The 104,740-nt window shown below is 72.1% G+C and carries 84 protein-coding genes and 4 pseudogenes; 35 read left to right on the forward strand and 53 right to left on the reverse strand.

From position 1 onward, the window contains the following. Positions 1-111: 111 nt before the first annotated feature. On the reverse strand, positions 112-591 hold the full coding sequence (soxR, locus tag ACFYPN_RS29340; protein ID WP_389302406.1) for a redox-sensitive transcriptional activator SoxR: 480 nt from the start codon (positions 589-591) through the stop codon (positions 112-114). 118 nt (positions 592-709) lie between these two features. On the opposite strand from soxR, the gene ACFYPN_RS29345 reads away from it, so the two are divergent. Further along, positions 710-1,171, forward strand: coding sequence for a MaoC family dehydratase (locus ACFYPN_RS29345; protein WP_327174914.1), 462 nt, complete (start codon positions 710-712; stop codon positions 1,169-1,171). Positions 1,172-1,256: 85 nt separating this feature from the next. Here ACFYPN_RS29345 and ACFYPN_RS29350 read toward each other — a convergent pair whose 3' ends face one another. From ACFYPN_RS29350 to ACFYPN_RS29360, 3 genes are all read right to left on the reverse strand, one after another. Further along, on the reverse strand, positions 1,257-1,880 hold the full coding sequence (locus ACFYPN_RS29350; protein ID WP_358762051.1) for a TetR/AcrR family transcriptional regulator: 624 nt from the start codon (positions 1,878-1,880) through the stop codon (positions 1,257-1,259). Between the two features lie 208 nt (positions 1,881-2,088). Then, on the reverse strand, positions 2,089-2,379 hold the full coding sequence (locus ACFYPN_RS29355; RefSeq protein WP_358761952.1) for a YiaA/YiaB family inner membrane protein: 291 nt from the start codon (positions 2,377-2,379) through the stop codon (positions 2,089-2,091). A gap of 94 nt (positions 2,380-2,473) precedes the next feature. Next, positions 2,474-3,625 carry an acyl-CoA dehydrogenase family protein gene (locus ACFYPN_RS29360; RefSeq protein WP_358761950.1) on the reverse strand — a complete coding sequence of 384 codons (1,152 nt, stop codon included), beginning with the start codon at positions 3,623-3,625 and terminating at the stop codon, positions 2,474-2,476. Between the two features lie 217 nt (positions 3,626-3,842). Between ACFYPN_RS29360 and ACFYPN_RS29365 the strand changes: the two genes are divergently transcribed. From ACFYPN_RS29365 to ACFYPN_RS29385, 5 genes and pseudogenes are all read left to right on the forward strand, one after another. Further along, positions 3,843-4,514 (forward strand): TetR/AcrR family transcriptional regulator, encoded by a 672-nt coding sequence (locus ACFYPN_RS29365; RefSeq protein ID WP_358761948.1) that lies wholly within the window; start codon positions 3,843-3,845, stop codon positions 4,512-4,514. An 80-nt stretch (positions 4,515-4,594) separates the two neighbouring features. Further along, on the forward strand, positions 4,595-5,578 hold the full coding sequence (locus ACFYPN_RS29370) for a DMT family transporter (protein WP_358761946.1): 984 nt from the start codon (positions 4,595-4,597) through the stop codon (positions 5,576-5,578). Beyond that, positions 5,544-6,602 carry a polyphosphate kinase 2 gene (gene ppk2, locus ACFYPN_RS29375; RefSeq protein WP_358761944.1) on the forward strand — a complete coding sequence of 353 codons (1,059 nt, stop codon included), beginning with the start codon at positions 5,544-5,546 and terminating at the stop codon, positions 6,600-6,602. The genes ACFYPN_RS29370 and ppk2 overlap by 35 nt, the downstream gene beginning before the upstream one ends. Positions 6,603-6,779: 177 nt before the next feature. Next, positions 6,780-7,085 (forward strand): annotated as a pseudogene (locus tag ACFYPN_RS29380) (PhoD-like phosphatase N-terminal domain-containing protein); the annotation flags it as partial. 167 nt (positions 7,086-7,252) lie between these two features. After that, positions 7,253-7,423, forward strand: coding sequence for a hypothetical protein (locus tag ACFYPN_RS29385; RefSeq protein ID WP_389302413.1), 171 nt, complete (start codon positions 7,253-7,255; stop codon positions 7,421-7,423). Positions 7,424-7,502: 79 nt separating this feature from the next. On the opposite strand, the gene ACFYPN_RS29390 is transcribed toward ACFYPN_RS29385, so the two are convergent. The 5 genes from ACFYPN_RS29390 to ACFYPN_RS29410 form a co-directional block, all read right to left on the reverse strand. Beyond that, positions 7,503-8,582 carry a Zn-dependent alcohol dehydrogenase gene (locus ACFYPN_RS29390; RefSeq protein ID WP_358761942.1) on the reverse strand — a complete coding sequence of 360 codons (1,080 nt, stop codon included), beginning with the start codon at positions 8,580-8,582 and terminating at the stop codon, positions 7,503-7,505. Between the two features lie 81 nt (positions 8,583-8,663). Beyond that, positions 8,664-10,058, reverse strand: coding sequence for an aldehyde dehydrogenase family protein (locus tag ACFYPN_RS29395; RefSeq protein WP_358761940.1), 1,395 nt, complete (start codon positions 10,056-10,058; stop codon positions 8,664-8,666). Between the two features lie 457 nt (positions 10,059-10,515). Further along, the gene (locus tag ACFYPN_RS29400) at positions 10,516-11,952 is read right to left on the reverse strand and encodes an ABC transporter ATP-binding protein (RefSeq protein ID WP_358761938.1); all 1,437 of its coding nucleotides are present in this window, start codon (positions 11,950-11,952) and stop codon (positions 10,516-10,518) included. Between the two features lie 305 nt (positions 11,953-12,257). Next, on the reverse strand, positions 12,258-14,438 hold the full coding sequence (locus ACFYPN_RS29405) for a molybdopterin-dependent oxidoreductase (RefSeq protein WP_358761936.1): 2,181 nt from the start codon (positions 14,436-14,438) through the stop codon (positions 12,258-12,260). Positions 14,439-14,606: 168 nt separating this feature from the next. After that, a complete protein-coding gene (locus tag ACFYPN_RS29410; protein WP_358761918.1) occupies positions 14,607-15,218 on the reverse strand; it encodes a TetR/AcrR family transcriptional regulator in 612 nt (203 codons plus the stop codon). Between the two features lie 227 nt (positions 15,219-15,445). Here ACFYPN_RS29410 and hmgA point away from each other — a divergent pair, with 227 nt between their 5' ends. Then, positions 15,446-16,828 carry a homogentisate 1,2-dioxygenase gene (gene hmgA, locus ACFYPN_RS29415; protein WP_389302418.1) on the forward strand — a complete coding sequence of 461 codons (1,383 nt, stop codon included), beginning with the start codon at positions 15,446-15,448 and terminating at the stop codon, positions 16,826-16,828. Positions 16,829-16,940: 112 nt separating this feature from the next. Beyond that, entirely contained in the window at positions 16,941-17,795 is an 855-nt protein-coding gene (locus ACFYPN_RS29420) for a GntR family transcriptional regulator (RefSeq protein WP_358761914.1), read from the forward strand. 72 nt (positions 17,796-17,867) lie between these two features. Here ACFYPN_RS29420 and ACFYPN_RS29425 read toward each other — a convergent pair. Beyond that, a pseudogene (locus ACFYPN_RS29425) lies at positions 17,868-18,185 on the reverse strand (IS110 family transposase); the annotation flags it as partial. Positions 18,186-18,556: 371 nt separating this feature from the next. On the opposite strand from ACFYPN_RS29425, the gene ACFYPN_RS29430 reads away from it, so the two are divergent. Next, positions 18,557-19,912 (forward strand): type ISP restriction/modification enzyme, encoded by a 1,356-nt coding sequence (locus tag ACFYPN_RS29430; RefSeq protein ID WP_389302421.1) that lies wholly within the window; start codon positions 18,557-18,559, stop codon positions 19,910-19,912. Positions 19,913-20,175: 263 nt separating this feature from the next. Here the strand turns inward: ACFYPN_RS29430 and ACFYPN_RS29435 are convergent, their stop codons facing one another. Continuing rightward, on the reverse strand, positions 20,176-20,439 hold the full coding sequence (locus ACFYPN_RS29435) for a hypothetical protein (protein WP_275494980.1): 264 nt from the start codon (positions 20,437-20,439) through the stop codon (positions 20,176-20,178). Between the two features lie 291 nt (positions 20,440-20,730). Here ACFYPN_RS29435 and ACFYPN_RS29440 point away from each other — a divergent pair, with 291 nt between their 5' ends. Next, complete coding sequence (locus ACFYPN_RS29440) at positions 20,731-21,825, forward strand: DUF5925 domain-containing protein (RefSeq protein ID WP_389302427.1); 1,095 nt, start codon at positions 20,731-20,733, stop codon at positions 21,823-21,825. A gap of 4 nt (positions 21,826-21,829) precedes the next feature. Here the strand turns inward: ACFYPN_RS29440 and ACFYPN_RS29445 are convergent, their stop codons facing one another. Beyond that, a complete protein-coding gene (locus ACFYPN_RS29445) occupies positions 21,830-22,204 on the reverse strand; it encodes a GntR family transcriptional regulator (RefSeq protein ID WP_358761909.1) in 375 nt (124 codons plus the stop codon). Between the two features lie 71 nt (positions 22,205-22,275). On the opposite strand from ACFYPN_RS29445, the gene ACFYPN_RS29450 reads away from it, so the two are divergent. The 3 genes and pseudogenes from ACFYPN_RS29450 to ACFYPN_RS29460 all read left to right on the forward strand — a co-directional run. Continuing rightward, the gene (locus ACFYPN_RS29450) at positions 22,276-23,205 is read left to right on the forward strand and encodes a GNAT family N-acetyltransferase (RefSeq protein WP_389302430.1); all 930 of its coding nucleotides are present in this window, start codon (positions 22,276-22,278) and stop codon (positions 23,203-23,205) included. A gap of 97 nt (positions 23,206-23,302) precedes the next feature. Beyond that, positions 23,303-23,767, forward strand: a pseudogene (locus ACFYPN_RS29455) (DUF402 domain-containing protein); the annotation flags it as partial. 84 nt (positions 23,768-23,851) lie between these two features. Further along, positions 23,852-24,190: pseudogene (locus ACFYPN_RS29460) on the forward strand (VOC family protein); the annotation flags it as partial. Between the two features lie 64 nt (positions 24,191-24,254). On the opposite strand, the gene ACFYPN_RS29465 reads toward ACFYPN_RS29460, so the two are convergent. The 3 genes from ACFYPN_RS29465 to ACFYPN_RS29475 all read right to left on the reverse strand — a co-directional run bounded on the left by ACFYPN_RS29465 (position 24,255) and on the right by ACFYPN_RS29475 (position 27,844). Next, entirely contained in the window at positions 24,255-25,805 is a 1,551-nt protein-coding gene (locus ACFYPN_RS29465; RefSeq protein WP_389302433.1) for a trifunctional class I SAM-dependent methyltransferase/NUDIX hydrolase/VOC family protein, read from the reverse strand. A 256-nt stretch (positions 25,806-26,061) separates the two neighbouring features. Then, positions 26,062-26,961 (reverse strand): esterase/lipase family protein, encoded by a 900-nt coding sequence (locus ACFYPN_RS29470; RefSeq protein WP_389302436.1) that lies wholly within the window; start codon positions 26,959-26,961, stop codon positions 26,062-26,064. A 235-nt stretch (positions 26,962-27,196) separates the two neighbouring features. After that, on the reverse strand, positions 27,197-27,844 hold the full coding sequence (locus ACFYPN_RS29475; RefSeq protein ID WP_389302439.1) for a CGNR zinc finger domain-containing protein: 648 nt from the start codon (positions 27,842-27,844) through the stop codon (positions 27,197-27,199). Between the two features lie 329 nt (positions 27,845-28,173). Between ACFYPN_RS29475 and ACFYPN_RS29480 the strand changes: the two genes are divergently transcribed. The 4 genes from ACFYPN_RS29480 to ACFYPN_RS29495 all read left to right on the forward strand — a co-directional run bounded on the left by ACFYPN_RS29480 (position 28,174) and on the right by ACFYPN_RS29495 (position 34,870). Then, complete coding sequence (locus ACFYPN_RS29480) at positions 28,174-31,626, forward strand: DNA polymerase III subunit alpha (protein ID WP_389302442.1); 3,453 nt, start codon at positions 28,174-28,176, stop codon at positions 31,624-31,626. Next, a complete protein-coding gene (locus ACFYPN_RS29485; protein ID WP_389302445.1) occupies positions 31,623-32,657 on the forward strand; it encodes an ImpB/MucB/SamB family protein in 1,035 nt (344 codons plus the stop codon). The genes ACFYPN_RS29480 and ACFYPN_RS29485 overlap by 4 nt, the downstream gene beginning before the upstream one ends. A gap of 81 nt (positions 32,658-32,738) precedes the next feature. After that, entirely contained in the window at positions 32,739-33,857 is a 1,119-nt protein-coding gene (locus ACFYPN_RS29490) for a DUF3533 domain-containing protein (RefSeq protein WP_389302447.1), read from the forward strand. A 119-nt stretch (positions 33,858-33,976) separates the two neighbouring features. Beyond that, positions 33,977-34,870 carry an alpha/beta hydrolase gene (locus ACFYPN_RS29495; RefSeq protein WP_358761894.1) on the forward strand — a complete coding sequence of 298 codons (894 nt, stop codon included), beginning with the start codon at positions 33,977-33,979 and terminating at the stop codon, positions 34,868-34,870. 114 nt (positions 34,871-34,984) lie between these two features. Here the strand turns inward: ACFYPN_RS29495 and fxsT are convergent, their stop codons facing one another. From fxsT to ACFYPN_RS29515, 4 genes are all read right to left on the reverse strand, one after another. Further along, on the reverse strand, positions 34,985-38,917 hold the full coding sequence (fxsT, locus tag ACFYPN_RS29500) for an FxSxx-COOH system tetratricopeptide repeat protein (RefSeq protein WP_389302450.1): 3,933 nt from the start codon (positions 38,915-38,917) through the stop codon (positions 34,985-34,987). Continuing rightward, positions 38,914-40,221 carry a TIR-like protein FxsC gene (locus tag ACFYPN_RS29505; protein ID WP_389302452.1) on the reverse strand — a complete coding sequence of 436 codons (1,308 nt, stop codon included), beginning with the start codon at positions 40,219-40,221 and terminating at the stop codon, positions 38,914-38,916. Before ACFYPN_RS29505 ends, fxsT begins: the two co-directional genes overlap by 4 nt. Before the next feature lie 152 nt (positions 40,222-40,373). Next, positions 40,374-42,647 (reverse strand): radical SAM/SPASM protein FxsBH, inactivated beta-hydroxylase extension form, encoded by a 2,274-nt coding sequence (gene fxsBH, locus ACFYPN_RS29510; protein WP_389302455.1) that lies wholly within the window; start codon positions 42,645-42,647, stop codon positions 40,374-40,376. 248 nt (positions 42,648-42,895) lie between these two features. Continuing rightward, the gene (locus tag ACFYPN_RS29515) at positions 42,896-43,063 is read right to left on the reverse strand and encodes an FXSXX-COOH protein (RefSeq protein ID WP_358761888.1); all 168 of its coding nucleotides are present in this window, start codon (positions 43,061-43,063) and stop codon (positions 42,896-42,898) included. Positions 43,064-43,274: 211 nt separating this feature from the next. Here ACFYPN_RS29515 and ACFYPN_RS29520 point away from each other — a divergent pair, with 211 nt between their 5' ends. Next, the gene (locus ACFYPN_RS29520; protein WP_358761886.1) at positions 43,275-44,204 is read left to right on the forward strand and encodes a DUF4231 domain-containing protein; all 930 of its coding nucleotides are present in this window, start codon (positions 43,275-43,277) and stop codon (positions 44,202-44,204) included. Positions 44,205-44,232: 28 nt separating this feature from the next. Here ACFYPN_RS29520 and ACFYPN_RS29525 read toward each other — a convergent pair whose 3' ends face one another. The 8 genes from ACFYPN_RS29525 to ACFYPN_RS29560 form a co-directional block, all read right to left on the reverse strand. Continuing rightward, positions 44,233-44,712 carry a hypothetical protein gene (locus ACFYPN_RS29525; RefSeq protein ID WP_358761884.1) on the reverse strand — a complete coding sequence of 160 codons (480 nt, stop codon included), beginning with the start codon at positions 44,710-44,712 and terminating at the stop codon, positions 44,233-44,235. A 242-nt stretch (positions 44,713-44,954) separates the two neighbouring features. Further along, a complete protein-coding gene (locus ACFYPN_RS29530) occupies positions 44,955-45,854 on the reverse strand; it encodes a S1 family peptidase (protein ID WP_358761882.1) in 900 nt (299 codons plus the stop codon). A gap of 265 nt (positions 45,855-46,119) precedes the next feature. Beyond that, on the reverse strand, positions 46,120-46,905 hold the full coding sequence (locus tag ACFYPN_RS29535; protein WP_358761880.1) for a DUF1684 domain-containing protein: 786 nt from the start codon (positions 46,903-46,905) through the stop codon (positions 46,120-46,122). A 4-nt stretch (positions 46,906-46,909) separates the two neighbouring features. Next, complete coding sequence (locus ACFYPN_RS29540) at positions 46,910-48,190, reverse strand: NtaA/DmoA family FMN-dependent monooxygenase (RefSeq protein ID WP_389302563.1); 1,281 nt, start codon at positions 48,188-48,190, stop codon at positions 46,910-46,912. Between the two features lie 17 nt (positions 48,191-48,207). After that, positions 48,208-49,281, reverse strand: a complete 1,074-nt coding sequence (locus ACFYPN_RS29545) for an LLM class flavin-dependent oxidoreductase (protein ID WP_389302459.1) — start codon at positions 49,279-49,281, stop codon at positions 48,208-48,210. 86 nt (positions 49,282-49,367) lie between these two features. Next, positions 49,368-50,120 (reverse strand): amino acid ABC transporter ATP-binding protein, encoded by a 753-nt coding sequence (locus ACFYPN_RS29550; RefSeq protein ID WP_358761926.1) that lies wholly within the window; start codon positions 50,118-50,120, stop codon positions 49,368-49,370. A 126-nt stretch (positions 50,121-50,246) separates the two neighbouring features. Beyond that, positions 50,247-52,088, reverse strand: coding sequence for an FAD/NAD(P)-binding protein (locus ACFYPN_RS29555; protein WP_389302461.1), 1,842 nt, complete (start codon positions 52,086-52,088; stop codon positions 50,247-50,249). Further along, on the reverse strand, positions 52,085-53,029 hold the full coding sequence (locus ACFYPN_RS29560; RefSeq protein ID WP_389302464.1) for an amino acid ABC transporter permease: 945 nt from the start codon (positions 53,027-53,029) through the stop codon (positions 52,085-52,087). The genes ACFYPN_RS29555 and ACFYPN_RS29560 overlap by 4 nt, the downstream gene beginning before the upstream one ends. 551 nt (positions 53,030-53,580) lie before the next feature. Between ACFYPN_RS29560 and ACFYPN_RS29565 the strand changes: the two genes are divergently transcribed. After that, a complete protein-coding gene (locus tag ACFYPN_RS29565) occupies positions 53,581-54,513 on the forward strand; it encodes an ABC transporter substrate-binding protein (protein ID WP_389302467.1) in 933 nt (310 codons plus the stop codon). Between the two features lie 90 nt (positions 54,514-54,603). Here ACFYPN_RS29565 and ACFYPN_RS29570 read toward each other — a convergent pair whose 3' ends face one another. Then, positions 54,604-55,794 (reverse strand): DUF5685 family protein, encoded by a 1,191-nt coding sequence (locus tag ACFYPN_RS29570; protein WP_389302469.1) that lies wholly within the window; start codon positions 55,792-55,794, stop codon positions 54,604-54,606. Positions 55,795-56,107: 313 nt separating this feature from the next. Here ACFYPN_RS29570 and ACFYPN_RS29575 point away from each other — a divergent pair, with 313 nt between their 5' ends. Then, on the forward strand, positions 56,108-56,551 hold the full coding sequence (locus ACFYPN_RS29575; protein WP_358761868.1) for a cell division protein SepF: 444 nt from the start codon (positions 56,108-56,110) through the stop codon (positions 56,549-56,551). A 60-nt stretch (positions 56,552-56,611) separates the two neighbouring features. Here the strand turns inward: ACFYPN_RS29575 and ACFYPN_RS29580 are convergent, their stop codons facing one another. Next, positions 56,612-57,829: an acyl-CoA dehydrogenase family protein gene (locus ACFYPN_RS29580; RefSeq protein ID WP_358761866.1), complete on the reverse strand. Its 1,218-nt coding sequence runs from the start codon at positions 57,827-57,829 to the stop codon at positions 56,612-56,614. 274 nt (positions 57,830-58,103) lie between these two features. Beyond that, a complete protein-coding gene (locus tag ACFYPN_RS29585) occupies positions 58,104-59,891 on the reverse strand; it encodes an MFS transporter (RefSeq protein ID WP_389302472.1) in 1,788 nt (595 codons plus the stop codon). A gap of 495 nt (positions 59,892-60,386) precedes the next feature. Here ACFYPN_RS29585 and ACFYPN_RS29590 point away from each other — a divergent pair, with 495 nt between their 5' ends. Continuing rightward, the gene (locus tag ACFYPN_RS29590) at positions 60,387-61,406 is read left to right on the forward strand and encodes a phosphatase PAP2 family protein (RefSeq protein ID WP_358761864.1); all 1,020 of its coding nucleotides are present in this window, start codon (positions 60,387-60,389) and stop codon (positions 61,404-61,406) included. Between the two features lie 157 nt (positions 61,407-61,563). Here the strand turns inward: ACFYPN_RS29590 and ACFYPN_RS29595 are convergent, their stop codons facing one another. Together ACFYPN_RS29595 and ACFYPN_RS29600 are read right to left on the reverse strand one after the other, a co-directional pair. Continuing rightward, the gene (locus tag ACFYPN_RS29595) at positions 61,564-61,779 is read right to left on the reverse strand and encodes an I78 family peptidase inhibitor (protein ID WP_358761862.1); all 216 of its coding nucleotides are present in this window, start codon (positions 61,777-61,779) and stop codon (positions 61,564-61,566) included. A gap of 367 nt (positions 61,780-62,146) precedes the next feature. After that, positions 62,147-63,130, reverse strand: coding sequence for a helix-turn-helix transcriptional regulator (locus ACFYPN_RS29600; protein ID WP_389302475.1), 984 nt, complete (start codon positions 63,128-63,130; stop codon positions 62,147-62,149). A 467-nt stretch (positions 63,131-63,597) separates the two neighbouring features. On the opposite strand from ACFYPN_RS29600, the gene ACFYPN_RS29605 reads away from it, so the two are divergent. Then, positions 63,598-64,380 carry a hypothetical protein gene (locus tag ACFYPN_RS29605; protein ID WP_389302478.1) on the forward strand — a complete coding sequence of 261 codons (783 nt, stop codon included), beginning with the start codon at positions 63,598-63,600 and terminating at the stop codon, positions 64,378-64,380. 137 nt (positions 64,381-64,517) lie between these two features. Beyond that, positions 64,518-64,838 carry a hypothetical protein gene (locus tag ACFYPN_RS29610; RefSeq protein ID WP_358761856.1) on the forward strand — a complete coding sequence of 107 codons (321 nt, stop codon included), beginning with the start codon at positions 64,518-64,520 and terminating at the stop codon, positions 64,836-64,838. A gap of 206 nt (positions 64,839-65,044) precedes the next feature. On the opposite strand, the gene der is transcribed toward ACFYPN_RS29610, so the two are convergent. The 5 genes from der to aroH all read right to left on the reverse strand — a co-directional run bounded on the left by der (position 65,045) and on the right by aroH (position 69,575). Beyond that, on the reverse strand, positions 65,045-66,514 hold the full coding sequence (gene der / locus ACFYPN_RS29615; protein ID WP_358761854.1) for a ribosome biogenesis GTPase Der: 1,470 nt from the start codon (positions 66,512-66,514) through the stop codon (positions 65,045-65,047). A gap of 56 nt (positions 66,515-66,570) precedes the next feature. Further along, complete coding sequence (locus tag ACFYPN_RS29620) at positions 66,571-67,239, reverse strand: lysophospholipid acyltransferase family protein (protein WP_389302481.1); 669 nt, start codon at positions 67,237-67,239, stop codon at positions 66,571-66,573. Further along, on the reverse strand, positions 67,236-67,931 hold the full coding sequence (gene cmk / locus ACFYPN_RS29625) for a (d)CMP kinase (protein ID WP_358761850.1): 696 nt from the start codon (positions 67,929-67,931) through the stop codon (positions 67,236-67,238). Before cmk ends, ACFYPN_RS29620 begins: the two co-directional genes overlap by 4 nt. 196 nt (positions 67,932-68,127) lie before the next feature. Beyond that, a complete protein-coding gene (locus ACFYPN_RS29630) occupies positions 68,128-69,213 on the reverse strand; it encodes a prephenate dehydrogenase (protein WP_358761848.1) in 1,086 nt (361 codons plus the stop codon). Then, on the reverse strand, positions 69,210-69,575 hold the full coding sequence (gene aroH, locus ACFYPN_RS29635) for a chorismate mutase (RefSeq protein WP_389302486.1): 366 nt from the start codon (positions 69,573-69,575) through the stop codon (positions 69,210-69,212). Before aroH ends, ACFYPN_RS29630 begins: the two co-directional genes overlap by 4 nt. Positions 69,576-69,815: 240 nt before the next feature. On the opposite strand from aroH, the gene ACFYPN_RS29640 reads away from it, so the two are divergent. Then, positions 69,816-70,514 carry a DNA polymerase beta superfamily protein gene (locus tag ACFYPN_RS29640; protein ID WP_389302489.1) on the forward strand — a complete coding sequence of 233 codons (699 nt, stop codon included), beginning with the start codon at positions 69,816-69,818 and terminating at the stop codon, positions 70,512-70,514. Between the two features lie 72 nt (positions 70,515-70,586). Here the strand turns inward: ACFYPN_RS29640 and ACFYPN_RS29645 are convergent, their stop codons facing one another. The 14 genes from ACFYPN_RS29645 to ACFYPN_RS29710 form a co-directional block, all read right to left on the reverse strand. Continuing rightward, positions 70,587-71,381, reverse strand: a complete 795-nt coding sequence (locus tag ACFYPN_RS29645) for a DNA polymerase beta superfamily protein (RefSeq protein WP_389302492.1) — start codon at positions 71,379-71,381, stop codon at positions 70,587-70,589. A 49-nt stretch (positions 71,382-71,430) separates the two neighbouring features. Continuing rightward, entirely contained in the window at positions 71,431-72,456 is a 1,026-nt protein-coding gene (locus ACFYPN_RS29650; RefSeq protein WP_358761841.1) for an ADP-ribosylglycohydrolase family protein, read from the reverse strand. After that, complete coding sequence (locus ACFYPN_RS29655; protein ID WP_389302495.1) at positions 72,453-73,220, reverse strand: NUDIX domain-containing protein; 768 nt, start codon at positions 73,218-73,220, stop codon at positions 72,453-72,455. Before ACFYPN_RS29655 ends, ACFYPN_RS29650 begins: the two co-directional genes overlap by 4 nt. After that, complete coding sequence (locus ACFYPN_RS29660; RefSeq protein WP_358761837.1) at positions 73,217-74,296, reverse strand: AAA family ATPase; 1,080 nt, start codon at positions 74,294-74,296, stop codon at positions 73,217-73,219. The genes ACFYPN_RS29655 and ACFYPN_RS29660 overlap by 4 nt, the downstream gene beginning before the upstream one ends. Next, positions 74,293-74,973, reverse strand: coding sequence for a nicotinamide riboside transporter PnuC (gene pnuC / locus ACFYPN_RS29665; RefSeq protein WP_358761835.1), 681 nt, complete (start codon positions 74,971-74,973; stop codon positions 74,293-74,295). Before pnuC ends, ACFYPN_RS29660 begins: the two co-directional genes overlap by 4 nt. A 187-nt stretch (positions 74,974-75,160) precedes the next feature. After that, entirely contained in the window at positions 75,161-76,540 is a 1,380-nt protein-coding gene (locus ACFYPN_RS29670; RefSeq protein WP_358761833.1) for a pseudouridine synthase, read from the reverse strand. Continuing rightward, positions 76,540-77,148 (reverse strand): SMC-Scp complex subunit ScpB, encoded by a 609-nt coding sequence (scpB, locus tag ACFYPN_RS29675; RefSeq protein ID WP_358761924.1) that lies wholly within the window; start codon positions 77,146-77,148, stop codon positions 76,540-76,542. The genes ACFYPN_RS29670 and scpB overlap by 1 nt, the downstream gene beginning before the upstream one ends. A gap of 167 nt (positions 77,149-77,315) precedes the next feature. Further along, positions 77,316-78,425: a segregation/condensation protein A gene (locus ACFYPN_RS29680; RefSeq protein WP_358761831.1), complete on the reverse strand. Its 1,110-nt coding sequence runs from the start codon at positions 78,423-78,425 to the stop codon at positions 77,316-77,318. A 164-nt stretch (positions 78,426-78,589) separates the two neighbouring features. Continuing rightward, entirely contained in the window at positions 78,590-79,189 is a 600-nt protein-coding gene (locus ACFYPN_RS29685) for a hypothetical protein (protein WP_358761830.1), read from the reverse strand. Continuing rightward, positions 79,174-80,292 carry a ParA family protein gene (locus ACFYPN_RS29690; RefSeq protein ID WP_358761828.1) on the reverse strand — a complete coding sequence of 373 codons (1,119 nt, stop codon included), beginning with the start codon at positions 80,290-80,292 and terminating at the stop codon, positions 79,174-79,176. The genes ACFYPN_RS29685 and ACFYPN_RS29690 overlap by 16 nt, the downstream gene beginning before the upstream one ends. Before the next feature lie 380 nt (positions 80,293-80,672). Next, positions 80,673-81,788, reverse strand: a complete 1,116-nt coding sequence (gene ald / locus ACFYPN_RS29695; protein WP_358761922.1) for an alanine dehydrogenase — start codon at positions 81,786-81,788, stop codon at positions 80,673-80,675. A gap of 179 nt (positions 81,789-81,967) precedes the next feature. Beyond that, entirely contained in the window at positions 81,968-84,088 is a 2,121-nt protein-coding gene (locus tag ACFYPN_RS29700; protein WP_389302500.1) for a tetratricopeptide repeat protein, read from the reverse strand. Between the two features lie 202 nt (positions 84,089-84,290). Next, positions 84,291-84,917 (reverse strand): NUDIX hydrolase, encoded by a 627-nt coding sequence (locus ACFYPN_RS29705; protein WP_358761824.1) that lies wholly within the window; start codon positions 84,915-84,917, stop codon positions 84,291-84,293. 84 nt (positions 84,918-85,001) lie between these two features. Continuing rightward, positions 85,002-86,666, reverse strand: a complete 1,665-nt coding sequence (locus ACFYPN_RS29710; RefSeq protein ID WP_389302502.1) for a CTP synthase — start codon at positions 86,664-86,666, stop codon at positions 85,002-85,004. A 442-nt stretch (positions 86,667-87,108) separates the two neighbouring features. Here ACFYPN_RS29710 and ACFYPN_RS29715 point away from each other — a divergent pair, with 442 nt between their 5' ends. Both ACFYPN_RS29715 and ACFYPN_RS29720 read left to right on the forward strand, forming a co-directional pair. Continuing rightward, positions 87,109-88,965, forward strand: coding sequence for a glycoside hydrolase family 15 protein (locus ACFYPN_RS29715; protein WP_358761920.1), 1,857 nt, complete (start codon positions 87,109-87,111; stop codon positions 88,963-88,965). A 112-nt stretch (positions 88,966-89,077) separates the two neighbouring features. Beyond that, positions 89,078-90,055: a LysR family transcriptional regulator gene (locus ACFYPN_RS29720; RefSeq protein WP_389302505.1), complete on the forward strand. Its 978-nt coding sequence runs from the start codon at positions 89,078-89,080 to the stop codon at positions 90,053-90,055. Here the strand turns inward: ACFYPN_RS29720 and ACFYPN_RS29725 are convergent. Together ACFYPN_RS29725 and katG are read right to left on the reverse strand one after the other, a co-directional pair. Beyond that, a complete protein-coding gene (locus tag ACFYPN_RS29725) occupies positions 90,039-91,133 on the reverse strand; it encodes a glycosyltransferase family 4 protein (protein ID WP_389302508.1) in 1,095 nt (364 codons plus the stop codon). The two genes, ACFYPN_RS29720 and ACFYPN_RS29725, sit on opposite strands and share 17 nt — an antisense overlap. Before the next feature lie 412 nt (positions 91,134-91,545). Then, positions 91,546-93,801, reverse strand: a complete 2,256-nt coding sequence (gene katG / locus ACFYPN_RS29730; RefSeq protein WP_389302510.1) for a catalase/peroxidase HPI — start codon at positions 93,799-93,801, stop codon at positions 91,546-91,548. 377 nt (positions 93,802-94,178) lie between these two features. On the opposite strand from katG, the gene ACFYPN_RS29735 reads away from it, so the two are divergent. The 9 genes from ACFYPN_RS29735 to ACFYPN_RS29775 all read left to right on the forward strand — a co-directional run bounded on the left by ACFYPN_RS29735 (position 94,179) and on the right by ACFYPN_RS29775 (position 104,614). Continuing rightward, positions 94,179-94,589, forward strand: a complete 411-nt coding sequence (locus ACFYPN_RS29735) for a transcriptional repressor (RefSeq protein ID WP_358766020.1) — start codon at positions 94,179-94,181, stop codon at positions 94,587-94,589. Between the two features lie 216 nt (positions 94,590-94,805). Continuing rightward, positions 94,806-95,246 (forward strand): ATP-binding protein, encoded by a 441-nt coding sequence (locus ACFYPN_RS29740; protein ID WP_358766022.1) that lies wholly within the window; start codon positions 94,806-94,808, stop codon positions 95,244-95,246. 489 nt (positions 95,247-95,735) lie between these two features. Continuing rightward, positions 95,736-96,866: an ROK family protein gene (locus tag ACFYPN_RS29745; RefSeq protein ID WP_389302513.1), complete on the forward strand. Its 1,131-nt coding sequence runs from the start codon at positions 95,736-95,738 to the stop codon at positions 96,864-96,866. A gap of 58 nt (positions 96,867-96,924) precedes the next feature. Beyond that, positions 96,925-98,265, forward strand: coding sequence for an extracellular solute-binding protein (locus tag ACFYPN_RS29750; protein ID WP_358766026.1), 1,341 nt, complete (start codon positions 96,925-96,927; stop codon positions 98,263-98,265). Between the two features lie 21 nt (positions 98,266-98,286). Then, positions 98,287-99,222, forward strand: a complete 936-nt coding sequence (locus ACFYPN_RS29755) for a sugar ABC transporter permease (protein WP_358766028.1) — start codon at positions 98,287-98,289, stop codon at positions 99,220-99,222. A 5-nt stretch (positions 99,223-99,227) separates the two neighbouring features. Further along, positions 99,228-100,139 carry a carbohydrate ABC transporter permease gene (locus tag ACFYPN_RS29760; protein WP_389302516.1) on the forward strand — a complete coding sequence of 304 codons (912 nt, stop codon included), beginning with the start codon at positions 99,228-99,230 and terminating at the stop codon, positions 100,137-100,139. Between the two features lie 3 nt (positions 100,140-100,142). After that, a complete protein-coding gene (locus ACFYPN_RS29765) occupies positions 100,143-101,408 on the forward strand; it encodes a 6-phospho-beta-glucosidase (protein WP_389302518.1) in 1,266 nt (421 codons plus the stop codon). 17 nt (positions 101,409-101,425) lie between these two features. Continuing rightward, entirely contained in the window at positions 101,426-102,508 is a 1,083-nt protein-coding gene (locus ACFYPN_RS29770) for an N-acetylglucosamine kinase (RefSeq protein WP_389302567.1), read from the forward strand. Positions 102,509-102,805: 297 nt separating this feature from the next. Then, positions 102,806-104,614 carry an adenylyl cyclase gene (locus ACFYPN_RS29775; protein ID WP_358766035.1) on the forward strand — a complete coding sequence of 603 codons (1,809 nt, stop codon included), beginning with the start codon at positions 102,806-102,808 and terminating at the stop codon, positions 104,612-104,614. The last annotated feature ends 126 nt before the right edge of the window (positions 104,615-104,740 follow it).

Genomic DNA, 104,740 nt, shown 5'->3' on the forward strand with positions numbered 1-104,740 from the left:
ACGAATTCCGACCGTCACCCTCGCCGCATGAACAGGACCAAAACCCCCGAAACCGACAAAGCAGGCTTGACGAACGACATAGAGGCACCCCCCCGCCCCCGTCCCCGGGCGTCAGTCGCGCGACTCCGGGGCGGTCCGGCGCTCCGGCATCAGTCGGGAACCGGCCATTCGTTCGCCGGAGATGTCGTCCGGATTGGAGAGCACGCAGTTCTCCAGCGAGAGGCAGCCGCAGCCGATGCAGTCGGTCAGATGGTCGCGCAGCCGGCCGAGCTGCGCGATGCGCTCGTCCAGCTCGGCACGCCACACCCCGGAGAGCCGGGCCCAGTCCTCCCGGGTGGGCGTGCGCCCCTCCGGGAGTTCGGCGAGTGCCTCACGGATGGTGGCCAGCGGGATGCCGACCCGTTGGGCCGCGCGCACGAAGGCGACCCGCCGGAGCGCGTCCCTGCCGTAGCGACGCTGGTTGCCGCTGGTGCGGCGGCTGGATATCAGTCCCTTGGACTCGTAGAAGTGCAGGGCGGAGACGGCCGCGCCGCTGCGTGCGGCGAGTTGGCCGACGGTGAGTTCGTGGAGCGAGTGGGGAATCTGGGGCACACCCCGAATTTACTGCGCGCGACCGCGCTCCCCGCTTCGTTGACAGGAGCCGGTGCCCACTCCATGCTGAGCAAGCGCTTAGACATCGAGCAGTGAGCCGGAAGGCAGGACCAGGACCATGGCAGAGCCGAAGATCTTCACCTCCGCACAGGAGCTGCGCGACGGTGTGGGCGAGCAGTTGGGGCACAGCGACTGGCTGGAGATCGACCAGAAGCGGATCGACCAGTTCGCGGAAGCGACCGGCGACCACCAGTGGATCCACGTCGATCCGGAGCGCGCGGCGGCCGGCCCGTTCGGCACGACGATCGCCCACGGGTACCTGACGCTCTCCCTGCTGCCGACACTCGTCCCGCAGGTCATGGCGGTGGAGGGCGCGAAGATGGGCATCAACTACGGCACCAACAAGGTCCGTTTCCCCTCCACGGTCCCGGTCGGTTCCCGGCTGCGGGCGACCGCCGTGCTGAAGTCCGTCGAGGAGGCGGGCGGCGGGGTGCAGATCACGGCGGTCGTCACCGTGGAGCGCGAGGGCGGCGAGAAGCCGGCCTGCGTCGCCGAGTCGGTGTCCCGGTACTACTTCTGAGCGACGGCTCGGATCGGCCCCGGGCGCGCGGCGGTTCCGGCGGAACGCGCGTCCGGCCTCGCGCACCGGGGCCTCGCACCGGGCCCTACTTCGGGGCGCCGACCATGCGCAGCACCAGGTCGACGTAGAGCGCGCCGACCTCCTCGGGCGTGCGGCTGCCCTGGGCGTTGAACCAGCGCGAGACGTCGACGCAGAGCGAGAGCACGGCGAGCGCGGTGCCGGGCACGTCGGGAACGTCGAACTCCCCGGTGGCCACACCGTCCTTGATGATCCGCCGCATCACCGCGTCGGTGCGCCGCCGCAGTTCGATGATCTCGGCACGGTGCTCGTCGCTCAGCGCGTCGAGTTCGTACTGCACCACCCGTGCCGTCGCGAAGCGTTCGGCGTGCCAGTGGACGAAGGCCCGTACGGCCAGGGCGAGCCGGTCCGGGGCGGTGCCTTCGCCGTCGGCGGCCGCCTCCAGCAGGGAGAGCGCGCGGTCGTGGCCGATGCGGCTGATCCGGTGGAGCAGCTCTTCCTTCGTCTTGTAGTGGATGTAGAGGGCCGCGGGGCTCATGCCGGCCCGGCCGGCGATGTCACGGGTGGTCGTCGCGTGGTAGCCGCGTTCGGCGAAGGCCTCGACCGCCGCCACGAGGAGCCGCCGGGCGGCCTCGGGGGTCACTTCGCCCCACGGCGTCTCCTGGCCGTCGGTCTCCTCCGCCGTACCCATCGTCACGCGCCCCTCTCCGTCCACCGGACGAACACCATACCCCGACCCTGAGCAAGCGCTTAGGATCTCGCCCGCAGGATAGCGCCGCCCGCGCGCACGGGGGAGGTGGGGAGTGGTGGAACGGGTACGCCCCCCGAGATCGCCCGGCTTTCCGGGGACATCGAGGGGCGGGGAGGCGTGCGGGCCGGACCCGCGCGTCCGTCGGCGGTCAGATCTTCTGGAAGGGGTCGTGCTCGGCGAGGATCTTCTCCAGCCGCGCCTGGTCGACGCGGCTGACGATCCGGCCCTCCTCCTGGCGGTCACGGATGACCTTGGCGAGGGTGAAGCACGAGGTGACGAGGTAGAGGACGCCGATGGCGAGGAAACCCCGCACCCAGGCGTCCGCGTCGAGGAAGAAGACGCCGATGGCCACGGCGCCCATCGCCACCCCGAAGGAGGCGACGGCCTGGCCGTAGTAGGCGCCGGTGTTCTGCTGCTTGACCGATGTCGTGTCGCTCATGCCCCGAGCTTCCGCCCGCACGGCGGGACGCCGCATCCGTGCCCGTACTCACTCCGTACTCAGGCCCGGTGCGGCGGCCGGGGAGGAGCGGCGGTCAGAAGGCGGAGATCCCGGTCAGCGCGCGGCCGATGATCAGCTTCTGGATCTGGCTGGTGCCCTCGTAGAGCGTCATCACCCGGGCGTCGCGGACCAGTTTGCCCACCGGGTACTCGTCGATGTAGCCGTACCCGCCGAACACCTGGAGGGCGTTGTTGGCGGAGCGGACCGCCGCTTCCGAGGCGAAGAGCTTGGCCTGGGAGGCAGCGGTGGCGAAGGGCTCGCCCCGGTCGACCAGATCGGCGACCCGCCAGGTGAGGAGGCGGGCGGCGTCGACGTCCACGGCGATGTCGCTGATGAGTTCCTGGACCAGCTGGTAGCTCGCGATGGGCTTGCCGAACTGCTGCCGCTCGCCCGCGTAGGCGACCGCCGCGTCCAGCGCCGCCTGCGCGATCCCCACGCACCCGGCGGCCACCGACATGCGTCCCTTGGCCAGCGCGGACATCGCGATCGAGAACCCCTTGCCCTCGGGGCCCATCAGCGCGGACGCGGGGACCCTGACGCCCTCCAGGACCAGTTCGGCGGTGGCCTGGCCCCGCAGGCCGAGCTTGCCGTGGACGGTGTTGCGGCTGAGGCCGGGGGTGTCGGTGGGCACCAGGAAGGCGGAGACACCCTTGTGGCCCGGGGTGTCGTTCGTGCGGGCGAAGAGCAGCACCACGTCGGCCCAGGTGCCGTTGGTGATGAACATCTTGGTGCCGTCGATGACGTAGTCGTCGCCGTCGCGGACGGCCTTCGTCGCCAGGTTCCCCGCGTCCGAACCGGTGCCGGGCTCGGTGAGGCCGAAGCAGCCGATCAGGTCGCCGGCGGTGAGTCCGGGCAGCCAGCGCTGCTTCTGCTCCGCGTCCCCCCAGGAGGCGATGGTCTTGGCGACCAGTCCGAGGGAGACGGAGACGATGCCGCGCACCGAGGAGTCACCGCGGCCCAGCTCCTCGGTGACCAGGCAGTAGGCGAGGTGGTCCCCACCCGAGCCGCCGTACTCCTCGGGCACGGTGAGCCCGAGGAATCCCAGGTCGCCCAGTTTCTTCACGATCGATTTGTCGACACTCTCGGCACGGTCCCAGGCGGCGACGTGCGGGGTGACCTCACGGGTCACGAAGTCCCTGGCCAGCCGGCGGACGGCTTCCTGTTCCTCGATGAGCTCCAGGTTCATCGCGCTTCGCTCCTCCGCGTCGGACAGCGCGCCCGCCGGATCATCGATCCCCCGGGGCGTTAATTAGCACTGCTAGTTTCTTGTCGCAGCCCACTATGTGCCGCACGGCCGGAAGGCGCAAGCCCTCCCGGTCCTCACGTGGACCGCCCCTTCCGTCCCGCCGCCCACACGGGGCGAGGTAGCCGGGCCTCCCGTCGCAGGCCCTACGATGTGCCGCATGGCCCGACCTCGCACCCCCCTCCTGAGCAGAGAACGGATCGTCGAGGCGGCGGGCGCGCTCGTGGACGCGGAGGGTCTCGGCGCCGTCTCCACCCGGCGGCTCGCCGCCGAGCTGGGGGTCAGCGGGCCCTCGCTGTACAACCACTTCCGGAACAAGGACGAGATCCTCGACGCGGTCGCCGACGCGGTGTCCGCCCAGGTCGATCTGGGGATGTTCGACGCGGACGATCCGCGCGACTGGCGCTGCTCCCTGCACGACTGGGCCGTCTCCTACCGCGCCGCGCTCGCGGCGCATCCGCACATCGTGCCGGTCCTGGCCCAGGGCCCCGGGCGGCGGCCCGCCGGGCTGCGGGTGGCCGACGCGGTGTTCGGCGCGATGGTGGACGCGGGCTGGCCGCGCGCCCAGGCCACGTACATCGGGGCGCTGATGCGGTACTTCGTCACCGGTTCCGCGCTGGGCTCCTTCGCGCGGGGTTTCGTGGACGACGAGACGGCTTACGACCCCGCCGACTACCCGCACCTCGGCCAGGCCCACCTCCTCGCCGAGCGGCGCCAGCAGGTGGACGAGGGTGCCTTTGAGACGGGGCTGCGGGCGCTGCTCGACGGGCTCGCACTCCAGTACGCCCAACTGGACCGCACCAGGACCGGCACCCGGCCGCCTTCCCCGTAAGCCGCTGACCTGGCAACCTGCGCACTCCCGCCCGCGACCGTTCGGTGCGGGCCGAACCCCGGGCACCGTACCTTCATCACATGACCACACCGCCCATACCTGCCTCTCCGCCCCGCTCCGGCCCCGACCGGCGGGCCGTCGCCGCCGCCTGTGTCACCGTCCTGCTGTGGGCGACCGCGTTCGTCTCCATCCGCAGCGCGGGGGATGCCTACTCCCCCGGCGCCCTCGCCCTCGGCCGGTTGCTGGCGGGTTCCGTGGTGCTCGTCGCCCTGTTGCTCGTACGCCGCGAGGGGCTGCCGGCACGCGGCGCCTGGCCCGGCATCGTCGTCTCCGGGCTCCTCTGGTTCGGGCTCTACATGGTGGTGCTCAACTGGGGTGAGCAGGAGGTCGACGCGGGGACCGCCGCGATGGTGGTGAACGTCGGACCGATCCTGATCGCGCTGCTCGGCGCGCGGCTGCTGGGCGAAGGGTTGCCGCGCCGGCTGCTCGGGGGCATGGGGGTCTCCTTCGCGGGCGCCGCCGTCGTCGGTCTGTCCATGTCGGGCCACGGCGGTTCCTCGGTGCTCGGGGTGCTGCTCTGCTTCGTCGCCGCCATCGCGTACGCGGCCGGCGTGGTCGCACAGAAGCCGGCGCTCCGGCACGGCTCGCCCCTCCAGGTCACCGCCTTCGGCTGCCTGATCGGCGCGGCGGGGTGCCTTCCGTTCACCGGGGTGCTGGTCCACGAGGCCGCGGACGCCCCACTCTCCGCCACCCTCAACATGATCTACCTGGGCGTCTTCCCGACCGCGCTCGCCTTCACCACCTGGGCGTACGCGCTGGCGCGCACCACGGCGGGCCGGATGGGCGCCACCACCTACGCGGTGCCCGCTCTCGTGGTGCTGATGTCGTGGCTGATGCTCGACGAGGTACCGGCCGCGCTCTCCGTCCTCGGCGGCCTGCTCTGTCTGGCAGGGGTGGCGGTCTCCCGGACCCGTCCGCAGACTGGGCGGACGCGGAAGATCGTGGCGGAGCCGGTGGAGGGAACCCCCGATGGCGTCGAGAAGCAGGAAACCGGGCGGGTCTGAGTCGCGGAGGCGGGCGCGAGCCCGGCAGGCGGGGACCCAGGCGCAGGCACAGCCCCAGGCACAGCCCCAGGCACAGCCCCAGGCGCAGACGCAGGCGGCTCGCGCCGCCCGGTTCGGCGGACCGGACCTGGCGGGTTTCGGGGTCCGCGACCGGGGCGACGACGACCCGGAGCTGGTCACCCCCGAGGGCCACGCCCGGGACGCCTGGCGGGAGGACTACCCGTACCCGGAGAAGCTCGGCCGCAAGGTGTACGACAAGCGCAAGCGGGCCCTCCAGATCGAGCTGATCAAGCTCCAGCACTGGGTGAAGGAGCACGGCGAGCGGCTGGTGATCGTCTTCGAGGGGCGGGACGCCGCGGGCAAGGGCGGCACCATCAAGCGGTTCACCGAGCACCTCAACCCGCGCGGTGCCCGGGTGGTGGCCCTGGAGAAGCCGACCGAACGCGAGCGTTCCCAGTGGTACTTCCAGCGGTACGCGGTGCACCTCCCGACGGCGGGCGAGATCGTCCTCTTCGACCGGTCCTGGTACAACCGGGCCGGGGTGGAGCGGGTGATGGGGTTCTGCACCACCCGCGAGTACCTGGAATTCATGCACCAGGCCCCTGGGTTCGAGCGGATGCTGGTGCGCGACGGCATCCACATCGTGAAGTTCTGGTTCTCGGTCTCCCGCAACGAGCAGCGCAACCGGTTCATGATCCGGCAGATCGACCCGGTCCGCCGCTGGAAGCTGAGCCCGGTCGACCTGGCGTCGCTCGACCAGTGGGACGCGTACACCGAGGCCAAGGAGCTGATGCTCTTCCACACGGACACGGCCGACGCGCCCTGGACGGTGGTGAAGAGCAACGACAAGAAGCGGGCGCGGCTGGAGGCGATGCGGCACGTGCTGGACCGCTTCGACTACCCGGGCAAGGACACGTCCGTGGTCGGCACCCCGGACCCGCTGATCGTCGGGCCGGCGTCCCGGCTCTTCGAAGTGGGCGAGGCGGACGCCCGGTTGCTCGCACCGAGGCCGCCGAAGGCCTGAGAGCCTTTCCGCGGCCGTGTGACTGATCCTCGCGAAGGCGCCCCGCACCACCGGCGGCCCCGTCGGCAGCACCGCCGGAACAACGGTGAGCCACCGGATCGCGACGGCTCGGCGAACTTCTCCCGTTCGTCCACCGGTTGGCCGTACCCGTCAGTAGCGTGTGCGCCCGCGACCACACAACACGTTCCCGCGCCCACCCGTCGTACGGTCGTCAAGGCGGTCGCCGCCACGGCCGTCGCCGTCCCCGTGCTCCTCGGCGCGACCGCCGCCCGGTCCGCCGGCGGACCGGCCTTCCTGCACGGTGTCGCCTCCGGCGATCCGCTCCCCGACGGCGTCCTCCTGTGGACCCGTATCACGCCCTCCCCGGACGCCGTGCCCGGTTCCGGTCTCGGCGCGGACACCGCGGTCGGCTGGGAGACCGCCGAGGACAGGGCCTTCTCCCGGACGGTCGCCTCCGGTACGACGGTCGCCCGGGCCCGGTCCTGCGGTGGCGCACCGCTGTCGGTGGTGAAGGAGTACATCGAGAACCAGAAGCGCCCCGGCTGACCGTTACCGACCAAGGCGCACAGCACACCGGCGCTGCGCGCCTCCGCCCTCGGGATCGAACTCCCTCCCGGCCTGAAGGCCGGGATTCCCTTCGAAGACGAGGGATGGACGGCCACGGCTACGGAGTCCTCGACGGGACCGCCGCGCGCTCGCAGATGGACTACTACGCGGTCTCCGACAAGACCCGTCAGGACGCCACGGCCGCGTGGGTCCGCTCCTACCGCGCCCTCAACGCCACCCAGAAGGTGGAACGGGCCGACGCCCCGGTGCGCTGACCGGACCGCGGGGACCCCACGGGTCCCGCCGCCGGCCGCCCGTGCCCCAGGGGGTACGGGCGGCCGGGTACGGGCGGCCTCAGAAGGTGACCAGGGCCCGGCCGCCCTTTCCGGCGATCATGTTCTCGAAGGCGGCGGGGATGCCGTCGAGCGAGATCCGCTCGGTGACCATCATCGACACGTCGAAGCGGCCCGCGCGGATGTGCTCGGCGAGCACCGGCAGGTCGCGCTCCGGGTCGCTGTTGCCGTACACGCACCCGGTCAGGGAGCGCCCCCAGTGGAAGATCTCCAGGGCGTTGAACGTGACGTCCTGGTCCTTGGCGCCGATGCCGACGACGGTGGTGCGGCCGCCCCTGCGGGTGGACTCCCAGGCGGTACGGATGGTCTGCGCGCGGCCCACGCACTCCACGGCCACGTCCGTGCCCGCCCCGTCGGTGAGCTTGCGGATCTCGCGCGGGGTGGTGGCGGAGGCGACGACGTAATCGGTGGCGCCGGCCAGGCGGGCCAGCTCCTCCTTCTCCGGCGTGACGTCCACCGCGATGATCCGGGAGGCCCCGGCGATGCGCGCCGACTGGAGCACGGCAAGGCCGACCCCGCCGATCCCGAAGACGGCCACCGTCTCCCCCGCGCGCACCCTCGCGGAGTGGTGGACCGCGCCGTAGCCGGTGAGCACCGCGCAGCCGAGGAGGGCCGCGTCGGTGAGCGGGATGCCCGGGGGTGCGGGCAGTACGCAGTTCGCGGCGACGAGGGTCTCCTGTGCGAACGCGGCGACGTTCAGGCCGGGGTGGAGCTCGGTGCCGTCCGCGAGGCGGGCGTGGACGTTCGCGGCGCCCTTCAGCGCGTCGGCGCAGAGCCAGACCTCGCCGAGCCGGCAGGGGTGGCACGTTCCGCAGGAGGGGGCCCAGTTGAGGACGACCGCGTCTCCCGGGACGACGTGGTCGACGCCCTCGCCGACCTCCAGCACGGTGCCCGCGCCTTCGTGGCCGAGTACGCAGGGCACCGGCAGGCGCATGGTGCCGTTGCTCAGGGACAGGTCGGAGTGGCAGACCCCGGCGGCGGCCAGGCTCACCTTCACCTGGCCCGGACCGGTCTCCGGCAGCTCGATGTCGGTGATCTCCAGCGGTGCATGGACGGCGGGCAGTACGGCGGCGCGAACCACGGACGGCTCCTCGTGTGGTGGGCCGGGCCCGGGCGGGGACCGGCGAGGGACTGGGTGTACCGGACGGCACGCGGCCGGAGTTCAGAACTGGAAGGACTTCGTCTGGAGGTACTCGGCGAGACCGTGCGGGCCCAGTTCGCGGCCGACGCCCGACTGCTTGTACCCGCCGAAGGGGGCCAGCGGGTTGAACCGGCCGCCGTTGATGTCGACCTGGCCGGTCTCCATCCGGCGGGCGAAGGCGACGGCCCGCTCGTCGTCGGCCGCCCAGACCGCGCCGGCCAGGCCGTAGACGGTGCCGTTGGCGATCCGGAGGGCGTCCTCCTCGTCCTCGTACCGGAGGATGGAGAGGACGGGGCCGAAGATCTCCTCCTGGGCGATGGTCATGTCCGGGGTGACGTCGGCGAAGACCGTGGGGCGGACGTAATAACCCTCCTCCCGCGGGGAGTCGGGGCCGCCGGCGACGAGCCGGGCGCCTTCCGCGATGCCCTTCTCGATGTAACTCCGCACCCGTTCTTGCTGCTTGGCGTTGACGAGAGGGCCGATCCGCTCCCCGGGCACGTACTTGGCGACGGCCGCACCCGCGAGCGCCACCGCTTCCTCGTACCGCTCCGCGTCCACCAGCATCCGGGTCCACGCGCTGCACGTCTGGCCGGAGTTGGACATCACGTTGGCGACACCGACGCTGACGGCCCTGGTGAGGTCGGCGCCGGGCAGGATCACGTTGGCGGACTTGCCGCCCAGTTCCAGCGCGACGCGCTTGACGGCGCCGCTCGCGGTGGCACCGATCGACCGGCCGACGGCCGTGGAGCCGGTGAAGGAGACCAGGTCCACCCCGGGGTGCTCGGCGAGTGCCTGCCCGGCGACCGGACCGACCCCGGTGACCAGGTTGAAGACGCCGGCCGGAATCCCGGCCTCCTCGGTCGCCTCGGCGAAGATCTGCGCGGTCAGCGGGGTGTCCTCGGCGGGCTTGAGGACGACGGTGCAGCCGGCGGCCAGTGCGGGGGCCACCTTGGCGACGATCTGGTGCAGCGGGTAGTTCCAGGGGGTGATGGCGCCGACGACCCCGACCGGCTCGTGCAGCACGGTGGAGTTGCCGAGTTTCTCCTCGAAGGCGTACGTGGCGGCGAGTTCGGCGTACGAACCGGCCACCAGGACCGGCACGCCCGCGTGCACGGTCTGCGAGAGCCGGAGCGGGGAGCCGAGTTCGGCGGTGATCGTCGTGGCGATCTCCTCCGTGCGGGCCGCGAGGACGTCCCGCAGGGCGGCGAGCCGTGCGGCGCGTTCGGCGGGCGGGGTGGCCGCCCAGCCGGGGAAAGCGGTGCGCGCGGCGCGTACGGCGGCGTCCACGTCGGCGGCCGTGCCCGCGGGCACGTGGGCGATGACCTGCTCGTCGGCCGGGTTCACGACCGCGATGGTGTCGCGGCCCTCGGCGGGCCGCCATGCGCCGCCGATGTACATCCCGTCGTGGGCCTTCATGGGCTGTTCCTCCCGGGCTTGCGGCGCCTGCCCGCGTGCGGGCCGCCCGCTCGTCGTCGCCGGACCGGAACGTCCGACACCTCTCGCGCGACCTGGCCGTCCGTGGCCGGCCGTCCGTACGTGGTCGTCCGTACGTGATCGTCCGTACCCGGCCGTTCGTGCCTGGTCGCCGGAGGACCAAACTAGCGCTGTTAGTTTTTGTGCGCCAGAGCCGGTACGGGCAGGGGCCGGAGACGCGCGTCACGCGGGCGCCGCGCGGGTCGTGGACGGGAGGGGGAAATGCCGACGGGCGGCGCTCTCCGGCTCGGTGCCGGGTCACGCCGCCCTCGGGCGGTACGGGTTGCGGACGGTACGGGTGCGGACGGGGGCATCGCGTGCGGCGCGGCCACGGAGCAGGCCATGCCCCGCCCCGGCCCGTGCACCCCCGTGCTGGCGCTGGTACGTACGGGCGGTCCGCTCAGACGTCCAGCCCCGGCACGTCCCTGGGCAGCGGGCAGATCCGCCGCCCCTGGTGGTCGAAGACGTACAGGTGCGCCAGGTCCACCAGGAGGGGTACCTGGCCGCCGGTGCGCAGCCGCATGTCCGGGCTGGTGCGCACGACGAGGTCGCCGGGGCTGACGGCCGGGCGGTCGGGGCCACTCACGGCGTACCCCTGCCCGTCGCGGGGAGGTTCGCCGAGCGCGACGACCGGTCCGCTGATGTGGCCGGCCTTCTCGCGGAGGCGTTCCAGTACACCGAGGCCACCGCCCCGGGCCCAGGTGGTGCCCTCCCGGCGCCCGCCGCGCGAGGAGTGCCCGGAGTCGCCGCGGGCGGCTCCTCCCGCCCGGCCGCCCGCCGCGCGGCGCCGGCGTGTGGGTGCCTCCGGGCGGGCGGACTCCAGGTCGGGCACCACGGCCGGCTGCGAGCCGGTGCTGAGGTGTACCAGTGCCTCGTGGCCCTGGTACTCCACGTGCTGGACGATGCCGCCGAGCGCCACCTCGCCGGGGCGGGCCTGGCTCGGCGGTGCGATCCGTACGGCCTCGGAGCGCAGTCCGACGATGATCCTGCGGCCCTGCTGGATGCGGAGCAACTGGTGGTCCGTGCTGAGCGGTTCGGGCAGGGCGAGGCGTTGGCGTCCCAGGTCGAGCGACATCCGGCCTTCGAGCGGTGCGTGGACGACGGCCTGGAGGAGGTTGATCCGGGGGGTACCGATGAAGGCGGCGACGAAGACGTTCTCGGGCAGCGCGTACACCTCGCGCGGGGAACTGACCTGCTGGAGCACTCCACCGCGCAGCACGGCGACCCGGTCGCCGAGGGACATCGCCTCGGACTGGTCGTGCGTGACGTAGACGGTGGTGACGCCCAACTCCTTCGTCAGCTGGGCGATTTCGGCGCGCAGGTGGTTGCGGAGCTTGGCATCGAGGTTGGAGAGCGGCTCGTCCATCAGGAAGACCGAGGGGCGGCGGGAGATGGCCCGGCCCATGGCGACGCGCTGGCGTTCACCACCGGAGAGCTGGCCCGGGTAACGGTCGAGGACGCCCTCGATGCCCAGCATCCGCGCGGTGGCCTCGATCTGCTCGGTGTTGTCCTCGCGCGGGTTCTGGAGCTTCAGCGGGAAGCCGATGTTGCCCCGGTTCGTCATGCTCGGGTAGAGGGCGAAGTTCTGGAAGACCATCGCCATGCCCCGTTCGCGGGGCTGGAGATGGGAGGCCGGTTCGCCGTCGAGCAGGATCTCCCCCTCGGTGGCCTCCTCCAGCCCCGCGATCATCCGCAGGACGGTGGACTTGCCGCAGCCCGAGGGGCCGAGCAGCACCACGAACTCACCGGGAGCGATGTCGAGCGAGAAGTGGTCCACTGCACGCGGACCCCGTCCGTACGTCTTGCTGATGTCCTGCAGAGAGATCGCGCGAGTCATGAGGGTTCCGCCCAGGGAAAAGTGATGCGGCTGCACGGTGGGGAGCGGCTGCGTGGCCTGAAGTTAACCCACGGTGCGGGGTGTGTGAATGACTCGCGCGAAGGTTGCGACGACAGTTGCGCACTGGGCCGCAAGTGCCACGTACGGTTCCGGTTGTCGCAATCTTTTCGGTCTGGGATCAGGGGAGTTGACGACTGCGCCCGGCGGCGGGGGCGGCGTCGGCGACGGGGTGTCCACGCCACCCGACGCACTGCCCGCCGCCCCTTCCGTTCAGCCGTCGACTCGCCGCCGTCACCGCGGCCCCGTCACCGTGCCGCCGTCACCATGACGGGGAAGCCGTTGAGGACGGCGGTCCCCGAGAGGGGGTCGAGGAGGGTGCCGTCGAGCAACTGGTTGACGTTGGCACCCGGTCGGGCGGCGGCGACCGCGATCCGGGTGCCGGGGCGGCCGTGCCCCCAGCCGTGCGGCAGGCTCACCACTCCGGCGCGGACCGTGTCGGTGATCTCGGCCGGTGCCTCGATCGCGCCCCCGGCCGCTTCGATCCGGGCGGTCGCGCCGTCCGTGAGGCCGATCCGGTGCGCGTCCTCGGGGTGGATCTGGAGGGTGCAGGTGTTCGTTCCGCCGGCCAGCGCCGGGATGTTGTGCATCCAGCTGTTGTTGGAGCGCAGGTGGCGGCGGCCCACCAGGACCAGCGGGGCCGGGGTGTCGCCGAGCGCCGCCCGCAGTCGCCCGAGGTCGGCGGCGAGCGGTTCCGGGAGGAGTTCGATCCGCCCGCTGCGGGTCCGGAGGACTTCGGGGAGCCGGGGGCGCAGCGGGCCGAGGTCGATGCCGTGCGGACGGGCGAGCAGGTCGTCCAGGGTGAGGTCGTACGGGCCCAGCCGCAGCATCAGGTCGAGCCGGCGTTCGGGGCCCGTGGTGCCCGAGAGCTGCCCGGCGAGCTCTCCCGGCGCTCCGGCCCGGTCGAGTGCGGCGGTGACGGCGCGTTCGTCGACCGTTTCCGGCGGCGCCCCGTGCATGCCGCCGACGGCGAGGATCAGCCGGGCGAGGATCTCGCTCTCGTCGAGGGCCCCTTCGTCCAGCGGTACGGCCGGGCGGGTGTAGCGGACCTGGTTGCGCACGGCGAGGGTGTTCAGGGCGAAGTCGAAGTGGGCGGAGCGGGAGGGTGGCGGCGGGGGCAGGACGACGTCGGCGTGACGGGAGGTCTCGTTGAGGTACGGATCGACGCTGACCATGAAGTCGAGCCCGTCGGTGAGCGCGCGGTCGAGCCGGTCGCCGTCCGGGGCGGAGAGCACCGGGTTGGAGGCGAGCACCACGAGGGCGCGGATGCGGCCCTCGCCGGGGGTGTCGATCTCCTCCGCCAGGGCCGCCATGGGGAGTTCGCCCTTGGCCTCGGGGTGTCCGGAGACCCTGCTGCGCCAGCGGCCGAGGGCGAAGCCCTTGCCGGGGCCGGCCGGGCGCGGGGCGCGCGCGGTGGCGGCGAGCGGGAAGAGGGCGCCGCCGGGGCGGTCGAGGTTGCCGGTGAGGATGTTGAGGACGTCCACCAGCCAGCTGGCGAGGGTGCCGTGCGCGACGGTGCAGCTGCCGATGCGCGCGTAGACGGCGGCGGTCGGCGCGGCGGCGAGTTCTCGCGCGACGGTGCGGATGGTGGCCGGGGCCAGGTCGCAGGGTCCGGCGACCGCCTCCGGGGTGAAGTCCGCCAGTGCGTCGCCGAGCCGGTCGAGTCCGTCCAGGTGTCCGGCGAGCGCTCCGGGGGCGGCGAGCTTCTCCTCGACGAGTACGTGGGCGAGTGCGGCGAGGAGCAGGGCGTCCGCGCCGGGCCGGATCGCGAGGTGGCGTCCGGCGAGCTTGGCCGTACGGGTGCGGCGCGGGTCGACGACGGTGAGCGTGCCGCCCCGGGCGAGCAGCGCCTTGAGCCGGCCGGGGAAGTCGGGCGCGGTGCAGAGACTCCCGTTGGATTCCATCGGGTTGGCGCCGATGAGCAGCAGATGGCCGGTGCGGTCGAGATCGGGTACCGGGATGGCGTTGGCGTCGCCGAAGAGCAGCCCGCTGGAGACGTGCTTGGGCATCTGGTCGAGGGTGCTGGCGCTGAAGACGTTGCGGGTGCGCAACGCGGCGACGAGGAGGGGCGGGTAGAGGCCGCCGGCCATGGTGTGGACGTTGGGGTTGCCGAGGACGAGCCCGGCGCTCTGCGGTCCGTGGGCGCCGGTGACCGCGCGGAAGCGGGCGGCGATGGTGTCGAAGGCTTCCTCCCAGGTCGCCTCGCGCAGTTCGCCCCCGCGGCGGACGAGCGGGGTGCGGAGCCGGTCGGGGTCGGCGTCGAGACCGCCGAAGGCGGCCCCCTTGGGGCAGATGAAGCCCCTGCTGAAGACGTCCTCACGGTCCCCGCGCACTCCGGTGACGGTGGTCCCCTCGATGGTGAGGGTCAGCCCGCAGGTGGCCTCGCAGAGCGGGCAGATGCGAAGTGTGGTACGGGAGTTGGCGGACACGGGGCCTCCCCGGGGAGCGACTGGGTCAGCGTGAGCATACCGACCGGTACGCATGCCGGGGAGCCCCCGGACGCGGCCCGTGCCCGGCACCGGCCGGTGAGGCCCTGGGCGCGGGCCCCGGGAGCGGCCTGTGCCCGGCGCCGCCGGCGGGAGCCGGCTGCGCCGCCGTCAGTCGAGCACCCGCGCGAGGTAGGCGTGGAGCAGCACCCGGATCTCCGCGACGATCGCCGGATCGCCGGACGGATCTGCGCGGAAAGCGAGTTGGAGGGTGGCGTCGGCCGCCTCCACGCCGACCAGGATGGCTCGCCGCAGGTCTTCGTCCGGGCTGCCGCCGAGGTGCCCCGCGAGGAGTCCGGCGAGCCGGTCCGCCAGCCGGTGGTTCGCCTGGTGCTGCGGGTCGTCGTCGTGCGCGGCGGCCCCGAAGTCGACCTGGGCGAAGCCGGGAACCGCACGCCGCATCGCCAGGTACTCGTCGAGTACGACGTCGATCGCACCCCGCCAGTCGGCCGCGGGGACGGCTGCGAGCCGGGCGGTCAGGTTCTCGGTGTAGTGGTTGAGGTTGCGCACCGCGAGCGCGTCGACCAGGGCGCGCTTGTTGGGGAAGAAGCGGTAGACGGAGCCGATGGGCACGTCGGCGCGGACGGCGACGGCACGGGTGGACAGTTCCTCGAAGCCGGCTTCGTCGAGGAGCGCGGCGCAGGCGTCGAGTATCCGGGTGAGCCGTTCGGCAGAGCGCTGCTGGACGGGGGTGCGGCGCAGGTTCGGTTTCGGGTGGGCCACGGCCCCATCATGCCGTCCGTGCGCGCGGGGCGGCCCGGGCAGGCGGCCCGGACCGGGCGCGGGAGCCGCCCGGCGCCGTGCGGGTGCATCCGGAACCCCCGGGTGCGCGGCGATGGACGTTGACGCGCTCCTTCCCCATTCCTACGGTGGTCCATAGGATTCACTCTCCACGGTTCCCGCGCGTCCCCGAGGGCCGCGGGGCCCGTCTCTCCACCGGGAGCAGCGGTATGAACGGTACGGACGGCACGCGGCACTTGGACGACGGGCGCGGTACGGGGGGCGCCGGAGGCAGCGGTGCCGCGGGGGCACCGGGCGGACCCGGCGGGCCGCTGGCGTACTCCACCGGTTTCGGCAACGAGCACAGCTCCGAGGCGGTGCCGGGCGCGCTGCCGCACGGGCGCAACTCCCCCCAGCGCGCGCCGCTCGGGCTGTACGCGGAGCAGCTCAGCGGCTCCGCGTTCACCGAGCCCCGCGCCCGTAACCACCGCTCCTGGCTGTACCGGATCCGGCCCTCCGCCGCGCATCCGGCGTTCGTCCGCACCGACAACGGCGCGCTGCGTTCCGCGCCCTTCACCGAGTCCGTGCCCGACCCCAACCGGCTCCGCTGGGACCCGCTGCCCGCCCCCTCCGCCGGTACCGACTTCGTCTCCGGACTCTGGACCCTCGGCGGCAACGGCGACGCGGCCGGCCGCACGGGTATGGCGGTGCACCTCTACAGCGCCAACTCCTCCATGACGGAGCGCGTGTTCAGCGACTCCGACGGTGAACTGCTGATCGTCCCGGAGCAGGGCGCGCTGCTGCTCCGCACCGAACTGGGCCTGTTGCGCGTCGCGCCCGGCGAGGTGGCGCTCGTCCCGCGCGGAGTGCGCTTCCGGGTCGAGCTCCTCGACGCGACCGCCCGCGGATACGTCTGCGAGAACTACGGCAGCCCCTTCCAGCTGCCGGAGTTGGGCCCGATCGGCGCCAACGGCCTCGCCAACGCACGGGACTTCCGCGCCCCGGTCGCGGCCTACGAGGACCGCCGGGGGCCGTTCGAAGTGATCAACAAGTTCTGCGGCAACCTCTGGACGGCGGTGTACGACCACTCCCCGCTGGACGTCGTCGCCTGGCACGGCAGCCACACGCCGTACGTCTACGACCTGCGCCGCTTCAACGTCATCGGCACCATCAGCTACGACCACCCCGACCCGTCGGTCTTCACCGTGCTGACCTCGCCGACCGACACCCCCGGGCTGGCCGACGTCGACTTCGTGGTCTTCGCCCCGCGCTGGCTGGTCGGCGAGGACACGTTCCGGCCGCCCTACTTCCACCGCAATGTGATGAGCGAGTACATGGGGCTGATCGAGGGCGCCTACGACGCGAAGGCGGGTGGTTTCGTGCCGGGCGGTGGCTCACTGCACAACATGATGTCGGCGCACGGCCCGGACCGGGAGACCTTCGACCGGGCGAGCGCGGCGGAGCTGGTGCCGCAGCGGATCGACGACGGGCTGGCGTTCATGTTCGAGACGCGCAGGCCGCTCACACTCACCGCTCAGGCTGCCGACGCCCCCCATCTGCAGCGCGGTTACGACGAGGTGTGGCAGGGTCTGGACAGCAACTTCCGGCCATAGAAGCCATGGACGCACTGTCCGGCCGGCCGTGCGAGGCGGGGCGCCGTACGGGTCGGTGCACCGTACGGGTGCGTCCCGGTGCGAACGAGCGCGTACGAGTCAGGGGGACGGGATGACGGCGGCACGCACGGACGAGGACCCGGCCGATGGGGACGCATCGGCCGCCGGGGAATCGCCTGCCGGAGAGTCGGCCGCCGGGGTGCCGGAGCCGGTCCGGGTGGCTTCCTTCGCGCCGGACTCGCTGGTACTCAACGGGAAGCTCCCGCTCTGGTACCAGGTCTCGCAGTCGCTGCGCGCCTCGATACTCGGCCGCCCGCACGACGCCCCTCCCCGGCTGCCGACCGAGGAGCGGCTCGCCGCGCATTACGGGGTCGGCGTCCTGACCATGCGCCAGGCGCTGAAGGAGCTGGAGTCGGAGGGCCTGATCAGCCGGCGCCGGCGGCACGGCACCTTCATCGAGCCCCGGGCCAGACGGGTCCAGCCGGTACGGGTGCTCGGGTCCGTCGACGCGATCGTGGCCCAGCAGTCGGGCGAGCGGACGACCGTCCTCGGCCACGGGCCCGGCGCCGTGCCCGGCGAGCTGGCGTCCCTTTTCCCGGACTGCGCCGAGGTGGTCGGCTACCGGCGGCTGCGCTGCGACGCGGTGACCGGTGAGCCCGTCAACTGGGCCGAGAACACGGTACGCCCGGAGGTCGCCGCCCGGTTCGACGCCGCCGATCTGGAGCGGTGGCCGATGACGAAGATCCTGCGGGACATGGCGGGGGTCTCCATATCCCGGATCACCGACACCGTGGAGGCCCGGCTCGCCGACCCCACCACCGCCGCGCTGCTGCGGGTGCCACTGCTCAGCCCGATCCTGCACTTCACCGGCGTCACCTACGACGCCGACGGCCGGGTGGTCGACGTGGCCCGCATCCACTACCGGGGCGACCGGTTCTCCTTCTCGGTGACGGTGGACGCTTCCTAATGCTGTTGTCAAACGGCCGTAGTGACTGGCGGTGCTACTTCGTAGCACCGTCGGTCACGGATCAGAGCCCACAGCGTCGCGGGCGTCGGTCTTGCCCTCGCCGCGGTATCCGTCGGAGGCCCGGTTCACCAGGCGGCCGGGGATGTAAAGGACGTCCTGGCCGTGGTTGATCAGCAGGGCCAGCAGCAGTGCGGGCTCGCCGCCGGTCATGTCGATGGCCCAGGTGACCTCACGGCCGCCGGCCAGATCGAGGACGTCACCGATCAGCTTCAGCAGCTCGGGCTCGTCGTGGGCGACCCGTCGCGACAACAGCGTCTTGCCGTCCGCGTCCAGGGCGAGGCCGTGATGGTGGCTCTTGCCGCTGTCGATCCCCGCCCATATCCGGCTCATCTTGCTCCTGACGCGCGTGTTCGTGCAGTTCGTACCACGGACGACCTCGCCGGCATTGCTCTACTCAGCGACTTGTTCGCACTTCCTCATCGGCGGCCGAGTCGTCGTGGGGTGCCGGGCGGCGAAGCGTTGGAAGCCACGAGACGGCAGCCGACTGATAGCCCCACCCAGCACCCCTGGGCGACCCAACCCTACGAATGGCTCGATCAACCCGACCAAGACGGTAGAGCCGACTGACCCGCTGACTCGGCGGCTCGGGGCGGAGCCGGGCGCTCTCCTGCCGGGCCGCCCGAGGCCCGGTACGGCGCCCCGCCGCCCCGTTACGATGCCGGGAGGGAACGGGCGGACGTGGCGAGCGGGAGGACGACACGGTGGCAGCGGGCAGGGCGGCCGAGGACGCCCGGGGCACGGCGGGTCCGGCCACCGGGGACGGCGGCGGTGTTGGCGCCGGGCCGGGTTCGGGGACCACCGGCCGGGTACCGCGCCAGGATGCCGGCCACCTCACCCTGGACGAGCTGATGCCCTGGTCCGTACGGCCGTTGCGTACCGGCCGGTCCTGGGTCACCGGGCCCGACCCGGTCTCCCTGAAGGCGCGCTGGGAACGGCTGGTACGGGCCGGGGGCGAGGAGCAGAAGCAGCTGTTCCGGCCCAGCCGGTTCCGTACCCCGCACGCTCCGGCCGCCGCACTGCCGGGACGGACCACCTCCACCGGGCGGTTCGCCCGGGACCCGGGGGCGTACCCCGAGCCGGTACGTGTCCAGCACGGGCCGTTCGACGAGCAGTGGCTGATCCCGGACCAGCGGCTGATCGACGCCGCCCGCCCCGAACTCTGGCGGGTGGCCGACGCCCACCAGCTCTTCACCGTCGAACACGGTTGCCTGCCCGGGGACTCGGGCCCCGCCCTGTCGGTGACCGCGCTGCTCCCCGACGGTTACCTGCCCGCCGGTCGCCCCGGACGCGTCCGGCCGCTCTACCGGCGCCCCGGCGGCGCCGAACCCAACCTGACCCCGGGTCTGTGCGCCGCGCTCGGGGCCGCCGGGCTGGGCGGAACGGACGGTCCCGGCACGGACGGCGGTGAGGCGGTGAACCCGGAGTCGCTGCTCGCCTGGACCCTGGTCGCCGCCCGCCCCTCCCCCGCCGGATGCCTCGTCCCGCTCCCCCGCGACGGGGCGCTCTGGTCGGCCGGGGTGGAGCTGGGCCGTGAGCTGCTCCGGCTCCATCTGCGCGGGGCGCGCGGTGGGGAGCGGCCCCGGCTGCCCGGCGGGCGGCGGCCCTACGTGCGGTCCGCCGTGCCGCCCCGGCCCGGCTCGGTGGCGTACGACGCGGGGAGCGGGACGCTGCTGCTCGACGAGGGGCGGATCGCCCCGGTGCCGGCGGGGGCCTGGGAGTACCGGGTGGGCGGCGTACGGATGCTGGAGACGTGGTTCGACCGGCGGGCGGCCGCGTGGGCCGGCCCGGAGCGGGACGGACTCGACGCGATGGGGCCGGCCGGCTGGCCCCGGGAGTGGACCTCGGAGCTGCTGGAGCTGATCACCGTGCTCGCCCTGCTCGACGGTCTCCGTGACCGGCTGCGGGAGATCGCCGGGCGGATCGGTACGGCCCGGACCCTCGGGCGGGAAGAGCTGCGGGCAATCGGGGTGCTGCCGGTTCCGGCGGCGGCGCGGCGCCCGGCGTCGGTGCTCGGCGGGCAGGAGGAGGGGCCGGAGGGGCAGTTCACCCTGCTCTGAGGACCCTCACGACCGGAGCGGCGGGCGCGCGGACCTTACGAGGAGCACTCCTCGGGCCGGGCTCCGTACGCCGTTCGTCCGTGCCGCGCCCGCATGCGGACGGTGCCGCCGTACACCCGGGGAGGAGGGCAGGGCGGGAGGATGGGAAGCGGGAGGGCGGGCGGCAGGACCGCATCAGGACAGAGCGATCTCCCGGGCCGACCCAGGTGGAGGGTCGACCCGGTAACGGCCGGGCCGGTCACGGCGGGGCCGGTGCGGACCGGTCAGTGGCGGCTGCCGAAGAGCGAGCGCCGCAGTCGCCGCAGCGGAGCGAAGAGCGACACACGGGCGCTCTTGCTGCCGCGGGTGTGCGCGGCGTCGCGCGAGGTCAGCTCGCGCATCAGCAGCGTCGCCTCGGCGGTCTCGCGCTGCGGCAGCGCGGGGCCACCGAGCACCGCGAGATGGCGGTCGAGCCGCGAACTGGTCGCACTGCTTCCACATGTGATGGCAGGCACGCGCGGCCTGCTGCGGACCGTTATCTGTTCCATGTCACTCCCCACCCGTACGAGGGCACCCGGTGCGGGCAGGTCAACCCTATCGCTCCGCGACCACACACGCGTATCCCGGGCGCAGGATTACATGCACGCATGCGGGGGTTGACGGTGCGTCACGCTGTTCCCCCGGGTACGGAAGGGACTTGGGTGGTCCGTGTCCCCCCGCGCACGCCCCCGCCGGGCCCCGCCCGCCCCCGTACTCCACCGCGCGGGGGGGGCCGCCCTCGGTGGTGTCCGTCGGTGAAATCCGGTGCGCCGGGCCGCATGGTGCCCGATCATGGGCGCATGTCTGCCAACCTCGAGTCCGCCCTGCCGATCCGGCTCACCGTCGACGACAGTGATTCACCCTCCGACGTCATGGACTCGCTGTTCCTGGGCCGTTTCACGACGGGCGAGCAGCCGTACGCGCACAGTTCGTCCCTGGAGCGCGTCAAGCCGGGCAAGACGCTCATGCCGCCGGGGGCGACGGTGCTGCGGACCGCCCGGGAGGACAGCCGGAGCGCGACCCTCGCGGAGGGCGAGGGCTGGACCCTGCTCGCCCGGCGGTGGAGCAGGGGCGCCGACGTCAACGTGACCGCGACCAGCGCCGAACTCGCCGAACGGGTCCTCAAGGAGGCGACGGACGGTGTCCAGGACGAGCCCGAGCCCCAGCCCGAGGACGTGAGCATGGGCTTCTGGTACGTCTCGCCGCAGCGCGGGCCGCACCGCACCACGCGCCGGATCTCCGCGGGCACCTGGGACGAGGTCCGCTCCAACTACTCGGCGCAGGTGGCCGGGGCGATGGACGGGCTGATGAAGGTCACCCCGGACGACATCTCCGGCCGGCTCCTGCTGCTGCACGGGCCGCCCGGGACCGGGAAGACGTCCGCGCTGCGGACGCTGGCCCGCACCTGGCGCGACTGGTGCCAGGTGGACTGCGTCCTGGACCCGGAACGCCTCTTCAACGACGTCGGCTATCTGATGGACATCGCTATCGGTGAGGACGACGGTACGGAGAAGGCACGGTGGCGGCTCCTGCTCCTGGAGGACTGCGACGAACTCATCAGGGGCGAGGCCAAGCACACCGCGGGCCAGGCCCTGTCCCGGCTGCTCAACCTGACGGACGGCCTGCTCGGGCAGGGCCGGAACGTCCTGGTGGCGGTCACCACCAACGAGGACCTGGAGCGGCTCCATCCGGCGGTCGTCCGGCCCGGCCGCTGCCTCGCACGGATCGAGGTCGGCCCGCTGAGCAGGCCCGAGGCGGTGTCCTGGCTGGGGACCGACGAGGGGATCAGCCGTGACGGGGCGACCCTCGCGGAACTGTTCGCCCTGCGGCGGGGCAGCGGCCCGGCCTCGGTGCCGAAGCAGGGGGCGGGCGCGGAGGCGGGCCTCTACCTCTGAACCCTCAGCCCTCGTACGCCGCCCGCACCGCGTCCTCGGCGAGGGCGAGGGCGGCGGCGCGGGAGAGTCCGAGGCGCCTGGCCTCGTCCGCGTAGCCCTGCGCGGCGGCCGCCGCCCTGCGGTCCGCCGCGTCCCCGGCAGCCGCGACAAGAGTGCCGTTGCGGCCACGGGTCTCGATCACGCCGTCGGCTTCGAGGGCCCGGTACGCCTTCGCCACCGTGTTGGCGGCCAGACCGAGTTCCTCGGCGAGCCCGCGTACGGTCGGCAGCCGGTACCCGACCGGGAGCGCGCCCGAGCGGGCCTGTTCGGAGATCTGCGCGCGCAGTTGCTCGTACGGGGCGGTACCGGCGTCCGGGTCGATCACGATCGTCAGAGTCACGGTGCAGATTCTGCACCTCCCGCCCGGAAATCCGGAGGCGGCCCGTCACTTCCCCGGCGTACCGTCGGCCCATGACTGTGATCGTCAGAGATTTTCGGGCCGAGGACGCGGCCGGTTGGGAGGCGGTCCGGCGTGCGGCCCTTCCGTTCCTGGTGTCGGCTCCGGGCCAGTGGGCGCACGATCTCGCGCACTCCCCTCCCGAACAGCACCTGCGGCTGCTCGTGGCCGAGGAGGAGGGCGAGGTGATCGGTACCGCGCAGGTCGGTGTCGCCCACGACAGCGCGCGGCCGGGCCAGGGTTTCTGCAATGTCTACACCCACCCCGGCCGGCTCGGCCGGGGCAGCGGATCAGAGCTGGTCCGGGTGGCCGAGAGCCATCTCGCCGGTCTGGGAGCGGTGGAGATCCTCAGCTGGGTGCTCGACGACCCGGCCAGTCGCGCCTTCGCGCGCGGGCGGGGGTACGAACCGAGCCGCTCCGCCCACTTCCTCTCGCTCGACCTGGCGAAGGGCGGCCTGCCGCCTCGCCAGGAGCTGCCGCCCGGTGTGGAGCTGCGGACGGCCGAGGACTTCGCCGACGATCCGCGCCCTCTCTTCGCGCTGGACGCCGAGGTCACGGCGGACGAGCCGAGCGACGTCCCGAGCCTGCTCACCGACTACGAGCACTGGCTCGCCTCGACCTGGCACCACCCCGTGGTCGACCGCTCGCTCACCTCGGTGGTGCTGGTCGGCTCGGAGCCCGTCGCCTTCAGTCTGGCGACCACCGACGGTGGCACGCGGTACGCCTCCGGGATGACGGGCACCAAGCGCGCCCATCGTGGGCGCGGGCTGGGCAGGATGGCGAAGAACGACTCGTTGCACCGCGCCAGGGCCGCCGGATTCACCATGGCCTACACCGGCAACGACGCCGGAAACGGTCCCATGCTCGCCATCAACGCCTGGTTCGGCTACCAGGTCTGCGCCACGGAGGTCCGCCATGTCCGCACGCTCGGTCCCACCCCCTGACGGTTCCCCCGGCAGGCCCCCCGGCGGGCCCCCCGGCGGGCCCCCCGACGGATCCGGAAGCGATCCCGCCGACGGAACGGACGGGCCGGCCGGGGAGGTGACCGTCGTCCTGACCAAGGCCGGGCGGACGAAGATCCGCTACCCGGCCCGCCGACTGGCCGACGACGGCAACCGGTTGACCGTCCTCGCCCCGTGGGCCGCCCCCGTGGCACGGGACTTCGGCTTCGTGACGTTCGCACCCGGTGACGTCCTCACCGAGCACTACTGGCGCGACCGGTGGTACTCGGTGAAGGAGGTCCGCACGGGCGAGGGGCTCTTGAAGGGCTGGTACTGCGACATCACCCGCCCCTGCGTCGTCGCCGACGGCGAAGTACGGGTGGAGGACCTGGACCTGGACCTCTGGGTGTCCGCGGACGCCTCGGAGGTCCTGCGCCTGGACGAGGACGAGTTCGAGGAGAGCGGGCTGGCCGGACGCGATCCGGCAGCGGCCGGGGCGGCGATCGACGCCCTGGACGCACTGGAGCGCATCGCCCGCGCGGGCGGGCTCCCGGACCTGCTGGCGGGTGCCGACGCGTCCCGTCCCGGCCCGGACACCCAGGACGGGGTGGGAGTACGCCCACGGCTGAGGCTCGTCTCGATCGCCCTCGACTGCCCCGACCCCCTGGCGCTGGCCGCCTTCTACCAGCGGGCCACCGGATACGCCCTCCACCCCGGGTCCGACTCCGGGTTCGCCGGCCTCACCCGCGAGGACGGTCTGCACATCGGCTTCCAGCGGGTGGACGGTCACCGGGCTCCCCAGTGGCCCGGCGACGGCGGCACCACACCTCAGCAGGCGCATCTGGACTTCGACGTCGACGATCTCGACGAGGCGGAGGCCCTGCTCCTGGAACTGGGCGCGGCGAAGCCGGGATTCCAGCCGGACAGCGCCCGGTGGCGGGTCCTCACCGACCCGGCGGGCCACCCCTTCTGCATCGTCGCCCGCTGACCGTTCGGGGCCGCCCCGCGCCGGGCGGCCCCGAGGGCTCCGGTGCGGGGGCGGGTACGGCGCGTCAGACCGCAGGGACCTGCCTCCCGGCCGCCGGTTCGCCGGCGCACGGCGCGGGCGCCTCCCGGGCCGGGCCGCCGGCCACGAGTTCGACCTCGAACCCCGAGGCGTCCTCCAGGTACGCGGCCCGGTGGCCGTCGCCGCCCGCGTAGGGGTGCCGGTCGGCGAAGAGCAGCGTCCAGCCGTGCGACGGGGCCTCCGCCGCGAGCCCGTCGAGCACCTCCCGGTCCTCCACGTGGAACGCCAGGTGGTTGAGGCCGGGGCGGAGCCGGTCGTGGGTCCGCGCGACCGCGTCCGGCGACTCCTCGATCACGACGTAGCTGTCGCCGCGCCGCCAGCTGCGGCCGTGGGACCAGCGCTGGTACGGCAGGTGTCCCAGTCGTCCGAGCAGCCACTCCCAGCCGGGGGCGGCCACCGCCAGGTCGGCGACCCACAGTTCGATGTGGTGCACCCGTCCCGTACCGGCCCCCGCGGACGGCAGCGGGACGGCGCGGCGCGGGACGGCGGGGTCGTGGGCGACCGGGTCGCCGTCCTCGTGCCAGTGGATCAGGAAGTGCTCGCCCGACCGGTATCCGTCGAGGCCGGCCCGGCAGTACGCGACCATGTCCTCGGGCAGCGCGTCCAGCGGGAACCAGCCCAGCTCCGAGCACTTGTCGGGCTCCGCGTTGTACGGCGCCCGCCCGGAGTCGTACTCCGCCTCGAAGAACCAGCCCGTGCGCGGGTCGCCGCCGGGGCCGCGGTGGTGCATGACGAGCGCGACGCGCAGTTCCTCCGGCTGGAGGGTGACGCCGATCTCCTCGGCCGCCTCTCGGACGATCGCCTCGCGCACGTCCTCGCCGTCCTCCAGGTGGCCGGAGGGCAGGTGGAGGAGACCGTCCGCGTACCCCGTGCCGGCCCGGCGGGCGAGCAGCACCCTGGGGCCGCGCCGGAGGATCAGGTGGACGTCGACGACCTCGGTGTGGCGGCGTGGGGGTTCGGCGCGGGCCACGACGGCGTACCGCTCGTCGTCCACGTCCTTGCCCCAGAGACGGGAGTCCCCGGAGAGCGGTTCGTGGTGGACCCGCTCGGTGTGCGGGGCGAGCAGGGCGGTGAGCAGGGCTGCGGAGACGCCCACGCCGCCCCACACGCCTTCGATCAGGACGAGCCGCCCGCCGGGCTTCAGCAGGCCGAACCAGGTCTCCAGGGCAGCCGCGGGGTCGGGCAGCGCCCAGAGGACGTGCCTGACCAGGACGACGTCGAACCGCCGCGCGCCCACGGGTGGCCGGGCGGCGTCGCCGACCAGCACCTCGGAGCCTGTTCCCGCGAGTTTCTCCCGCGCCTGCTCGACCATGCGCGGCGACTGGTCGACCGCGGTGACCCGGTGGCCCTGGCCGGCGGCGAGCAGGGAGAGGCTGCCGGTACCGCAGCCGAGGTCGAGGATCTCGCAGGAGGTGACGGGGAGCCAGTTCTGCAGGCGCCGCGCCCAGGCGTCGCGCACGGCGGGGTCGAGCAGTCCGTGGTCGGGTTCTTCGTCGAAGGAGTCGGCGGCCTCGTCCCAGTAACTGATCGTCGTCATGGCTTCCATGGTCCCAGCAGGCGCCGACACTCAAGGTGCGGTCCACATGAATTGCGCCAGGTCACCGACGTACGCGGCAAGGATTGCGGCAGGACGGTCCGTCAGCGCGAGGTTCCGCGGTGCCGTTCGGCCATCACCGACGGATCTTCCGTTCCCTGGGCGGAGTCCGGGGCCCGTGCGTACGGATGCCGGGCCCGCGGCGGACCCGGCACGTCCCGTACGGCACTCGGCCCGTCGGTGGCGTACGGGACGTCGTTCAGCTGAACACGGAGGTGCAGTCGGTCGGGGTGGCGTGCGCCGGGTCGAGCGCGTTGGCCACCTCGTGGAAGGCGATTCTATCGACGGTGCCGATGGCGACGTGCTCGGAGACGTCGACCGCGCACAGGTCCTGGAGGAGGACGTTGCGCACGTTCGGACCGCTCAGGTACTGGGTGCGGTAGGGGGTGACGACCTCGTCGTACCGGGTCGCGATGACGGTGTAGTTCACCCCGGCCACCGTGTCCGGGACGGAGTTGAGCTTGGTGACGAACGGCGATCCGGCCACCTGGTCGGCGAGGCCGGGGGTGGCGGCGTTCAGCAGGGGTCCCGCGCCGGGGAAGTAGGGCAGCAGGTTGGTCAGCCCGAGGAGGGTGGTGCCGTGGTTGTCGGGGGCGAGGGCGACGAGCGCGTTCACCTTGGCGGCGCCGCCGAGGAACTTCAGGTAGTAGTTCGGCATCATGCCGCCCTGCGAGTGGCCCACCAGGTCGGCCTTCGACTTGCCGGTGGCGGCGAGCACCTTGTCGACGAACGTACCGAGCTGGGCGGCCGACCGGTCGATGGGACCGAGGCCGTTGAAGACCGGCACCCCGGAGAGCTGCCCGTAGTCGAGCGAGAAGACGCAGTAGCCGCGGGCCACCAGGTAGGGGGCGAGGACGAGCCAGTTGTCGACGGAGTTCCCGAAGGTTCCGTGGACGAGGACCACGGGGCGCGGGTGCGCCGCGGAGGGCTTGCAGGTGTAGTCGTTCCAGCCGCTCGTGGTGATGGCGGCCTGCCCTGCGGAGGGCGCGGCCGAGGCGGCGGCCGCGGCGGGGCCGGCGAGTGCGGCGACGGCGAGGAGGAGCGCGGCGAGGGTTCTGCGCGCACGCGGGGGGCGGGGCGTACGGGTCCAGGGCAGCATCGTGGGATCTCCTCGGCTCAGGGAGGTGCGATGTGGGGGTTCCGCCCTGTGGCCCGGACCACAAGTTTTATGTGCTCATGTCAAATTACGCGCGAGTAGATCCGGGAGGGAAGTTACGCGTCGGTAAAAACTGCTCCGCCCCCGACGGCGGACGGCGGACGGCGGCCCGTCGCACGGCGAATCCGGGGTGGCCGGGACCCGGGCGCCGGCCGCCGGTCGCTCCCGGTCGGCGACTTCAGCCGACGGACGCCCCCCGGACGGCCTCCCGACCCCCCGGGGCCACCCCTGAGCCTGCTCCCGGGACCGCCCCGGGGTCTGCCTCTTGGGCCGCCTGCGCCGACTGCTTCTTCCGCGCCCGGTAGGCCGCCGCCTTCAGCCGGTTCCCGCAGGACTCCATGCCGCACCACTGCCGGCGCATGCCGCGCGACCGGTCGATGTAGACGCGGGTGCAGGTGGCATTGCCGCACTCCTTCAGCAGCGGCACCTCCGGCCCGCCCAGGACCTCGACCGCGTGACGCGCCACGAGGGACAGCGCCTCCTCCTGGGTCGCGTCCGCCCGGCGCCGCCCCGCCGGGGTGAGCCGGAGCGCCGGGACGGGCTCACCGGCCGCCGCGTTCACCACGGCCAGCGCCTCCGCACCGAGGGGCCCGGCCGCGAGCCGGGCGGCGACCAGCCCGTACACCGCCTCCCGGACGGCGGTGGCCCGCTCCACGTGGGAGGCGTCGGCCGGGGCGACCGTGTCGACGAGGCCGGACGCGAGGTACCAGGCGTCCAGCCGGTCCGGCGACGCGAACATCTCGAACCGGGCCGACCGGCGTGCGCGCAGGGTCGCGACGAAGTCGAGCGCCGGGTTTCCGCAGAGAAAGACATGCTCCTGGTTCACATCACCATCCTGGCAGGTGACTCTCGCCACCGACAAGGCGCGCGCCGAGGGCCACGGACGGGGCCCGGCACCGCCCGTCCGGGTGGCGAAGGTCATGCCCCCCGGCGAGGACGGGTCCCGAAAAGGCCGCTCGGCCCCAAGTCCCGCACCGCACGTCGGGCGTGACGATCCAACAGCTCGCCGGGCCACTCCTTGTTCGATTATTTCCGCACCGAGCGGACCCCTGCCCACTCGCCGACCAGGGGTGATGGAGTTAAGGTAATCGAACGAACGTACGAGGGACGTATCGGGCAAAGGTCGGGAATGGGGTGGCGGAATGGAGGTGCGGCATGGCGGGCTTCGCCCATCTGCACGTCGCGTCCGGTTACTCCGCCCGCTACGGCGCCGCCCACCCCGAGCACCTCGCCCGGCGGGCGGCCGAACTCGGCATGGCGGAGCTCGCGCTCACCGACCGGTCCACCGTGACCGGCGCTGTTCGATTCGCTCAGGCGTGCGCCCGGGAGGGGGTACGGCCGGTCTTCGGCATCGACCTCGCGGTGGAGGCCCTCGCCCCGCCACCCCCGGCGCAACGCCCGCGCACCCCGGCGCGCGGGGGCTCCCACGTCGTCGAACCGCCCCTGCGCGTCGTCCTGCTCGCGCAGGACCGGGCAGGCTGGGCACGGCTCTGCCGCATCACCTCGGCGGCGCACGCCGACGCGGTGTCCGGCACCCCACCGGTGGTGCCGTGGGGGGCGCTCCGTGAACACGGCGGCCCCGGCCTGACCGTCCTCCTCGGTCCGCTGTCGGAGCCGGTACGGGCACTGGCCGCGGGCCGTGAGGACGTCGCCGTGAAACTGCTGGCACCGTGGCGGCAGATCTTCGGTACCGGGCTGCGGCTGGAGACCGTGGCGTACCAGCGGGCCGGTGCGGGCCCGGGATCGCTGCGGCTCGCCGCGCGTACGCTGGCGCTGGCCGACCGCACCGGCGTCACCGCCGTGCTCTCCAACGCGGTCCGCTACGCCGACCCCGCCCAGCACCGCCTGGCCGACGTGCTGGACGCCGCACGGCTGCTGCGCCCCGTCGACCGGCGCCGGCTGGACAGCGGAGAGCGCTGGCTCAAGGGCGAGGGCGCCATGGTGGCCGTCGCCCGCGCGATCGCCGCTTCGGCCGGGCTCGACGACCGCCGGGCGCGCCGCCTGCTGGCGGACACCGCCGCGACGGCGGCCGGGTGCGTCCTCGACCCCGGGGCCGGCCTCGGGCTGGGCGAGCGGCATTTCCCGGAGGCGTCCCTGTTCGGCGCCGGACCGGATGCCGGGGGCGCCGCGCGCCTGCTGCGCGAACGCTCCGAGGCGGGCCTGGTCCGCCGGGGCCTGGACCGCGATCCGGTCGCCAGGGAACGGCTGGAGACGGAGCTCGGGGTGATCTCCCGGCTGGGGTACGACTCGTACTTCCTCGCCGTCGGCCAGGTGGTGGCTGACATCCGGGAGCTGGGCATCCGGGTCGCGGCCCGGGGCTCCGGGGCGGGTTCGCTGGTCTGCCACACCCTGGACATCGCCACCGCCAATCCACTGGAGCACCGGCTGCTGTTCGAACGCTTCCTCAGTGAGCGGCGGAGGTCGCTCCCGGACATCGACATCGACGTGGAGTCGGCGCGGCGGCTGGAGTGCTACGACGCGATCTTCGCCCGGTTCGGCAAGGAGCGGGTCGCGGTCACCGCGATGCCCGAGACCTACCGGGCCCGCCGCGCGCTGCGGGACACCGGGCTGGCCCTGGGCATCGCGCCGGACGAGGTCGACCGGATCGCCAAGAGCTTCCCGCACCTGCGGGCCTCGGACATCACCAGCGCCCTCGCCGAGCTGCCCGAGCTGCGCGGGCTGGCGTCGGAGGCGAAGCGGTACGGGCCGCTGTGGGAGCTCGCCGAGGGGCTCGACTCCCTGGTCCACGGCATGGCCATGCACCCGTGCGGCGTGATCATCAGCGACGCGAGCCTGCTGGACCGGCTGCCGGTGCAGCCCACCCCGCAGGGCGACTACCCCATGGCCATGGCCGCGAAGGAGGAGGTGGAGGCGCTGGGCAACATCAAGCTCGACGTGCTCGGGGTGCGGATGCAGTCCGCGATGGCCCACGCCGTCGACGAGATCGAACGCGCGACCGGCGACCGGATCGTCCTGGACGATCCGGAGCAGGTGCCCCTCGACGACGTCTTCGCGTTCAAGCTGATCCAGCAGAGCGAGACGATCGGGCTGTTCCAGCTCGAATCGCCCGGCCAGCAGGACCTGCTCTCCCGCCTCCAGCCCCGCAACCCGCAGGACGTCATCGCCGACATCAGCCTCTTCCGCCCCGGGCCGGTCGCCGGTGGCATGCCCGAGCGGTACGTGGCCGCGCGGCACGGCAAGGCCCCCGCCTACGCCCACCGGGACCTGGAACCGGTGCTCGCCGACACCTACGGCGTGACCATCTGGCACGAGCAGATCATCGAGACCCTGTCCGTGATGACCGGCTGCGACCGGGCGATGGCCGAGGTGGCCCGCCGGGCACTCGGGGAGAGGAAGCGGCTCCCCGCCATCAAGAAGTGGTTCCACGACCGCGCGACGGCCCGGGGATACGACCCCGAGGTCCGCGCGAAGGTGTGGGCGACCGTGGAGGCGTTCGGCGCCTACGGCTTCTGCCGTGCGCACGCGGTGGCCTTCGCCGTGCCGGCCCTCCAGAGCGCCTGGCTGAAGGCCCATTTCCCGGCGTTCCTCCTCGCCGGCCTGCTCGAACACGATCCCGGGATGTGGCCCAGGCGCGTCATCGTCGCCGACGCCCGCCGCCGGGGCGTGCCCGTACTGCCCGTGGACGTCAACCTCTCCCGTACCGGGTACGTGGTGGAGCGGACCGACGACGACCGGTGGGGGGTGCGGCTCGCGCTCTCCTCCGTACGCGGTATCACCGAGGACGAGAGCGCGCGGATCGAGGCCGGCCGGCCCTACGAGTCCCTGTCGGACTTCTGGCAGCGGGCCCGCCCCAGCCGGCCGCTGGCCGAGCGCCTGGCCGAGATCGGTGCCTTCGGCGGGCTCGGCGGGGGCCCGCTCACCCGGCGGGACCTGCTGCTGCACATCGCGGAACTGCACCGGCAGTCCCGCACCCGGTCCGCCGGCGACGGTCAGCTCGCCCTCCACGCGGGCGCGGCCGGGGCGGCCGAGCCGAGCGGTCTGCCGGAGATGACCGGCCGCGAGGCCCTGGACGCCGAGCTGAACACGCTGGGCATCGACGTGTCCCGGCACCTCATGGAGCACCACCAGCGGCTGCTGCGGGAGATCGGCGCGGTGGACGCCGCGCACCTGGCCGACGTGCGCCAGGGACAACAGGTCCTGGTCGCCGGAGTGCGGGCCTCCACGCAGACCCCGCCGATCGCCAGCGGCAAGCGCATCATCTTCGTCACCCTGGAGGACGGCTCGGGCATGGTCGACCTGGTCTTCTTCGAGGACTCCCACCCGGCGTGCGCGCACACCGTCTTCCACAGCGGGCTGCTGCTGGTGCGCGGCACCGTGCAGGTGCGCGGTTCCCGGCGCTCGATCGTCGGCACCATGGCCTGGGACCTGGACCGGATCGCGGCGGCCCGCCGGGACGAGGGCCCCGCCGCCGCGCTCGCGCTGCTCGGCGGGGAACGCCCGCACCCGACGCCCGCGCAGCCGGGGCGCACCCTCGCCAACGGCACCTCGGGCGCGCGGCTGCACCCGTACGCCGACCTCCAGCCGGCCGGCAGCCGCTCGGCCGACCTGCGCAAGCTCGGCCACACCAGCCAGGGGAGCGCGGGATGACGGCCTCTCCTCCGGCACGCCGCCACATCGCCCATCTGCACCTGCACGCCGTGCCGGACGCGGAGCGGTACGCCGACGTCGTCGAGCTGATGTCCGGCATCACCCCGCACGTCCAGGCCGTCCCCCCCGACGCGGTGCAGCTGGACCTCACCTCGGCGCTGCGCTACTTCGGGATGACCCCGTACGACCTGGTCCAGCTGGTCAGGCTCCGGCTGTTCGCCCTGTACGGGATCGAGTGCCGGGCGGGGCTCGCGAGCAACCGCATGCTGGCGGCCATGGCGGCCGACGCGTCCTGGCCGGGGCACACCACGGAGGTCCCCGGCGACCGGGCGGACTCCTGGCTGCGCCCCCGCCCGGTCACGGCGCTGCCGGGCATCGGCCGCGCCACGGCGACCACGCTCGGGCGGTACGGCGTGCACACCATCGGCCAGATCGCCGACCTGCCTCCGCTGACGCTCCAGCGCCTGCTCGGCGTCGGTACCGCCCGGCTGCTGGCCGAGCGCGCGCACGGCCGCGACCCCCGTCCGGTCGTACCCGAGGAGCCGGCGGCCCACCTCTCCGTCGATCTGGTGCTCGACCGGGACTGCCTCGATCCCGACCGGCACCACCGGGCGGTCCTGGGGCTGGCCGAACGGCTGGGACAACGCCTGCGCGCCGGGCACCAGGTCGCCGGGCGGCTGACGCTCACCGTGCGGTACGCCGACCGGACGTCCAGCACCCGTACCCGTACCTCCGCCGAACCCACCAGCCACTCCCCCCTCCTCGCCGGGGCGGCCCTGGGGCTGCTGGACGCGCTCGGCCTGCAACGCGCCCGGGTGCGCGCCTACACGCTGCGCGCCGACGGCCTCACGCCCGCCGAGGACGCCCCGCGCCAGCTCTCCCTGGACCCGGTCGACGACCGGTCCCGCGCCGCCGAGGCCGCCTCGGACCGGGCCCGCCGGCTCTTCGGCGCCGATGCCGTACGGCCCGCGAGCCTGGCCCCGGCGCCGGCACCGGCGGGGACCCGGCGGAAGCGCCCACCCGCCGCGTGACGCGCGGCGGGTGCGCCGGCGCCTTGCGCCATTCGGCCCGCCCCGCCTGCGTGACGCGCCGGACGGATCGAGCGTGGGGGCATGAACTTCGCCGGCGAGGTCAAACAGGCCGTCACGCCCCGGGCCGCCCTGCTCGTCCTCGGTGTGCTCGTCCTCCAACTGCTCTTCATCGTGTCCTACGTGGGTGCGCTGCACCGGCCCGTGGCGACCGACGTCCCCTTCGGCGTCGTCGGGCCCCCGCAGGTGTCCCAGCAGCTGATCGCCGGGCTGGACGAGCTCCCGGGCGGTCCCCTGGACCCGCGCGCCGTCGACGACGCCGCCGAAGCGCGCCGGCAGATCATGAACCGTGAGATCGACGGCGCCCTGGTGGTGAACCCGTCCGGCACGACCGACACCGTGCTCGTCGCCTCCGGCGGTGGCTCCGCGCTCGCCACCTCCCTGGAGAAGATCACCACCGAGGTCATGGCCCGGCAGCAGCGTGCCGTACGGGTCGTGGACGTGGCCCCGGCCTCCTCCGACGACTTCGACGGGCTCTCGTCGTTCTACCTGGTCGTCGGCTGGTGCGTGGGGGGTTACCTCTGTGCGTCGATCCTCGCGATCAGTGCGGGCTCCCGGCCGGCCAATCCGCGCCGGGCACTCATCCGCACCCTGGTCATGGCGGTCTACTCGGTGCTGGGCGGCATCGGCGGCGCCATCATCGTCGGCCCCGTCCTCGGCGCGCTGCCCGGAAGCTTCTGGGGACTGGCGGGGCTGGGCGCGCTGGTCGTCTTCGCCACCGGCATGATCACCCTCGCCCTGGAGGCGCTGACCGGCATCGTCGGTATCGGCCTGGCCGTCCTCATCATCGTGATCGCGGGCAACCCGAGCGCGGGCGGCGCCTTCCCGCTGCCGATGCTGCCGGACTTCTGGCGGGCGATCGGGCCGGCCCTGCCCCCGGGCGCGGGCACCTGGGTCGCCCGCTCGATCGCCTACTTCCGGGGCAACGCGGTCACCGGTTCCCTGCTGATCCTCTCCGCCTGGGCGGTGGTCGGTACGGCCCTGACGCTGCTGCTCTCCCTGCGGCACCAGCGGACGGACACCGGCGGGAGCGCCGGACCGACGCGTCCCGCGCCCGGCGCCGGCACCGGCACCGGTCCCGGCGCACCGGGAACCGCACCAGGAACCACGGGAACACCTCCAGGGGGCGCACACCCCGCGTGATCCCGTTTCTCCCCCAACAGGTAGTGCACACAACGCCTTTGATGACTCATCATCGAAACGAGGCAGCACGCACCGGGCGCACCGCGCCCGGGCCGGCCGGGGGACCTGAGGAGGTACGGGTGCTCAATCGGGTGCGCGTGGCGGACGGACGTCACCTGATCGTGGAGCGACAGGGGGATCTGCGCGGAAGACCGGTCTTCCTGCTGCACGGCACCCCGGGCAGCAGGCTCGGACCCGCGCCGCGCGGCATGGTCATGTACCAGCGCCAGACCCAGCTCATCACCTACGACCGGCCCGGCTACGGCGAGTCCGACCGGCATCCGGGCCGCCGCGTGAGCGACGTCGTCGAGGACGTACGGGCCATCGCCGACGCCCTCGACCTGGAACGGTTCGCCGTGGTGGGCCGTTCCGGCGGCGCTCCGCACGCCCTGGCCTGCGCGGCACTGATGCCCGACCGGGTGACCAGGGCGGCCGCCCTGGTCACCCTGGCCCCGTGGGACGCCCCCGGGCTGGACTGGTTCGAGGGGATGGCCGCCTCCAACGTGCTGGCGTACTCCACCGCGGCGGCCGACCCGGACAGCCTCACGGCGTCCTTCATCATCCGTTCGGCCGAGATCCGGGTCGATCCGGTCCGGCTCCTCGACGACCTGCGGCGCGAACTCACCGACTCCGACCGGGTGGTGGTGAACGACGCGGGCATCCGCTCGATGCTGCTGCGCAACTACAGCGAGGGCCTGCGGACTTCGGCGTACGGCTGGATCGACGACGCCCTGGCGTTCAGCCGGCCGTGGGGCTTCGACCCGGCCGACATCACCTGCCCGGTGATGCTCTGGCACGGCGAGAAGGACGTCTTCTCACCGGCCAGTCACTCCCGCTGGCTGGGGGGAAGGATTCCGGGCGCGACCACCGTGCTCGAGCCGAGCGCGGCGCACTTCGACGCCCTGTCGGTGCTCCCGCGGGTCCTGAACTGGCTGCTGGACGAACGCGGGTCCAGCGTCGGCTCGATGAACTGACGCGACTCCGCGACTGTCCGGCCGCGGCTGTCCTGCCGCGACTGTCCGGCCGCGACTGTCCTGCCGCACCGGAAGGGTGGCCCACCCGCAGGGCGGCCCACCCTTCCCGCGCGCTCAGACCTGGATCGGCTCCAGCTCCCGCTCGAACCTTCTCCCGTCCCGTGCTATCCGCGTCATCGGGTGATCGTCACCGAGCTGGCGGGCCAGTTCCCCGACGATCCTCGTCCGCACCTTCTGGGCCTCGTCCCCGCGGCCGAGGTCCTCCAGCGTGACCGCCATGTTGCCCACCATGGCCAGCGCCTCCGGATGCTGTGCCCCGAGGGCCTGGGCGAGCTGGCCGGTGAGGAGCTGTTCGGTCTCCAGCACCAGCTCCGCGTCCCCGAGCGCCGCGGTCGCGTTCGCCAGGTTCATCACGCAGAAGAGCGTGTGCGGGTGGTCCCTGCCGAACAGCTCCCGCATCAGGTCGACGACCCGCCGCGACGTCCTGGCCGCCTCCTCCGGCTCCCCCGAGCCGAGCAGGTAGACGGCCAGGTTGTTCTGGGCGGCCAGGGTGTACGGATGCCTCTCTCCCGGCACCAGCAGGTACTGCTCGACCACCTCTCGCGCCGCGTCCCTCGCCTGGCTCGATTCGCCGATCGCGTAGAAGTCGGCCGCCAGGTTCAGGTCGCAGGCCAGCCACTCCGGGTTGGCGGAGGTGTACTTCGCCCGGTACCTGGCGCGGGTGGCCAGGGTCAGCCTGCGGGCGTCCTCCAGCTGGCCCGCCCGGCGCAGCGCCACCGCGAGTGCCTTGGCAGCGGAGAGGGTGCCGGGGAAGGAGGGTCCGAGAGTCCTCTTGTAACTGTCGTACGTGCGGCTGAGGAGTGCCACGGAATCCTCGTACCGGCCGACGTCGCGCAGGTCGCGGGCGAGGCTCACGGCGGAGGAGAGACTGTACGGATGCTCCGCGCCGAGCACCTCGCTGCGCCGGTCGTACACCTCCTGATCGATCTCCCGGGCGCGGGAGTACTGCCCGACCAGGCGCAGGTTGAGCGCCAGGTTGTTCGCCGCCGCGAGTGTCCTCGGGTGGCCCTCGTGGAATATCTGTCCGAAGCCTTCACGGGCCTCGGTGGCCAGCTCGATCGCCCGGGTGTACTCCCCCAGCATGCCGAGGTCGGTCGCCAGGCTGCTCGTGGTCATGTAGGTGTGGGGGTGTTCCGCGCCGAGGATGTCGCGCTGCCGCTGGAGGGTGATCTCGTCGAGCTCCTTCGCCTCCACGTAACGTCCGCGCGAGCGGAAGATGTTGGAGATGTGGAAGCAGAGGTAGAGGTACTGGATGTCTTCCTTGCCCAGCATCTCCGCCCAGGTGGCCCGGAGTTCGGCGCTCAGCGCGGCCGCCGTGCGGACGTCGCCGCGCTTCCAGAGGTAGCGGACACGGTCGATCAGCAGCCTGCGGGTCTCCGGCTCCCCGCAGTGGCGGGCTCCGGACGGCCCCAGGTGGGGCCAGATCGTGGCGAACCGAGGCCAGTTCTCCGGGTTGTCGATCGGCTCGTCGTCGTCCGGGCGGGCGCCCGCCAGGACGCGGTGGACCACGTGCCGGGCCTCCCGCTGCTCCTCCTCGCTGAGTTGCGCCTTGATGACGGCCTGCACCAGCCGGTGGACCTGGATCGAGTTGGAGACCTGGTCGACCTTGGCGAGCGCGAAACGGCCGATCTCCCGGATGACCCTGCCGAGGACGAGCTTCTCCTGGAGGGAGGAGTCGTAGGGTTTGAGCGCCTCGATCATCTCCTTGCTGTACAGGAGGTTCGCGTTGATCGGCTCGGGTGCGAAGAAGGCGCAGAGCTGGAGCAGCCGGACCGCCGCGGGCGACCGTTCCTTGAGCCGCTCGATGGAGACGTTCCAGGTGGCGGCCACGGGTTCCGGGTAGCCGGCGGGCTGGTTGAGCGACAGCACCTGGGCGGCCTGCTCGGCGAGCTGGTCGAGGTAGGTGTCGACGGGGGTCGCCGTCTCCGCGATCCAGGCGGCGGCCTGTTCGACGGCGAGCGGCAGGTCGCCGACGGCCGTGGCGACCCGCGCGGCGTCGTCCTCGCTGAGGCCGGGGGCGCGGCGGCGCAGGTGTTCGACGGACTCCTCGCGCAGGAAGACGTCGACGGGCAGGGCGTCGCCGTGCTGCGACCACGACTGGTTCCGGGACGTCACCAGGATGTGGCCCGAGCCGCCCTGCGGGAAGTAGCGCCTGATCCGTTCGGGGTCGTCCGCGTTGTCGAAGACCAGCAGCCAGCGGTCGGAGGGCACCCCGCGGCGCAGCAGGTCGACCGCTTCCATGGAGGCCGCCGCCATGTCGTCGCCGCCCTGCGCGCCCAGCCGCGAGGCGAGTTCCGCGAGCCCGGCGACCACGTCGTCGGTCTGCTCGGAGGAGATCCACCACACCAGGTCGTAGTCGGCCATGAAGCGGTGCACGTACTCCAGCGCCACCTGCGTCTTGCCGACGCCGCCGAGACCGTACAGGGTCTGCGGCTGGGGCAGCACCACCGCGAGCCCGCCGCCGAGCTGGTCGCGCATGCGTTCCAGCACCAGGGAGCGGCCGGTGAATCCGGCGTTGCGCGGCGGGGCGTTCCAGATCTTCGGGACCGTGCCGGGGAACCTGGGCCCCGGAGCCGACCCGTCGATCAGCTGTGCCGGACGGTCCAGTGCGCGCAGCAGGGCGGCCACCGCGTGGGTCTCGTCGAGCCGGAAGAGGTCCACCGGGTTGCGGTCGATGTAGGAGGAGGTGAGCCGGACGTCTCCGACGCGGAAGAGGATCTGGCGCCGGCCGCCGCCCTGGTCCTCGGCGGCGGCCCGCTGCCACAGCTCGGTGGCACGCTGGGACTTGAGGTAGGCACTGGAGAGCAGCACGACGGTACGGGCGGCGGTGTCCGGCGCGGTGGTGGGCGGCTCCCGGTCCTCCCGCTCGGTGGAGACGTCGCGCGGCACGACGCGGAAGCCGGCCCGGGTCAGGGTGGACTCGATCCAGTCCGCCCACATCCGGTTCTCCGCGACGTAGTTGAGGAAGATGTCGGCGGGGAGGGTGGGCCGGCGCCGGGTGAAGGCGTCGCGGATGCGCAGCCGGACGTCCTCCGCGACCGGTGGCATGGCCGTGACCTCCTGGTCGGTGACGACCGCCACGAGCCGTTCGAAGGCGGAGAGCAGCGAGTTGGAGAGCCCGGCTTCGTCACCGAAGGTCGCGAGAGTCTCCTCGTAGGCGTAGTAGGGGCGGTACGGGATTTCCACCGCGCCCCAGTAGGCGGTGAGTTCGTCGCCGGACAGGTCGCGCGGCAGCCGGTCGAACTTGAATCGGGCGAGGGCCCGTCCGGCGTCGGCCTTCTCCTTCTCGCCCTCGTCGATGCGCATGGGGACGGGGTAGATGGCGATCGGACGCCCGGTGTAGCGCTCGGCCATCTGGCGCGCCACGGAGGCGGCCCCGTCGATCGACTGGTCGCTGAGGGTGAAGCAGTCCACCAGTACGTCGGGGAGGTGGACGGTGCAGATGTCGGCGATGTCGCTGAGACCGGTACGGCTGTCGATGAGGACGTAGTCGTAGTTGGCCTTCATGTCGTCGCGCAGGGCGTCGAAGAAGTTCCCGCCGCCGAGCCGGTCGTAGAAGTTGTCCCAGTCGAAGGTGGAGACGGCCGCGGAGTACTCCCGGTTCTGGCGCCCGGCCGAGACGAAGTCGAGCGTGCCGCCCCTCGGGAACTCCCAGCCGAGCGCCTCCGGTGTCAGGGAGACCGCGTGCTGCTGGATGCGCGCGTAGTCGCGGTGCCAGTCGTCGGGACGCTGCACGGGGCTGGTGGCGGCCCAGGCGTAGTCGGTGATGAGATCGATGACGCCCGTGGTGGCGCCGAGGGTGGAGGGGTCGAGGAAGGGGTGGAAGAACCGGTGCAGGCCCGGCGCCTCCAGGTCCCAGTCGACGGCCAGTACCCGCTTGCCGTTGGCGGCCAGGATCCAGGCGGTGTTGGCCAGGGCCATGGTGCGCCCCGTGCCTCCCTTGTACGAGTAGAAAGTGACGATCCGCCCGTCACGACCGGCTGTCATACGTCCTCCGCTTGCGTCCCAGGGTCGAGCGTGTCGGGTATGAACTGTGTGTTGCCCATGGGGCCCATCAGTCGGGTGCGTTCGCTGTGCCCGCCGCCGCTGCCGGGCGGGTAGGCGGTCGCGTTGCGCAGATACTGCTGCGCGGCGACTTCGACGACCTGCGGCAGGACCTGGCCGAACGCCTCCATGCTGGGCACTCCTTTGGCCGCGACGCGGCAGAAGGCGCGTCCCTGGCTCATCTTGACGGGCAGGGTCCGTTCGAGGATCGCCGTGAGTTCCGCCTCCGCGGCCGTGCTCTGCGGGTCGTCCCGGTTCCACGGCACCACCAGGGTCACCCAGGGTCGGTTCTCGGCGTCGAAAGCGGCGAGCCTGCGGCGGCGGTCCTCGTCCTGGAGGGCCCATCGGTCGAGGAGGAGGATTTCCGGTGTGGCGGGCGCCCGCTTGTCCTCGGACTGCCCGGGGTCCTCGTCGAACGAGCCGATCACGGCTTGGTAGTTGAGTGAGCGGACGAGCTCTTCGGTGACGTACGCCAGCGGGCGGGCGGCGGCCGGATGGTAGGGGTTCCAGTCCTGCGGGTTGTCGCCGTAGTAGGCCGTGTCCCGCCCGGGCGGGACGTCGTGGCGGGTGGGGGCGGCGATGGTGATGCGCATCGGCTTCGGTGCCCCCGCTCCACTGCTGCGGGACCCGAAGGCGCTGGGGGCGAGGCGGTAGTCGACGGGTCTGCCGGTGTCGATCCGTACGGTGTCGGCGACGGTGACGATGCGCTTGGCCAGCTCGTAGACGGCTCGCTCGTACTCCTGGGCGAAGAGCCGGAGCTTGATCAGCCCGTAGAGCCCGTCGCTGACGTAGCGTTCCCCGAAATCCCGGTGGTTGAACTGGATCCGTTCGGCGGAGCCCGGTAACTGGCTGGGCGGCACCGGGACCCAGAGCGCCGGGACGATGGCCTCGGCCGGCTGGTTGGAGCGGGCGCGATGGTGGATCGCCCGCTGTTCGAAGGCGTACCACTCCTTGCCGCACATCTCACTGGCGAAATAGCGCGGCGAGAAGAGCGGAACGAAGACCCGGCAGGTGGCGAGCACCGAGCCGAGCCGTTCCGACCAGCCCTCGCCGGAGCGTATTTCCCGGTCCATGAACCCCGCGGGCGTACCCGCGGGAAGATCGGTCATGGCCATCACATGGCCGCAGAGATCTTGGAAAAGGCGTTCGACCCACATATCGGGGTCCGTTCCACCTCCGTACCCCGGTGTGTGCGCGTAACTGAGAAAGAAGTACGGCCGATGGTCCGCCGCTCGCTGTTGCATCATGCGTGCACACGACCCCCGTCCTGTGTGAGCACCCACATCCGATGCTACGGAGTGAATGCGAGCGAATTCATCATTCCGGAGCGGACCGCCCTTCACCCCTTCGATCTTCGGTCATTCATCGCCCCTTTTGAGTCATTTCCCAGCAGGATCGATCACTTACCTTCTTGATCGAAGATTGTCCTGAGGCAGTTGTTCCTGCTTGCCCCCTGTGCACCGCTGAGCTCCTTTCGGAGCACGTCCAGCAGACGTTTTCCGTGGACGGTCGACTCGGGGGCGCCTTCCAGCAGGTCGAGCGCCTCCTGTACGCCCGCCGGGAATTCCGGATCGAACAACCCGACGCCCACCCGCTCGTGGGTCTCGGCCAGCAGACGCGAGAACGGAACGGCCCTCCCGTCCCAGGGCGACAGATACTCCCAGTCCCCGTCCGCCGCGTACAGGTCCGTGACGTCGCACAGGGCTCGCAGCTCACTTCTGCGGTGGGCACGCACCAGGTCGGCCGCCTGTTCGTCGCCCTCGGCGTCCACCCGGACCCCGAGCGCTCCGAGGCCACGGGGCCTCTCCGCCCTGCTGCCGCCGGTCAGCGGGGTCAGGGTGGTCACGGTGGCCGCCATGGCCTCGGCCACCGCCGGTGCCACCGCCTCGATCCTGGCCCAGGCGCGGGCGACCGCCTCGCCGAAGGCGTGGAAGGCATCCCGGTCCAGACGGGCCGCCGCCGGGGCCGCGTGGCAGTCCCGGTACAGGTCGAGATCGTCGACCGCCCAGCCGGGCGGCCCGGCCACCGCGAGCCGGCGGACCGGGCGCCAGGGACCGCCGTCCGGCTCGGCGGGATCGACACGCAGTTCCTCACCGCTCCCGCGTTCCACCACGAAGCCGTCCCCCTCGCCCCGGACGAGGACGGTTCCGTGGTCGCCCCTACCGCCGAGCGTCAGTTCGCCGAGCGTGGGGAGGTAGAGCCTGCCTCCGCGGTAGCTCACCGGCACCGGGTCCGTCAGGCCGGCCAGCAGTGTCGCCGCGGCCACGTACGAGGTGAGGACCGACGCCTCCGCGACGGCCCTTTCCTCGTCGGCGTGGAGGCCCTCCACGGTCTCCTGGAGCCAGGACCGCGCGTACGGGTGCGCGAGTACGTGGTCGAGACCGGCGGCCCCCGCGTCCGATGCCTCCAGGGCATTCGCCGCCTCCCACGCCCGCAGCCAGGGTCCGCCCGCGCGTCCGCCGAGCAGCGCGTGGAGACCGGCCAGCAGCGTGCGCGTCAGTTCGTGCTGCTCGGCGGCGGCTCCGGCCGGGCCGGCCAGCGCGGGAGAGACGAGGGCCGACGCCGTGCGCTCCTCGATCCCGCGTACCAGCGCTTCGAGATCGGCGCAGTACACGGACGGATTGTCGAATCCGTTGGAGGAGCGGTAGCGGTGGGTGTAGAGCCCACCGCCGCACGAACGTACGACAGGGCAGCTGCGGCAGTCCTGGTTGACGCCCGACAGGCCCAGCTGGCGGGCCCGTACTCCCGGGTGGGCCGCCACTTGGTCGAAGGAGTGGGTGAAGACGTCGAAGCCGGTGGCGGCAGCGCCCTCGTAAGCGCTTTTGAGCGAATCCACCTGCTCCAACTGCCCGTCCGTCTCCACGACGACGAGATCGGTGGGGGCCAGGCCGAGCGATTCGGTGAGACTCGGTCCGCCACCCAGGGTGGAGAGCACGGAGGAGAAGAGACGGACCGGCACCGGGCGCCCCTGCTCCTGCCAGCGATCGAAGATCGCGAGGAGCCAGTCGGCATAGGCGGTCGGTGATCCGTCGGGGCGCGGCGGCGGGTCGTCCCAGGTGGCGTGGGGAAGGAGGAAATCGATGAGCGGCGGTTCGAGTCCGGTCAGGGCGTCGAGCACGGCACGCGGGTCGTTGGCGATGTCGATCGTGCAGAGGAGACCCAGGTTCAGGTGGCGATAGGCGTCCTGCCCGAGGAGTTCCACGGCCTTGAGTACGAGGGGGTGGCTGCTGCGGCCGTCCGCGAAACGCCGGTGCCGGTCGTTGGCGGCCCGGTCGCCGTCGAGGGAGATCCCCACCTTGACGTCGAACTCGTCGAAGAGATCCAGATACCGCGGGCTGAGTTGGAGGCCATTGGTATGGATACGGAGATCCAGTTCGGCGACGCCCGAGAGCGCGGAGCCGAACTCCTCGCAGACGCGGCGCAAGCGCGCGGGGCCTGCGAGCAGCGGCTCCCCTCCGTGCAGGATCACTGACACGGAGGGCAGCGCATGTGTCCCGGCGTGCTCAGCCAACCGCTGGGCCGTCCGCTGAATCACCTGGTCAGAGATTGTCTTCGGGCGGGTTCGCCAACTCTGGTCAGCATGTTCATAGACGTAGCAATGATCACAGGCAAGATCGCACCTGCTGTGAACCTTCAGAACGATTTCACGGAATGGGACCGGGGGTCCTGTCATTCCGTCATTCTAAGGGCTGTCCCGTAATTCGTGGGGGATCAGTGCGCGGCGTCGGATGCAGTGCATCGCAAGGCGGAGGGGCGTCCGCATACTGGATGCATGGGGACGTTCCGACGACGCGGCGAGGTGCCGTAGCCGACTCGTGCACCCGCCAGGAATTGCGGGACGGCCCTTGGCCATCGGCACCAGGTGCGTCGGCCGTCCGCGGGTGACGCATTGTCACCGCACGTCCCCGGGTGATCTCCGGATCAGAGCGCGGAGTTGAACGTCGATGTCTTGTTCGGGCGACCGCCGGGAACCGTGATGACCCGTCCGAGCTTTTCGGCGGCGTCGCCCCCGGCTGCCTCGATCTTGGAGAGCGGCACACGGCTGATCTTCGCAGTGGCGAAGGGGGAGGGGAATGCGTAGGTCTTCACGGCCGTCCTTGAGTGGCTTGTTCCGGACATGGAAACAGCACCGGCCAGCTGCACCATTGCAGTGTCCGGCGTCACGACTTTACTCTCAGATTCTCGGCGAGCACATCTTCGCAGACATGTGTACCCCCGTAAGGGTAAGGAAGTTCCGCCAATAGGCGGAACAGGCCATTCCACCGGCAAGGGCTCCCCCTGTGCTGATCAAGGAGCGGACATGACAGCGATTCCTGAACCCCTGCGGAGCATGGTCTTCAGGAATGCCGACCTGCCGGAACTCTTCCACCGCGCCGACGCCGTCGCGGTCGCCCGGCAGCGGGAGGCCACCAACACGACCCGCGCCCAGCTCGCCCTCCTCGTCCTCGGGACGGTACCGGCCGCCCTGCCGTGGAGCGCGGAGGTGGGAGACTCGCTCCAACTCCTCGATTTAATGGGGGCGCTGGCCTACGCCGGTGTTCTGGTCATCACCTTCCTCGCTTCGCACCGCAAGGCAAAGTCGCATTGGCAACTCAACCGCTCCGCAGCGGAGTTCATCAAGTCGAACTGCTGGCGCTACGCCGTGCACGGCTCACCGTTCGACACCACCACGCAGCACCCCGAGGCGGTCTTCGCCAGCAGGCTCGAAGAGGGGCTCCAGGAGCTGCGGAAGGCCGGCTGGGACGATCCCCGCGACGGCCTCGACGGACCGGACGGGGGCCTCATCACCGACTCCATGCGGGAGTTGAGGGACAAGGCCTACACGGTGCGCAAGGAGACGTACGTCCGGGACCGGCTCATCGAGCAGCGCCGCTGGTACCGGAGACGGCAGCTGGTCTCCCGGCGGGGGGCGCTGGTCTGGTCGAGCACGGTGGCCGCGCTGACGGTCCCGGCACTCGCCCTCTGCCTGCTGCAGACCTTCGGCACGGGCCGGTCCTTCGGACTCACCGGGGTGCTCTCCGCCGCCGCGGCGGCGTGCCTGGCCTGGAACGAGACGCGGCGCCACCATCCGTTGATCTCGGCGCACTCCGTGGTCGAGAAGGATCTGGAGTCGATGCAGGTGGCGATGGAGACTTCACTGACCGAACGGCAGTGGCCGGTGGCGGTCTTCGAGACCGAGCGCATCGTCTCCCCCGAGCACACGGACTGGCTGGCCCGGCACCAGATGTGACGTGCCGCCACACAGCGAGCGCACGCGTTCAGTCGCGGCGCACACCTTCGCGCCAGATGACCGTGACCGGGCGGCCCAGGGTGCGTGCGTAGGCGACGATGTCGCCGGTACCGCCGAGGCCCCGGGCCGAGAGGCCGTCCCAGACCGCCACGAGCAGATCGCAGTGGTCGGCGATCCACGTGCCCGCCGCGTAGTACGCCTCGTCCGTGGAGTGCGGGAAGTCGAGCCGGACCTCCCGGCCGGCGAGGGACTTGAGCATGCGGTAGCGCGTGAGGTCGGCCTCCTGCTCGAAGCACTTCTCGTAGTCGTCGCTGGGAATCACCGCCGTCAGCCGCGCGCCGCGCGCGAGTGCCAGTCCGGCGAAGATCTGGTCGGCCCCCACGGCGAGACTGGAGAGCGCCTCCAGCGGCTCCCCGGCCCCGCGCAGCGCCTCGCGCAGACCCTCGTACACATGGGCGTGGGCCGCCGGGGGAATGGAACGGTGTCCGGTCACTCCGATGCGATGCACGGGCCTGGAACCCCCTGGGTGTCTGCGGGGGCCGGAGGGCATCCCTCCATACGGATTTGGCGTCCGCCCCCGTCGCTCCTCTGCGTCCGACCGTGCGGCCATCATCCCGCAGGACAGGGGGCGCGCGGGAGCCCCCGTCCGAAGCGAACGGGGGCTCGACGGGACCTGCGCAGTCGCACGACGCGCCACGGGCCGGGTCCGGGAGTCCACCGGGACCCGTGGGCACCGGTGGACCCGAGGGATCAGAAGACGCTGACTCCGTACGCGCTCAGTGCTTCGGTGACGGGCTGGAAGAAGGTCGTGCCGCCCGAGGTGCAGTCGCCGCTGCCGCCCGAGGTGAGGCCGATCGCCAGGGTGCCCGAGTAGAGCGGGCCGCCGGAGTCGCCGGGCTCGGCACAGACGTTGGTGCGGATCAGGCCGGAGACGACGTCTCCACCGCCGTAGTTGACGGTGGCGTTGAGGGCGGTGACCGTACCGCTGTGGATGCCGGTGGTGGAGCCGCGGCGGGTCACGGACTGGCCGACGGTGGCGTTGGCCGCGCCGGTGATGTCCACACTGCCCACGGTGCCACTCTTGGTGACACTGCTGTTGGTGTAGGTCACCAGGCCGTAGTCGTTGCCCGGGAAGCTGGAGCCCGAGGTGGTGCCGAGGACGGTGGTGTGGGCCGAGTTGGACCACCAGGTGCCCGCACCGTCGGTGCAGTGGCCGGCCGTCAGGAAGTAGTAGGTGCTGCCGCTGCGGACGTTGAAGCCGAGCGAGCAGCGCCAGCTGCTCGCGTAGATCGCGTCGCCGCCCGAGATCAGCTTGCTGAAGGTGCCTGCCGTGCGCTCGATGCGCAGGGCGCCCGCCTTGTCACCCGCGGTCGCCTTGATCTTCGCGATCTCGGCCTGGGTGACCGTGCTGTCCACGGTGACGACGAGGCGCTTGGAGGCCGGGTCGACGCTCCAGGCGGTGCCCGCCACGTCGGCGGTGCGCACGGCGTCACTCGCGGCGGTGAGCTGGGTGGTGCTGTACGTACCGGCCGAGTCGGCGTTGGCCGCGGGGACGGCGAGCGCCGCTACGGCGACCAGTCCCGCCGCGACGGCGACGGCCCTGGCACGTCTGGCGGTGGTGCTGCGGGGGGTGGTGCGCTTGTTCCTCACTTCGCGTTCCTCCAAGGGGGAATCGGGGGGCCGTCCGTGGGGTGGCGGACCCGTGAGGCGCAGTCAGGCGTCGGGCGACCGAGAGGTGTTCGCAATGCGGATGCCGTGTTCCTGACAAGCGCTGATCCGGAGTATTTGGGACCGGCCGCGCGCGGCGCAAGGGCGCCTTTCGGCCGCCACGGGCCGTACGGAACGGAGAAACGCCCCCGCCCCGGCAGCATGCGGGCCGCCGGGGCCGGGGCGAAGGAGGGGAAGGGCGCGGGATTCAGCCGTCCAGCCGCTTCCGCTCCCCCGCCGTCACGGCGATCGGGAGGGTGTTGCCCGGGGGCGGGAAGGGGCAGATGAAGTGATCGGCGAAAGCGCACGGCGGCAGCAGGGCGCGGTTGAAGTCGACCGTCACCGAGCCGTCCGCCGCGGGGGCGGCGGGCCGCAGGAATCGGAACCGGAAGCTGCCGTCACCGCTGGTCGCGTCGGCGAAGACGATCCACAGCGAGCCACCCGGCTCGACCGCGGCCTGCAGCGTGTACGCGCTCCCGTCCACCACGAACGCCACTTCGCCCGCGAGTTGGAGACCTCGCTCGACGCCGTCCGCGTTCTCCACCCGCACGGTGCGGTCCGCGTACCCGCGGAAGGTGCCGGGCAGGGTCCAGCGTTCGTCGTACTCGGCCGCCTCGATGGACCTGAACGCGTGCCGGGCGGGGGTCGCCGGATCGAAGTCCCGCACGGCCCAGAGACCCTCGCGGCGGAGCACGACGAAGCGCCGCTCGCCACGTGCCACCCGGGCGTCGTCGACCGGGCCGAGGTCCGGGCCGAGACGGACGTCGCCGGTGAGCGGCTTGCCGTCGACCGTCAGACCGTCCTCGGGTCCGGCGGTGAGGACGAGATCGTCACCCTCCGCGCGCCACTCTCCCGGGACGGCCGGAATTCGCCCTTCCGGGTAGTCGGCGAGCCAGTGGGTACCGGCCAGCGAGAGGGGCCCGTAGGGCGCCGCCGTCGCGGCGATGCGCCCCTCGTGCCAGCTCCGCCATTCCTGCTGTGCGTTCGTGCTCATGCGATCAACCTTTCCATACGGGTTCGGCCAGCCCGAGGTGTGCCCGCAGGGTGGAACCGGTGTACTCGGAACGGAACGCTCCGCGTTCCTGGAGGAGGGGGACGACCCGGTCGACGAAGTCGTCCAGGCCGCCGGGGGTGAGGTGCGGGACCAGGATGAAGCCGTCCGCCGCCTCCTGGTCGACGAAGGCGGTCAGTCCGGCGGCGACGGTCTCCGGGCTGCCGACGAAGGACTGCCGGGTGGTGCTCTCGATCACGGTCTCCCGGATCGAGAGCCCCTTCTCCTCCGACAGCGCCCGCCACTTCGCGGCCACGGCGAACGGGTCGGCGACCCGGACCCGGCCCTGAACGAACCCGGAGTCCGGCTCCGGGTCGGTCGGAGGGAACGGCCCGTCGGGATCGTAGGAGGACAGGTCGCGGCCCCAGACCTGTTCGAGGGTGAGGATCGCGTTCTGCGGGGAGACCTGGAGACGGCGGATCTCGGCGGCGTGCTCCTGGGCCTCCGCGTCGGTGTCGGCGACCACGACCGTGACGCCGGGCATGATCTTCAGGTCGTCGGAGCCCCGGCCGTACTTCGCCAGCCGCCCCTTGACGTCGGCCCAGAAGGCTCGGCCGGCCTCCAGGGTGCCGTGCCGGGTGAAGATGACGTCGGCGGCCGAGGCCGCGAACTCCCGTCCCTCGTCCGAGTCCCCGGCCTGGATAACGACCGGATGCCCCTGCGGGGAGCGCGGGACGGTGAACTCGCCGGCGATGTCGAAGTGCCGGCCGCGGTGCGCGAACGGACGGGACGCCCCGTCCGGAGTCCAGGAGTCCCACAACTCCCGTGCCGTGGAGACGAATTCCGCGGCCCGGGTATAGCGGTCGGCGCGGTCGAGGAACCCACCTCGCCGGAAGTTCTCGCCGGTGAAGGCGTCCGAGGAGGTGACCACGTTCCACGCCGCGCGACCACCGCTGAGGTGGTCGAGGGTGGCAAACCGGCGGGCCAGTTCGTAGGGCTCGTTGAAGGTCGCGTTGACCGTCGCGGCGAGTCCGAGCCGGTCGGTGACGGCGGCGAGCGCGCCCAGCACGGTGAGGGACTCCGGCCGGCCGACGACGTCGAGGTCGTGGACGCGCCCGTCGTACTCGCGCAGCCGGAGCCCTTCCGCGAGGAAGAAGAAGTCGAACTTGCCGCGCTCGGCGGTCCTCGCCAGGTGCTCGAAGGAGGCGAAGTCGATCTGGCTGCCGGAGCGGGGGTCCGACCAGACCGTGGTGCTGTTGACGCCCGGGAAGTGGGCGGCCAGATGCATCTGCCGGTGCTCGGTCATCACCGCTCCCCCGCCGTCCGGGCGAGCGCGTAACGGCTGGCGGGACGGGCGAGCCCGAGGTGCTCGCGGAGGGTGTGGCCGGGGTGGAAGGTACGGAAGAGACTGCGGTGCTGGAGGAGGGCCACGGTGCCGTTGACGATCCTTTCGAGGTCGCGGGCCGGAGTGATGGGAGTGAGGTGGAACCCGTCCGCCGCGCCCGCCCGGTACCACTGGGAGATGAGTTCGGCGAGGTCCACCGGCCCGCCCCGGAAGTAGGTGCCGTGGCCGGCCAGCGGCGGACCGCTCGCCAGGCCGGGTTCGGGTGCGGTCTCCGCGTCGCCGAGGTCGACCGCGAGCGCGACCAGCACCCTGAGCTCCCGCGCGGAGCGGCCGTGTGCGGCGGCCAGCCGGTGGACGTCCGCCCGGGCGGCGGCGGCCTGTTCGGGCGAGGTGGCCCGGATGTGCACGACATCCGCGTGCCGGGCCGCGACCGCCCGGGCGGGGGCGGTGGTGCCGTCGATCACGGTGACGGGCCGCCCCTGCGGGGGCCTCGGCACGATGGCGGGGCCCCGTACGGAGAAGGCCTCACCCTCGAAGTCGATGTGGTGCACCTTCTCCCGGTCGATGAACCGCCCGGTGGCGGTGTCCCTGATCTCAGCGTCGTCCTCCCAGCTGTCCCAGAGCCGGGCGCCCGCGTCGGCCGCCTCCCCCGCCTCGCGCCACAGGGCGTCGGCGGGCGCGGCGGTTCGCCGGCCGAACAACCGGGCCACGGCCTCGGTGGTCGAGACGTCGGCGGTCCAGCCGGCCCGGCCCCGGCTCACCCAGTCCAGGGTGGCGACCGCGGACGAGACGTGGAAGGGCTCGGTGTGCGTGGTGTCGACGGTCGGGACGAGCCCGATCCGGTCGGTGGCGGGTGCGATCCGGGCGAGCACGGAGAGCGCGTCGGGTCCGGGCCGGGCGAAGGAGTCGCCCAGGGTCACGTAGTCGAGGGCGCCGCCCTCGGCGAGCCGCGCCAGACCGAGGTAGTGCTCCGGTTCGTACCGGGGCGGGCCACCGATCTCGGCGGCCAGATGAAGGGGTCTGCCGGGTGTCATGCGGGCCTTCCGGGATCTGGTCAATGGGGGGGACGGGCGGTTCGGGGGCGGCAGGGCGGGGAGAGCGCCCACGGGCGGGAGCGCCCTCAGAGGACCTTGGAGAGGAAGGCGCGGGTGCGTTCGTGGACGGGGCGGTCGAGCACCTCGGCGGGCGGCCCCTGCTCGACGACCCGCCCCTCGTCCATGAAGACGACGGTGTCGGCCACCTCGCGGGCGAAGCCGATCTCGTGGGTCACCACGATCATGGTGGTGCCCTGTTCCGCCAAGTCCTTGATCACGTCGAGGACCTCGCCGACGAGTTCGGGGTCGAGCGCCGAGGTCGGCTCGTCGAAGAGGAGCAGTTTCGGCTCCAGCGCGAGGGCGCGCGCGATGGCGACCCGCTGCTGCTGCCCCCCGGAGAGTTGCCGGGGATACGCGTCCGCCTTGTCCGCGAGGCCCACCCTCGCCAGCAGCCGCTCGGCGGTGGCGATCGCCTCGTCCCGGGGACGGCGCAGCGCGGAGATGGGTGCCTCGATGATGTTCTCCACCACCGTGAGGTGGGGGAAGAGGTGGAAGCTCTGGAAGACGAAGCCGATCCGGGTCCGCCGGCGCAGCACCTCGCGCTCGCGCAGTTCGTACAGCTTGTCGCCGTCCCTGCGGTAGCCGATGAGGTCGCCGTCCACGGTGATCCAGCCGCGGTCGGCCTTCTCCAGGTGGTTGATGGTGCGCAGCAGAGTCGATTTGCCGGAACCGGAGGGGCCGAGGACGACGGTCACCTCGCCGGGCCGGACGGTGAGGTCGATGCCGCGCAGTACCTCGGTCGGGCCGAAGCTCTTGTGCAGGGCGCGGATCTCGACCATGGGCGGCGTTTCGGTGGTGGTGAGCGACATGGCATTTCCTTGGACGCGGTACGGGCGGCGGACGCGGTACGGGGTGGGCGGGGCCCTGCGGGAGGGTGCGGGGTGCGGCCGCGGGCTCGGGCGGGGTCAGTTCGCGAGTACGGGGCGGTCGGAGAGAGCGCGCAGGAAGGCGAGTGCGGTGCGGGCGGTGGCGTCGTTCTGACCGAACGCGGGGCCACCGGTGCGCGGCCGGGTGAACGCGCCCGACGCGCGTGCCGTGGTGAAGGGGCCCAGGGCGAAGCGGCGGGGGTGGGTGGACCCGTCGCGGTCCTGTATCCGGCCGTCCTGCGGGGAGACCTGGAGGAGGCCGTTGCCGGTGACCGCGGCCCCGTCCTCGTACAGTCCGCGCAGGAGCGGGCTGCTGGTGTGCCGGAGGGAGGGGGAGGGCAGGCGTGCCTCGACGAGTGCACGGGCCTCGGTGCGGGCGCCGGGGACGGTGGGGCTGGCGGCCCGGAAGACGCCCTGTTCCTCGTCGTTCTCCACGGTCATGTCGGCGCCGAGGAAGCGCACGACCCCGGCGCGGGAGAGCGCGAGCAGCTGTTCCAGCCGTGGGCCGGGCGGGCCGGAGGCGAGATAGCTGAAGAACCCGTGCCAGCTGTCCCCGGTGTCACCGAGGGCGACCAACTGCACGTAGGCGGAGAGGAGTCCGAAGAAGACGGCCAGGTCCGGGGAGTACGCCGGGTCGTGACGGCGTGTCAGGTCCGCCGTGATGTAGTCGCGCAGGGTCTCCTGGAGGGCTTCTTCGTCGGGGAGCGCGACACCTTCGAGGGGCCGGTCGAGCACGTCGAGGTCGAGGCGGTCCGCCGGATCGGGCACGGACCGGGCGACGAGTTCGGCGAGTTCGCGGCTGTCCGGCTCGGCGGCCTCGTACTCCCGTTGGAAGTCCTCCCAGGCGGTGGTGGTGCGCTCGGGGTGCGCGGTGAAGAGCCGGTGGTAGTGGGCGTGGGCGAGTTCGCGTGCGATGAGCGGCCAGATGTCGCGCCGGAAGTCCAGCGGACCCGGTGCGGCGAGGATTTCCTTGATGCGCTCGGGGCCGAGATGGTGCGGAAGCGGCGGGCGCTCACCCTCCCAGCCGTAGCCGATCTTCGAGTGGTACGGGACTCCGCGCCGGGACCCGACGTACAGGACGGGTTCCCGTCCGGACGGGTGGTAGACGCCGTTCTCGTACCGGCCGCCCCGGCCCTCGGTGAGGAGCGCCATGAGGTCCACGAAGGCCAGTCCGAAGCCGCGGACGATGACGGGCTCGCCCGGGCGGAGCGCGCCGAGATCGGTGTCGGCGGTGAAGTCGGGCGGCAGGTGCACCAATCCGTGGCGGAGCGCGAAGGCGGACAACTCCGACTGTTCATCGTCCAGTTCGGCGTCGAGGTGGCCGACCGTGAGGACGACGAGGTCGGCCACGAGAGGTTCGGTGCGCCCTTCCAGCCAGACCCGCTGGCGCCCGTCGCGCGGACCGGTGACGCGCAGGGCGCGGGTGGGGTGCTCGTGCACGGTGATCCCGGCGGGCAGGGCGGCGGCGGACTCCTCGTAGAACCAGCGGAGGTAGGTGCTCTGGAGCCGGCGGGTGGGGAAGTCCTGGCCGGAGAGGGCGTGGATCTCCGCGAGGACGGCAGGTTCGGCGTCGATGGTGATGCGGCCCGCTCTGACCTCACGGGCCCAGGCGTCCAGGGCGGGCCCCGGGCGGACCGGGCCCTCCTGGCGCACCGTCTCGTCGGTGAAGACGGTGACGTCCTCGGCCATGGAGTTCATCCAGAGCAGCGGGGACTGGTCGTGGCGCCAGATGCGGCCACCGCCGGCCGGGTGGGGGTCCACGAGGTGGATGTCCAGCGGCTCGCCGGCGTACAGCTCGGTGGCGTTGGCGGCGATGCGCTCGATCAGCCCGGTGCCGCGGGGTCCGGCGCCGATGACGACGAGGCTGGGTGCGGGGCTCATCGGGCGTCCGCCGTTCCGCGTGCGTAGTAGCGCTCGACGTAGTGCTGGCCGACGCTGAGGAGTGAGGTGATGACGGCGTACCAGATGGTGGCGACCAGCAGCAGCGGGATGATCTGGTAAGTGCGGTGGTACACGAGCTGCACGGAGTAGAGCAGGTCCTGCACGGCGATGATGCTGACGATCGAGGTGCCCTTGAGGGCGCCGATCAGCATGTTCCCGGCGGGCGGCACGATGGAGCGCATCGCCTGGGGCAGCACGATCCGGCGGAACCGGCGCCAGGGGCCGAGCCCCAGGGACTGCGCGGCCTCCAACTGCCCGCGTTCCACGGAGAGGATGCCGCCGCGGACGACTTCGGCGGCGTACGCGGCCTCGTGCAGGGTGAGTCCGACGACGGCGACGGTGACGGGGCCCAGGAGGTTCACGGTGTTGACCCCGAGGATCTCGGGGTAGAGCGCGCCGATGTTGAACCAGAACAGCAGCTGGACCAGGATCGGGGTGGACCTGAACAGCCAGATGTAACCCCAACTGGTCGCTTGCAGAACGCGGTTGCCGGAGAGTCGCATCACCGCGAGCAGGGCTCCCAGGGCGAAGCCGAGCACCATGACGACGGCTGTCAGCCAGAGGGTCAGGCCGAGGCCGCGGAGCACCGAGTCGGTGGTGAAGTACTGCCCGACGACGTCCCATTGGAAGGCGTCGTTGCGGACCACCGAGACGAGGACGAGGCCGAGGAGGGCGAGGACGATCGCGGCGGCGACCCACTGGCCCGTGCGGCGGACCGGAACGATGCGGGGCACGGCCTCCGCGCCGGCGTCCTCCGTGCCACTGTCTCCGGGGACGGGCGGGCCCACCACGGACGTCGGGTCGGGGGGAGCCGGCGATGCGGAGGAGAGCGTCGGGGAGGAGGCGGATACGGGCGTGAGGGATTCTGTCTGCGCGGACATGCTGGGGCTCCGTGGATGCGGGATCGAACACGGGGCGCGGCTTCACGGCGAGCACGAGGCGGATCAGGCCCCTCAGCACTGGTCCGCCTATGAGATAAGCGGCGCACGCGCTCCGCTGTCAAGCCTGTCCACACTGTGGGCCTCGCCCGGGCGGCAGTTGACGCGCCACCGAATGCCTGTTCCACTGGGCGCATGTATTCGCAGCAGTGGCTGGTCACCCGCTCCCACATCGACTTCGGTCGCGTGTGGTCCTCTTCCTGTTGAGCTGACCCCCTGCTCCTCTCCGCACGCTCGCGCCCTCGCGCGTCTTCGAGCGTTTCTCCACGCGTGACTTCACCCGCACGAGAGCACCCTCCCCTCCCCTCGCACCACTGACGGCCTTCCGCTCCGCCCGCGCCGCCCCAGGGCCGTGTCCGGCGGGGCCGGTCGGCATACCCCCGTACATCCCGTCCCCCACAACCGGTACACCGGCGACGTCCGGCACGTCCGGCGCGCCTCGGCGCGTCCGGCAACGTCCCGGCACGCCTCGACGAATCTGGAGCAGCCGCACCATGCCTCGCACCCGGCACAGCGTCACCTTCGCCCTGATCACCGCCGCCACCCTCGCGCTCGCCGGATGCGGGACGGGTGACTCCACCACGGCACAGGCGGCCGGCACCGCCGCCGCGGACACCCCGAAGAACGACGTGGTGTCCGCAGTACGGAAGGACGACGCGGCGGCGGCCCTGCTGCCCGCGGACGTCCGCTCGGCGGGAACTCTGAGAATCGCCAGTGCGGCCGGCTCACCACCGTCGGCGTTCTACGAGGCGGACGGCAAGACCCTGTCCGGAGCGGACGTCGACTTCGCCGACGCGGTGGCCCGCAAGCTCGGTCTGAAGCTCCACCGGGAGGTGGCCTCCTTCGAGGCGATCCTGCCCGCGCTCGGCAGCGGCAAGTACGACGTGGGCACCGGCAACTTCGGCGTCACCGACGAACGGCGCGCGACGATCGACTTCGTCACGTACATCAACGACGGCCAGGGCTTCGCCGTGCGGGAGGACAGCAAACTGAAGGAGGTCACCGACCTCACCCAGCTCTGCGGACTGGACGTCGCCACGGGGGCGGGAACGACCTTCGAGGTGACGCTGGAGAAGAACAAGGGCCTGTGCTCCGCGGTGGGCAAGAAGCCCTACACCGTGCAGACCTTCGCCGATCCGACGTCCATCTGGATCGGGCTCCAGCAGGGGCGGATCGACGTGGTGATGTCGACCATCAACGGGCTGCGCTACGCGGTGACCCAGCAGAAGGACATCCGCTTCCTCAACGAGTTCAAGCGGCTCGACGTCGGCTTCGCCTTCAAGAAGGGCACCCCGCTGGCCCCCGCCTTCGAAGCCGCGGTGAACAGCCTCAAGGCGGACGGCACCTACGACCGCATCCTCAAGAAGTGGGGCACCACCGACTCCGCGATCGAGACCTCGCAGATCTCGCCGCCCGAGATCAAGTGAGTAGGTTGACATGGCGTGACCGCGGGTGACATCGGGTGAGGGCGCGGCGGCACGGCTGACGTCACGTCGGCGCGGTCGTGCCGCGGGCGCTCAGCAGTCGCACCCGCAGTCACAGTCGCAACAGCCGCACCCGTCGCCGGAGCCGGAGCAGTTCGAGCAGCAGTTACAGCAGTCACAGCAGTCGGAGCAGTCGGAGCAGTCCGCCTGGCTGCAGATGCCCTCGCGCCGCTCACGGGACCAGGGGCCGTCGTAGGTGCCGCAGCACATCTGGCAGGTGCAGGCGAGACCGGCCCAGACCAGGCAGCCGGCGATGAGCCCGCGCCGGTCACGGGGCGGCGGCGGGGGCTGGGGCGGCGGTGTCGTCGGGCCACCGGGGGCGTACGGGTTGCCGGGAGGCGGCCCGTACGCCCCCCGGTGCGCGCAGGAGTCGGTGGCGAAGGCCCGGTCCACCGCGCGGCGCAGTTCGTGCACCAGCAGGACGTGCACCAGCTTGCCGTCACTGAACTCCGCGTCGGCGAGCGCCAGGCGCACCCCGCGCACGGCGTCGTCGCAGAGCCGCCGGGCCTCGGCGAGCGGGGTCCCGGTGGCGGTGAGCGGGTTCCACGCGCCCGCCTCGGCGTCGGCCCGCTGGTCCTCCACGGCGTCCAGCAGGTGCGCCAGCCGCCCGAAGAGCCGCCCGGCCTCGGCGAGCGGGGCCGCGTTCCCCGGCCGGCCGGCGAGGACGGCGGTGTGCGCGAAGGCGGCCGCGGTGGCCGTTTCGGTGGGTTCGGTGACGAAGAGCAGCGGGGTACCCGTCACGGCCAGTGCCTCGATCCCGGCCTGCCGGTCCACCGCGTCGACCAGCACCGAGGTGTCGAAGCCGAGGGCCGCCCCGCCGCGGGCCCCCGCCCGGTCCCAGCCGGCGGCGACCCGTCGGGCGGCGGCGGCGACCGGACGGCGCGCCAGCAGCCCGTCGCGGTCGGCGACATGGTCGCGCACCTTGGCGGAGGCGAGCACGAGCGAGACCGCGGCGGCGAGCCTGGCCCCCTCGCCCTGGGCGACCGGTGCGGTCCGCATCGCGCGCAGCGGGCACGGACCGGCGGTACGCCTCTGGGACGCACCGCGTCCGGCCTGAGCCTCCGTCAGCACCGAGACGATCAGGCCATCGTAGTTCGTCACGATCCGGGCGAATTGCCCATGGTCGGAGCGGAGAGCGAGGCAGAGCCCGCAGAGATGGGCCATCCACTCGGCCTTGAGCCCTTCGCTCAGCCGGTGCGTACAGGGCCTGACGATTCCGAACAAGGACGTTCCCCCCGAGAACCTGAACGACGGGCCCGCGAACCTTCACGCACCCACGCGGCGGCCATCGTACCGAGTCGGTCGTTCACCCGTACGTCTTCTGCGTCACCCGTACGGACGGGAGCATCCTATTTTCTTCCTACAAGCCCCCTTATCCGGTCGGAACCCTGACGAACCGCCACATGTTCTGCACCAGTAGCGTCACGAATCGCCTGCGCGCCGACTATCCACTTGGCGCGCTATCCGCATGATGGACGAGCATAGGGATACGAAAGACATGCGGAACATCAGAGAACCGCGGTGAGAGGAGGCGTCCATGGGATCGGTACGCAAGGCGAGCGCCTGGCTGGGCCTCGTGGAGGACAGCGACGAGCGCTACTACGACGACGAGTACTCCGAAGGCCCCGAAACGGGGGCACACAGCCAGGCGTGGGTGACCGACCCGCGGGTCCAGGTCGCCTCCGAGGCCGCCGAGGAACAGGAGCGCCGCATCGCCACGGTCACCCCGGACAGCTTCCGGGACGCGCGCACGATCGGCGAGCTGTTCCGGGAGGGCGTCCCGGTGATCCTGAACCTCACGGCCATGGATCCCGCCGACGCCAAGCGCGTGGTGGACTTCGCCGCCGGGCTGATCTTCGGTCTGCGCGGTTCGATCGACCGGGTCGCCGCCCGGGTCTTCCTGCTGACCCCTGCCCACACCCATGTGGTCAGCGGCGAAGCCTCCGGCCGCCGGGCCGGCGGCTTCTTCAACCAGAGCTGAGCAGGGCGCTCGCCACGACGCCCCGGACGCCGGCCCGCCGCCCCGCAAAGGCGGGCGGCCCTACCGGAAGGCGTCCAGGCCGGTGAGCGCCTTGCCCAGCACCAGCTGGTGCATCTCGACGGTGCCCTCGTACGTGAGCACCGACTCCAGGTTCGTCGCATGCCGCATCACGGGGTACTCCAGCGAGATCCCGTTGGCACCGAGGATGGTGCGTGAGGTGCGGCAGATCTCGATCGCCTCCCGCACGTTGTTGAGTTTCCCGAAGCTGACCTGTTCCGGGCGGAGCGAGCCCGCGTCCATCCGGCGGCCCAGATGGTGGGCGAGGAGGATGCCCTTGTGGAGCTCCACCGCCATGTCCGCGAGTTTGGCCTGGGTGAGCTGGAAGCCCCCGATGGGCCGGCCGAACTGCTCCCTGGTCCGCGCGTAGTCGACGGCCGCCTCGAAACTCGACCGCGCGGCACCCATGGCGCCCCAGACGATGCCGTACCGCGCGTGGCTCAGGCAGCTGAGCGGGCCGCCCAGCCCCCTCGCGCCCGGCAGTACCGCGTCGGCGGGCAGCCGCACCCCGTCCAGCACCAGCTCGCTCGTGACGGAAGCGCGCAGCGACCACTTGCGGGTGATCTCCGGGGCGGAGAACCCGGGGCTGTCCGTGGGGACGACGAATCCCCGGATGCCCCGCCCCGCGTCGCCCTCGTCGGTCTGCGCCCAGACGACGGCGACCCCGGCGACCGAGCCGTTGGTGATCCACATCTTGCGGCCGGTGAGGATCCAGTCCTCGCCGTCCCGCTCGGCACGGGTGCGCATTCCGGCGGGGTCGGAGCCGTGGTCGGGCTCGGTCAGCCCGAAGCAGCCGATGATCTCGCCCGCCGCCATGGCGGGCAGCCACTGCTGCTTCTGCTCCTCGGAGCCGTAGCGGTGGATCGCGTACATGGCGAGCGAGCCCTGTACGGAGACGAGCGAGCGGATACCCGAGTCGGCGGCTTCCAGCTCCAGGCAGGCGAGGCCGTACTGGACGGCCGAGGCACCGGCGCAGCCGTACCCCTGGAGGGACATCCCCAGCGCCCCGAGCGAACCGAGTTCGCGGGCCAGCTCGCGGATGACGGGCAGCTCACCCTTCTCGTACCAGTCGGCGATGTGCGGCAGCACCCGGTCGGCCGCCCAGGCGCGCACGGCCGCCCGGATCGCGAGGTCCTCGGGGTCGAGGAGGTCGTCGATGCCGATCGGGTCGCCCGGATCGAAGGGGGGCGGCTTCGGCCGATCGTGCTCGGTGCTCTGCATGGTGCCTCCGGCGGCTCGTGCGGTGCCGGGACCGGGAACCCGGTGGGGGCCCCGGACCGGGCCAACTAGGCCGTGTTTTGAAAGTCCCGCCTGTCCGGCGGTGTCCGGCACGCACGCTCGCCGCGTTGTCGGGATCCCCCCGATACATCCAGTATCGGGGCGACCCTCCGCCTTGCGATCGCACGCACCAGACATCGCCGGCCCCGCCCTCCGGGCGGACGGCGCTACTTCCAAAACACCGCCTAGCAGTGGTAGTCGCGACCGACGCTACGACTCAGCGGGGCGTGCGTCCAGGGCCGGTGGCCTCGGCCGGTTCGCGTCGTGCCGCGGGCACCTCGCGGGCGGGCGGGAGGCCGGCTCGCTCCTGGTGGTCGGGCGTGCGGGGGCCGGCGATCCGGGCCTCCGCGTCCGTGCGGCACGGGTCCGCCACACACTCCGTCGCGCACTCCCCCGCACACTCCATGGAGCGCGGCAGCCGCAGCGCGGCGAGCGCGCCGAGCAGCAGCAGCCCGGCGCTGACCAGCAGGGTGAGGTGCAGACCGTGGACGAACGCGTGCCGCGCAGTGGACCGCACCAGTCCTCCGGCCGGCCCGCCGAGACGGTCCGCCACCTGATACGCCTCGCCGAGGCTGTGCGAGGCGGCACTGCCCGCGGCGGCCGGTATGCCCTCCTTGTGCAGGGCGGAGAGACCGGGGGCGTATGCGGCGTTCATGACGCTGCCCAGCAGGGCGATGCCGAGCCCCGCGCCGAGCTGGTAGGAGGTCTCCCCGATCGCCGCCGCACCGCCCGCGCGGTCCGCGGGGACGTCGTTCAGCATCGACTCGTAGGCGCCGAAGAGGGTGGTCTGGAGGCCGAAGCCCAGCGTCACGAAGCCGACGGTCAGCAGGGCCGGGCGGTCGTGGCCGCCCATCAGAGTGAGCAGCAGCACCGAGGCGGCCGTCAGAACGAAGCCGAGCCCGACCATCCTGCGGGGGCCGAGGCGGCGCAGCGTGTACGTACCGGTGGCCCCGGCGGCCATCGCCGCGAAGGTCAGCGGGAGCAGTCGCAGACCGGTCCGGAGCGGGCTGAGGTCCAGGACGAGCTGGAGGTACTGGACGGCGATGAGTTCGAGGCCGACCAGGGCCAGCATGGCGAGGACGATGCAGCCGACCGCCGTGGAGAAGGCGGGCCGGGTGAGCATGCCGATGTCGATCAACGGGTGCTCACGCCGTCGCTGCCGACGGACGAAGAGGGCGAGGAGGACCACACCCGCCACCAGGGGGACGAGCGAGGCCGGATCGACGACACCCTCCCCTGCGCCCATCCGCTTGACGCCCAGGACGGCGCCGAGCACCCCGGCGGCGGCCATCAGCGCGCCGAGCACGTCCCACGGGCCTTCGCCGGAGCCTCGTGACTCGGGAAGCAGCCGGCGCGCGACCGGGAGCACCAGTGCCATCAGCGGGACGTTGATCAGGAAGACCGATCCCCACCAGTAGTGCTCGACGAGGAATCCGCCGATGACCGGTCCGGTCGCCGCGCCGACGGCGGCGACCGCCGTCCACACCCCGATGGCGACGGCGCGCTCCCGGCGGTCGGGGAAGACCTGGCGCAGGATCGACAGGGTGGCCGGCATGATCATCGCGCCGCCGACCCCGAGCAGCGCTCTGGCCGCGACGAGTATGCCGGGACTGGCCGCGAAGGCGGCGAGCGCGGAGGCGACGCCGAAGAGCGCGTACCCGCAGAGCAGCACCCGCCGTCTGCCGACCCGGTCCCCGAGAGTGCCGAAGAGGATGAGCAGGGAAGCGCAGACCAGCGGGTAGGCGTCCACGATCCACAGCAGGGCGACAGGCCCGGGCCGCAGGTCCTCGGTGACGGCCGGTACGGCGACGTGCAGCACGGTCGAGTCGAGCGCGACGAGCAGGAGGCTGAGGCAGAGGACGACGAGGACGGCCCAGCGGCTCCTGCCGGGGTCCCGTCCGGGGGCGGGACCCGTACCGGAATCAGTGCTCGGCCCCTGACCGGAGCCGGGACTCGGGGTGGTGGCCGCGCGCGGGGCGCTTCTGGCCGCATTCCTCCCGGACATCTGCGTACCTCCCATGTGTCCCTCGCGCGCGGCGGACCGGAGCGGCAATGGTGCGCGGCGCCCCCGGGGCCCGGCATCGTCGGGCGAGTGAGCCGTCAGCGTACGCGAGAGCCCCGCTGTCACACGTGGCCCACCTCATACCCCCCGCCCCAGGTGGTGTGGTGTGCGCCACACCCGCACACACCCGCACACACCCGGCGGCCACGCGGCCACGGGCCCTCCCACCCCCGCCGGGGCTGCCGGACCCTCCCTCCGCCCGGATACGGAGAACGGCGAAAGGGCGGGGGAAATGCGGGTCGCGCCTTCTTCGGTCAATTGGTCCGGCCGTCACACGGCCTTGACGGGACTACCCGGAAGGAGGAGAAGACCCGATCCCGTTGTTTTTCCTCCGGGACCGGAAAACGGCACGTCCGGCGACCTGGGTCACATCACATCGTCATCACAAACCCGTGGGATCGACCGGGTCACACACTCACTCGCTGTAACGTCGATTGGGTGCGTACCGACATCTTTGCCCGGCTGGACCGGGAGCCGGAACCGCCGAAGATAGAGATCCCGCGGATGAGTCGTCACCGTGTGGCCCTCTTCGGCGGGACGTTGGCGTTCTATCTCGTCATCGTCCACCTGGTCCTGATCTCGTCGTGGCTGGTGGCTCTGGACTGGAAGGTCATGCTCTTCCGGCCGTACCAGCAGTGGCCGTCGCTGCACGCCTTCCTCGACTACTACGTCGTGCTGGGCCAGCGGGGGCCGACCGCCGTGATGATCGCGAGCTGGCTCGGCTGGCGCTCCTGGCGGCAGCACACCCTGCGGCCCCTGCTCACGCTGGGCGCCGCGCTGCTGCTGCTCAACGCGTCGGTGGGAGGCGTCAAGCACGTCCTCGGACGGCTGGGCCCGCACTACGCGACGCAGATCGGGTCGGCCGAACTCTTCGCCGGCGGCGATATATTTCCGTCCGGGCACACCGCGAACGCCGTCGTGACCTGGGGAATCCTCGCCTACCTGGCCACCACCCCGAGGGCCAGGCGCTATCTGTCGGCCATCTCGGCGACGGTGTCGCTGGGCGTGGGGCTCACCACCGTGTACATCGGCACGCACTGGCTCAGCGACGTCCTCTTGGGCTGGGCGGCCGGGCTGCTGGTCCTGCTGGCCCTGCCCTGGATGGAACCGCTCATCACCCGGGCCGAACAGGTGATCCTGGCCGCGCGCGAGCGCTGGCGGCAGCGCGGGAGCCGGAGGGCGAGCGTCTCCGTCCCGGTCGCCTCGGGCGGGCACCGGCCCGCGCTCCCGTTCGCGGGCGCGGACCGTCCCGGGGAGGCTGCGCCCGGGTCCACGGAGACCGCCCCGGGGCTGATGCCCGCCGGCGCCTCCGCGCGTACCCGTCCGGCTCCGCACGGGGCGCACCCGTCGCGCACGGAGCGCTCCCCGGGCGCCCCGGCCGGTTCCCGCCGCCCCTCCCACCCGGACCGGCCTCCGCGGGGCACCGCCACCCCGGTCCGTCCGATGTCGGGCGGCTGAGCACGCTACCGCTCCACCGCGTGCCCGATCGCGCCCGCACGGCTCAGGCCCCGGCTCCGGCCGGGGCCTGAGCCGCGTCCGGACCGCGCCATGGGGCGACGCGGACGGGGCGCCCAGCGGCCGGGGGCAGCGGGGGTGGTCGGTCCAGCGGGGCGGGTCAGCCGATCCAGCAGCGGGTCACGGTGTCGTTCTCGACCTGGAAGTTGATGCGTCCCGTGCGGAACTCCATGGTCAGGAACGTGCCCGGCGGCACGGCCCGGACCGTGGTCCAGCCGTGCGCCACGGCCCGCCGCTCGGCGGTCGCGGCGTCCAGGCCGACGTACGGCTCGGGCGGGTCGTCGGGCTGGGCGGGCGGGGTCGGTAGGGATGCCATACGTTCCACCGTAGAGCGTGCGGGCGCCCCCTGGCCGGCTCCGGCCGGACCGGAGTCCGGGCGGCCCCCGGTGGCGGGCGTCGCCCCGATGCGGCATCGGTCACACTTGTGTCACAAGATCCACATCCGCATTCCGGTCGAACAATTCACTCGAACAAATCGTCCGATGAAGCGAAAAGGGTAATGCGGGCAGCCGCGGAAGCGCTTTTCGGCCGGACCGCTGAATTGTGCGCGGGAGCCGGTGGGAGATCCGGTCCGCAGCCTTCCCCGGCCCATTCGGGTACAGGAGGACGTCGCCGGGAATTCACTCGTCCTTATGTCGGCCTTACCCGCCCACACGAATCCCTCACATCCCCCGGCGCGTCCACTATGCGGAATGTCCTGACCCCCGCAGCGCCGAGGTCAGCCGGTCGCGGGCGGCCAGGATGCGCCTGGTCAGCTCCGGGGGCTCCACGACCGCGAACGTGAACCCGGTCATCAGCACGTGGATCACCAGCACGTCCAGGTTCGCCGCTCCGGCGGTGAGCAGACAGCTTCCGGCGTCGACGGGCTCCAGCACACCCGCTGACAGGCTGATCCGGGAGGCGGCCTCCTCGGCGGAGACCATCAGCCGGACCACCCCCCGGACCGGGTAGACGGTGGTCGAGACGCCCCGCGACACGTAGGCGGCCAGGTCCTCGGCCGGGGGTGGCCGGGGCGTGAAGCGGGAGCCGTGCGGTGGCGTCGGCGTGATCCGGTCGGCCCGGTAGGTGCGCCAGTCCTCCCGGTCCACGTCCCAGGCGACCAGGTACCAGCGGCGCTCCGCGCACACCAGCCGGTGGGGTTCCGCGTGCCGGCGCGACTCCGCGCCGCCGTGGTCCCGGTAGGTGAACCGGAGCCGGCGGCAGTCCCGGCAAGCGCCGGCCAGCTCGGTCAGCAGCCCGGGGTCGACGGTACTGCCCTCCGGCCCCGGCACCGGCACCATGGGCACCGTGTAGGCGCTCAGCGCGCCCACCCGCCGCCTCAGCCGGTCCGGCAGCACCTGCTCGACCTTGGCGAGCGCGCGCACCGACGCCTCCCCGATGCCCTCGATCCCGTTGCCGGCAGCCGTGCGCAGCCCGACGACCACCGCCACGGCCTCGTCGTCGTCCAGCAGGAGCGGGGGCAGCGCCGCCCCGGCACCCAGCTGGTAGCCGCCGCCCGTACCCGGGCTGGCATGGACGGGGTAGCCGAGCTCGCGCAGCTTGTCCACGTCGCGCCGTACCGTGCGCGGGGTGACGCCGAGGCGTTCGGCCAGCTGGTGGCCGCTCCAGTCGCGGTGGGCCTGGAGGAGCGAGAGCAGGCGCAGCAGTCGTGCGGAGGTCTCCAACATGCCGGGGAGTCTGCCAGCGTTCGCGGACACCTTCTGTCCGCGAACCCGACCGGTGCCGGACGGTGCTGTCCTCCCGGGGCGGTCTGCTGCCTGGTCCCGTCCGGCCCGGTTCCGTCCGGACCTCCTGACGGACCGGCCCCGCGGACGCACCGTCGAAAATCGTACGGACGCTGCCCCCGATGCTGTACGCGCGACGGGCCGTAGGGCCCCCCGTCCGCACACCGGGCACGCGCTCGCGACCGGCCCCGCGTCCCCCCTGCGGCGGCGGTCCGACCGCGCACGGGCCCGGAATCGCGGTCCCGCACCTCCCCCGTACGGCGAACCCGGCCGCGGCGCCCGGGCATCCGTCGTACCCGGGTGTCCGCCGTATCGATGTGTCTTCGGGCGTGACCCGGGCGACGGATCGTCCGTTGTTCTTGCATGAGCCGGGACCCGCCCGGCCACGCACCGACTCCTAGGAGCGACCCGTGCCGCGCATGCTCGACGTCAGCGAGGACGTACGCGCCGAAATCGGCGACGCCGAAGCAGACCGGCTGCTCGTCGGCGACAACGCCCCGGGCAGTTACGACTGCACCTCCTGCCGCACTCCCGGCGACTCGGAGCAGGAACGCACCAGCACCGTGCTGTTCGTGGGCGACGAGACGGCCGTACTGGCCTTCGCCCATGCCTCCTGCATCCCCTCGCAGGTCGTGCGCGTCGCGGAGGACCAGCTCCAGGGCGCGGTGCGCAGTATCACCGGCAGCGAACCACAGAACCCGGAGGGTCTCATGCCCGAACAGGCCGTCCTCGGCGTCACCAGCGGACTCGTCCTCATCGAGGACGACCTCCGCCCCGCCCTGGTGGTCGAGCCGACCGGCCCGATCGCCCGGCCCGGTACCGACGGCAGAGGGGGCGACGAGTTCCTCCAGCTGCTCCAGGAGCAGGGCTTCCGCCAGTCCCACGGCCTCGACCGGCTGCCCGGGCCGCTGCCCGGCTGGTCGGTGCTGCTGGCCATGGGGCAACTGCACGCGGTGCTGCAGCCGGGCTCCGGCGGCGGTACCCCGGTGGCCTGGTGGCAGGCGCACCAGCCGCTCCAGGTCACCGACGGGTGGCGGGCAGCGGCGGTCAGGTCGCAGCAGGTCCTCGTCTTCGCCGCCCCGGCGGGATCGATCGGCCAGCAGCCCCGCGAGGACCTGTTGAGGGACGCGCTGGACAAGGCGGCGGTCAACGGCCTGCTCGTCGCGGCCTCGATGCCGCTGGCCGGTACCTGATCATGCCCACGCCTCCCGTCGGCCTTTGACGCGTGGCGATTTCTCCTTCGGGACCGCATCCGACCGGGGCCGGGGTCGTTGGCCCCTATGTGCACTCATACGACCCGCCCCGCCAGCATCTGAGTCCGATCCCCGGCATGCGTCCCTCCAGGGACCTCCCGGGGGGCTCTTCGCCCACCCCGATCTACGACGCGCTGTACTCCGAATACCTGCGGTCGTTCCGGGCGCTTCCGGGGGACCGCAGCGGCGAGGAGAGCCTGGGCTTCCTGAACTTCGGAGGTCCGGGCAGGCTCGCCGGACGGCCGGGGAGCTTCGGGCACGCCGCTGCCGCCGCGCAGCAGGGACGTACGGCCGCCCAGAGCGGCGGTGCGGGCGCGGCCGGTGCCTGGCAGCGCGTGGGCCGGCACGCCGGACGACCGCAGCCGGCAGCCCTTCCCCCGGGCTCGCGGGAGCCCTGAGGGGGACCGGCGCACCGACTGCTCGCCGCGTCGCCGGGCCCGTCCCGCACGAAGGTCCGGCACGAAGGTCCCGCACAGCTCCTGTTCCGGGACCTTTCCTCTTCCGCCCCCTGGCACGACGGAGCCCCGGACGCTTCCCTCCCCGATGAGGGGGGAGCGTCCGGGGCTCCGTCGTGCACCGGCCCGTCGTGGTGCCGGCCTACGTGCTACTTGTTGCGGCCGCGCTTCTCGCGGACCCGCACCGAGATGTGGATCGGGGTGCCCTCAAAGCCGAACTCCTCGCGCAGACGACGCTCCACGAAGCGGCGGTAGCCGTGCTCCAGGAAGCCGGAGGCGAAGAGGACGAACCGCGGCGGCTTGGTGCCCGCCTGGGTGCCGAAGAGGATTCGGGGCTGCTTTCCGCCCCGGACCGGGTGCGGGTGGGCGGCCACGATCTCCCCGAGGAAGGCGTTCAGCCGCCCGGTGGGGATGCGGGTCTCCCAGCCCTCGATGGCCGTCTCGATCGCCGGGACCAGCTTCTCCATGTGGCGACCGGTCACCGCGGAGACGTTGACCCGGGGCGCCCACGCGACCTGCGCGAGCTCCGTCTCGATCTCGCGCTCCAGGTAGTAGCGGCGCTCCTCGTCGAGGGTGTCCCACTTGTTGAAGGCGACGACGATCGCGCGTCCGGCGTCCACGGCCATGGTGATGATGCGCTGGTCCTGGACGCTGATGGACTCGCTGGAGTCGATCAGGATGACGGCGACCTCTGCCTTTTCGAGCGCGGCGGCGGTACGCAGCGAGGCGTAGTAGTCCGCGCCTTCCTGGAGGTGGACGCGGCGGCGGATGCCGGCCGTGTCGATGAACTTCCAGGTGATGCCGCCGAGGTTGATCAACTCGTCGACCGGGTCACGGGTGGTGCCCGCGAGCGCGTTGACGACGACGCGGTCCTCGCCCGCGACCTTGTTCAGCAGCGAGGACTTGCCGACGTTCGGGCGCCCGATGAGCGCGATGCGGCGCGGGCCGCCGACGGGGGTGCCGAAGCGCTGCGCCGGGGCCTCGGGCAGGGCTTCGAGGACGGCGTCCAGCATGTCGCCGGTGCCGCGTCCGTGCAGCGAGGAGACCGGGTGGGGCTCGCCGAGGCCGAGCGACCAGAGCGCGGTGGCGTCGGCCTCGCCGCTCTGGCCGTCGACCTTGTTGGCGCAGAGCACGACGGGCTTGCCGGCCTTGCGCAGCAGCCTGACGACGGCCTCGTCGGTGTCGGTGGCGCCCACCGTGGAGTCGACCACGAAGACGACCGCGTCGGCGGTCTCGATGGCGTACTCCGCCTGGGCGGCGACGGAGGCGTCCAGCCCGAGCACGTCCTGCTCCCAGCCGCCGGTGTCGACGACCTTGAAGCGGCGTCCGGCCCACTCGGCTTCGTACGTGACGCGGTCACGGGTGACGCCGGGCTTGTCCTGGACGACTGCCTCGCGGCGGCCGATGATGCGGTTCACCAGCGTCGACTTGCCGACATTGGGGCGGCCGACGACGGCGAGGACGGGCAGCGGGCCCGCTCCGGCCTCGCCGAGGGCGCCCTCGATCTCCTCGGCGTCGAAGCCCTCCTGCGCGGCGAGCTCCATGAACTCCGCGTACTCGGCGTCGCCAAGTGCTCCGTGCTCGTGGTCCGAGCCGTCGGAGTGAATCTGGTCGTTCATGAAGTCCGTTCCTCTGTACGTCATCATCGATGGGCCGCGGTGACGCGGCTCACTACTCAGGTCTTGACCGGACGCCCGGTGAGGCGCCTGGCGTCTTCCAGGTGCGCGGCCAGCTTGCGCTGGATCCGCACGGTGGCCTCGTCGAGGGCCTTGCGGGTCCGGCGGCCGGTGCCGTCGCCCGCGTCGAACGCGTCACCGAAGACCACGTCCACCCGGCTGCGCAGCGGAGGCAACGCGGATATCAACCGTCCCCGGGCCTCCGTGCTTCCCAGGACCGCCACGGGGACGATCGGCGCCCCGCCGCGTACCGCGAAGTACGCGAGTCCGGCCCGCAGGGAGGCGAAGTCGCCCTCGCCCCGGGTGCCCTCGGGAAAGATCCCGAGCGCCCCGCCGTCCGCCAGTACGCCGAGCGCCTGGGCGATGGCGGTGCGGTCGGCGGCCGTACGGTCCACCTTCAGCTGCCCGATTCCCCGCAGGAACGGGTCGAGGGGACCGATGAACGCCTCTTTTTTGATCAGGAAGTGCACCGGCCGGGGGGCGGTGCCCATCAGCATCGGACCGTCGATGTTGTGCGAGTGGTTCACCGCGAGTATGACGGGTCCGGCGGACGGAACCCGCCAGGCGCCGAGAACACGGGGCTTCCACAGCCCGTACATCAGCCCGATTCCGATGCCGCGCCCCACGGCCGCTCCGCGCTCGGAGGGCGCCGGGGTGGCTTCCGTCACTTGGCCGCCCGCTTCTCCTCGACGAGGGTGACGACGCACTCGATGACCTGGTCCAGGGTCAGCTCGGTGGTGTCCACCTCGACGGCGTCGTCGGCCTTGGCGAGCGGGGAGGTCTTGCGGCCGGAGTCGGCCGCGTCCCGCTTGATCAGGGCTTCCTTGGTGGCGGCGACGTCGGCGCCCTTCAGCTCGCCGCTGCGGCGGGCCGCGCGGGCCTCGGGCGAGGCGGTGAGGAAGACCTTGAGGCCGGCGTCGGGCAGCACGGTGGTGCCGATGTCCCGGCCCTCCACGACGATGCCCTGCGCGGCACCCGCGGCGATGGAGCGCTGGAGTTCCGTGATCAGGGTGCGCACCTCGGGGACCGCGCTGACCGCGCTGACGTGGGAGGTGACCTCCTGGGTGCGGATCGGCCCGGAGGCGTCCTCGCCGTCGACGGTGATCGTCGGGGCGGCCGGGTCGGTGCCGGAGACGATCACGGGCTTGGCGGCGGCGTTGGCGACGGCGGCCGGGTCGGAGACGTCCACGCCGTTGGTCAGCATCCACCAGGTGATCGCCCGGTACTGCGCGCCCGTGTCCAGGTAGCTCAGGCCGAGCTTGGCCGCGACGGCCTTGGAGGTGCTCGACTTGCCGGTGCCGGAGGGGCCGTCGATGGCGACGATCACAGCGGAGCTTGCGGTTTCCACGGCGGTGGGCACCTTCCTGGTACACGGGGCGGGACGGGCGGGGACGGGGTCGGCCGGCGGACGGCCTGACCCAAGGTTACCGAGTGTGGGGGACGCACCTGTACCCCGATCGGACGCACCCCCGTCACGCACCCCGTCACGGGCCCGGCCGCCGCGCCCCGTGACGGGGCCCACGGGAGCCCAGGGGCCCGCGGGACGGGGTGGGCGCTCAGGGCCGGAGCGACCAGCCGCGCCCGGTGAGGGCGGAGCCGAGCGCCGCGGCGGCGCTGGGCTCGACCATGAGCTGGACCAGGCCCGCCTGCTGACCGGTGGCGTGCTCGATCCGGACGTCCTCGATGTTCACCCCGGCCCGTCCGGCGTCCGCGAAGATGCGGGCCAGCTCTCCGGGGCGGTCGCTGATGAGGACGGCGACGACCTCGTACGAGGCGGGGCCCGCGCCGTGCTTGCCGGGGACCCGGACGCGGCCGGCGTTGCCGCGCCGCAGGACGTCCTCGATGCCCTCCGTACCCGTGCGGCGCTTCTCCTCGTCGGCGGACTGCAGGCTCCGCAGGGCCCGTACCGTCTCGTCGAGGTCGGTGGCGATGCCGGCCAGCACGTCGGCGACCGGGCCCGGGTTGGCGGAGAGGATCTCCACCCACATCCGGGGGTCGGAGGCGGCGATCCGGGTGACGTCGCGGATGCCCTGCCCGCAGAGGCGTACGGCGGTCTCGTCGGCTTCCTCCAGCCGGGCGGCGACCATCGAGGAGATCAGCTGCGGGGTGTGCGAGACGAGGGCGACGGCCCGGTCGTGCGCGTCGGCGTCCATGACGACGGGGACGGCCCGGCAGACCGCGACCAGCTCCAGGGCGAGGTTGAGCACCTCGGTGTCGGTGTCCCGGGTCGGGGTGAGGACCCACGGGCGCCCCTCGAAGAGGTCCCCGGTGGCGGCGAGCGGCCCCGAGCGCTCCTTGCCGGCCATGGGGTGCGTGCCGATGTACGGGGTCAGGTCGAGCCCCAGCGCCTCCAGCTCGCGACGGGGACCGCCCTTGACGCTCGCCACGTCGAGGTAGCCCCGGGCGACGCCGCCGCGCATGGCGCCGGCCAGCACCGACGCGGTGTGCGCGGGCGGTACGGCGACGACGGCGAGGTCCACCGGTCCTTCCGGCGGGGCCTCGGTACCGGCCCCGAGCGCCGCGGCGGTGCGGGCCGAGGCGGGGTCGTGGTCGGTGAGGTGGACGTGGATGCCACGGCCGGCCAGGGCGAGGGCGGCGGAGGTGCCGACCAGTCCGGTACCGATGACGAGCGCGGTTCTCACTGGGCGATGTCCTTGCGGAGGGCGGCGGTGGCGCCGAGGTAGACGTGCTGGATCCGCGCCCGGGGGAGGTCGGTCTCGATGTGTGCGAGCATCCGGACCACCCGGGGCATGGCCCCCTCGACGTCGAGTTCCTGGGCGCAGATCAGCGGGACGTCGACGATACCGACCCTCCGGCGTGCGGCTGCCGCGGGGAAGCCGTTGCGGAGGTCGGGGGTGGCGGTGAACCAGATGCTGATGAGGTCGTCGTGGCTCAGGCCGTTGCGCTCCGGCACGGCGGCGAGCAGGGTGCCCACCCGCTCGTCCATCTCCCCGGGCTCGTCCCGGTCCAGCTGGACGGCTCCGCGGACCGCTCGTACCGCCACGTCGCTCTCCTCGCTCGCTCGTCCCCGTCGACGTTCTGTGATCACAGTAAGGGGACGGTCCGGCGGGTGGGACCGGTGTTTCTCTCCGTGAGACACGGGGCGCGTCGGAGCCGGGTCGGCGGTACGCCGAGTGCTGCGGGTGCGGGCGATGGCGACACCTCCACCCACGACACCTCCCCCGCCCTCGTGCAAGGAGAAATCCGGGGCGCCGCCCCTCGTCCCGGGCGTAGCCTCACGCCCATGACCAGCCCTGATGCCGCATCCCTCGTCCACGACCACACGGTGTACTCCTGCGTGATGGGATCGCGGGCGTTCGGGCTGGCCACCGAGGGCAGCGACACCGACCGGCGCGGGGTGTTCCTCGCCCCGACCTCGTCGTTCTGGCGGTTCGAGAAGCCGCCGACGCACGTGGACGGTCCGGCGCCGGAGCAGTTCTCGTGGGAGCTGGAGCGCTTCTGCGAGCTGGCCCTGCGTGCCAACCCGAACGTGCTGGAGTGTCTGCACTCCCCGCTGGTGGAGCGGATCGACGACACCGGCCGCGAACTCCTCGCGCTGCGGGGCGCGTTCCTCTCCCGTCAGGCGCACGAGACCTTCACCCGGTACGCGACGGGCCAGCGTCGGAAGCTGGAGTCCGACGTGCGGACGCACGGCGCGCCACGCTGGAAGCACGCCATGCATCTGCTGCGTTTGCTGATGTCCGCCCGGGAACTGCTGCGTACCGGCGTGCTCACGATCGATGTCGGCGAGCGGCGCGAGGAGCTGCTCGCGGTGAAGCGGGGCGAGGTCGGGTGGGCCGAGGTGGAGCGCCGGATGGCGAGGCTGGCCGACGAGTGCGGGGAGGCCGTCGGCCGGTCCCCCCTGCCGGACCACCCCGACCGGGCCCGGGTCGAGGAGTTCCTCGTCCGGACGCGGCGGGCCTCGGCGCTGAGCGCGGGCTGAGCGGGGCTGAGCGGGGAGGGCCGGGAAGAGGGCCGGATCAGCTCTGGCCCACAGAGCTCACCGGGGTCGGGGTCACTCCCCCAGCCTGGCCCGTACGACAAGCTCGTCCAGCGCCTCGAAGCACGTGGGCCGCTCCGCGAGCCGCGTCTTCCGCTGGGCCGTGTCGAGTACCTCGTGCAGCGCCGCGACCTCACCGGCCACCGTGTCCCTGTCCGGTCCTTCCATCGCAGCGTGCTCGGCTGCGGCCTTCGCCTCGATCAGGCCGGGCAGCCACTCGGGTGCCGTGACCCGCTCCAGCAGGGTCGGCAGATGGGCCTGGATCTCACCGGCGCGCATCGCGTGGATACCGGTGAGCAGGGCGCGGAACGTGTACAGGAGGGCCTTGAGTTCGCCGTTCTTCTCGAAGAGCCGCCACTGGGTGCGGGCGAAACCCCGGTAGTGGTCCGCGTGGTGACTGGTGAGCAACTCGGGCACCAGGTCGACGAGTTCCCGATGCACCGGGCCAGTACGCACCACCAGCGGGGAGAGCAGCTGCTCCAGCACGTATCCGTTCGGCCGCAGCAACAGCCGGGCGAACTTGCGCAGGTCGTGCGTGACGAGGTCCATCTCGACGCCGTCCCGCACCCACATGCGGCTCCGGGTCTCCTCCGGATCGCCCAGCCCGACGAGGTCCCTGGCGGGCAGGACGTGGACACCCCGCAGGTCCACGTCCGAGTCACGGGACGGGAAGCCGTACAGATGTGCCCCGGAGACGGTGGCGAAGGCGAGGAGCTGGTGCTCCTCGTCCACGACGGCCCCGAGGTCGACGTCCGGGAGCCCCGCTTCGCCGGCCGGTATCGTGCCGGCGCTTGTGGTGTCGGTGGTCATGGACCAAGAGTCCCAGGGCTTTCGGATCGCCCACCTCCGGGGCGGTGGGTCACGAGTCCCAGAGCGCCCCCAGTGACAGCAGGTCGCTCCGGTACTCGATCCGCTCGGCCCACTCCTTCGGCCAGGCCGAAGCTCCCAGGTGGGCGCCGGCGAGCGCGCCGGTGAGGCAGGCGAGCGAGTCGGAGTCGCCCCGGGTGCAGGCGGCGCGGCGGAGGGCGGTGACGGGCTCCTCGGGGAAGAGCAGGAAGCAGTGCAGGGCCGTCGCGAGCGCCTCCTCGGCGATCCAGCCGTCGCCGGTCTTCTCGCAGGGGTCGGTCTCCGGGGACGGGTGGCGCAGCGCCTCCTGGACGCGGGTGAGCACGTCCAGGCACTCGTCCCAGCCACGCTGGATGTAGGACTGGGCGGAGGCGTCGTGGGTGTGGCGCCACAGGTCGCCGAGCCAGTGCTCGTGGTAGCGGCTCCGGTTCTCGTACGCGTAGCTGCGCAGTTGTCCGACGAGGCCGAGGGGCTCCGCGCCCCGGGCGAGCAGGAAGACGGCGCGGGCCATCAGGTCGGAGGCGGCCAGGGCGGTGGGGTGGCCGTGGGTCAGGGCGGCCTGGAGCTGGGCGGCGCCCGCGCGCTGGTCGTCGCTGAGTCCGGGGACCAGCCCGACGGGGGCTACCCGCATGTTGGCACCGCACCCCTTGGAACCGGTCTGGCTGGCTTCCTGCCAGGGACGGTCGCTGTCGAGGAGTTCGCAGGCGACCAGGCAGGTGCGGCCGGGGGCGCGGTTGTTGTCCGGCGAGTGGTACCAGTCCACGAACTCGTCCCGGACCGGCCGGGCCAGCCGGGGCCCGGTGAGCAGGCCCCGGTCCATGGCGGTGCGGATGCCCCGTCCGAGGGCGAGCGTCATCTGGGTGTCGTCGGTGACGAAGGCCTGCCGGGGCAGCTCCATCGCCCGCCACGGACCGCACTTGGCGAGGATGGAGGGCACGTCGTTGAACTCGGTCGGGAAGCCCAGCGCGTCGCCGAGGGCGAGCCCGATGAGCGAGCCGGTGGCGGCCTGTTTGGTGCGGGTCCTGGTGGCGGCGGTCATGGGGTTCTTCCTTCCGGTCGCAGGAGCGGGGGGTGCAGGGCGGTGGCGGTGCCCGCCCGGTAGAGGGCGGCGGGTTTCCCCCGGCCCCCGGTGCGGCGCGGCGGCCCTTCGACGGCCTCGACGAAGCCGGAGGTGGCGAGGACCTTGCGCCGGAAGTTGGGGCGGTCGAGCGGGGTGCCCCAGACGGTCTCGTAGACCTGCTGCAGCTCGCCGAGGGTGAACTCCAGGGGGCAGAAAGCCGTTGCCAGGCAGGTGTATTCGAGCTTGGAGCCGATGCGGTCGTGGGCGTCGGCGAGGATGGTGCCGTGGTCGAAGGCGAGCGGTCCGGGCACCTCGCCGGCCCTCTCACCGAACGCCCACCAGCGGGCACTGACCGCGTCGCCGCCGCCGCGGGGTTCGGGCAGGTCCGGCAGGAGTGCCGTGTACGCGACGGAGACGACCCGCATCCTCGGATCGCGGTCCGGGTCGGTGTAGGTGCGCAGTTGTTCGAGGTGGACCTCGCAGACGGTGTCCTCGTCCAGGCCCGTCTCCTCGGCCAGTTCGCGGCGGGCGGCCTGCGGGGCCGATTCGCGGGGGGCGACGAACCCACCGGGGAGCGCCCAGCGTCCCCGGTACGGTTCTTCGCCGCGTTCCACCAGCAGCACGTGGAGCCGCCCTTCGCGGACGGTGAAGACGGCGAGGTCGACGGTGACCGCGAACGGCGTGAAGGCGTACGGGTCGTACCCCTCGGGGGCTCTCCCCGCTCCGCCCGGCCGGGAGTTCATCGCCGCTCCGGGAGGGGCGGGTTGAAGTGCCAGCCGACTGCGAGGAGTTCGTCGACGGCGGCGACGGCGGCGGCGAGCCGCTCTTCGCGGGAGCCGGTGATCTCCACGAACCGGCGTCCGGTGCGGGTGAGTTCGGCGCGGAAGCGGCTCGTCATCCAGGGCCGCAGCTCCTCGCCGTCGCGCAGTCCGTCGTCCTCGAAGGGGACACCCTCGTGGTCGGTGAGGAGCCAGAGGTGGTGGTCGACGCGGTCCGCGGTCGCCTCGACGCGCGGGTTGCGCCCGCCGACGTACCGCTCGTGCCAGACGGTGGTGGCGAAGGAGTCGGTGTCGCAGAAGAGCACCGGCGAACCGGTCCGCGCGGCGGCCTCCTCACGGTCGTTCTGGACCGCGGCGATCAGCGGGAAGTCGCCCGTGGTGAAGACGACGTCCTCCCACTGGGCGCCCGGGTGGTCGGCGCGCAGGGCCGCGAGCTTCTGCGCGCTGAACTCCCTGCCGTACTCGGACACATCACGGGTACGGGCCCACACCCCGCCGCGTCGCCGGTAGTGCTCGGCCAGCGCGAGCGTCAGGGTGGTGGTTCCGGTGGACTCGGCGCCGAGCACGACGACGCGGCGGGCGAGCGCGGCGCGTACGGGCGGCTCCAGGAAGTCCCAGCAGGCGACGGGGTCCTCGCGGACCGCCGTGCCGGAGACCGGGAAGACGGTGCGGTCCGGGTCGACGGAGACCGCCTCGGCGCCGAAGCGGCGGGCGAGTTCGTCGCCGTACGCCTCCGAGGAGAAAACGGCGTCCACCGGCTCGGGGACGGCCGCGGTGAACACCGCCATGTGCGCGTCCCAGACCGCGGGGTCGTGGACGTCCATGCGTATGTCGTCGACGGTTCCGACGACCGTGGCGGCGGGGTGCGTCTCGCGCATCCAGGCCACCCGGTCGGCGAGCGGCACCGATTCGACGCCGGCGGCGCAGACGAGGACGGTCAGCCGCTCGCAGCGGTCCTGGGCGGTACGGACGAGGTGGTGGTGGCCGGCGTGCGGCGGGTAGAACTTGCCGAGCACCAGGCCGTGGGCGTACTTCCTCACGCCCTCACCCCCGTGCGCCCGGCCGGGCGGCCGGTGGTGCCGGCCGGGTCGGGGCCTGCCGCCATGTCGCGCCGCCAGGAGCGCAGCCCGGCCACACAGAGCCCCAGGAAGCCGACATACAGCAGCGAGGTCAGGTAGAGGCCCTTGTGGGCGTAGAGCGGGATGTAGACGAGGTCGGCGGCGATCCACAGCCACCACGACTCGACCCGTTTGCGGCTCTGCCCGTAGGTCGCCATCAGGGAGAGCGAGGTCGTCAGCGCGTCCCAGAACGGCACGGTGGAATCGGTGGCGCGGGAGAGCAGGAGGGTCAGCGCGAGGGTCCCCACCGCCCCCGCCGCGAGCAGCCAGGCCCCTTCGGCGCGCGGCGTACCGCGCACCGGCAGGACGGACGTCCCTGGTCCACCCCCGTGGGTCCAGGTCCACCAGCCGTACGCGGCGAGGGCGATGAAGACGATCTGGAGTCCGGCGTCGGCGTAGAGGCCGGACTGTGCGAACAGCAGCACGAAGAAGAGGTTGTTGGCGATGCCCACCGGCCAGTTGGCCAGGTGCTGGCGCACCACGAGCCAGACGCAGAGGGCCCCACTGCCGAATCCGAGTACCTCGGTCCAGCTGACGGGGGTGTCCAGCCAGGTGAACAGAGGCTGTTGCAGGGGGTCGAGAACATCCGCGAGACTCACGCCCGCCTCCTTAATGGTCACCCTGACTATAAAGGTGGACCGGAGCATGCGAAAGGCCCGCGGCCGGTTCTGTTCAAAAAAATCGAACAGAACCGGCCGCGGGCCTCGGTGAAGGGCTGTCCTGCCATGCGTGGCACCCGCCAGGAACTGCGGGACAGCCCTGAGGGACCGGAGGGGCCCCGGGGTACTACAGACCGACCTCGCGCATCAGCATGCCGACCTCGGTGTTGGTCAGGCGACGCAGCCAGCCGGACTTCTGGTCGCCCAGCGGGATCGGCCCGAAGGACGTCCGCACCAGCCGGTCGACCGGGAACCCGGCCTCGGCGAGCATCCGGCGGACGATGTGCTTGCGGCCCTCGTGGAGGGTCACCTCGACCAGGTAGTTCTTGCCGGTGTTCTCGACGACGCGGAAGTGGTCGGCGCGGGCGTACCCGTCCTCCAGCTGGATGCCGTCCTTGAGCCGCTTGCCCAGGTCGCGCGGGAGCGGGCCCTGGATCGCGGCGAGGTACGTCTTCTTCACGCCGTACTTCGGGTGGGTGAGGCGGTGGGCGAGCTCACCGTGGTTGGTGAGCATGATGATGCCCTCGGTCTCGGTGTCCAGCCGGCCGACGTGGAAGAGCCGCGTCTCACGGTTGGTGACGTAGTCGCCGAGGCACTGACGGCCGTCCGGGTCCTCCATGGAAGAGACGACGCCGGCCGGCTTGTTCAGCGCGAAGAACAGGTGCGACTGGGTCGCGACGGTCAGGCCGTCGACCTTGATCTCGTCCTTCTGCGGGTCGACGCGCTTGCCCTGCTCCAGCACGATCTCCCCGTTGACCTCGACGCGGGACTGCTCGATCAGCTCCTCGCACGCCCGCCTCGAGCCCATGCCGGCGCGGGCGAGGATCTTCTGCAGCCGCTCGCCCTCCTGCTCGGCGCCCGGGTGGGTCCTGACGACCTCGAAGTCCGGCTTGTCGGCGTACCGGTCACGGTTGCGCTGCTCGATCTTCGCGTCCAGCTCGCGCGGCCGGGCCTGGCCCGAGGGGCCGCGCCGGAAGCCACCGCGGGCGTTGCCCGGCAGAGGGGCCTTCGGGCCGCCCTTGGCGCCGCCGCGGGCCGAAGCGCCACGGCCCTTGCGTGCTTCACTGTCGCCCGCGCCCGAAGAACTGGTCGAGGGGCCGACGTCGTAACGGCGCTCCTCGGGGCGGGGGCGGCGCGGACGCTGCTCCTGCTGGTCGTCGCGGCCGCCACGGCCCTGGGCGCCCTGAGCAGGCCCCCGACCGCCCTGGCCACCCTGGCCGCGTCCGCCCTGACCGCCCTGCGCGGGTCCGCGGCCGCCCTGACCGCCCTGCGCGGGTCCGCGGCCGCCCTGACCGCCCTGGCCGCGACCACCCTGGCCGCCACTCGGGCCGCGGCCACCCTGGCCACCGCCTTGACCGCGGCCGCCCTGGCCACCGCCTTGACCGCGGCCGCCCTGGCCACCGCCCTGGGAGTTGGACCGGAAGGAGCCGCCGCTGCCGCCCCGGGGGTTCCGGTTGCCGCCGCCGCTGCTGCTGCCACTTCCGCTGTTACTGCCACTGCTTCGCATCAAAATTCCGTCTTGTCGTCTGCGTGAGTATCCGGGGTGTCCGGTGCATCCGGATCGAACGACGGCACACCCTCTAGCGTCTCAGCCTCGATCGCGTCCGCCTCCGGGAGGAAGGGAGCGAGTTCCGGGAGCTCGTCCAGACCACGCAGGCCCATACGCTCCAGAAAGTAGTTCGTCGTCCTGTACAGGATCGCACCTGTTTCGGGTTCCGTCCCCGCCTCCTCGACCAGAGCACGCTGCAGGAGGGTCCGCATGACCCCGTCGCAGTTCACTCCGCGCACCGCCGAGACCCTCGAACGGCTGACCGGCTGGCGGTACGCGACCACCGCCAGGGTCTCCAGTGCGGCCTGGGTGAGACGGGCCTGCCGGCCGTCCAGGACGAAGCCCTCCACCGCCTCCGCGTACGCGGTCCGGCTGTAGAACCGCCAGCCGCCCGCCACGAGCCGCAGGTCGAATCCGCGACGCTGGGCGGTGTACTCGTCGGCCAGTTCCCGCAGCGCGAGGGCCACGGCCCTCGGAGGCCGCTGGAGGACCTTGGCCAGGTGTTCCTCGGTGGCAGGCTCGTCCACCACCATCAGGACCGCTTCCAGGGCGGGCTTCAGTTCCAGCTCCGCGACGCTCCCGGAACCGGCCGGCCCGCCGCCGTGGGCGGGCTCCCCCTCGTCCGCGAACCCGCGCGCCCCGCCGTGCCGCGGTGCGCCCCCGCGCCCCGGTCCCGCGGCGACCGCACCGGACCCGCCGGCCTCATCCGTCGCGCCGGTTCCACCGACTCCGCTCACTGCTCCTCGCCCTCCTCCGCGTCCGGCTGGACTTCCCTGTCGAATTCGTCCGTCACGACGGGCTGTGCGCCCTCGTCGCCGCACCACCGCACGAGGAGCTCGCCGAGCGCCTCCTCCTGGTCCAGCGCGACCGCCTTCTCGCGGTACAGCTCCAGCAGCGCGAGGAAGCGGGCCACCACCGTGAGGGTGTCGGCCGCGTCCTCGGTGAGCTCACGGAAGCTGGCCCCGCCCGACCGGCGCAGCAGCGCGACCACGATCGCGGCCTGCTCGCGCACGCTGACCAGCGGTGCGTGGATGTGGTCGACGTAGACCTGCGGCTCGGGGCGGGGCTGCATGGCCTTCGCGGCCAGCCGCGCGAACCCCTCGGGGCCGATGCTGAGGACGACCTCGGGCAGCAGCGCCGCGTGGTGCGGCTCCAGCCCGACCGTACGGGGGAAGCGGCGCGACTCCGCGTCCAGCCGCTCGGTGAAGATGTCGGCGACCCGCTTGTACGCCCGGTACTGCAGCAGCCGCGCGAAGAGCAGGTCCCGCGCCTCCAGGAGCGCGAGGTCCGCCTCGTCCTCCACCTCGGCGGTGGGCAGCAGCCGCGCGGCCTTGAGGTCGAGCAGGGTCGCGGCGACCACCAGGAACTCGGTGGTCTGGTCGAGGTCCCAGTCCGGCCCCATCGCGCGGATGTGGGCCATGAACTCGTCGGTGACCCTGGAGAGCGCGACCTCCGTCACATCCAGGCGGTGCCGGGTGATCAGCTGGAGCAGCAGGTCGAAGGGGCCCTCGAAGTTCGCCAGTCTTACGGTGAACCGTCTGCCGTCCTCCGGCGCCCCCTGAGGGCCCTCTGCCGCACCGGGAGGTGCGCCGGGGACCTCGGGCACCCCGGACGGCTCCGGGCCCACTGGAGGCGCCTCCAGCGCCTCGGGGGCCCCGCGGACCTCCGCCCGCGCCGCGCCGTCTGCCGCCTCCGTGTCCAGCCCCGCGCCGTCCGGCGCCGGTCCTGTCGGCCCCGGCCCGCGTCCGAGGGTGCGGCGGCGCGGGGCGGTGGGGGCGGTGGGGGCGGTGGGGTCGGGGGAGTCTGTGGAGTCGGTGGAGTCGGCGTTTGTCGGCAACGGCAACGGCAAGTCACGGTCCAGGTGTACGGCGGGCGGCGGACCGGCCGTGTCGTGCGGTCGCGCACGGGCCCGGCGTCCGGCAGGGAGCGGGCAGCGGGAGCCGGTCGCGCGGGGCGAATCGGCGGGGGTGTGCGGCCCTCCCGGGCAGGCTACCCGCGGCGGACCGCTCAGCGGCCGCGCAACCGCCGCACGAGGATGCTCGCGTCACCGCGCGACTCCAGGTCGGCCAGGACGACGGCGACCGCTTCGCGGACGATGCGTCCGCGGTCGACGGCGAGTCCGTGCTCGCCGCGCAGGACCAGCCGGGCGTGTTCGAGGTCCATCAGTTCCTCAGCCGAGACGTAGACCGTGATCTTCTCGTCGTGCCGTTCCCGGCCGCTGGGCCGCCGGTTGGCGCCCCTGCCCTGGCCGGTGCCGCGTCCTCGCTGCTGCTGGGGCGCCCCGGTCTGCTCCTGGGCCGGCGGCCGGCCCTGGGGCCCGGGGCCGGTCCGGGGCACCGTCGCGCGCTCCGCGCCGCCCGTGCGTCCGCGCGGATCGACCCCCTCGGCGCCGGCCGCGGAGTGTTCCTCGCGTCCCGCCGGCCGCTCCGGTGGGGCGCCGCCCGCCGGGGAGGACGGCGCTGAGTCGCCCTCCCCGGCGGGTGCGGGCACCCGTACCTCGCCGTTCGCCTTGCGCCGCCGCTCCGCCGGGGAGGAGGACTGGAGTCCCGTGCCCCCGGTCGTGCGGAACAGTTCGTCGGCACCGGGCAGACTCACTCGGCGTGACACCGGGCGAGCACCTCCCTGGCGAGCTGTCGGTAGGCGGCGGCGCCGACCGAGTTGGAGGCGTACGTGGTGATGGGCTCACCGGCGACCGTGGTCTCCGGGAAGCGCACCGTGCGCCCGATGACCGTGTGGTAGACGTGGTCGTCGAATGCCTCCACCACACGGGCGAGCACCTCGCGGCTGTGCACCGTGCGGGAGTCGTACATCGTGGCGAGGATGCCGTCGAGCTCCAGCTCGGGGTTGAGCCGCTCCTGGACCTTCTCGATGGTCTCCGTGAGCAGGGCCACACCGCGCAGTGCGAAGAACTCGCACTCCAGCGGCACGATCACCTTGTGAGCGGCCGTCAGGGCGTTCACGGTGAGCAGGCCCAGCGAGGGCTGGCAGTCGATCACGATGTAGTCGTAGTCGGCCATCAGCGGCTTGAGCGCGCGCTGCAGGGTCGACTCGCGGGCCACCTCGCTGACGAGCTGCACCTCGGCGGCGGAGAGGTCGATGTTGCTGGGCAGCAGGTCCATGTTGGGGACCGCCGTCTTCAGCAGCACCTCGTCGGCCGACATGCCCCGCTCCATGAGCAGGTTGTAGACGGTGAGGTCCAGCTCCATCGGGTTGACGCCGAGGCCGACCGAGAGGGCGCCCTGCGGGTCGAAGTCGACGAGCAGGACACGTCGTCCGTACTCGGCGAGCGCGGCACCCAGGTTGATGGTCGAGGTGGTCTTGCCCACCCCGCCCTTCTGGTTGCACATCGCGATGATCTTGGCGGGACCGTGTTCGGTCAGCGGTCCCGGGATCGGGAAGTAGGGCAACGGGCGCCCCGTCGGGCCGATCCGCTCACGGCGCTGTCGCGCCGCGTCGGGGGCGAGTGTGGCCGCGTACTCCGGATCGGGCTCGTACTCGGCGTCGGGGTCGTAGAAGTGCCCCTCGGGCATCTCGGCGAAGTCGGCGAGGTGGGCGGTGTCGCGGCCACTCTCGTTGCCGGCCATGGCGTTCACGTGTAGGCCGTCCATCATCTGGGGGGGCGTCGTCATGTGCTGGTGGGTCGCGAAGGTGCGGACCGCGACGGAGCCGACAGCTTGGAACCCGTTCGGGCCCTGACCCCGTGCAGGCATCCCTGGTTGACCACCCCCGGGAGTAAATGTCGACTCATTCACAAGTCGTCTTACCTCCTTGGATGTGACCAGGAAACTTATCGATAGGTCAGCGTGGCACCATGCCGACGATGGGCGACTCTATGGCGTGTCACCGCTCCGCAGCAACACAATCCGCCGGACCCGGCCCGATGTGTCGGCAATCGAACACCCCTCTGTCAAGGGTGCACAGGGAGCAAGGCGCACATTTTGCGAGGGTGCGAATCGGATAAAGCCTGGCATTCAGCGCGAGTTGCTCATTGACCCCGAAGCCCCCGACACACCTCCGGCCGGACCCTGCGCGACAAGGTCCGGCCGGAGGTGCGGGATTGACGGAGGGACGGGACGATCGGGCCGGCGGGTCAGCCGATGAGCGATCCCAGATCGACGTGCGGGAGGTCGTGCGCCTCGGCGACTTCGCGGTAAACGACCTGCCCATCATGGGTGTTGAGGCCCTTGGCCAGGGCGGCGTCGCGGCGCAGCGCCTCGACCCAGCCCCGGTTCGCCAGCTCGACGATGTACGGGAGCGTGGCGTTGGTCAGGGCGTAGGTGGAGGTGTTCGGAACGGCCCCGGGCATGTTCGCGACGCAGTAGAACACCGAATCGTGGACCGTGAAGGTCGGTTCCGCGTGCGTGGTGGGGTGCGAGTCCTCGAAGCAGCCGCCCTGATCGATCGCAATGTCGACAAGAACACTTCCCGGCTTCATTTTGGCGACCAGTTCGTTGGTGACCAGCTTCGGCGCCTTCGCGCCGGGGATGAGGACGGCACCGACGACGAGGTCGGCCTCGACGACCGCCTTCTCCAGTTCGAAGGCGTTGGAGACGACGGTCTGGACCCGGGTACCGAAGATCTTGTCGGCCTCGCGCAGTTTGTTGACGTCCCGGTCGAGCAGGGTGACGTGGAAGCCGAGCCCCACCGCGATCTGCGTGGCGTTCCAGCCGGAGACGCCACCGCCGATGACGACAGCCCGGGCCGCGGCCGTACCGGGAACACCGCCGGGCAGCACGCCCCGGCCGCCCGCGGAGCGCATCAGATGGTAGGCGCCGACCTGCGGCGCCAGCCGGCCCGCGACCTCGGACATGGGGGCGAGCAGCGGCAGCGCGCGGTTCGCCGTCTCGACGGTCTCGTACGCGATGGCCGTCGTGCCGGACTCCAGCAGCGCGTCGGTGCACTCGCGGGAGGCCGCGAGGTGGAGGTAGGTGAAGAGGGTCTGGCCCTTGCGGAGGCGGTGGTACTCCTCGGCGACCGGCTCCTTGACCTTGAGCAGCAGATCGGCGGCGGCCCACACCTCGTCGGCGGTGGGCAGGATGCGCGCCCCGGCCGCGGTGTACTCCTCGTCCGTGATGGACGAACCCGCGCCTGCGTTCCGTTCGACGACGACCTCGTGGCCGTGACGGACCAGCTCGTGCACTCCGGCGGGCGTGATCGCCACCCGGAACTCGTTGTTCTTGACTTCGCGGGGGATGCCGACCTTCACGTCGATCACGGTCCTTGGCTCGGAGGGGCGCCCGGGCAGCGGGCGGCCGACCAGGGGCCGGGAGAACGCCGGATTGCACGGACGTGCGCAGAAATGCACCTCACCCGTGGGGGCACCACGGAGACAGGCGGCAGAGCCAGTCTAATGAAGGACTTCCTGCTGTCCAGCCTTGCAAAGAACTAATTTTCGACCGAGACGCCACGGATTTCGTAGGCAGATCCCTCCTCGCCCAGCAGTCTCTCCGCCGTGGCCCGGTGCAGCGAGGCCGCAGCGGGGTCGCCGAGCCGGTCCAGGGTGTCGGCCAGCCGCAGCTGGAGCGCCGCCTGGAGGCGCACGTCCTCGGCCTGCCGGGCCAGATCGACGGCCTCCCGGCAGGTGCGCAGCGAGTCGTGCGGGCGGCCCGCGTACTCCTGGACCCGGGCGGCCTCGCTGAGCGCCCTGGCCTGGGCCGGGAGGTCGCCCAGCCTGCGCAGGACGGACGCGGCGGCCCGCCAGTTCCGCAGCGCCTCGCCGTACCGTCCGGCGTAGGCGTGCACCGCGCCGAGCCGCCCGTAGAGCCGCGCCTCGCCCTCCCGGTCGCCCTGTGCGAGCCGCTGCGCGAGCGCCCGGCCGTACCAGTCGGAAGCGCGCGGGTAGTCCCCGAGCTCGGCGTAGGCGCCTCCTGCGGATTCCATGGCCCGGCCGGTGGCGTAGAGGTCCTTCGCCTCCCGCCCGGCGTCCAGTGCGGCCCGGTAGCGGGCCAGGGCGGCGCGGGTGCGGCCCGTGCCGGCGTCGAGGTCGGCGAGGTTGAGCAGCGCGGCGGCGCGTTCCCGCGGCAGCTCCCGGCGCTCCGCGACGTCGAGCACCAGGCCGTGCAGCCCGTACAGCTCGGGTGCGGCGGCCTCGGTGCCCAGATGGGCGGCGAGCGCCCGCACCAGGGCCGCGACCAGGCGGCGGGCGAGGGTGTCCAGTTCTCCGTCCGCCACCGCCATGCGGGCCGCGGCCACCAGCGAGGGCAGCCTGACGCGCAGCCAGACGGCGGCCTCCTCCGGACGGGCGAAGCGGAGTGCCCTGGGCAGTCCGGCGAGCCTGCCCCGGACCGGGGAACCCTCCGGCTCGGTGACCGCACGGCAGGAGTGGAGCAGCCGTACGGTGCGCTCCAGCATCCGGGCCCGGGCCAGTTCGATCTCGGCGGGCCGGTCCCGCTCCTCCAGGAGGTTCCGCAGGAGGGGCGCCAGACAGCCCGGCACCTCATACTGGGGTTCGGCGGCGCCGTCCGTACGGAGCAGACCGAGGCCGACGAAGTCGTCCAGGGTGCGGCGGGCGGCGGAGACGGAGCAGCCGGCCAGCGCGGAGGCGGTGTGCGCGTCCGCGAGGCCGGCGGGCGCGAGCGCGAGCAGTCGCAGTATCCGGGCGGGGGCGTCGAGCAGGGAGTCGTGCGCCATCCGCAGGGCGCGGACCAGCGGGCGGGCGCCCACCGGCTGCTCGCTCTCCTCCGGGGTGCGCCGCAGATGCTGGGTGGCGTCGGCGACGGAGGCGGTCGGCCGGGCGGCGATCCACCCCGCGACCAGCAGCAGGGCGGCGGGCTGGCCGCCGCACTCCTCCACCAGGGTCTCGGCGGTCCGGGGGTCCACGGTGATCCGCACCTGCCCGACCACCCGGGCCAGGAGGCGCACGGCGGAACCGGTGTCCAACCCGCCGATGGTGCAGGGGCGGACGTCGGGGACCCCGGTCAGCGGCCCGGCCGCGGTGGCCAGCACCAGGCAACCGGGCCCGTCCGGGAGGAGGGGGTCCACCTGCTCGGCGTCCACCGCGTCGTCGAGCAGGAGCAGCAGCCGCCGTACGGCGAGGGCCTCCCGGACCATCTCGGTGAGCTCGTCGGCGGCCGCGCCGGGCGGGGTGGCGAGGGAGAGCAGGCCGAGGATCTCGCGGGCGGTGCGCTCGGCGGGCACCCGGGTGCCGTCGGGGTCGGTCAGGCCGACGCGCAGGACACCGTCCGGGTAGTCGCCGGTCCCGGTGCCGGGAGCGGCCCAGGGCAGGGGGCCCATGGAGCCGCCGACGGGGGCCGTACCGGTCAGCGCGTGCGCGAAGGCGGCGGCGAGGGCGCTGCGTCCCGATCCGGGGCGTCCGGCGATCAGCAGGACCCGGGCGCGGGCCGCCTTGCGGCCGGCGAGGGTGTCCAGCCCGGCCCGCTCGATGTCCTCCTGAAGGGCTTTCAACTCTCTTTGGCGGCCGAAGAGTTCGGGTGGGGCGGTACCGGAGGGCTCCTCGGTGCGGGGCGCTCGGGCCGGGCCGCTGGTGTCCACCGCCTGATCCGTCACGAGTTACGCTCCACTTCGCCGCACCCGGTGCCCGCCGGAGCTCCGGCGGGCCTTTCGAGCGTAGTTCAGCAGCGCCGCGGATCAGGGTGGAGCGAGGCGGTGACACCCCCGATCGGATCAACGATTATTACGATCGTCCGACGGAAATCGGGGCGGGAAACACCGGCGGGAGACACTCGCGGGAAACGCCCGCGGGCAGCCCCTACGACTCGAACGGACGGGCCGGCCAGGGGGACTCTGCCGGGCGCAGCGACTGCTCGCCGTCCCCCGTACGGGCGGCGGTCAGCGCCAGCACCCCCATGACCAGGCAGCTGTTGTGCAGTTCGCCCGCAAGGACGCCCCGGACGAGGTCCTTCAGCGGGACCCGCGCCAGCTCCATGTCCGCCTCCTCCTCGGCGACGGCGAAACGCTCACCCACCACGTCGGAGAGACCACGGGCGAGGAAGATGCGTACCGCCTCGTCGGAACCGCCGGGACTGGTGTAGACGTCGGTCAGGACCCGCCAGTCCTCCGCCTTGACGTGCGCCTCCTCGTACAGCTCGCGCTGGGCGGCGGCGAGCGGGTTCTCGCCGGGGACGTCGAGCAGCCCGGCCGGGACCTCCCAGAGCTTCTGGCGCACGGGGTGGCGGTACTGACGCAGCACCAGGACGTGGTCGTCCTCGTCGATCGCGAGGATCGCGACGGAGCCGGGATGGACCTGGTAGTCGCGGCCCACGACCGTGCCGTCGGGCATCACCACGTCGTCGGTGCGGACGCTGGTCTTGTTGCCGGTGAAGGGAGTCACCGTCGCGGTGACCCGCCATTCCTCGGCCCTGTCCTGGATGCCCATCTGCGTCCTCCCGCTTCCGTCACGAAAAACCGGGGCACCCGTCCTCGGCGGACGCGTACCCCGGTCAACGGTAATGCCTCGGGACTACTTGCCCGATTCGGCGGCCTCCGCCTGACGGGCGACGGCGGCCTTCACCAGACCCGCGAAGAGCGGGTGCGGGCGGGTCGGGCGGGAGCGGAGCTCCGGGTGGGCCTGGGTGGCGACGAGGTAGGGGTGGACCTCGCGCGGGTACTCGACGTACTCGACGAGCTTGTTGTCCGGGGAGGTGCCGGAGAAGACCAGGCCGGCCTTCTTCTCCAGCTCCGTGCGGTAGGCGTTGTTCACCTCGTAGCGGTGACGGTGACGCTCCTCGACGTACGGCTCGCCGGCGTACGCCTCACGCACGATCGAGCCCTCGGCGAGCTTCGCCGGGTAGAGGCCCAGGCGCATCGTGCCGCCGAGGTCGCCGGCGCCCTCGACGTACGCGAGCTGCTCCTCCATCGTGGAGATGACGGGGTGGGAGGTGGCGGCGTCGAACTCGGTGGAGTTGGCGTCCGGGATGCCGGCGATGTTGCGGGCCGCCTCGATCACGATGCACTGGAGGCCCAGGCAGAGCCCGAGCAGCGGCACCTTGTTCTCGCGGGCGTACTGGATGGCGCCCACCTTGCCGTCGACACCGCGCTCGCCGAAGCCGCCGGGGATGCAGATGGCGTCCACGCCCGCGAGGTGCCGGGCGGCGCCGGCCGGGGTCTTGCAGTCGTCGGAGGTGACCCACTCGACCTTGACGCGGGCCTTGTTCGCGAAGCCGCCGGCCCGGATGGCCTCGGTGACCGAGAGGTAGGCGTCGGGGAGGTCGATGTACTTGCCGACCAGGGCGACGGTGACCTCGTGGTCGGGGTTGTGGACGCGGTCCAGCAGGTCGTCCCAGGTGGACCAGTCCACGTCGCGGAAGGGCAGGTCCAGCTTGCGGACCACGTAGGCGTCGAGGCCCTCGGTGTGCAGCACCTTCGGGATGTCGTAGATCGACTTGGCGTCGACGCAGGCGACGACGGCGGTCTCGTCCACGTCGCACATGAGCGAGATCTTGCGCTTGATGGCGGTGGGGACGTCGCGGTCGGCGCGGAGCACGATGGCGTCCGGCTGGATGCCGATGTTGCGGAGCGCGGCCACGGAGTGCTGGGTCGGCTTGGTCTTCAGCTCGCCCGAGGGGCCGATGTAGGGCAGCAGGGAGATGTGCACGACGAAGACGTTGTCCCGGCCGACCTCGTGCCGCACCTGACGGACGGTCTCCAGGAACGGCAGCGACTCGATGTCGCCGACGGTGCCGCCGACCTCGGTGATGACCACGTCGACGTCACCGGTCGCCATGCGGCGGATGCGGGACTTGATCTCGTTGGTGATGTGCGGGATGACCTGGACGGTGTCGCCGAGGTACTCGCCGCGCCGCTCCTTGGCGATGACCTGGGAGTAGACCTGCCCGGTCGTGACGTTGGCGGAACCGTCGAGGTCGACGTCGAGGAAGCGTTCGTAGTGACCGATGTCCAGGTCGGTCTCGGCGCCGTCATTGGTGACGAACACCTCACCGTGCTGGAACGGGTTCATCGTGCCGGGGTCGACGTTGAGGTACGGGTCGAGCTTCTGCATCGTGACCCGGAGGCCACGCGCCTTGAGCAGCGCACCCAGGCTGGAGGCAGTCAGACCCTTGCCGAGGGAGGAGGCGACACCCCCGGTGACGAAGATGTGCTTGGTCGTCGTGGATGTGGGCTGCATAGCCAAGAGGGGGCTCCCGTGGTAGCGAATCTGGGGTACGTACCGGCTGCCGAACCGGAGATTCCGGGGGTGCCGTCGCTGCGGTTCGGGGGCCTCGTCCGCTCTCGCGCACGACCACCGGTCCACGGGCTACCAGCCTAACAGCGACCTGGAGAGGCTGCTTCCGGTCACACCGCGTGCACGAGCGTCACCGTTCCCCCTCACCCGCTCCAGGCCCCACCCGTTCGGCTTCGACAAGATCCACGGACCGTCGCGCGGATCACTTCGGTGCGTCGTATCCTGCTCGGACACTCGCCGACGGGCGGGACGGTCGGCCCGCGGCATCACCCCCGCCCGCTCCCGCCGGCCCGAAGAACTCATCGGCCCCTCCTGAACATTTTTTTAATCACGCAGCAAGCGCCCCCGAGCGGGGCGACACATGGCCGTTCGACTGGAGACGCACGTGGCCGGGCGCATCGAGGATTACGCACTCATCGGAGACATGCAGACAGCGGCGCTGGTCTGCCGGGACGGCACGGTCGACTGGCTCTGCCTCCCACGCTTCGATTCCCATGCCATTTTCGCCGGGCTCCTCGGTACCGAGGAGCACGGTTTCTGGCGCCTGGGACCGCTGGAGCCCGAAGGAGACGCGGACGGCGAGGACGGCAGGGACGGGAAGGGCGCCGGGGACGGAAGCCGCAGGGAGCCGCCCGCCGCGGACCGGCGGCGTTACCGCGGCGACTCCCTGATCCTGGAATCGGAGTGGGACACACCGCGCGGCACCGTCCGCGTGATCGATTTCATGCCGCCGCGTGACGGCGCCCCCCAGCTCATCCGGATCGTGGAGGGCGTCAGCGGCCGGGTGCCGATGCGCTCGTCCCTGCGGATGCGGTTCAGCTACGGCCGGATCACCCCCTGGGTGCACAAGGTCGACAGCCGCACGGTCGCCGTGGCCGGACCCGACTCCGTCTGGCTGGACACGCAGACCGAGACGTACGGCAAGGACCTGACCACCTACTCCGACTTCACCGTCTCCCCCGGCGACCGCATCGCCTTCACCATCAGCTGGCAGCCCTCGCACCACCAGCCGCCCGCCCTGCCGGAGCCGGAGGGCGCGCTGGAGGCGACCGAGCGGTTCTGGGAGGAGTGGGTGGCGCAGTGCACGTACCACGGCCCCTACCGCGAGGCCGTGATCCGCTCACTCATCACCCTCAAGGCACTCACCTACGCGCCCACCGGCGGCATCGTCGCCGCTCCCACCACCTCGCTGCCCGAGGAGATCGGGGGCGTTCGGAACTGGGACTACCGCTACACCTGGCTCCGCGACGCCGCGATCACCCTCTCCTCGCTGCTGCGCACCGGCTACCGCGAGGAAGCCCGTGCCTGGCGCGAGTGGCTGCTGCGCGCCGTCGCGGGCGACCCGGAGAACCTGCAGATCATGTACGGCATCGCCGGTGAGCGCGAGCTCGGCGAGGCGGAGCTGGACTGGCTGCCCGGCTACGAGAACTCCGGCCCGGTACGCGTCGGCAACGGCGCCGCCGACCAGCTCCAGCTCGACGTGTACGGCGAGGTCACCGAGGCGCTGCACCTGGCGCACATGACGGGCCTCGCCCGCAACGACTACGCCATGGGTCTCCAGCTCAAGCTGATCAGCTACCTGGAGAACCACTGGTACGAGCCGGACGAGGGCATCTGGGAGGTGCGCGGCCCCCGCCGGCACTTCGTGCACTCCAAGGTGATGGCGTGGGTCGCGGTCGACCGGACGATCAAGCTGATCGAGTCGGGGGACGTGGAGGGGCCACTGGAGCGGTGGCGCGAGCTGCGCGACGACATCCACCGGGACGTCTGCGACCGGGGTTACGACCCCGAGCGCAACACCTTCACCCAGTCCTACGGCTCGAAGGAACTGGACGCCTCTCTGCTGCTGATCCCGCAGATGGGCTTCCTCCCGCCGGACGACAAGCGGGTCATCGGCACGATCGAGGCGATCCAGCGCGAGTTGTCGACCGAGGACGGGTTCGTGCTGCGCTACCCGACCTCCGGCGACGACGCGGGCGTGGACGGTCTGGAGGGCGACGAGGGCGCGTTCCTCGCCTGCTCCTTCTGGCTGGCGGACGACCTGGCGATGATCGGGCGGGTCGACGAGGCCCGTCGGCTCTTCGAGAAACTGCTCTCGCTCCGCAACGACCTGGGACTGCTCGCCGAGGAGTGGGACTCCCGGCTCCAGCGCCAGGTGGGCAACTTCCCGCAGGCGTTCAGTCATGTTCCGCTCATCGACACCGCGCTGCGCCTGACGGCCAGCGGGGCGTACGCGGGCTGACCGGAAGTCCGCCCCGCGCGGAGCGGCTCTCCCGGAGCTGCTCCGCGCACACCGGCGCGGACCGGACCGGAGCACCCCACAACGATCGGTTGTGCGGGCTTACGGTGGGCGGGTGGACACCGAAGCAGTGCGATCGTTCGTCCGGGCGGCCGAGCTCGGCCAGGTGCAGCACGCCGCCCACGAGCTGGGCGTGACGCAGCAGGCCGTCTCCAAGCGGATCGCCACCCTGGAGCGGCAGCTGGGGGTCCGGCTGTTCACCCGTACCGCCCGGGGCGTCGAGCTGACCTTCGACGGCCGGGCGTTCCTCCCGCACGCGCGGAGCGTCGTCGCGGGCGCCGACCGGGCCGTCGCCGCGGTCCGGCCGGGTTCCCGGGCCCTGCGGATCGACGTGCTCGGGCTGCGCAGCGCACAGGCGGTCGTCCTGCACGAGTACTGGCGCGCCCGCCCCGGGACCGACCTGGACGTGGTGACGCTCCGGGTCGACGATCCACGCGTGGTGGTCGCCGCGGTCGAGGCGGGCGAGATCGACGCCTCGTTCCGTACCGTCACCTCCCCGGACACCCTGCCGCGGGACGTGCGGATGATCCACGCCTTCGACTCTCCGCTGGAGCTGCTCGTGGGGCCGGGGCACCCGCTCGCCGCTGCGCCGGGGCTGACGCCGTCGCAGCTGCGCGGGCACCGGATCTGGGTGCCGGGCATCGCGCCGGGGAGCGAGTGGGCGGAGTTCTACGACCAGCTCGCCACGGCGTTCGACCTGCGCATCGACGCGACGGGCCCGCACTTCGGGGACGAGGTGCTCCTGGACACCCTCGCGGAGTCCGCGGACGTGGCCACGCTCGTCGGGGCCCGCGACCGTTACCTGTGGCCGGTCTCGCACGACCTGCGCCGCATCCCCGTGGTCAATCCGACGCTCGTGTACCCGCTCTCGCTGCTCCTGCCCCGGTCGAATCCGCATCCGGACCTCCGGGACGTGATCGCCCACCTCGAAGCCCTGCCACCGCTCCCGCAGCCGGTCTGGTTCCCGTCCTGGGCGGCCGCCACCCGGCCCCGCGATCACGGCCCGGGGACGGGTGTCAGCGGGTCCGGTTGAACGGCTGCGCCAACTCGTCGTAGACGCTGAGCACATGGGTGATGGTGTCCTCCTCGGTGGGCCAGCCTGCGGCCTGCGCCCGGCCCTCGGCGGCCAACAGAGCGCGGCGGTCCGGATCGAGGAGAAGGCCCGTGACCGCCTCGGCGAGCGCACCGGCGTCGCCGTACGGGACGAGCACGGCCGCGTCGCCCACGAGTTCGGGGGTGCCGCCGACCGCGGTGGCCACCAGCGGCGTCCCGGTGCGGAGGGCGTTCTGGGCGAGGGTGGAGCGGGCCTCCCAGCGGCTGGGGATCACCACCAGGTCGGCTGCCGCGACGAGTTCGGCGAGGTCGTCACGGACGCCGATCAGCCGGACGGGCAACCGCTCACCCTTGATGCGGCGTTGCAGGGCGGCCCGCTCGCGGCCCTCCCCGGCGATGACGATCTGTGGCACGGGGTCCAGCGTGCTCAACAGCCGGGCGGCGTCGAGCAGCGCCCCGTACCCGTGACGCGGCATCAGGCTGCCGGCCGCGAGTAGCAACGGGACGCCCATGGAGCCGAGTTCGGCCCGGACCTTGTCGCGGTGCGCCGCGTCGGCGGTGGTGCGGGGGGCGGGGGCGGCGACCGGCGCCAGCCGGGCGTCCCGGGCTCCCCTGCGGCGGGCCCGGTCCACGAGGTCGGAGGAGGTGCCCAGCAGGACGGCGGCCGTGCGGGCCGCCCGCGCCTCCAGCAGGTGCCGCACGCGCCGGAGGGCGCCCTCGGCGTGGCCCCGGCCGTGCCAGGTCACGACGAGTGGGGTGCGCAGACCGCCGAGTGCGGCGGCGGCGCGGACGGCGGCGTGGGGGCCGTGCGCGTGCACCACGTCCGCGCCGAGGCAGGCGGAACGCAGGGCGGCCATGGAGACGGGGTCGCCGCGCCGGGGCACCGCAGCGAAGCGCGCACCGCTCGCGGAGAAGTCGTGGACCCGGTCCACGGCGGCGGGCGCGCAGACGGTGACCTGCACCCCGCGGGCGATCAGCCCCGCGGCGAGCGATCCGACGTGGGCGCCGCTGCCGGCCCCACCCCCGCCCAGGACCTGCACCGTTCGCAGCTGTGACACGTTGATTGGCTCCCGGACTTCCCGTGTCGGTGAGGGGCGCGCGCCACGACGGCACAGCCCAAGGATGCCAGCTCGTACGGGTGTTACGGACCGCCGTAACGTTGCTGCACCCCCGGGAGACGACAACCGGCCGCTGCGTATCACTCCCACGAGTGACCACCCGGGCAGGAAGTCGCTGTCCGTCGGGGCGCCTGTGCCCGGCGCGTGCGACGCCGGGGGCCGGGGCCCCCGGCGCGGCTCTAGTGCCGCGCCCGGGAAGCTTTGCCCCGTCGCGGTGGTCGGCACGCGCACTCGCGGCGTTGACCGGAAGTCCTGGTAGCGGAGCTACCAGGACTTCCGGCCGCCTTGCGATCGCACGCACCGACCACCACTCCTCATGGGGCAAACACTGCCGGGCGCGGCACTAGCAGGTTCAGTTCAGGTCGAAGCGGTCGAGGTTCATGACCTTGGTCCAGGCGGCGACGAAGTCGGTCACGAACTTGTGCTGCGCGTCGTCGGCGGCGTAGACCTCGGCGAGTGCGCGGAGTTCGGAGTTGGAGCCGAAGACGAGGTCGGCGCGGGTGCCGGTCCACCTGACCTGGCCGGACGCGTCGCGGGCCTCGAACTCGTCCTGCGCCGACGACGTCGACTTCCAGGTGATGCCCAGGTCGAGCAGATTCACGAAGAAGTCGTTGGTCAGCGTGCCCGGGCGGTCGGTGAGGACACCGTGCTTCGAGCCGCCGGTGTTGGCCCCCAGCACGCGCAGACCGCCGATGAGGACCGTGGTCTCCGGAGCGCTCAGCGTCAGCAGGTTGGCCCGGTCGAGGAGCAGGTACTCGGCGGGCAGGCGGCTGCCCTTGCCCGCGTAGTTGCGGAAACCGTCGTACACGGGTTCCAGGGCGGCGAAGGACTCGATGTCCGTCTGGTCCTGCGTGGCGTCGACCCGGCCCGGGGCGAACGGCACCTGTACCTCGACGCCGGCGTCCTTGGCCGCCTGCTCGACGGCCGCGTTGCCCGCGAGGACGATCAGGTCGGCCAGCGAGACCTGCTTGCCGCCCTTGGCGTTGAAGGACTCCTGGACGCCTTCCAGGGCGCGCAGGACCTGGGTCAGCTCGTCCGGGTTGTTCACCTCCCAGCCGCGCTGCGGTTCCAGACGCACCCGCGCACCGTTGGCGCCACCGCGCTTGTCACTGCCGCGGAAGGACGCGGCCGAGGCCCAGGCGGCCGAGACCAGCTGCGCCACCGTCAGGTCCGTGGCGAGTACCTGCTCCTTGAGCGAGGCGATCTCCGCCGCGTCCAGGGGCTCACCGGTACGAGCGGGCAGCGGGTCCTGCCACAGCAGCACCTCCGAGGGCACCTCGGGACCCAGGTAGCGCTGGATCGGACCCATGTCGCGGTGCGTCAGCTTGTACCAGGCGCGGGCGAAGGCGTCCGCGAACTCGTCCGGATTCTGGTGGAAGCGGCGCGAGATCTGCTCGTAGGCCGGGTCGAAGCGCAGCGACAGGTCGGTGGTGAGCATCTGCGGCTTGTGCTTCTTCGACGCGTCGTGCGCGTCCGGGACGGTCGCCTCGGCGTCCTTGGCGACCCACTGCTGCGCACCGGCCGGGGACGTGGTCAGCTCGTACTCGTAGGCGAAGAGGTTGTGGAAGAACTCGTTGCCCCACTGGGTCGGGGTGCTGGTCCAGGTCACCTCCAGGCCGCTGGTGATGGTGTCCCCGCCCTTGCCGGTCCCGTACGAGTTGCGCCAGCCGAGGCCCTGCTCCTCCAGCGGGGCGCCCTCGGGATCCGCGCCGACGCTCTCGGCCGGGCCCGCGCCGTGCGTCTTGCCGAAGGTGTGGCCACCGGCGATGAGGGCGACGGTCTCCTCGTCGTTCATGGCCATCCGGCGGAAGGTCTCGCGGATGTCCCGGGCGGCCGCGATCGGGTCCGGGTTGCCGTTGGGGCCCTCGGGGTTGACGTAGATCAGCCCCATCTGGACCGCGCCGAGCGGGGTCTCGAGCTCACGGTCGCCGGTGTAGCGCTCGTCGTCGAGCCAGGTGGTCTCCGGACCCCAGTAGACGTCCTCCTCCGACTCCCAGACGTCTTCGCGGCCTCCGGCGAAACCGAAGGTCTTCAGGCCCATGGTCTCCAGGGCGACGTTGCCGGTGAGGATCAGCAGGTCGGCCCAGGAGAGCGCCTGGCCGTACTTCTTCTTGACGGGCCACAGCAGACGCCGGGCCTTGTCCAGGTTGCCGTTGTCCGGCCAGCTGTTCAGCGGGGCGAACCGCTGCTGACCGGCGCCCGCACCGCCGCGGCCGTCGCTGATGCGATAGGTGCCGGCGCTGTGCCAGGCCATCCGGATCATCAGCGGGCCGTAGTTGCCGAAGTCGGCGGGCCACCAGTCCTGCGACGTGGTGAGCACCGCGGCGATGTCCCGCTTCACCGCGGGCAGGTCGAGCCCCTGGAACGCGGCCGCGTAGTCGAAGTCGGCGCCGAGCGGATTCGCCACGGCCGGGTTCTTGGCAAGGACCTTCAGGTTGAGACGGTCCGGCCACCACTGGCGGTTTCCGCCGCCCTGCGTGGGGTGCGCCGCGCGGCCGTGGGCCACGGGGCACCCGCTCGCCTGCGCCTCGGGCACCTCGGGGAGAGCCGTCTCGGGCGAATCCGGGGTGACGGGATCAAAGACGTGTGACTCGTGGTTCTCGGTCATGAGCAGTCCTTCCGGACCCGGCGGGTCGTGGGGCGCTGAACGGGGGAGGAGGATTCGGGCCGTGCAGAAGGGGCACGCTGTGTGCCAGGGTCTCGTCGCGGCCCGCCCTCACGGACCACCGGACCGGTGGGTCCGGGCGGTGGGACGAGGACGGTGCTCGTCGGCGCCGTGTGCACGACCCGCACCACTCCCTCACGCGTCTCTGCTGCCGTACCGGTGTCTTCCTGTCTCTTGGATGGAGCCAGAATCGATCCTACGATGGACTTCGTCCAAGTCAAGAAGAGCGCTAGACCCAGAGTGCACAAATGTGGGGTCGTCCGGTCCTTCCGTTCCTTCTGGGCCGGGCGTCCCTCGCGAAGCGGAGCAGGTGAGACGAGATGAGCGGCCTACTTGAGCGGCTGCGGGACCGTGACTGGCGGCTGACCTCGCAGCGGCGTGTCGTCGCGGAGGTCCTCGACGGCGACCACGTGCACCTGACCGCGGACGAGGTGCATCTGCGGGCCGCCGCGCGGCTGCCCGAGATCTCCCGCGCGACCGTCTACAACACACTGGGGGAACTCGTCGCCCTCGGCGAGGTGCTGGAAGTCTCCACCGTTGGCCGGGCCAAGCGGTACGACCCGAACGCACGCCGCCCCCATCAGCACCTGGTGTGCTCCGGCTGCGGCACGGTCCGCGATGTCCACCCGGTCGGCGACGCCCTCGGCGACCTGCCCGAGGGTGAGCGGTTCGGGTTCGCCGTCGGATCGGTGGAGATCACCTACCGAGGCCTGTGCCCGGCCTGCGCCTGACCGCGAAGGGAGCAACGTCCGCCAACAGCAGCGGAATTCGCGGGCCGGGCGCCGAGCGCCCGCTCGGGCGCGGGCGGGGTGGCCAGGTCCGCCCCGGTGGACGCGCGGGGCGACCGTCGCCCCCCACCGGGACGTCCGACGGACACGCACGTCGTTCACGGGGAGGAAGACGCGGTTGGGGGTAGACGAGTGAGGACCGCGGAATGAGGAGGGACAATGGCGAAGGACACGTCGCTGCGCGCGATGGGATGGGCTCAGACGTTTCCGGTCTCGCAGGGCGTGCGGGCCGGCCGTCGGTGGACGCGTGAGCACCTGGCGTCCCTGGAGTGGACCAGGAACGCACCCGAATCGGTGGACGCGATCCTGCTCAGCGTTTCCGAACTGGTGACCAACGCGCACGTGCACGCGCACAGTGACGCCCAACTGGTTCTGACCTGGGACAGCCACTGCCTGCACGTGAGCGTCCACGACAAGGACCCCGTTCCCCCCGCCAGGCAGCCCGAGGACGTCACGAGGCTCGGAGGGCGCGGACTGGTTCTCGTCGACGCACTCGCCGACGGCTGGACGACCCATCCGCAGGCATCGGGCAAGACCATCACCGCGTGCTTCGTACCACCGGGCGCTCCGAAGCCTCTGCACGGTGACGACGTCAGCTGAAATCCGTTGCGGACGTAACCTTGTGACGATCCGTCAGTAGTGATGGCCCGTCAGGCATGCCCTCTGGCGGTCTGCGGTCGGGCGGGACCGGCGGCCTGCCCGGCCGTCATGACCGCCCTCGGGAGCGGGGCGGCGGGCCGGTGCGGTCGCTGCCACTCCGGCGGCAGGAGCGTCCCGCGGGCAGACCCCGTCGAGGGCAAGGGCTTCCCGCGACCACTTCCCCCGGCGAGGTCCCGCAAGGGCTTCCCCCGAGGACGTCCCTCGACGGCCTCGCGCAGCATCACTCGTGCCGCCCGGACGGTGGCGACATACGATGAGTTGTCACACTTCATCCCTGAGGCCTCACGTTCCTCTCCCGCAGGAACACCCCTTGACGCCCTTCTCCGGCGGACCTACATTCCTCGAACAGATCGGAAAGTGTCCTAACTATTCATCCAGGAGTCATCCATGGTCGCTCCGGCGAGGGGAACCCCGGGTACCCCGCGCACCATGCGTGCGATGAACGACCGTGCGGCCCTCGATCTCCTCGCGGAACACGGCGCCCTGACCCGGGCACGCATCGGTGAACTCACCGGCCTCTCCAAGGCGACCATCTCGCAGATGCTGGAGCGCCTGCAGGGTGCCGGACTCGTCCGGGCAGTCGGGTCGCAGACCGGTGGCCCCGGTCCGAACGCCCTGCTCTACGAGGTCGAACCCTCCGCCGGGTACGTCGCCGCCCTGTCCGCGGGCCCCACCGGCATCACCGCGATCGTCGCCGACATCACCGGGCGCGAGGCCGGCCGCTGCCACATCGCGGCGAGCGCCGTCGCCGAGGACGTTCGCCACCGCACCGCCCAACTGGTCGCCGAGGCCGTGGAGGGAGCGCTCCGCCGGGCCGGGCTCGGTCACGACAGGATCGCGGCCGCCGTCATCGGTACGCCGGGAGCCATCGATCCCCGCAGCGGACAGCTCCGGTACGCCCCGCACCTGCCCGGCTGGCACTCCCGCACCCTGCGCGGCGAACTGGCCGAGGTGCTGGGCACCCCGGTGGACATCGAGAACGACGTCAACCTCGCCGCACTCGCCGAGCAGTACGGCGGCGCCGCCCAGAACCGGGACAACTACGTGCTGGCCTGGATCGACGAGGGTGTGGGCGCCGCCATCGTGCTCGAAGGGGCCGTGTTGCGCGGCGCGACCGGAGGGGCGGGCGAGATCGGTTACATGCCCCTGCCCGGCGCGCCCCTCGCACGCGAGGAAGCCGGGCGGCCCGGCCAGGACGCCGGCGGCGGCTTCCAGAGCCTGGTCGCAGCGGCCGCCGTACGACGGCTGGCCGGCGGCAGTGCCTCGCTGGAGGAGGCGCTCGCCGACGACTCCGTACGCGGGGAACTGGCCCGTCGGCTGGCCACCGGCCTTGCCTCGGTCGTCGCCGTGGTCGACCCCGACCTCGTCGTGCTGTCGGGCGGAGTCGCCCAGGCCGGCGGCGAATCTCTCCGCGCCCTCGTGGAGCAGGAGATGACCGGCCTCGTCCTTCCCCGGCCCGAGCTCCGCATCAGCGAGCTGGACGGCGATCCCATTCTCATCGGGGCCCTGCGCCGCGCCCTCACCCGGGCGCGCCACACCGTCTTCGACACCTCCGCCTGATCCCCACCGCCCCTGTTCCGCACTCCCCTGCGGGGAGACCACCGCAAAGGAAGCCGCCATGCATCGATGGCGCATACGCACGTGCGTGTCCGTGGCACTCGCCACGGCCGGACTGCTGCTGTCCGGCTGCGCCAACCCCGGCGTCGGCAGCGCCGAGGACGACGTGACCGCCCCCGTCACCCTGAAGTTCTGGCACGGCTGGTCGTCGCCCGGTGAAGTGAAGGCGATCAACGACTCGCTCGCCCGCTTCGAGAAGCTCCACCCCAACATCCACGTGTCGGCGACCGGTAATGTCGCCGACGCCACGATCAACCAGGCCCTGCGGGCCGGTGGCGGCAGCGCACCCGATGTGATCACCTCGTTCACCACCAACAACGTGGGCCAGTACTGCGAGTCCGGGATGTGGGCGGACCTCGATCCGTTCTTGCACAAGGCGGGCGTCGACAAGACGAAGGTGTTTCCCAAGAGCCTCTTGCAGTACACGAGTTACCAGGGGAAGCAGTGCGCGCTCCCGCTGCTCGCGGACGCGTTCGGCATGTACTACAACAAGGACGCGTTCCGGGAGGCGGGCATCGCCCGTCCGCCGCGGACCATGTCGGAGTTCGTCGCCGACGCGAAGAAGCTGACCGTGCGCTCCGGCAAGGGGGCGTACGAGCGGGTCGGCTTCATGCCCAACTTCCGTCTGTACCAGAACAGCCCGGACCGTCTGTTCAGCCAGTGGGGCCCCACGTACTTCGACAAGGAGGGTCACTCGATCCTCGCCGAACAGAGGGCGACGACCGACTTCTACCGAGTCGCCGGCCAACTCGCGGACGCGCAGGGCGGTTACGCCGCCCTGGAGAAGTTCCGCACCTCGTTCGGTGACGAGTCGTCGGCGCAGAACGCCTTCCTCACCGGGAAGCTCGCCATGCACCTCGACGGCGAGTGGCGCGGTCTGATGCTGAACGACGCCAAGGCCGGCTTCGACTGGGGCGTGGCCCCGCTCCCGGTGCCCGACGACCAGGCGGACACGTACGGGCGCGGCTACCTCACCGGAACGGTCACCGGCGTCGCCCACAGCAGCACGCACCAGAACGCGGCCTTCGAGCTGGTCAAGTTCCTGACGACGGACACCGGCCAGGTGGTGGACTTCGCCAACGCGATCCACAACGTGCCCTCGACGTTCGCGGCGCTGAAGTCACCCGATCTGGACGCCGACCCGACGTTCAAGGCGTTCATCGACATCGCGCAGAACAAGTACAGCCAGGCCATGCCGCAGTCGGTCACCGGCGGCATGTACATCACGTCGTTGCAGGACTTCTCCTACTCCGTCGAAGCGGGACGCATCCCTGACCTGCACAAGGGACTGCGCGCGCTCGACGATCAGATCGACGCGGACACCCTCCAGTCGAAGAGCTGACCGACGCAGGAGCACCACATCATGGCCCTCACCCTTTCCCCGCCCACGCGGCGCAGACTGCGTACGCTCGGCTTCCTCTCCCCGTGGCTGATCGGTTTCAGCGTCTTCTTCGCCTATCCGCTGATCGCCACCGTCTACTTCTCCTTCATGCACTACAACCAGATCGAGCGGCCGACCTTCGTCGGCCTGCGGAACTGGACCTACGTCTTCGAGCAGATGCCGCTGTTCGGACCCGCCCTGTGGAACACCCTCTGGCTGGTCGTGGTCATGGTGGCGCTGCGGGTGGTCTTCGGGCTGACGCTCGGACTGCTCGTCACGAAGATCAAGACCGGCCCCGGCTTCTTCCGTACGGCCTTCTACCTCCCGTACCTGGCGCCCCCGGTCGCCGCGACCGTCGCCTTCGTCTTCCTCCTCAACCCGGCGACCGGCCCGGTCAACGGCATCCTCTCCGCCATCGGGATCGACGGTCCGAACTGGTTCAACGACCCGGACTGGGCCAAGCCGTCCCTCGTCATGCTCTCGCTCTGGGGCATCGGCGACCTGATGGTGATCTTCATGGCGGCCCTGCTCGACGTACCGAAGGAGCAGTACGAAGCCGCCGAACTCGACGGCGCGGGAGCGTGGTCCAGGTTCCGCTATGTCACCTGGCCGTCGATCACACCGATCGTGATGTTCGCGGTGGTCACGGGCGTCGTCCAGACGATGCAGTACTACACGCAGGCCCTGGTGGCCGGGAAGCTCGCCTCCGGCGTCTCGATCGGCCCGGGCTCGGTCATCCAGCCCGGCTACCCGGACCACTCGACCCTCACCGTCCCGCAGCTCGTCTACTCGATGGGCTTCCAGAATTTCAACACCGGCGCGGCGTGCGTTCTGTCGCTCGTGCTGTTCGCCATCGCGATGGCCGTGACCATGCTGCTCATGCGCAAGCGCTCGGGCCTGCTCTCGGCGGAGGACTGATTCCGGTGACCACTACGACCATCGAAGCCCCGGCCCCCACCAGGGCCCCGTCCACCGCAGGCACGCAGGGCCCCGAGGCCGCACGGGCCCGGCGCACCCGCGTACTGCACTGGATCGCCGTCCACAGCGTGGCCCTCGCTGTCGCGCTGCTGTTCCTCCTGCCGTTCGTCTTCGTGTTCCTGACGTCCGTGATGAGCGACGCGCAGGCCATGAGCGGTGACCTGTGGCCCGACTCCTGGCACTGGGAGAACTACACCGCCGTCTTCCGTACGGAAGGCTTCCTCACCTGGTGGAAGAACTCATTGGTGTACGCCGGGCTCGGCACGCTCCTCACCGTCTGCTCCGCCGTCCCGGTCGCCTACGCGCTCGCCAAGTTCCGCTTCCGCGGCCGGCGGGGGCTGATGATCCTCGTCATCTCCACGATGATGCTCCCGCCCCAGGTCATCGTGATTCCCATGTACCTGGTGTGGGCCCAGCAGTTCCACCTCTCCGGAACGCTGTGGCCGCTGATCATCCCCATGGCGTTCGGCGACGCCTACTCGATCTTCCTGCTGCGGCAGTTCCTGCTGACCATCCCCAAGGAGTACATCGAGTCGGCCCGCGTCGACGGCTGCGGGGAGCTCCGCACGCTGCTGACGATCATCGTCCCGATGGCGAAGCCGGGGATCGCCGCCATCGCGCTCTTCCAGTTCTTCTACTGCTGGAACGACTACTTCGGCCCGCAGATCTACGCGGCGCAGAACCCCGCTTCCTGGACGCTGAGTTACGGGCTGGAATCCTTCAAGAGCGCCCACGCCGTCAACTGGAACCTGACCATGGCCGCGACGCTCCTCGTCATGGTGCCGGTCGTCATCGTTTTCTTCTTCGCACAGAAGGCCTTCGTCGAAGGCGTCACACTCACCGGAGTAAAGGGCTGATTGATGAAGCTCGCAGTAGTGGGTGGCGGGTCCACCTACACACCTGAACTGATCGACGGTTTCGCCCGTCTGCGCGACACCCTGCCGATCGAGGAACTCGTCCTCGTCGACCCGGCGCCCGACCGGCTCGAACTCGTCGGCGGCCTCGCCCGGCGGATCTTCGCCAAGCAGGGCCACCCGGGCCGCATCGTCACGACCTCGGACATCGACGCGGGCGTCGCCGACGCCGACGCCGTCCTGCTCCAGCTGCGCGTGGGCGGCCAGGCCGCCCGCAACAGGGACGAGACCTGGCCGCTGGAGTGCGGCTGCGTCGGCCAGGAGACCACCGGGGCCGGCGGTCTCGCCAAGGCGCTGCGCACCGTTCCCGTCGTCCTGGACATCGCCGGACGCGTCCGGCGCGCCAACCCGGACGCGTGGATCATCGACTTCACCAACCCGGTGGGCATCGTCACCCGGGCGCTGCTCCGGGCCGGCCACAAGGCCGTCGGCCTCTGCAACGTCGCGATCGGGTTCCAGCGCAAGTTCGCCGCACTCCTCGACGTGACCCCGGGCGAGATCCACCTCGACCACGTCGGCCTCAACCACCTCACCTGGGAGCTCGGGGTACGTATCGGCGGTCCGGACGGCGAGAACGTGCTGCCCCGGCTGATCGCCGAGCACGGCGCGTCCATCGCCGCCGACCTGCACATGCCGCGCGAGATCGTGGACCGGCTCGGCGTGGTCCCCTCGTACTACCTGCGGTACTTCTACGCGCACGACGAGGTCGTCCGGGAGCTCGGTACCAAGCCCTCGCGGGCCGCCGAGGTCGCCGCGATGGAGAAGGAACTCCTCGCCATGTACGGCGACCCGGCCCTCGACGAGAAACCGGCCCTGCTCGCCAAGCGCGGCGGCGCCTTCTACTCCGAGGCGGCCGTCGACCTGGCCTCCCGGCTGCTCGGCTCGGGCGGTTCTCCCCTCCAGGTCGTCAACACCGCCAACAACGGCACCCTGCCCTTCCTCCCCGACGACGCGGTCATCGAGGTCCAGGCGGCCATCGACGCGCAGGGAGCCACACCGCTGGCCGTGCCGGAACTCGACCCGCTGTACTCCGGCCTCATCGGCCACGTGACGGCGTACGAGGACCTCGCCCTCGACGCCGCCCTGCGCGGTGGCCGCGACCGGGTGTTCAAGGCCCTGCTCGCGCACCCCCTGATCGGCCAGTTCGAGTACGCCGAAGCGCTCACCGACAAGCTGATCGCCCACAACCGGGAGCACCTCGCGTGGGCCTGACCGCTTCCCTCCTCGCCATGGACGCGGGGAACAGCAAGACGGACGTGGCCGTCGTCGCCGTCGACGGCACCGTCCTCGGTACGGCCCGGGGCGGTGGCTTCCAGCCGCCCCGGGTGGGCGTCGAGCCGGCGGTGGACGTGCTCGCCGAAGTGACCGACCGCGCGCTCGCGGCAGCGGGCGCCGTGGGTGCCGAACACGTCTCCGCGTGCCTCGCCAACGCTGATCTACCCGTGGAGGAAGCACAGTTGGCGGAGGCGATCCGGCGCCGGGGCTGGGCCCGGAGCGTCGACGTGCGCAACGACACCTTCGCGGTTCTGCGCGCCGGTCTGACGGAGGACGCCGAGCCGCGAGGCGTGGCCGTGGTGTGCGGCGCCGGGATCAACTGCGCGGGCATGCTCCCCGACGGCCGCACCGCGCGCTTCCCCGCCATCGGCCGCCTCTCCGGAGACTGGGGTGGTGGCGGCGGCCTGGCCGACGAGGCACTGTGGTTCGCCGCACGCGCCGAGGACGGCCGCGGCGAGGCCACCGCGCTGATGCGCACCCTGCCCGCGCACTTCGGGCTCCCCTCCATGTACGCGCTGATCGAGGCCCTGCACCTCGCCCACCTCGCACCGCACCGCAAGCACGAGCTGACACCGGTGCTCTTCGCGACGGCCGCGGACGGGGACCGGGTCGCGCGGGCCGTGGTGGACCGGATGGCGGACGAGGTCGTGGCGATGTCCACCGTCGCCCTCACCCGCCTCGGCCTGCTCACGGAGGAGGTCCCGGTGCTCCTCGGCGGCAGCGTCCTGGCCGCCCGCCACCCCCAGCTGGACGGCCGCATCCGCGCCCTGCTGGCGCAGCGCGCTCCGCGGGCCGAGGTACGGGTGGTCGCCGAACGGCCCGTGCTGGGATCGGTGCTGCTGGGGCTCGACGCGGTGGGGGCGGAACCGGAGGCGTACGCCCGCTCCAGGGCCCACTACGGGGAACCCGCCGGAAGCACGGAGCCCGCGAGCTCCACCGGCCCAACGCACGACCCGGGCCCTCTCGACCGCCACGGCCCTCTCGACCGCCACGGCCGTCTCGACCACCAGGGCCGGCCCGCCGTCAGGCCGGGATGACGGCGTCAGCGGCGGAGATCCGCGCTCGGGTCCGGCCGGTGGTGGCTGGAGGCTGAGGGACTTCCTGACCGGGTCCGCCGCTGTTCGGCGGCGACGGAGCCGAGGGGTGGAATCATGCGCCTTTTTCATGGCTTCGTCCGGTCGGGTCCGGGCGTGATTCTTCAAATGCTGCTTGGCGCAAGCGCATTGACGCTCCCCGGTGACGGTGATTCACTTCGTGGCTGAGAGAGCGCTCTCAGAGATCGGGGACCGGGTCATGGTCCCGTCCATCCACGCCATGCAGGGAGAGCCGTGTCCATGATTCCCTCTCGCCGTAGTGTGCTGCGCGGGGCAGCCGCTGCCGCTGCCTCGGTGCCGCTGATCAGCGGAGCCGGTTCAGCACCGGCGTTCGCGTCGGGGGCCTCCGACAAGCACCGGACCGGCCACGCCTCCTCCGGGCTCGGCCCGAACGTCCTGGTCTTCGATCCGTCCATGAGCGACGCCTCGATCCAGGCCCGGGTCGACGCCGTGTTCGCCGTCCAGGAGTCCAACCAGTTCGGCGACGAGCGCTTCGCCCTGGCCTTCCAGCCGGGCACCTACACCGTCGACATCAACGTCGGCTTCTACACCCACGTCCTGGGCCTCGGTGCGAGCCCCTCCGACGTGGTGATCAACGGTCATGTCACCGTCGACGCGCAGTGGTTCGACGGAAACGGCACCCAGAACTTCTGGCGGGCCGCGGAGAACCTGACCATCGTGCCGCCGGACGGGCTGGAGCGCTGGGCGGTCTCCCAGGCCGCCCCGATGCGCCGCGTCCACATCAAGGGGAACATGACCCTGATGCCGAGCCCGCCCGGCAACCAGTGGTCCAGCGGCGGCTTCCTGGCCGACAGCAAGGTGGACGGACAGGTCGATTCCGGCTCCCAGCAGCAGTGGCTGTCGCGCAACGACACCTTCGGCAGCTGGACCGGTTCCAACTGGAACATGGTGTTCGTCGGCACCGAGGGCGCCCCCGCGCAGTCCTTCCCGGCCCCGCCGATGACCACCGTCGACCGCACTCCCGCGGTACGGGAGAAGCCGTTCCTCACCGTCGACCGCCACGGCTCCTACCAGGTCTTCGTGCCCGCGCTGCGCACCGACAGCACCGGCACGACCTGGGAGCACGGCCCGGCCCGGGGACGCACCATTCCGCTGTCGCGCTTCCACGTGGCCCGGCCCGGCGACTCGGCCGCCGAGATCAACCGGGCCCTCGCCCAGGGCAAGCACCTCCTGATCACACCCGGCATCTACGACATCTCCGCACCGCTGCGCGTGAGCCGCGCCGGAACCGTGGTCCTGGGCCTGGGCCTCGCCACCCTGCGCTCCACCCGGGGCAACACGGTGATCGAGGTCGCGGACGTCTCCGGCGTCACGCTCGCCGGCCTGCTGTTCGAGGCGGCCTCCCACCACACCCCGGTACTGCTGCGCGTCGGCCACGGCCGGAGCCGGCAGCGGCACAGCGCCGACCCGACGGTGCTGTTCGACGTCGTCGCCCGGATCGGCGGAGCGGTGGCCGGCGGTGCGGGAGTCAGCGTCCAGGTCGACAGCAACGACGTGATCTGCGACCACCTCTGGCTCTGGCGCGCCGACCACGGTCTCGACGGCACCGTCGGCTGGACGGTCAACCCGGCAGACACCGGCATCGTGGTGAACGGTGACCACGTCACCGCGTACGGACTCTTCGTCGAGCACTACCAGAAGTACGAGGTGCTGTGGCAGGGCGAGCACGGCCGTACGTACTTCTTCCAGAACGAGCACCCGTACGACGTGCCCACCCAGTCGGCCTGGCGGCACGGGTCCACCCTCGGCTACGCCGCCTACAAGGTCGGCGACCAGGTGCGGGAGCACCACGCCTGGGGCCTGGGGAGTTACTGCTTCTTCAACCTCGAGGCGGACATCTACACCGCCGCCGCCTACGAGGTCCCCGACACCCCCGGCGTCGTCTTCACCGACCTGATGACGGTCTGCCTCAACGGCCCCGGGGGTGGCGGCATCCTGCACTGCATCGACAGGGCGGGCGACCCGGTGCAGAACGGCTTCGCGACGTACTTCATGAAGTCGTACTCCAACGGGGTCGCCGGCGTCTGACGCGGTGAGGTACGGGAGTGGGGGGGGGGGGGGCCCGCCCCCCCCCCCCCCCCCCCGGGGCCCCCCCCCCAAACCCCCCCCGGGCCCCCCCCCGGGCGGACGCCGGGGGGGGGGGCGGGGCCCGCC

This window comes from Streptomyces sp. NPDC005576 (assembly GCF_042871745.1).
Lineage (GTDB): Bacteria > Actinomycetota > Actinomycetes > Streptomycetales > Streptomycetaceae > Streptomyces.

Excerpts from the sequence above, each read along its gene's own strand:
- ACFYPN_RS29345 (WP_327174914.1), top strand. The coding sequence starts at position 710 with ATGGCAGAGCCGAAGATCTTCACCTCCGCACAGGAGCTGCGCGACGGT.
- ACFYPN_RS29350 (WP_358762051.1), bottom strand. The coding sequence starts at position 1,880 with ATGGGTACGGCGGAGGAGACCGACGGCCAGGAGACGCCGTGGGGCGAA.
- ACFYPN_RS29355 (WP_358761952.1), bottom strand. The coding sequence starts at position 2,379 with ATGAGCGACACGACATCGGTCAAGCAGCAGAACACCGGCGCCTACTAC.
- ACFYPN_RS29360 (WP_358761950.1), bottom strand. The coding sequence starts at position 3,625 with ATGAACCTGGAGCTCATCGAGGAACAGGAAGCCGTCCGCCGGCTGGCC.
- ACFYPN_RS29365 (WP_358761948.1), top strand. The coding sequence starts at position 3,843 with ATGGCCCGACCTCGCACCCCCCTCCTGAGCAGAGAACGGATCGTCGAG.
- ACFYPN_RS29370 (WP_358761946.1), top strand. The coding sequence starts at position 4,595 with ATGACCACACCGCCCATACCTGCCTCTCCGCCCCGCTCCGGCCCCGAC.
- ppk2 (WP_358761944.1), top strand. The coding sequence starts at position 5,544 with ATGGCGTCGAGAAGCAGGAAACCGGGCGGGTCTGAGTCGCGGAGGCGG.
- ACFYPN_RS29385 (WP_389302413.1), top strand. The coding sequence starts at position 7,253 with ATGGACGGCCACGGCTACGGAGTCCTCGACGGGACCGCCGCGCGCTCG.
- ACFYPN_RS29395 (WP_358761940.1), bottom strand. The coding sequence starts at position 10,058 with ATGAAGGCCCACGACGGGATGTACATCGGCGGCGCATGGCGGCCCGCC.
- ACFYPN_RS29400 (WP_358761938.1), bottom strand. The coding sequence starts at position 11,952 with ATGACTCGCGCGATCTCTCTGCAGGACATCAGCAAGACGTACGGACGG.
- hmgA (WP_389302418.1), top strand. The coding sequence starts at position 15,446 with ATGAACGGTACGGACGGCACGCGGCACTTGGACGACGGGCGCGGTACG.
- ACFYPN_RS29420 (WP_358761914.1), top strand. The coding sequence starts at position 16,941 with ATGACGGCGGCACGCACGGACGAGGACCCGGCCGATGGGGACGCATCG.
- ACFYPN_RS29435 (WP_275494980.1), bottom strand. The coding sequence starts at position 20,439 with ATGGAACAGATAACGGTCCGCAGCAGGCCGCGCGTGCCTGCCATCACA.
- ACFYPN_RS29440 (WP_389302427.1), top strand. The coding sequence starts at position 20,731 with ATGTCTGCCAACCTCGAGTCCGCCCTGCCGATCCGGCTCACCGTCGAC.
- ACFYPN_RS29450 (WP_389302430.1), top strand. The coding sequence starts at position 22,276 with ATGACTGTGATCGTCAGAGATTTTCGGGCCGAGGACGCGGCCGGTTGG.
- ACFYPN_RS29465 (WP_389302433.1), bottom strand. The coding sequence starts at position 25,805 with ATGACGACGATCAGTTACTGGGACGAGGCCGCCGACTCCTTCGACGAA.
- ACFYPN_RS29470 (WP_389302436.1), bottom strand. The coding sequence starts at position 26,961 with ATGCTGCCCTGGACCCGTACGCCCCGCCCCCCGCGTGCGCGCAGAACC.
- ACFYPN_RS29480 (WP_389302442.1), top strand. The coding sequence starts at position 28,174 with ATGGCGGGCTTCGCCCATCTGCACGTCGCGTCCGGTTACTCCGCCCGC.
- ACFYPN_RS29485 (WP_389302445.1), top strand. The coding sequence starts at position 31,623 with ATGACGGCCTCTCCTCCGGCACGCCGCCACATCGCCCATCTGCACCTG.
- ACFYPN_RS29490 (WP_389302447.1), top strand. The coding sequence starts at position 32,739 with ATGAACTTCGCCGGCGAGGTCAAACAGGCCGTCACGCCCCGGGCCGCC.
- fxsT (WP_389302450.1), bottom strand. The coding sequence starts at position 38,917 with ATGACAGCCGGTCGTGACGGGCGGATCGTCACTTTCTACTCGTACAAG.
- ACFYPN_RS29505 (WP_389302452.1), bottom strand. The coding sequence starts at position 40,221 with ATGATGCAACAGCGAGCGGCGGACCATCGGCCGTACTTCTTTCTCAGT.
- fxsBH (WP_389302455.1), bottom strand. The coding sequence starts at position 42,647 with ATGACAGGACCCCCGGTCCCATTCCGTGAAATCGTTCTGAAGGTTCAC.
- ACFYPN_RS29520 (WP_358761886.1), top strand. The coding sequence starts at position 43,275 with ATGACAGCGATTCCTGAACCCCTGCGGAGCATGGTCTTCAGGAATGCC.
- ACFYPN_RS29535 (WP_358761880.1), bottom strand. The coding sequence starts at position 46,905 with ATGAGCACGAACGCACAGCAGGAATGGCGGAGCTGGCACGAGGGGCGC.
- ACFYPN_RS29540 (WP_389302563.1), bottom strand. The coding sequence starts at position 48,190 with ATGCATCTGGCCGCCCACTTCCCGGGCGTCAACAGCACCACGGTCTGG.
- ACFYPN_RS29545 (WP_389302459.1), bottom strand. The coding sequence starts at position 49,281 with ATGACACCCGGCAGACCCCTTCATCTGGCCGCCGAGATCGGTGGCCCG.
- ACFYPN_RS29550 (WP_358761926.1), bottom strand. The coding sequence starts at position 50,120 with ATGGTCGAGATCCGCGCCCTGCACAAGAGCTTCGGCCCGACCGAGGTA.
- ACFYPN_RS29555 (WP_389302461.1), bottom strand. The coding sequence starts at position 52,088 with ATGAGCCCCGCACCCAGCCTCGTCGTCATCGGCGCCGGACCCCGCGGC.
- ACFYPN_RS29560 (WP_389302464.1), bottom strand. The coding sequence starts at position 53,029 with ATGTCCGCGCAGACAGAATCCCTCACGCCCGTATCCGCCTCCTCCCCG.
- ACFYPN_RS29565 (WP_389302467.1), top strand. The coding sequence starts at position 53,581 with ATGCCTCGCACCCGGCACAGCGTCACCTTCGCCCTGATCACCGCCGCC.
- ACFYPN_RS29575 (WP_358761868.1), top strand. The coding sequence starts at position 56,108 with ATGGGATCGGTACGCAAGGCGAGCGCCTGGCTGGGCCTCGTGGAGGAC.
- ACFYPN_RS29580 (WP_358761866.1), bottom strand. The coding sequence starts at position 57,829 with ATGCAGAGCACCGAGCACGATCGGCCGAAGCCGCCCCCCTTCGATCCG.
- ACFYPN_RS29585 (WP_389302472.1), bottom strand. The coding sequence starts at position 59,891 with ATGTCCGGGAGGAATGCGGCCAGAAGCGCCCCGCGCGCGGCCACCACC.
- ACFYPN_RS29595 (WP_358761862.1), bottom strand. The coding sequence starts at position 61,779 with ATGGCATCCCTACCGACCCCGCCCGCCCAGCCCGACGACCCGCCCGAG.
- ACFYPN_RS29600 (WP_389302475.1), bottom strand. The coding sequence starts at position 63,130 with ATGTTGGAGACCTCCGCACGACTGCTGCGCCTGCTCTCGCTCCTCCAG.
- ACFYPN_RS29610 (WP_358761856.1), top strand. The coding sequence starts at position 64,518 with ATGCGTCCCTCCAGGGACCTCCCGGGGGGCTCTTCGCCCACCCCGATC.
- der (WP_358761854.1), bottom strand. The coding sequence starts at position 66,514 with ATGAACGACCAGATTCACTCCGACGGCTCGGACCACGAGCACGGAGCA.
- ACFYPN_RS29640 (WP_389302489.1), top strand. The coding sequence starts at position 69,816 with ATGACCAGCCCTGATGCCGCATCCCTCGTCCACGACCACACGGTGTAC.
- ACFYPN_RS29645 (WP_389302492.1), bottom strand. The coding sequence starts at position 71,381 with ATGACCACCGACACCACAAGCGCCGGCACGATACCGGCCGGCGAAGCG.
- ACFYPN_RS29650 (WP_358761841.1), bottom strand. The coding sequence starts at position 72,456 with ATGACCGCCGCCACCAGGACCCGCACCAAACAGGCCGCCACCGGCTCG.
- ACFYPN_RS29655 (WP_389302495.1), bottom strand. The coding sequence starts at position 73,220 with ATGAACTCCCGGCCGGGCGGAGCGGGGAGAGCCCCCGAGGGGTACGAC.
- ACFYPN_RS29670 (WP_358761833.1), bottom strand. The coding sequence starts at position 76,540 with ATGCGAAGCAGTGGCAGTAACAGCGGAAGTGGCAGCAGCAGCGGCGGC.
- ACFYPN_RS29690 (WP_358761828.1), bottom strand. The coding sequence starts at position 80,292 with ATGCCTGCACGGGGTCAGGGCCCGAACGGGTTCCAAGCTGTCGGCTCC.
- ACFYPN_RS29705 (WP_358761824.1), bottom strand. The coding sequence starts at position 84,917 with ATGGGCATCCAGGACAGGGCCGAGGAATGGCGGGTCACCGCGACGGTG.
- ACFYPN_RS29710 (WP_389302502.1), bottom strand. The coding sequence starts at position 86,666 with ATGCAGCCCACATCCACGACGACCAAGCACATCTTCGTCACCGGGGGT.
- katG (WP_389302510.1), bottom strand. The coding sequence starts at position 93,801 with ATGACCGAGAACCACGAGTCACACGTCTTTGATCCCGTCACCCCGGAT.
- ACFYPN_RS29735 (WP_358766020.1), top strand. The coding sequence starts at position 94,179 with ATGAGCGGCCTACTTGAGCGGCTGCGGGACCGTGACTGGCGGCTGACC.
- ACFYPN_RS29740 (WP_358766022.1), top strand. The coding sequence starts at position 94,806 with ATGGCGAAGGACACGTCGCTGCGCGCGATGGGATGGGCTCAGACGTTT.
- ACFYPN_RS29745 (WP_389302513.1), top strand. The coding sequence starts at position 95,736 with ATGCGTGCGATGAACGACCGTGCGGCCCTCGATCTCCTCGCGGAACAC.
- ACFYPN_RS29750 (WP_358766026.1), top strand. The coding sequence starts at position 96,925 with ATGCATCGATGGCGCATACGCACGTGCGTGTCCGTGGCACTCGCCACG.
- ACFYPN_RS29755 (WP_358766028.1), top strand. The coding sequence starts at position 98,287 with ATGGCCCTCACCCTTTCCCCGCCCACGCGGCGCAGACTGCGTACGCTC.
- ACFYPN_RS29765 (WP_389302518.1), top strand. The coding sequence starts at position 100,143 with ATGAAGCTCGCAGTAGTGGGTGGCGGGTCCACCTACACACCTGAACTG.
- ACFYPN_RS29770 (WP_389302567.1), top strand. The coding sequence starts at position 101,426 with ATGGACGCGGGGAACAGCAAGACGGACGTGGCCGTCGTCGCCGTCGAC.
- ACFYPN_RS29775 (WP_358766035.1), top strand. The coding sequence starts at position 102,806 with ATGATTCCCTCTCGCCGTAGTGTGCTGCGCGGGGCAGCCGCTGCCGCT.